Origin of the sequence: Leptolyngbya sp. FACHB-261 (assembly GCF_014696065.1) — a bacterium.
Lineage (GTDB): Bacteria > Cyanobacteriota > Cyanobacteriia > FACHB-261 > FACHB-261 > FACHB-261.
This window is the reverse complement of the sequence record NZ_JACJPL010000027.1, coordinates 629,220-744,562: the sequence shown is the minus strand read 5'-3', so window position 1 is coordinate 744,562 and position 115,343 is coordinate 629,220. Positions and strand designations below refer to the sequence as shown.

The window sequence follows — 115,343 nt, the reverse complement described above, 5'->3', positions numbered from 1 at the left end:
CCGGTCATCTTCATCACGGCTCTGAATGATCGACGCTCTCGCATTCTGGGGATCGAATCTGGGGGCGATGACTTTCTGGCTAAGCCCTTCGACCAGGTTGAACTGAGTGCTCGGGTGAAGTCGCTCGTGCAGCAGAAGCGCCTGAACGAAGATTTGGACCACGCGGAAAAGGTTTTATTTTCAATCGCTGAAACAGTCGAGAGCCGAGATCCTAATACCGGCAACCACTGCGAACGCCTGGTGAAACAGGGCAAAGCGTTTGGTGAGTTCCTGGGGCTCTCCCGCACCGAAGTCAAAGACTTAATGTGGGGCGGCTACCTCCATGACATTGGCAAGGTTGGCGTTCCCGACTCCGTATTGCTCAAACCAGGAGCCCTGACCCCTGAGGAATGGGTGATCATGAAGCAGCATGTGCTGATCGGCGAGCGTATTTGCCGCCCTCTACGGACCATGCGCGGCGTCCTGCCAATTATTCGCTATCACCATGAGCGTTGGGACGGCTCTGGCTATCCTGATCAGCTCGCTAGCCAAGACATTCCCTGGCTGGCTAGAGTTTTTCAAATTATCGACATCTATGATGCTCTAACTAGCGAGCGTCCCTACAAGCGCACTTTCACTCATGAAGAAGCGCTTAACATCCTACAAGAAGAAACTAATCGAGGCTGGCGCGATCCTCAGTTAGTAGAGCGCTTTGGGGAGTTCATCAGAATGCCCAGAGTAGAAGAAGCCTAGCAAAGCTAGCAAATCCTAAAGGGGGACACTGCTAGGCAGTGTCCCCCTTTCCCGATTTCTACGTAGCTAGCTCTCACCAGCTAGCTAAGCCACTGGCTAGCGGTGATTAAGCCCAGAGAATGAGCCGAGGTTCATAGGCGTTGCTCAAGTCAACATGACGAGGCAAGGCCCTGACTGTCAGCCCGTGTAGACCACTGCTGGTGTAGGACAGCGTGCCGGTGTAGATACTACTGCCCTGAGAATCTGTGCCTTGGCAAACCATAGGGGTTGCTTTGCCCTGCACGATCTCGCCAGTTTCATTGACAGAACCCTGGTAAAGCTCGACCTGAATATCATCCGGGCTGAGTGGTCCCAAATTCAGACGAGTTTTCACAGCAACGCTTTGATCCACTCGCAGGTCGGACGGTACAGCTGCTGGGTTGCGCTCATCGACCGAAATATCAATATCTTCGATGCGAATGTTGTACCAGTGGTCGAACAGTTTGGCTTTCCAGCTAGCAAGCTCTCGAGCTGCGGTGTGCTTCTGAGCAGTCATGGTGTGGTAGCGATCGCTGGCTGGAAAGTAGCCCTGGAGTGCGTAGTCCCGAACCATGCGGGCGGTGTTGAAAACGGGGGAGTTGAGGCGGATGGCATCTTTCATCTTGGCGACCCAACCCCGAGGCAGGCCGTCTTCGCCCCGGTTGTAAAACAGGGGACAGACTTCCTTCTCTAACAGCTCGTAGAGCGCATTGGATTCGACTTCATCCTGATAGTCAGGATCGTCGTAGTCTTCCCCTTTGCCAATGGACCAGCCGGTGCGGACATAGTCAGCTTCATCCCACCAACCATCAAGAACACTGAGGTTGAGCAAGCCGTTCATCGAACCTTTCATGCCGCTGGTTCCAGAAGCTTCGCGAGGGCGCCGAGGGGTGTTCAGCCAAACATCACAACCGGAAACCATCAAGCGGGCAACGTGCATGTCGTAGTCTTCCATGAAGACGATGCGGGCGCGTACGCCCTCGTCGCGTAGGAAGTGAACGATCTGGCGAATCAGCTCCTTGCCGGGGATGTCCTTGGGATGAGCTTTACCCGCCATGATGAATTGGACAGGCTGGTCCTTTTTGAGGAGCAGACGCTTGATGCGATCTACATCACGTAGGAACAGGGCGGCACGCTTGTAGGTGGCGAAGCGCCGAGCAAAGCCAATAGTGAGCGCGTAGGGATCTAGAACCTCACCGGCTTGGGCGATCTCAGAGGGAGAAGCACCTCGGTCGCGTAGTTGTTTTTGCAACCGCTCGCGGGCAAAGACCACGAGACGAGCCCGACAACGCTCGTGATTGCGCCAGAGTTCTTCATCGGGGATGCTGTTCACGCGGGACCATAGTTCGTCCTCAGGCGGAGCGTCAGACCAGCGAGGACCCAAGTAACGCCCGTAGAGGTCCTGAGTATCTTCATGAACCCAGGTGCGGGCATGAACGCCGTTTGTAACGGCGGTGATCGGCACTTCTGTGACTGGTAGCTGAGGCCATAATCCCTTGAACATGGACCGTGAGACCACGCCGTGCAATTTGGCGACGCCATTGATGAAGGTCGCCATGTTGATTGCTAGAACAGCCATGCTGAAGGGTGCCTTCAGGTCACTGGGGTTTTCCCGTCCTAGAGCGTGAAACTCCTCTTTTTGCAGGCCGAAGACTTGGGCGTAGTGACCGACGTAGTAGTCAATCTTCTCGACTGGAAACAGGTCAATACCTGCTGGGACTGGTGTATGAGTGGTAAATAATTGGCTGGATTGAGCGACCTGATGGGCTTGGTCATAAGTAAGGCCGTCTTCCTGGATCATCGTGCGGATCCGCTCAAGGCCGAGGAAGGCAGCGTGGCCCTCGTTCATGTGGAAGGCGGTCACATTCAGCCCCAACGCCTTGAGCATTTTGACGCCACCAATGCCCAGCATCATTTCCTGATGGATGCGCAGGTCGATGTCGCCGCCATAGAGATAGTCGGTAATGTCTTGGTCGTACTGACTATTGAGTTCAATGTTGGTGTCGAGCAGGTAGAGTGGCACGGTTCCCACCTGCACTCGCCAAACCCGAGACAAGATTTGACGCCCAGGAAAATCAACGGAGATCCGCAACTCGGAGCCGTCCGGGTTGCGTTCTAGATGTAGGGGCAGATTATAGAAATCATTGATCGGGTAGCGCTCCTGCTGCCAGCCATCGGCGTTGAGGTACTGAGAGAAGTAGCCTTTCTGGTACAGAAGCCCCACGCCCACCAGTGGCAGCCCTAGGTCGGAGGCTGACTTCAGGTGATCCCCGGCTAAGACTCCTAAGCCGCCAGAGTAGATAGGCAGACAGTCGGTCAGGCCAAACTCAGCTGAGAAATAGGCGTAGCACTCGTTTTCGGCAGCATTGACACCACGCTGCTTGCGATACCAGGTGCCCCGTTGCAGGTAGTCATCAAACTGGCGAGCGGCTCGTTCCATCTGGGCTAGAAAGCCTTCGTCTTCCGCTGCCTCCTGCAACCGTTCTTGGCTAATGGTTCCCAGCATCAGAACTGGGTTATGGCGGCTGGAGGTCCATAGGTCTGGGTCGAGACGACGGAAGAGGCTAGTCGTCTCGACATTCCATACCCAATGCAGGTTATAGGCTAACTTGCGCAAGGGCTCCAAACGCTCCGGCAGAGCCGGCGTAACGTTGAAGGTACGAATCGGCTGCATAGGAACCCTCCGGAGATGGCGACACCGTCGCGTGGCATTTACCTCAGCAATTGTGTCGGGAGTTATCTGAGATCGCAACCTTTTTTACAAAAGCTTCCACTCGATCTTCGGGATCACTCTGGGTTTCTTGTGTCCTTGAGGGTCTTTGAGAGTTTGAACCTTTTGAACTTTCCTGTTCCACAAATTGCTGGGGAGCAGCAATTATGCTCACCTGCATGATTGTGAGCCAGCAAACGTGCAGCAAACGTATAGGCTAGCTAGTCAAAAATCTGTCAAATTTGCTGCCAAATTGAGATAGCAAACCATTAAGGCAAGCAAACGGGCAAGCGGGCAAAAGGTTAAGCCCAAATAGCCTGGCTACCACCAGCGGATCTCAAATTGGCCCAAGTGGCTCTTGGCTTGCTCCTGCTCGGTTTCCCATTCCACTAGCTGGTAGGTGCCAAAGACGTGATCCCACCAGTCAACACCCAATCCGAAATTGTGGTGCCACTGATTGTATTTGTGATGGACGTAATGCACCGGCAAACGACGCATCCAAAAGCAGCCAATGGGATTCTCATGTTGGAGTTGATGCGCGTAGGCTGAAAACAGCGCATAGCTTAAGGCGCCCAATAGCCAGCCAGTTCCGGCAGACAGGGACACCAGGTAGAGCCAGGGCATCAGAAATACGGTGCCCACGAAGTAGTCTCTGAATTCAGGCAAAGCCCCTTGAGCCTCGTTACGACGGTGATGATCGCGGTGACGCTTGCCGATGCGAGCATTAGCGTGCATCAGGCGATGGACCCAATACTCGATAAAACTGCCCAGCACGAACGCTGCGGCAAAGGCTAGACCAAAAGACAAAAAGACCATACTCACTCCTGACAAATCGCTTCTGATAATATCTGGGCACAAAAAGGCAGAGAAGTCAGCGTGGAATTAGAGACAATTTTTGAGAGCCAAGTTGCTCGCAATCCGGCCCGCAAAGCCAGCGTCAATCCCAATTACTGGTATCCTGTCGCCCGTTCGCAGGACCTCAAACTGGGCAAAATCCTGTCTGCTAGGTTCTGGAAGCAGCCGCTTGCGGTATTTCGAGACCAGAACGGACAAATCCATGCGGTAGATGACATTTGCCCCCACAAGGGGGTGTCACTACACAAGGGCACGGTGAAAGGCTGCCATTTGGTCTGCCCCTACCACGGCTGGGAGTATGACGGAGCCAGTGGGCATTGTACGGCAATTCCCTACCTGCCGGAAGGACAAAAGCTGCCTCGGGCCTCGGTCCGGAGCTATCCAGTCCAGGAGCGCTACGGCTTGGCCTGGATCTTTCCAGGGGACCCCGCCCTGGCTGAGCAGAAGGCTTTGATCGACATTCCTCAATATGGCGATGAAGACTGGCTAGATGTCGTCTTGAATTTCCGTTTCTGGGCGCATTTTTCCATCTGCAATGAGAACACGATGGATATGTTTCACGGACATTTGCATTCCAATTACCAAGCTTGGTACGGCACTAAGTTGCTGAAACTGGAGGAGACGTCAGACACTGTTCAAGCGCACTATCAGGTCTTCTACAACAACTGGTTGGCTCCCCTGTTGGGCTTGAGTAAATGGGGCGACAAGGTCAGTAGCCAGCAGGTCACCATTCAATACCTCTACCCGCACATTTGTAGCGTCGTGGGCGATGTTTCGCGGGTTTATATGCTGCGAATCCCCGTGAGTGATGTCGAAAGTCACTCCTTTAGCTTGTTTTTTACCAAAGTCAGAGTTCCCGGTATTCTCAAACCCCTCAAACCGCTCATTCGCTACCTGATTCGTCGCTTTGTGCTGACGAAGTTTCTCTTGCAGGATCTAGATATGAACGAAAATGAGCAATCGACTTACCAAACCAACCCTGAGCGCCGTTATGTCGAGATCAATCCAGCAGTTTTAGCGATGCAGCGTGTGATTGTCCGTCAGGCTGAGCAGGCAAGCGAGCAGAGCTGAAATCATCACTCCCTCAGCAAGTTTGGTGAGTAGTTGAGGGCAGCTTGCTCTGTTAAACGGCCTTGGTAGTATGCTGGGCAGAAATGCGCTGGGCAAGCAGCCAGGGAACTCAAGCGTGGAACTAGAGACAGCCCTCAGAGATCAGACCGTCCGCAACATTGTCCGTGAAGTGGGGATCAACCCCAATCATTGGTATGCCATTGCTCGTAGCGCTCAACTTCAACCTGAGAAGGTGCTACCGGTCGTGTTCTGGCGACAGTCGCTAGCGGTCTTCCGAGACAATCAGGGGCAGGTTCATGTGCTGGATGACATCTGCCCTCATAAGGGGGTATCCCTGCACAAGGGCACAGTGCAAGGCTGCCATCTGGTTTGTCCCTACCACGGCTGGGAGTACGACGGCGCCAGTGGCGAATGTGCGGCGATTCCCTACCTACCTGAGGGACAAAAGTTGCCTCGGGCATCAGTCCGCAGCTATCCGGTGCAGGAGCGCTACGGACTGATCTGGATTTTTCCTGGCGCCCCGGAACTGGCGGACCAAAAAATGGTGCTCGACGTTCCTCAAGCTGAAGAGGATGGCTGGCTAGATGTGTTGCTAGAGGCACATTTCAAGGCACACTTCTCTATCTGCAACGAGAACACCATGGATGTATTTCATGGACATCTTCATGCCAAACATCAGGCTTGGTACGACACGAAGTTGGTGAAGCTTCAAGAAACGCCTGACCTAGTTCAAGCTCAGTACGATGTCACTTATCAGAACTGGTTGGCACCCCTACTGGGCCTCAGCGAGCGTGGTAACCAAGTCACAACTCAGCGCATCACTATCGAGTACATTTACCCTCACCTACGCAGCTCTTTAGGCAATCTCTCCCGGCTGTATCTGCTGCGAATGCCAGTCAATGAGTACGAGAGCCATTCTTTCGGTCTGTTCTTTTTTAAAGTCAAAATTCCTCGTTTTCTCAATCCGCTCAAACCTCTGATTCGCTCTATTGTCGTGAATTGGGTTCTGATGAAGTTCCTTGTGCAGGATATTGAGATGATGGAGGATGAGCAGCAAACTTACCAGAACGAACCCAATCGTCGTTATGTGGAAATCAATCCAGCGATCTTAGCGATGCAGCGTCTGATTGTGCGTCAGTTTGAGCAGGTCATAAAAGCCTGAGTAAACTTTTCTTATCAATAAATTTTGGCGTCAACGGGTCTATGTAAGCGACCTCAGTATCCAAATCTTAATTCGCTCGATCTTCTCCATTTCTGATCAAAATTCGACTGAGCTTGCGGCTAGTTTCTCGCCTTTAATCGACCCGTATTGAAGGTCAGAATTTTGCAATCAAAGTTGACTTATTCAGCTACTTGTTTTGCTTAGTGGATCCTGTGAAACACTTCCAGGTTTCAAGTTCTTAACAGGCAGGATAAAGATGTTTTTCACAGAGCACTAGCTCCACAGTGCTCTGTGAGTGACAACAGGATCCGACGTAGGGTTTTGAGCAGTCTTCGTGACAGTCTTTATCGCAATTGAGTGCAAGGCAGCGTTAAGTTGCACTCAACCGTTAGGATGAGAAGACTGCAAAGGGTTTCTGCTCAAAGTCCATGCCTCCGATTGAACCTACGGCGTCTGAGCCAAAACGCACTCACACAGTCAAGATTCACCACCGAGCTGCTGACACTCATTACACTGTTCAGGTGCCAGAGGATCGCTACATTCTGCACAGTGCTGAAAACCAGGGTGCAAATCTGCCTTTTGCCTGCCGTAATGGAGCCTGTACAACCTGTGCTGTGCGCATTTTAGCGGGAGAAATTTACCAACCTGAGGCGATGGGACTATCGCCAGGGCTACGGCAGCAGGGCTACGCGTTGTTATGCGTTGCCTATCCCTGTTCAGATTTGGAAGTCGAAACCCAAGACGAGGATGAGGTCTACGAACTTCAATTTGGGCGTTACTTCGGTAAAGGGCGGGTTCGCTTTGGACTACCGCTTGAGGAAGACTAGCCGCCTGAAACCTGGGCGAGCGGTTGCGCTTTGGGTCATTGCAGCAATTGGGCTGAGTTTATGGCTGACCGCTTGTCAGAAAGCTTTAGTGCGTCCTGACCCTGACCATGCCACCCAAGTGGTGCAGGTGCAACGCGTGATTAATGCTCAGGCTTTGGATGTTGTCAGTGCTCAGGCCACACCAGGCTTGACCGAGCGAGTGCAGTTGATTGGTCTTGATGCACCGGATTTGGAACAACGGCCCTGGGGCTTGCAAGCACAGCGATTTTTGGACGATTTGATTGGTCCTAAATCGGTCCGCTCTCAAAGCCAGCCTGTGTTGCTGGAATTCGACGTGCAACCGCAAGATCGATTTGGCCGTAAATTGGCCTACATCTGGGTTGGTGAGCTGTTGGTGAACGAAAAATTAGTTGCTGAAGGTTATGCTCTGGCAGTACTTCGTCCCCCCAATCTCAAGTATGAGGAACGCTTGCGACGTGCCCAGGAGCGAGCGCGTTTGCTAGGGCTTGGCATCTGGAATCCAGATCAGCCAATGCGAATTAGCCCCAGTGAATTTCGTCGGCAGTATCAATAAATCGGTTACGCTTGAATTAATTAGTGAGATAGATCACCGTAACCTAGGGCTGCGGGCAGTATCGATGGGGATAGGCAGCACATTAGTTTAGGGGTGTATAAGAACGCTGTCTATAGATATTTCCGTAATTTTACGGAAACTTGACCTAACAAAACCAAGAGAGACTGAAGACAGTCTTATTGCCTCCATTATTAAAGACTCTGTGGAGACTGGGCCAAAGTCTGTGCACAGTGCTTGATGAGTTTTTAATATAGGAGAAATGCGATCCTCTCTGAAGGTTGGCGCTGCATGGCACTGACCTTTGAACGTTTGCATTACAGCCTTTGATCTTGCCCCATAGCCCCCCTCGGAAAGCAGATGGACCTGCCGATTACTGCCGTATTTGATCCACGCCGTTTGAGCCGTGAGACAGACGTTATCAAGACGGCTCGTGAGCTCTTGTACGAGAAAGCATTGGTTAGCGTTCAGGGACAGCCGGTCGGCACCCTAGCTGCCATCCCCCGATCCATTCGCCGGGGAGGGCAGTCGGTAGCCGCTGAGCCTGACCTGAACTATACCGAAATCTTTATTCGGGATAATATCCCGGCGATGATTTATTTCCTGCTAGATGGTCGTGGCGACATTGTGCGCAACTTCCTCGATCAAGTTCTCAAGCTCCAGAGCACCAGGGACGAAACTGCGGGCATCTTTCCCACCAGTTTCTTCGAGGAAAATGGGCGCATTGTGGCTGACTATGGTCAACGAGCGATTGGGCGTGTCTGCTCTGTGGATGCCACGCTCTGGTGGCCGATCCTCGCCCATATCTACGTTCAATACACCGGTGACAAAGCCTGGGCGACCAGTGAGCCGGTGCAGCAGGGCATCAGTCGTTTTCTGAACCTGATTTTGCACCCTCAGTTTCGGGATGCTCCAACGCTCCACGTGCCCGATGGTGCGTTCATGATTGACCGGCCCTTGGACGTGTGGGGAGCCCCGCTCGAAATTCAAGTGTTGCTCTATGGTGCCCTACTCAGTTCTGCTGGCCTGATCCGGTTGGCGCTTTCTGAGCACGGCCTAGTGTCGATGCCTGGCAACCGTTTGGCCTATCTACGTCGTCCTACGGGTGAGGATGCCCGGATGATCGACCGTTTCAAGCGCACCTTGGACTGGTTGCGTCGTCTGCGCCGCCACATGTTGACATATTACTGGGTCAATGCTAGTACGGTGCAGGTTTTGCGCCGCCACCCAACCGAGCAGTATGGCGACCTGATCTCCAACCAGTTCAATATCAACGCCGATACCGTGCCAGTTTGGTTGCAAACCTGGCTAGGCCGTGATGGCGGCTACTTGCTGGGAAATATCCGCACAGGCCGTCCTGATTTCCGCTTCTTCACCCTCGGCAACTGCTTGGGGGCGATTTTCGGACTTCTCAACACCACCCAACGCCATGCCTTGTTCCGGCTGATTTATCAGAACCGGGACGAACTCATGGCCCAGATGCCAATGCGCATTTGCCATCCGCCTCTGGATGGCGTGGATTGGGAAAACCAAACCGGATTTGACCGCAAGAATGTGGCTTGGTCTTATCACAACGGCGGCCACTGGCCCTGTCTGCTGTGGTTCTTATCCCTGGCGGTGGTCCGCAACCAGCAAGGGTGCCAGGACAGCCTCGAAGGCAGCAAACAGCGGGAGCTGCACGAGGTGATGATGATGACGCTGGAGGACTCCTACAAGGTGCTGCTCAAGCGTCTGCCCAAGCAAAACTGGCCGGAGTATTTTGATGGTCCTACGGGTTTATGGGTTGGGCTACAAGCTCGCTTCTACCAGACCTGGACCATTACCGGGCTGTTGTTGACGCAGCATTTGTTGCGAGGTAACCCCAGCGACGCGGCGGTGATGGATATGCCCAGTCTCAAGGATCTCTGTGAAACCGAGTTGCCAGAGATCTAAGGCTAACTGAGTATCAAGGTAGGCCTACAAGGTGCACAGAGGAGTGGGGTTGACTTAGGATGTCAGCCCCTAATTCTCACGATCTTAAGTTTGATTAGCCCTAGGTCGGGCGTCAAGAGCTAACGCCTGTATAGAGACTAAAAACTTATAAACACATGCAAATTAAATGCGGCTATACGCTAAATCCCACGTATCCCGTACGTGCATGATTGCGTATATAGGAGTTAGCTATAAATTAATTAATAAATTAATTTCAGATTATGCAGTTGTTTAACGATAACTGTCATAGACTAAGTTCGTTCAGCAAAGATTTGCGAGGGCGTGTGCTCGGCACGGAGTACTTGCTCCACGCTGCAGGCAAGCAGTGCATAACTGCTTGCTTGTAGAAACGCTGGTATCTACTTTTGCCCTATAGCCCCCCTAGTGAGCTGCAAATGGACCTGCCTATTGCCGTATGGGATAACCGCCGACTAAGCCGTGAATCTGACGTTATCCAAACTGCTTGTGAACTTTTGTATAAGCAAGCTTTAGTCGAGATTCAGGGACAACCAGTCGGTACTTTGGCTGCTATTCCCCGTTCTATTCGTCGGGGTCTAGATGCAGACATTAGCGAGCCTGACCTGAACTATACGGAGATCTTTATCCGGGATAACATCCCGACGATGATTTATTTCCTGCTGGATGGTCGTGGCGACATTGTGCGTAACTTCCTCAATCAAATGCTCAAGCTCCAGAGCACTAAAGACGAGACTGCGGGCATCTTTCCCACCAGTTTCTTTGAGGAAAATGGACGCATTGTGGCTGACTACGGTCAACGAGCAATTGGACGCGTCAGCTCCGTGGATGCCACGCTCTGGTGGCCGATCCTCGCTCACATTTATGTCCAACACACTGACGATCAAGAATGGGCGGTTAGTGAGCCTGTGCAACGGGGGATTAGCCGCTTTCTGAACCTGATTTTGCACCCTCAGTTTCATGATGTTCCCACCTTGCGCGTACCTGACGGCGCCTTCATGATCGACCGACCCTTAGATGTGTGGGGGGCGCCACTCGAGATTCAGGTGCTGCTGTATGGTGCTCTGCTGAGTTCTGCCGGTCTGATTCGTAAAGCCCTATCAGCACGAGGGCTTGTCTCGATGCCTGGTAATCGTCTCGCTTATCTGCGCCAGCCTCAAGGTGAGGACGCCCGGATGATCGACCGTTTCAGACGCACATTGGCCTGGTTGCGCCGCCTACGCCGCTACCTGTTGACTTATTACTGGGTCAACGCCACAACGGTACAAGTTCTGCGCCGCCACCCCACTGAGCAGTACGGGGACTTAATTGCCAATGAATACAACATCAACGCCAATACTGTGCCAGTTTGGCTGCAAACCTGGCTGGGCCGTGATGGCGGTTATCTGTTAGGCAATCTACGTACAGGCCGTCCTGATTTTCGATTTTTCACTCTAGGCAATTGCTTGGGCGCTATCTTCGGCTTATTGGGGCGCACGCAACGCCATGCCTTGTTCCGGCTGATTTATCAGAACCGGGACGAACTCATGGCCCAGCTGCCGATGCGCATTTGCCATCCGCCCCTAGATGGTGTGGATTGGGAAAACCAGACTGGGTTTGACCAGAAGAATGTGGCTTGGTCTTATCACAACGGCGGCCACTGGCCCTGTCTGCTGTGGTTCTTAGTCCTGGCGGTGGTCCGCAACCAGCAGGAGTGCCAGGACAGCCTCGAAGGCAGTAAAAACCGAGAGTTCCACGAGGTGATGATGATGACGCTGGAGGACTCCTACAAGGTGCTGCTCAAGCGTCTGCCCAAGCAAAACTGGCCGGAGTATTTTGATGGTCCTACGGGTTTATGGATTGGGCTACAAGCTCGCTCCTATCAGACTTGGACCATTACCGGGCTGTTGTTGACGCAGCGCTTGTTGCGGGGTGACCCCAGCGACGCGGCGGTCATGGACATGCCTAACCTCAAGGATCTCCACCAGACAGAACTACCAGATCTTTAAGGCTTAGGCGAAGACTGCAGGCTAGGGCGCGACGCTGGCGTGGGGAATAGGGCTTTGAGTGTGTCATCCTGCTGAGCAAGCGTTTCGTAGAAGAAGAACGAAACGCCAGCTAAACCCGAACTACGGGCTAACTCCACCTGGGCTTGGATCTGCTCAGATGGCGAAAGACGGTTCTTGAGCCCAGCGAGAATTCCCACGCCCACTGGAATGTGGCTTGCGGCTTGCTGTAGTTCTGGTCGACCCAGTTCCAGCCTGAAGCGCTCCAGATCACTGCGGTAGACCTGGACAATCAGTTCTTCCACCAAGCCCCGTCGCTCCCAATCGCGCCAATCTTGCAGGTAGTTTTGGTACGAAAACTCCCAAGGATTTGGAGAGAGGGCCATGAGCGCTCTTGGACGCCGACGCTTAAGAGTGTAGAAAATGCGTCTCATCAGCGCGGTGAGCTTTTCAGCACGCCAACGCATCCAGGCCGGGTCACGGTAGTCACTGGGCGGGAGTTGTCCGCGCTCGCGCCGGTACAACTGGACCGTGTAAGGGTCGTAGCCCAATTCGACTGGCAAACCGAAGTGGTCATCGAGTTGTAGACCATCGATGTTGTAGTTGGCGGCTAGCTCGTCGACCAGCGACACCATAAACTGTTGTACGCCGGGATGAAAAGGATTAAGCCAGACCCGTCGGTCCTTGCCTTCCATAACCACTTGCGAGCCGTCCTGTCGTTGGGTCAACCAGTCAGGATGGCGAGCCGCCAGGGTAGAGACTTCAGGTGCCATGAGGCCAAACTCCAGCCAGGGCAATACACTCAAGCCCAACTGGTGTCCTCGCCTGACTACCTCCAGGAGCATGTCTCGTCGTTGTAGGCCCGGATGAGGATCGACGCGATGACCCAACGTGCGTTCAGCAACTCGGCTGGGGTAGAGGGTGTAGCCGCCTTGATAGACCGTGGGATACACCGTATTGAAGTTGAGCTGCTTCAACCGCTCTAAGGCTGAGCGAGTTTGAGGCGCTGAGAACAGCACTTCGCTGTCGATGTTGGTGAGCCAAGTCCCCCGTAGTTCTGGTGCGGCTGGGACCAGTCCTAGTGTTGGCTGGGCGCGGCTGACCAGGGCTAAGCCCAGCACGAGGGAAGCACATAAGAAAATAGGCCAGACTACATTCAGCCAATCTCGCCAGATCGACTGTCTTCGGATCCGAGGTCGTCGCATTGACCGTTTACTCTCAAGCTCTATCGGAGATTTTGACGCCTATTGGCTCCGATTGTTCGCTGGGTTGCCTTCAGTCTGATCGTCGCGCTGGCCCTTTGCCTGACTTTTGCTTTGTCTCTTGCCTTGCCTCTTGCCCTGGTTTTTATCTTGGTTTTTAGCCTGATTTGCCTGTGCTTGGTTAACTTGCGCTTGCTGAGTCTGGTCTTGTTGCGTTTGGTCAGTGGAGCGCTTTTTCTTAGACTTGTTCTGCTCAAAGCCAAAGTATTTTTCGCTGCGGTAGCGCAGCCACACTCGCAGAACCTGAGGAATCTGGTCCTTTTGCTCTGGTGTGAGGGTGTTGTAAAGAGCTAAAGCGCGGCTACGTTCGCGCCGACAAGCCGCGTTGTTGTGGGCGTCCCATTGAACGCGTGCTAGCCGAATGAGCCGACAAACTTCTTTGACCAGCTCCGGCCCTGTAAGAGGAACGGTTTTGTCTCGTTTTGCCATTTGCCTCTGAGCTTAGCAAAACAGGATTGATCAAAACGTCAAAGGCTTTGCATGCAACCTCGCCTTTACTTTGGTTTCCAACTGGTGTTGTCGGAACTCCTGAGCTGGCTGAAAAGGGACCTTTTCTTTTTCTCTAGGCTCTTTCTTGGCAGCGGCCTGAGGAGCTTCAGTGGCTTGCTTGGCGTTCTCTACCTTATGCACAAGGGTTTGGGGAGAGGCGTCAAATTCCTGTGGATTTGTATCAGCCGGAAAGACGAAAAGCTGCTCTCCTGTCTGTGCTGCTTTACGACAGAGAATAAGAGCTTCGCCAAGCCGACAGAACATTATTGGAATCCAGCTGCCACTGTAGAAGTAGACGACGACCCGGCTCGTAGTGTACTCCCCGAGTGGGAGCGGATTTCGCCACTGCGAAATCACGTTGGCAGGCTCCTAATTCGTAAGGTTAAACTTTCTTTGTTAAGTTGTATTATTGATTGCCACCCGAGCTTAGCTGCTCGACAGCAGAGGAACCATCTGCCTTAGGAGGCATCCTACCTAGCTAATAGCGTTTCGAGAATCATTTTCGATCTGATGCCTTGAGCTGTCAATCGTCTGTGTCAAGCCAATACTAGGAACATAATAAAACATGAAATAAAGTCTCTAGAATTCTTATAGACACTTATCTGTATTCAAAGTCTGAGCCCAAGATTTGTGGGGTAGCTCTATTGTGCAAATCTATTAAAAGTCAGCCTGTGTAGCGGCTAAATATTTTGAAGATTGAGTCAAGACATTAAGAAAAAGAGCTTGAAATGCTGTTCTTGCAGCAGCTTTCTCAATCTGCTGCAAAGCGCTTTCGAACTGGTTGCTACTTTAAGAAGGACAATACTTCCTGAAGAAAACGAGCCCGTCCCCGCTCCGGTCGGTCTAGGAATAGGAAGTGTGTACCATCGGGAATCGAGACGGTTCTGGCAGTAGGAGCATTCACCAACTCAGCTTGTAGCGCAGTTAAGTCTTCAGGTCTTGACCAGTGATCACGCTCGCCGCGAATCACCAGCGTCGGCACCCAAATATCTGACGCCTGCCAATATTTTTGACCTCGGGAGAGGTTATAAGCATCCTGCCGAAATGCACCTGGAATGCGCAAACTGGGCGGTTGACGATTGCTGGTTGGCTCACTGGCGAGAGCAGTTCGTTGATAGGCATCAGCAATTGCGGGGTCACGCCATTGGCTTTTGTCTGTTGTGGGGATGGCTCGATTCCAACTGCTTAGCAAGTCCTCAGCGGTTGCCAGTCGATCACCAGCATTGGGGTTGAACTGGCCTGGCCGAGAGGGATCTTCAAAGGACTCACGCAATGGCCAAGGCGCATCAACCCCGTAGAGGCTATTGAGCATGACTAAATGGCTGACCTGCTGGTTGTTGCCACTCGTATACATACCTGCCCAGTGTCCACCACTGGCCCAACCGATCAGCGCAACGCGTTGCCCTCGATTGCGAACGCGCAACCAACTCACCACCGTACTGATATCTTCCACTGCCTCGGCAGAGGTCACTGCGGGCGGACTGGCTGTGAGCGGCTGGCTCATGGAAGCAGGACGGGTTGATCTGCCAAAGCCTCGAACATCCATTAGATAGACAGAGTGGCCCGCTCTCGCTAAGTCTTCAGCCAGTGAGTAACCCCGTACGTCTAAATCAAAGGACGCGACACCGCCAGTACCGCCTCCATGAATCAGCAACACCGGGATGCCATCTGAAGCCCGGCTTGATCGAAGTTCGCGAATAAACAGACGGCTTGCTGGTCCGTTGGCAATATAGAAATCCTGGCGCCTTACCTGAGTCTGAGCCGAAGAGGATTGATCGCGCCCTTGGGCAACTAGGGATTCTTCTGCTGACCCTGAATTGTAGGGAGTTGGATGGGCGCTGGGCAGTTGCGCGGGTAGCGCTTGCACTGATGCCCCTGCTCCTACTAAAAGCAAAGCGAACGGTATGGCGACAACTGGGGCGACAACTGAGGCGACAACTGGGCAGCTACCAGCCTGCTGCACTTGGGCTTGCAGAATTTTGCCTAGGGTCATGAGCGTAGTTCCTCCTGAGAATGGTTGACCTATCTCTAACGCTAGAAGCCGTGTTTTAATCTGTCCAACACACTTTTGATCGCTGATTAACACCTGCAAGGTTCAAATGGAACTGCGACATCTCCGCTACTTTATTGCTGTCGCTGAGGACCTCCATTTTGGGCGCGCAGCTGAGCGGCTCCACATCGCTCAACAACCTCTGAGCCGCCAGATTCGAGACTTGGAAACAGAGCTAGGCGTTGAGCTTTTTTACCGCACTAAACGTACAGTGCGTCTAACAGAAATTGGACAAGCGTTCTTAATTGAGGCAAGAAAAACACTCAAACAAGCCGAACAAGCTGTGCTCTTAGCTCAACGCATGGGGCAAGGCGAAATCGGGCGGTTGGCAATTGGCTTTACAGGCCCTGCCTTAAATAAGGTGCTTCCCAAAATCGTGCGTCAGTTCAAACAAAGACATCCCAAAGTAGAGCTTGCTTTAGAGCGGCTACAAACCAATGAACAGGTGAAAGCGCTGCGCGCTGGTGAAATTCACGCTGGTTTACTGCATCCGCCCATCGACGATGACACTTTGCTCTTAGAAACCATTGATCGCGAAAAACTGGTTGTTGTTTTGCCAGACACGCATGAGTTAGCTCAAGAACTCAAGCCTATCTCGCTAAAAGTCCTAGCTAATGAGTCTTTTGTTCTGTTTCCCCGGCAGGTTGGTCCAGTTTTATATGACCAAATTATTGGCCTATGTCAAAAATCTGGGTTTAGTCCCAAAATTGTGCAGGAGGTCATTTCTCAACAAACCATTCTTGGTTTAGTTGCGGTGGGGATTGGAATTACCCTAATCCATGCCTCCGTTCAGACTGTAGGACAAGCTGGAGTTGTTGTTAGAGACCTACTAGAGCCGACGCCAGAACTAGAGTTAGCAATTGCTTGGAGCCCCACTGTAACTAATCCACTGCTGCCATCTCTGCTCGAAATTGTCAGAGAAATCGTGGCTTAGTGGATACGCTGATGGATCAGCTGCTAACCCATGTGTTTGCTGGCAAGCTTGCTCGTCCAAGCTTGTACAATATCAGCCTCAGGCATTCAGGGTTCAATGGCTTTTTCAGCGGCAGTCAGTCTGGAGCAGGGCATCCCCCAGCTCGAAGCGGTTCTCAAACAGTATTTCGGCCACGATGGCTTCCGGCCTGGGCAGCGTGAAATCGTTGAGCAGGTGCTCCAGGGCCAGGATCAGCTGATCCTGATGCCCACAGGCGGAGGCAAGTCGCTCACCTATCAGCTGCCAGCTCTGTTATTGCCGGGTTTAACCATTGTCGTGTCGCCGTTGATCGCGCTGATGCAGGACCAGGTCGAGCGCTTGCAGGACAACGGCATCGCGGCGACTTATGTCAACAGTTCCCTGACGCCAGGGCAACGCACCCAGCGTGAGCAAGCCGCTTTGCAGGGCCGGATCAAATTGCTATATGTCGCGCCGGAGCGATTGCTCAGCGAAAGTTTTCTGCCCCTCCTCGATCAGATCCAAGCCAGAGTCGGGCTGTCGCTCTTGGCCATTGATGAAGCGCACTGTGTTTCTGAGTGGGGGCACGACTTCCGTCCGGAGTACCGGCAATTGGCTCGGGTACGCGAACGCTACCCTGGACTGCCCGCCTTAGCTTTGACCGCAACGGCAACGGAGCGAGTTCGCCAGGATATTCTCAGTCAGCTGAGGCTAGAAGACCCTCACGTCCACATTGCTAGCTTCAATCGGCCCAATCTCTATTACGAAGTCCGGGCCAAGCACAAGGATTCCTACGCAGAATTGGTGCATCTGCTGCGGCAGCAACCAGATGCAGCCGTGATTATTTACTGTCAGAGCCGCAAGAGTGTTGAATTCTTGAGCGAACGCTTGAATCGGGATGGTATCAGCGCTCTGCCTTACCATGCTGGTTTGTCTGGAGAGCAACGCGCTGAACACCAGTCTCGCTTTATTCGTGATGATGTCCCCGTTCTGGTTGCTACGGTTGCCTTTGGCATGGGCATCGGCAAGCCGGATGTCCGAGCGGTGATCCATTACGAGTTGCCGCGTAACCTGGAGGGCTACTATCAGGAATCCGGGCGGGCAGGTCGCGATAGCCAAACTGCCCAGTGCATCCTATTCTTCAGTCCGGGTGACCGGGCCAAGGTCGAATACCTAATTACCCAGAAGCCTGATGAACAGGAGCAGCGCATCGCGCGGCAACAGCTCAACCAGGTGATGGCCTACGCAGAGAGCACGACTTGCCGCCGCCGTATCCAACTCAGTTACTTTGGCGAAACTCTTCAGATCGGCAACTGCAAGAACTGCGACAACTGCCTGCGCCCGTTACCTCTAGAAGACCGGACCATTCACGCGCAGAAATTTCTGTCTTGCGTAGCGAGGTGTAGAGAGCGCTTCGGTATGCGACACATCATCGACGTGCTCCGGGGTGCCAACACCCAGCAGATTCGCAGGCATGGCCACGAGAAACTCTCAACCTATGGCATCGGTCAGGACCAAACGGTCGAGGAATGGCAACGATTGGGCAGAGCCCTACTGCACCAAAATCTGTTGGAAGAGGCAACTGATGGCTACTCCATCCTCAAACTCAACGAAGGCTCCTGGCAAGTTCTACGCCAACAGCTCCAAGTACAGGTTGCAATCCCCATCAGTGCCGCTACTCCTCGCTTAGAGGAATCTGGCCCAGTTCAGGCACTGGATGTGGATTCTGAGGGCTTGTTTCAACATCTGCGAGCGCTGCGCAAGCGCTTAGCTGATGATCTCGGTGTACCTCCCTACGGAGTGTTTCCGGACACCAGCTTGCGGGCAATGGCTCAACAGCGCCCGGACTCGCAAACTCAATTTGCACAGATTCCCGGGGTTGGCACTCGCAAATTAGAGGCGTACAGTGCTGTTTTCACACAAGCGATTCGAGCTTATTGTGAGGCCTACGACTTGCCTCTGGGTTTGATGCCGGAGCTAGGACGAGCGCTCGGCTCTGGGCCCATTATTGGCTCTACTAATACAGTTGCCAGCTCTCCGTCTCTAACCCAAAAACTGACCCTAGAGCTGTATCAGCAGGGGCTCAGCCTGGAAGAGATAGCTCAGCAGCGTCAGCTCAAAGCCCGCACAATTGCCGATCATCTAGCTAGTTTAATTGAGGCGGGCGAAATTTCTGATCTGGAGCGACTGGTTTCACCTGATCGCCATGAGGTGATCTTGGCTACATTCAAAAAGCTGGGAAGCGAGGCTTTAACCCCAGTTCGGGAGTGTTTGGGAGAGCAGTACACCTACGATGAAATTCGCTTTGTCCGCGCCTTGCACCACCGCTCTAGCTAGGGAGCGAGTTCGAGTTTTCGGAATCATTAATTCTCAGCTTAATTTAATTAAATATTCCTAGAAAAACCTCTCTGCCGATGGGAGGATTTGCCGTCAAACGCTTCGTACCATCATCCAGAAATAATGACTATACAAGTTTCTATGGAAGGTCTAGAGTGTGACTTGGCTTGGTGTTGATATTAGTGATCTTTAGCCCTATGACTGGCTCAGATGGGAGCGGCTTTAGATCAAGAAGATGTTGAAGGATTTTGTGCTTGAATGTGCATTGCTTCTTCGATTGGCGTTTTGCCATTTTGCTTTGTCATGTATGGCAACTTTCTTAGCTTGATTTGAGATCTTTAGTGTTGAGATTCTATTGGCTCCATGCCTCCTGGTCAGCGCATCTAACTTCTTCGCTTTTTGTTTACCTGTTGTTTTTCAACCTGGATTTCAAAAATGACTGACTCTGACAACACTTCTGCTCAAGCGATCTCCGGGCTACTCCATGACATTTTTCTGTCCAAGTTCTCAGAGCCCCCAACTTTTTTGCTGATAGCAGGGCTCCTGACCAGTTTGGCTTGCGCGGCTCCTTTCATCGCGATTCTACGCCAGCAGGTCAAAACTTGGTCTAACGATAGTGCTTCTAATCGCTTGCCTAAATGGGGTAGCTTGCAGCTTTCCCTACCCTTTATAGGAATTTGGGCCGGGGTGAGCATGCTCTTGGTAGCTATCTTTGGCCTGCTTGGGCTGTCGCCCTGGGTTTCCTTCGGGCTTGCCTTAGCCCTAGCCTATTTTCTTGGCACGACCGTCTGGTTCCAGATTGGTCAGGCTATCGGTCAGCGCATTGTTCGTTCGATGGTTTCTGAATCTAATAGAAACAATCGTCGCTCCCGTGAGCAACCTCGCTCAATCTAGTTCTTCTGAATTCGAATTCTTTGTTAAAAACAAAAGCCCGGCGAGTTTGCTCACCGGGCTTTTGTATGCCGTTATGCTAATCACAATACCTAGGTAATCGCAAGTGATGTTTTTAAGCTGATTTTTGAAAGTACAAACAGTCCGGCCTCGCAGATACCTATTGGTACTGACTTAGTATTAGTACCGAAAACGCTCAGATGCTTGATTATTGAAAGGATAGTAATCAGAACAGCCAATAGCTTCCTCAGTTAAGGCAACCGAAGGGCGAACTGCGCACTTAAGATGGTAATCGCCAGTGAAAAATTGACAGTTAGCGCAGGGAATCTGGTGCAACTGCCTCAAGGTCGAAACCCCACTTTGAGTCATACTCCAGGCTTGCCACAGAATTGATAGGACCAGCGTCCAAGCGACAACTGCGCAAAGGGGAACAAGCACAGGTTGGAGTGCCTGAGCCAAGGGACTGAGTAATTGAAACATAGGTCAAGTCATCAACAGGGTGGGAATTTTGTGAGTCCAGGTCGGCTATGGATTCAATAGCCGACCGTGGAGAATGAATCGTGCCTGAGTGGACTGAGCCTAGAACTTACTAGTCGATGGCGACAGAACAGGCTCAGGAGTAGGCTTCAGCAACAGCCAGCAGGAGAAGAAGAAGGCGGCTGTAAACAGTTGCATGATGTCAATGGCAGACAGCGAACCATCAGAGAAGGTTGCAATGCTTCTGTCGCAGATGCCAAACACCCAGGCAGTGATGCCAAACCACCAAATGCTTTTCTTGAGGAGAGAAAGAAGCTCTAAGTATTCGGGCGACTGATCGTTTGATTGATTGCTATTCACGATTTTTGACTCCGTCTCTTAAAAGACCTTGCTATGGGTAAACCAACCATGTTCTAGGTGCAACGCTGACACAGACCAAACACCAAAGGCCAAGCACTGAAAGTTAGCTCAACTGGAAGCGAAAGAAAGACTCGTAGCTCGTCGCACCTGCAAGGGCTCTTGGATTTGTAACGTATTGTTTACACTTCCTGTTGTAGCGAAGGCGGAAGTTCCCCGGACTCTGCCATGAGTTCTACTTTAGGCAAAAGATCCATACATCTGAAGGAATATCTCGCAACCGGGATGGCGATGTGTCAGAAGAAACACTGAGAAGGCCGGGGATCACTTGGAATCCCCGGCCTGGTAAAAAGTTCTGACTAACTTAGACTCTGCTAATCCTTAAGCAGAGCGTGCTCGGGGCTGCGCTGCACGGCAGCTTGAGAGCGGGTCTCCTTGATCTGAGAGGTATCCTTGCGGAAGAACAGGGCAATCGTCCAGTCCAGCGAAACTCGCAGGCGGTTGTCCCAATCCGGAAGCAAGAAAAGGTATAGAGAGCGCCATACCACCCAAGCTGGAAATCCCGAGAAGCGCACCCCCAGGATATTAGCTACCCCATCCTGGTAGCCGAGGGGAACAATGTGCAGCAGCGTTGTGAAGTCGAAGGGCTGAAGGGGCTCGCCCTTTAGACGGGCAACAACGTTCCGCGCCAGATTTTGGGCCTGACGCACAGCAACCTGAGCTGTTTGAGGATGGGGCTTCTCGGTTTTGGTGTCAAGCTGAGCGGCACAGTCGCCAAGCGCAAAGACATTGGGGTAGCCGTCTAGCTCTGAGCAAGTGTCGACCAGCAAGCGCCCGGTGCGGTCCTTGGGGCAGTCCAGCTTAGTAATGGCTGGGTGTACTTTTACACCAGCGGTCCAGACGCAGGTTTGAGTGGGGATGCGAGGACCATCTTTGATTTGGACCCAACGGGGGTTCACCTCAGAAATCATGGTTTTATCCATGATCTCAATGCCCTTGCGCCGCATTTGCTCTGTAGCATACTGCGCCAGATTGGGCTCAACGTGGGGCAACAACTCAAAGGCTACCAGCTTGAGTGAAATCTCATCCGGCTTGATCATCGGGTAGTCCTTGAGCAGAGCCCCGTGGATCAAATCCCGCAGCTCCATGACCGTCTCAACCCCAGCATCGCCCCCGCCAGCCACTAGGAAAGTCAGCAGTTCGCGCCGCCGCTGTTCGTCAGACTCTAGAACTGATTGCTCAAACTGGTCAATGACTTGGTTCCGCAGAGCGATAGCGTCGGAGACATCCTTGAGGGGGAATGTGTACTCACTGACGCCCGGTAGGTTATAGCTATTGGGAACTGAACCCAAGCCCAAAATCAGAATGTCGTAAGGCAAAACAGCTAGAGTATCTTTGCCTTCGTTGAGGGTTGTGACTTGTTTGGCATCGAGATTAATCTCTAGTACCCGTTCGCGGCGAAAGATGACGGGCAGACGCTGGAGCGCTTGACGAATGGGATAGGTAATGTGGCGGAATTCCAGGGTGCCTCCAGCTGCCTCTGGCAGCATGGGCGTAAACACAAAGAAGTTGTCCTGGTTTACTAGCGTGACCTCAATGGGATGCTCTTGAGAGAGCTTCTTATTCTTGAATAAATGGCCCAGGGTCTGCGCAGCGGTCAGGCCACCGAAGCCAGCGCCCAAGATCAAGATGCGGCAAGGAGAGGCTGGGGTCGACATGGAGATATTAGAGTGTGGTGTGAATGTTGTGCTTATCGTGCCCAAAGCTGAGTCATCTCATCTGGCGGCCACAAGCTGGCCTACTCGGCTATCTTCAACCCTACTTCAAACAACGGTTAACGCCTATAGCCCTCCGGAGAAGTGAGCTTATCCTGACAATTTTGGGCTCTTTTTAACTCAAGGTTCATACTTTTCTGCATTGAGTTTGTATTTTGAAGGGGATTTTTGCATAGCGCTCTGGGCGGATTTTGAACCTTGATTTTGACGTATTGAACGGTTCAACCTTATGGGCTTTTACGGCTTAAAGCGCTGAGTTGAAAGACAAACTTATAGCTGCCATAAGTAGATCGGATAGGTATTGATCACATCAGAAACCTGAGTGACTTGGCTGGGCGGCCAGTCACCCATATCAAAAGAATGCGTGACAATGCGTGAGCCCGGCGCCAGTTCTGAACGCAGTTTATCCCGCAAGCGTAGGTTGGATCCTGGCAGTAAATAGAGCGCTACGACGGTAGCAGGCGACAACTTCAGATTAAGCAAGTTTTGCTGTTTAAAGCGCACGAGATGCTCGATCCCTGCCTGTTTAGCCCGTTGCTTGGCCTCGCGGATACGCTCGGGATCAAGATCAACCCCTAGCCCCCGCGCTCCCCATTGTTCAGCGGCGGTAATTACGATACGCCCGTCGCCACAGCCGAGGTCGTACACTAAATCCTCAGCAGTAACCTGGGCTAGAGCCAGCATCGCGTCTACCACAATCGGCAGGGTACGGACATAGGGCGCAAGGCTAGTGGCTGGCTGGTGCGGCGTTTGGCCAAATCCCTTCGCTGACTTCAATGCAGTAGCCCCAACTGAAATACCGAGTCTATGGTGACATGACTCTAAAACCTGACCTGAGCCAATCTGAACCGAGGAAAGCCAGATGAACGTTTTGAGCCAAGCCTATACCTACGCAGCTGACAATTCAGACCAACTCATTACGGCGCTAGGCCAGCACCTCATGTTGGTGGCAATTCCTTTGGCAATTGGCTTGGTGGTGGGATTACCTCTGGGCCTGTTGAGTGCCCGCTCACGGGCGGCCTCTACTGTCCTAATGAACACATTTAATTCCCTGCGGGTGATCCCTAGTCTGGCAATTCTGTTTCTGGCGATTCCCTACTTTGGTTTGAGTTTTGAATCAGCTGCAATCGCTCTGACCCTGCTGGTGATGCCGCCAATTCTAATCAGCACTGATGTTGGCTTTCGAGGCATTGATCCCGCCATTCGGGAAGCCGCCTTCGGTATGGGGATGACCTCTGGGCAAGTCCTGCGTCAAATCGAGATTCCCTTAGCCCTGCCCGTGATTGTTGCTGGCATCAAAACCGCGACAATTGAGGTAATTGCCAGCGCAACTCTCGCTGCCTTCATCGGTGGCGGTGGTTTGGGCAGCTTCATTACCCTGGGTTTTGCCCTGTATGACAATGCAGTGTTATTAGTTGGCGCGATCCCAGTGGCGATTCTAGCGCTGATCGCCGAGCTGAGTCTGAGCAGCCTGCAACGGGCAGTGCAGCCACCGACCAGCAGAGCCTAAAACTGTCCAGGCCAAAGCTGTGCAGGCTGAAGCTATGCAAAATTGGTGGCAGACGACGTTCCCTCAGGGGCTGCAAAAAGTAAGCATCCAAACCGCTGATGGTAAGACTCTCAAACTAGCCTTCGGTGAAAAGGGTCAGGGACGGCCACTAGTGCTCGTGCATGGAGTTGGCAGTTGGAGTTACAGTTGGCGGCACCTGATTGATCCCCTCGCGCAACAATTTCGGGTGATTTGCCTGGATGCTCGGGGTTACGGCTTTTCCGACAAGCCCCCCGACCCCGACCCACCGGGTCATCAAATTGGCGATTTGGCCCAAGCGATTCGCGCTTTGTGTCCAGAACCAGCAGCGATTATGGCTGAGTCTTTGGGGGCATTAGTCAGTCTGGCTGTGGCTCAAACTCAACCAGACTTAGTGGCTCGCTTGGTGCTGATCAACGTGCCGATTTTCCCAGTGGAACTGCCCAGCCTGGGAATGCGTTTACTAGCTGATTTGCCCTTAACTTGGGTACGGGCAGTGGATCAGGCTCGGCTGGCCTACTGGCTGGCACCCCTGGTGCGCAGTATTGTGTGGCTAGGGCGGCAGGAAGTCGTCGCAGACCCCAGTGAGGTCAGTGAGGATGAGGTGTACTGGCTGGCCTACCCTTACGTGGAATTTCCCAACGCCATCACTAAATTTGCTGAAAATCTCCAGCAGCTCGCCCGCGAAATTCGCGCCCTTCATCAGGGTCAGCCCAGTCTGCTGCAACCGATTCAAGCGCAACTGGCTAGCGTCCACTGCCCAACGCTGATTCTGTGGAGCGAACAGGATCGTTGGTTTCCTGTCGCCCACGGTGAGCAGCTCCGTGCGCAACTGCCCAACGCTCGGCTGGAAATTTTGGCCAACTGTGGTCACAGCGCAGCGGCAGGCTGTCCAGCAGCAGTTAGTGCCGCAGCTGTACCATTTCTGCAAGATTTCGCCTGTTAAATCACCAACCCAGTTGGCTTAGTTTGCGTAGGAGATCTGGAGGAAATTTAAAGAAATTTAGGGATGCTCTCTAGATTCCTAGGGCTCCAAATTGAGCGAGGGCTCAGACAAATTCGGCTGCCGAGGGGTTGAACGGCGGATCCGGGTAGCCGGGCTTGAGATTCGCTCTAGGGTCAGCAGCACCCCGTTAATCACCAGAGCCAAGGCTGCGACCGTGAGTGAGCCTGCCCAAATTTTGTCGTAACGCCCGACCTGGGCAATGCCGTCAAATAGCAAGACCCCTAAACCACCTGCCCCAAACTTGGCGCCAATGGTGGCAATGGCAATGGCAACAATCGCTGCTAGGCGTAAACCAGCTAGAAAAATTGGCAGCGCTAACGGGATTTGCACTTGGCACCAACGCTGCCACCAATCCATACCCATGCCCCGGGCTGCTTCTAAAACTGCTGGCGGAATCGACTGCAATCCCACTACAAAGTTGCGTACCAAGATCACCTGCGTGTACAAAACCATGGCCACGATCACTGAACTGGCGTTTAGGCCAAAAAAAGGCACCAGTAGAATAATTAGCGCCAAACTGGGCACCGTGTAGAGGGTACCTAGCACCCCCATCACCGGTACACCCAACCAGCGATAACGCGTGATCAACAGGGACAAGGGCAGGGCAATCAACACTGCAACCAGAAGCGCCAAGCTAACCATTTGTAAATGCTGAAGCAGCAAGCCGGCGACAATGCCAGGATTTTTGAAGATGTAGCTCACACGTTCGCTCCTAGGCTGGCAGAGTCGCGAATATGCTCCAGAGTGAGCAAACCCACTGCCCCTCGGTTATCTAATACGGTCAGCGCTGGTGCGCCCGTTTGCAACAGTAGGGACAGAGCTTGGCGCAAATTCTCATGCTGCGCAATCGTGGGTTCTCCATTGGGTGTGTAACCTTGTGGAATACTTTTCATAGCAGTTTCAACCCGCAGCAGACTCAGCTGGCGCACCATGTCGTCAGCTCCTACCAGTTCCCGTACAAAGGCATTGGCTGGCCGCGTCAAAATATTAAAGGGCGTATCATACTGCACAATCTGGCCGCGTTGCAGGATCAGGAGCCGATCCGCCAGCCGCAAAGCCTCTTCAACGTCGTGGGAGACAAACAAAATCGTTTTCTGAAGCTGGCGCTGTAGCCGCAAAATCTCGTCTTGCAGGGTGGTTCGGGTAATGGCATCGATGGCACCAAACGGTTCGTCCATCAAAAGCACACTTGGGTCTCCAGCTAAAGCCCGAGCTAAGCCAACCCGTTGCTGCTGGCCGCCCGAGAGCTGAGCTGGATAACGATTCCGATATTCCTGCGGCGGTAAGTCCACCAATTCGAGCAATTCATCAATGCGCGGTTGCACGCGTGAGCGCTCCCAGCCCAATAGCTTAGGGACAACCGCAACGTTCTGCGCCACGGTCATGTGCGGAAACAGACCAGATTGCTGAATCACGTAACCGATCTGCCGCCGGAGAGCCGTCACCTTGAGTTGCCGGATGTCAGTGCCGTCGATGGTGATTTTGCCGGAGGTGGGCTCGTATAGACGATTCACCATCTTGAGCAAAGTGGTTTTGCCGCAGCCTGACGGCCCCAAAATCACCACGAACCTGCCAGCCTCGACTTCGAGACTGCACTGATCGACTGCTGGGCGAGGCGCACCTGGGAATCGCAGGGATACCTGATCAAAACGGATGTCGCTCACGGCTAATTCCTTGGTCTTGGATGGCAGGCTTAGATAGATAGTGTAAAGCTTAGACCTGACGCAATTTGAGCAGCAGGCTACCAGGTGAATTTACTGGCTGATGGCGACTAGCTCCGTACTCGCCTGGATCTGAGTAAAAGCCCCTTCTGGGAAGGCTAACGCTCCTCCCAATGCTGTTGCCCTTAGGGTTGCGGCAGCTGCCTCTTCAATTGCGATCAGTAGGTTTGCTGCACTGAGCGGATCTGGGCCAAAAACCAAAACACCATGATTGGCGAGCAATACTGCCTGGGTATTGGGGTGCTGTCGGATGGCTACCCGGATTGCTTCGACCGAAGCCGCTGAACCGCGTGGACCCCAGGCTGCAACTGGAATATCTTGAACCTGACCGTAATGCAGTAGGGATTCGTAGTAGCAGGGCAAGGGTTTCTGCGCCAAGGCAAAGACAGTGACATAGGGGGAATGCGTATGCAGCACGGCTCCCACCTCAGGACGTAGCTCATATACAACCGTGTGCATCGGCACGATCTGTTGGGTTTCGGCTGAGAGATAGCCCTGCTCAACCTGGCCAGTCAGCGTTAATGCTGCCAGATCAGCACTGGCCAAATCTTTGAGTAGCAGACTGGATGGGTTATCGCCCAGCCGGGTGCTCAGGTTGCCATGTCCGCTAGGAGACAAGACTTCAGCGTCAATAAGACGTTGAAGCGCTGTGCTAACTGCTTGCCACTCCGCCGCAGCAAAGTTGGAACTCTCAAGCTGACTTGGTCTGCCGACTGGGCTTGGCCGGCCTGGCCGCTGATTTTTGTTACTCCAACTGCTACGCCAACGGTTGGTCATAAACAGGCCTCTTGCTGCTAAGGGTGTGAGGGTTCGCGATACTCGAATCTACGGTTAGCCGGTAGGAATACCGAGATTATCCATGCGTGTCACTCTACATGCCCACAGAGAGGAATGCAAGCCACTCGCTCTGTCACACCTGAATGGTCATTATTGTGTGTCTGAGCTCGACTGCTCTGAGGCGTTTCAGGTCGAGTTGCCGTCTCTATTAGGAGATATTGTTTAACGAATAGTCTCGTAACCAGCCTCGATTGCAGCTTGGTGCATCAAACCGATAGGGGTATAGTCTTCCGGTTGTACGGCGACATAGGTTTGGATGCCACCTTGCTGAAGCACCTGCTGCAACTGAAGATCCTGGTTTGCAACCAGTAGTGCTGAGCGGATTTGTTCGAGTAGGGGGGCACCTAGATGCTGAGCAGCGACTACAGGCGGCATCGGGCAGGGACCTAAGGATTCAAGCACGCGGAGCTGGCTGACTAGCTCAGGGGCGTCGCGCCCAGCTTGTTCGAGCACCGTGCTATCGATAGCTGCACAATCAGCTTGGCCCTGAGCGATCCACTGAATCGAGCATTGATGGGAGCCTGAAGCCAGAACTTGTGAGAAGAAGCTTTGAGTGTGCGCTGCTTGCAACAGGCGATAGCGCAGCAAGTTGTAACCGCTGTTAGAACCCAAATCGTTGTAGCACAGCCGTTGACCTGCCAGCTCAGCCAGAACGGTTGCAGGGTTATCGCGGTGAACAATCAGGTCCGCATAGTAAGCGGGCTGACCTGCGTAGCGGGGTGCTTGCATGACCGGTGCTACTAAGGGAACCAGTTGGCTGGGTTGGACCCAATTGCGTCGCACCAGCGGCAAGCCACACAGAAAGGCAAGTTCCAGCCGATCTTCTAAAACGGCTGGGTCTTCAAGGGGGTCATAGGCGCTCTGGCGGGTATGGATTTCAACCCCCAAAGCTCGTGATAAATAGGCTCCCACAGCTTCGTAGATCCAAAGCATATTGGGAGCCAGAAAGGAGGTTAGCGTGAGTTGCTTCGGCACTAGATCACGAGGTTTTGAGCAGGCCCTCTTGGGTCAGAAATTCTTTGGCCACCTCGGCTGGCTCGCGCTGCTTGCCACTCACCTCGTAGTTGAGACGGCGCATCGTGTCATCGGTAAGTTTAGGCGCCAAAGCGTTGAGAGCGTCACGAATGCCGGGATTTGCCTCCAGAGCCGCCTGACGCACGACCGGTGCAACTTGATAGGGCGGAAAGAGCTTTTTGTCGTCTTCGAGCGTCACTAGATTGAAGGCGCTGATCTCTCCGTCGGTCCCGAAGGCCACAGCGACATCTGCCTGACCATCCACCAGACCCTGGTAACGCAGGCCTGGATCGATGCCTTTATAGGCCTTGAGCTTAAAGTCACCGTAAGCTTTTTGCAAACCAGGTAGGCCATCTTCGCGAGCCTCGAACTCTGGCGGTCCAATCATGGTTAGCTCGCTCGCTTTGGCTGCCATGTCGGAGATGGTCCTAATGCCGTACTTCTGAGAGCCCTCCTGAGTCATGGCCAGCGCTTGAGTGTTGTTCATGGGCGCTGGGTCGAGCCAGACCAGGTTGAATTTTTCTTGGTAGTTCTTGGCAACCGTATCAAAAACCTGCTTAGGGTCACTCTCAACCGGCAGTTTAAGGATAGTCAGCAAGCCCGTGCCGGTGTACTCCGGATAGAGATCGATCTGCTCACTTTCTAGGGCTTTTTGAGCGACAGGGGTGCCCCCTAAATTGAGCTTGCGCTCTACTTGTAGGCCGCTGTTCTCTAGAACCAGGGCATACATTTCGCCCAGAATGAATTGCTCGGTGAAGTCTTTTGAGGCGACGCGAACAGGGCCGGAAGCCGCAGCTCCCGAGCTAGAGCCTGCTTCAGGACTGGCCCCACCGGTACTGCCACCACTGCTACAGGCGATGACGGTGACCGCAGTGACCAGAGCCAGCAGCGGGACTAGGAAGCCACGAGCCAGTTTCATCGAGTCAACTCCCAAATCGTGTTCATGTTCTCTTATGCTCTCTCGAAAAATCAGAGTCTTAGCGATCACTCTCAGAATCAACAACCGGGACACAAACTAAAGACCTGGCTCCCCAGCCTCCCTACAGAAATCTCGATTCCCGCAAGAGGTTGACCAGCCAGGTCTTCACGTTGAATTTAAGGCGATTCGAAGTTGAGTTAAAGGACGTTTTAGGCAGGCGGTAGAGAGACGAACTACTCCGCTGCGGGAGTTAGTTCGGTGCTGCCAGCACCACGACGCCGGGTGAGCGAGTTGAAGAGCATCACGCCGATTGCTTTGATCAGGTTGCCTTCCAATTCGTTGAACAAGCGCATATTCAGCTTGAAGGCGGCATTGGCTTCGGCCACGATGGCGTCAGCTTTCTCGGAGCTAACAGGCAGTTGGTCTAAAGCTTCCCGGTAGGCTGTCTTGAATGCCTTGGCATCGGGGATCTCAGCAAACTCATAGAAGGCTGTGCCTTGGCTACCCTCTAAGCCCATCGCCCGGATCGCGATGTTCTTGAGAATTTGCCCGCCCGATAAGTCACCCAAATAGCGGGTGTAGGAGTGAGCCACGAGCAAGTCAGGATCGGTGTTAGAGAGGTGGCGAATGCACTCCACATACTCCTTACCCACAGGCGAGGGTGCAATCGTGTTGCGCCAGTTCGGGCCAAAGTAGTAGGCCATATCCTGCTCCAGGCTTTCCTTCCGCCACAGTTCGGGCAGGTACAACGCCTTGAGCACAGGATGGCGACGGTGACGCTCAAATTCTTCTTCAAGCGCCGAATAAATAAAGTAAAAGTTGCCCAGCAGCTTGCGGTAGGACTCTTTCTCTACGACCCCTTTGAGGAAGCACTTCACGAAGCCGACATTCTCTGCCATTGTGTGGGCTTTCTTGGTGCCCTCACGTAACTTGGTCGCGAGGCCAACTTCCTCGTAAACCCCATCCTGAGGTTTCGTTAATAAATCGTTACTCATCTCAATCTCCCTACGCCGAACCGTGCAGGGCCAGTTTAACCAGCCATCTATCCAACGGTCTAAACCGTCTAACTTGCTACAGTAAGGTATCTCGATGAGAAAATTTATTAAAAATCCTGAAGGTAGTTCAGGTGCAAAAGTCACTCAAAGCTAGATGTGGGGGAGAGTTAACCTCTCCCCCACATCCCACAGTAGTTGTTCAACAATTGGTGGAGCTGACGGGAGTCGAACCCGTGTCCGAACCAGCTCATAACCTTCCGATCATTCACAGGCTTAGCTTCCAGACCCTAGAAGCGGGGACCGTCACTTATCCCGGACGGTGGGATGCTCAGGTATTGGTCTTTGCTAACGCACTGACCTGAGGCAGTTTGCTAGCGCACCCGTTGAGGGTTATCTGCAACATTTAACGGGGTCGTGTTACAGATGCTCGAACCTTAGATTAGGTTTTTTTTAGGCAAGCACGGTGGCTTGACGACGAGCGAAAGGTACGATGTTGTTCGCATGTACGATTTTTGAGCCTTTGATTTGCGAGAGGAGACTCACTCTCGGCCTGCATCACGAGTCAGTTCCCACTAGCCCGTCGAAACCGTTACAGCCCCCTGTCCAATTCAACTACTGCAACTCCTTAGATTATAACGTATTCTTTTTACGCGCAAGTCCTAAGTCAGGTTTTGAAGCTCTCGTGCAGGGCTGATTCTAGGCGCGAGAATAGGGTGTGCCTCCAGTAGGATCTGGGAGCCTGTGCCCATCTCCTCATCTATGGACATCCCCCGTCTGCACCCATCCACGATTGACGAAGTCCGCACACGGACTGACATCGTGGATGTGGTGTCAGACCATGTGGTGCTGCGCAAGCAGGGCAAAAGCTATCTCGGCTCCTGCCCTTTCCACGATGACAGCTCCCCCAGCTTCAACGTCAGTCCAGGACGGCAGTTCTTTAAGTGCTTCGGTTGCGGTCAGGCCGGCGATGTATTCACCTTTTTAATGGAGCTGAATAAGCGTTCCTTTACTGAGGTGGTGCTAGACCTGGCTCAGCGCTACAGCGTGCCTGTCCGGACTCTAGAACCAGAGAAACGGCAGGAACTCCAGCGGCAAATCTCGCTGCGGGAGCAACTGTACGAGATCTTGGCCAGCACCGCTAATTTCTATGAACATGCCCTGGGGCTACCCCAGGGGGAAGCTGCTCTGACCTATTTAAAAGAGGGCCGACAGCTAAGTGAGACCACAATTCGCCAGTTCAAGCTGGGCTACGCACCAGGAGGCTGGGCTACGCTCTACGGCTTTTTGGTTGAGCAACGGCGTTATCCGCCGGAGTTAGTTGAGCAAGCGGGGCTAATTCTGCCGCGCAAAGAAGGTCGGGGCTACTACGACCGCTTCCGTGACCGTTTGATGATTCCGATCTGCGATGTACGCGGGCGAGTCGTGGGTTTCGGGGGTCGGTCTCTGGGCGATGAGCAGCCCAAGTATCTCAATTCGCCGGAGACTGAACTGTTCAATAAAGGAGCCTTACTCTTCGGTTTGGATCAGGCGCATGAGGCGATTCGTCGAGCTGACCAGGCACTGGTTGTGGAAGGCTACTTCGATGTGATCGCCTTGCACCAGGTTGGAATTACCCATGCAGTTGCCAGCATGGGTACCGCCCTCAGTGCTGCTCAGGTTCGCTCTTTGCTGCGCTACACCGACTCGAAACAGGTGGTGTTCAACTTCGATGCTGACCAGGCAGGAGCAACTGCGGCAGAGCGAGCCATTGCAGAAGTGCGGGAACTGGCAGCGCGGGGCGAGGTTCAACTGCGGATTCTGGCGATGCCAGAGGGCAAAGACCCCGATGAATATCTGCGAGCCCATAGCCCTGAACAGTATCGAGAGCTATTGAGCGCTGCGCCCCTGTGGTTGGACTGGCAAATCGACCAGATTTTAGAGGACAAGGACTTACGACAGGCGGACCAACTCCAGACTGCTAGCCAAGACCTAGTCAAGTTACTCAGTGGCTTGCCCAATGCCATTGTTCGGACCCACTACACCCATGAGTGCGCCCAGCGCTTGAGTTTGGGCAATTCGCGCATGGCAATTCAGCTGGAAGAAGAACTGCGCGAAGCAGTACGCGGCAACCGCTGGCATGGTCGTTCCCGTCGCTGGCAGGCGCCAATTGCCACCTCGCGGCTCGAAGTGGCTGAGTCGCAGCTTCTGCAGCTTTATCTGCACTTTCCTCAGTACCGCTCTGTGGTTGAGGAACTACTAGCGGAGCGAGACCTAGACTTCATGTCGCACTACCGTTTTCTCTGGCAGCAAATTCAGAAGGTTGATACTGAGACTGACCTGATTGAAGTCATCCAGATCCAGCTGGCTGAGGAGCCGGACCGGCTCAACCAAGTCATGCGCTTATTCTGGCTAGATGAAAATGCTCGCATTGCCTTAATGCGAGCTCCGCTGGTATTGAAGGCGTCAATTGCTTATATGGAGCAAGTAATTTGTGACAAGCGCCACTACTACTTTATGGATCTCTGGGAGAAGACTGACGTTCAGCGTTATCCAGAGTTGGGCTATTTTTACCAAGACAAGATTTATGCTGAGAAGCGCCGGATTCAAGAGCTAGAAGAGCAGCGCCGTATTACCTATGCTGACCTACTTCAGAACCCACTCTGGGAAGATTTTGGTCGGGAAGATAACCCTTTAAATTAAATCTATTGAATTGAATATGAAATTGAAGTAGTTCTGCAGCGAGGGAATGGGCTACTTCTGTAGGGAAACAGGATTGCTTGCTGCTTGAATAGGAGCCCCTTGCATGCGGGCATACTGCTCGTTAACCTGAGCACACATACCTAAAATGCGGCGGTCGTTGGCACTGACCTGTTGAAGGCGTTGATATTGGTTGAGGTTCACATTGAAGGGATGGGGTTGGGTATCACCAACGCCAATTACCGCTAGGTTCATGCTCTGACCTTGCAGTGAACCGGAGAAGCAGGCAAATTCTGAGCTAGGTAGATAGAGTGCGCCGCTGACTTGTGTTCCCCCCCGACGCTCAAAAACTACATACTCGCTACCAACTTGGTCTGGTTGGTTGCTAGTGCTGTAGAGGTAGGTTCCATCTGCTTGCCCAATTGCAGGCTGAATAGCGGTGCCAGCAGCCATGATCGTTTGGGGCTGAGCCAAAGCAGCTACAGGCGCAACCAAAAGGCCAGCAAGAGCCAACGAAGCAGCAAGGAGGTGTTGCATAACGATGCGGAACCAAGGAGGTATATCTCTATCCTGCGAGTTTCTTCTCGCTACGACACCCTACTTTTGGGTGAATCCTTATGGTGATTTCTCTCACTGAAGAATTACAACAACTGAGTATTTAATTCAGATCGCCCGGCGTTATTAACTTATGTAACTAGATGCTTTAGTTGCAGGCTATTGGGATATCCCAAAGCGACAAAAGTCTAGGAACGAGATCACAACCTATTGGTTCGCTCGATCACAGATGGTTGATTGAATCAATGTCTTAGAGGCCAGGATTGAGAAGAGAGCAGCATAGATATGCTCAAGATGTACCCGGGTGAAGAATGTAAACCGCGCTAAGTCTAACCCAAGAAGTTTGCGAAGCCTCATTATGCCCAGCACGGGAGAGTAACTCATGTGGTTCGAGGTTGGTTACCGGCTGTGTAAGGCTGGGGCTGCGAAATCTACTCTCCCCAAGGAGGTTAACTTCTCTGAGCTGAATTTCCGAGAGCTGAATCTTTGGGGCATGGCAGGATATTACTGGTGCAGCATAATTAGGAATTGTGCCACCCCAAAACAAGGGATACCTAGCTAAGTTATTTCGGGCTAGAGGGCTAAAGTTAGTTATCCGGTTAAGCGTTCGGTTAAGCGTGTTGTTGGCGAAAGCAAAGAAAAGGCCGCCTTGGCCAAGATTAAATGAGCAGTGGTTGTAGGATGAATAATATCCCAGAAGAAAAATGTATCCGTGTAACCCTGAAATTGGGCTAGCTGATCGAGTTCAGTATTGATTACGTCTGTAAAGCCGAATCTCGAGGGCTCGGCAACAACTTGTTTAAACAGAGAATTGACATCGAAAGAAATAATATTCACGTCAGGCTCAACAGACTGGCTCAAGGCCTGAAGGGCTGTTGCTAAACCAGAATTGTGGGCCTGCGTCAATGTATTGAGGTTAGCAGTTCGTTGGCTGTCTCTAGATAAACCCGGAAAATCGCCTAAATCAGGCAAGTTGGCCACCATAATCTGCTTGGCACCAACATCAGCCAGAGCTTTGACACCGTTGGCTAGATTCTCGACCGGGGTCATGGAATTGGCTTGCAGATTGATCTGAGGATTGGCTGGGGGGTTGGCTGGAGAATTGTCTAGGTTGGAATTCAAGTAATCATTAGCCCCTGCCCAAATAGTATAAAGTGCCTTGGCGTTAGCCTGCTGCTCAGTTGCCTTAAAGGATGCGGTAAAGCTATCGAGCTGTTGTTGCAGTCCTAGTAAATTGGCTGGATTATTAGGGATAAAGATGTTGGTTCTGCCCGTTGTTGCTCCTGACACCGCAAAGTTAATGTGATCTTCTGAGGAGAGTTTGAGCAGCCGAGCCAGATACTCTACCCAAACTGGACCATTGGAAAAGCGCCCTCGGAAATAGGGAGGTGCTGGCGGAAGTCCCTGTCCTAAAGCCTCCTGAGTGAGGTCGAAGGTGTTGCCAATATCTGAGAGGCTGTCACCGAATACGTAGATACTATCGAATGTACAGTGTTTCTGCTGTAATTCAGGAGGCTGAAAGTGCGCGAGAAGTGCATCGGTTACTGAATCTTCTGTATCTAAGACACGATTAGCCGCTCGATAGGCAGCAATAATCTTGAAGACGTTGAGCATAACCCATCCTTGCGCTGTTGGAAGGTGCAGGTTCCGCACCACTCGCCTTCACCTGAGTCCATCAGTTAATCAGTGTCAGCCTTTTGAACTGATGCAGTTGAAGATGTAGGGCAATTAAGCATGTGGCTGGGACATGCGTAGCTCAACTCGCAAAATTGCTATTCTCTGTCTTCATTTTATTGAGTTCTCACTTAATAAGTATCTGTAAATGTCTGAGCGTAATTTGAGAGCAGTAATTTGGAGCCAAACTTCTCTTGGCAAGTCTATGCCTAGCACCCACTTTTGCCTTGAGACTTAAACTTCAATCCGGAGCTAATACCTGCCTGCTCAATACTGACCTGCTTTCGTGACCTGCTTTAAGATATTGGTACTGCGTCGTCCCTGACGTGGTTTGAGCAAGTCACGAACGGCTGGCAATGTTGCTGAATGAGGCAGGGTACTTAACTGGAGCACCCGAACTGGTCGTGGAAGTCTTACCACCCGGTGTGGATAACGAGCAGCGTGATCGAGACTTGAAACTCAGGCTCTACTCAGCCCGAGGCGTACAAAAATACTAGCTTGCAGAACTGGCTTGCAGATTGGGGCTTAAAGCAAATTGAAGTCTATCCGCGGGAGAAAGCTGCCTTAGGATTAGTCGAGACTTTACTAGTGAATGACGAACTGGTGAGTCCTTTGCTGCCTAATTTTGCTTATCCTTTGGCGCGCTTATTTGCTTGATTCAAAGCTTTTGCCTTTTTTCACCTTTTAATCAGGGCGAATTTAATGAATCGCGAGCCTTTAGAAGCGGGTTTCAAACTCTACACTGGCACCAGCCTCCCCGCCTAAATCGGTAAAGGTGCGCAGCAGAATTTGGTCGCTGACACGATAGCGCAGTGTAAAGCGAGTGGGCTGCGTTGAGTTGGTGAGCACTTGCAGCACCGAAACTGAGAAGCGGCGGCTAATATCGACTGCGGCTTCCATCGCTAACCCCAGTGAACGGTCGCTGCTGCCTTGCTCGGTTGGCAAAATGGTCGGGAAAATACGAAATTCAGACAGACCTAGAGCACTGGCAACCGCACCCTGAACTGTATTCAGCAAGGCGGAGCCCGCAAAATTTGCCAGAACCAGAGCGGTATCTGCTGGGCCTTGCCCTAATGTTTCTGTAAAGCCGCCTCCGATTAGGGCCACGATCTCGGCCTCGGAGCGAGGCGGTGACGAGGTCAATGCCAAGTTGAACTGGCTGGCTCGCCCAGTCACAGTGGCTCTGACCTGAACGGTGCGCAAACCGCCCAAGCCAATCCCTGTAGGATCAACGCCTCCCAAATCATTGGCAATGGCTGGTGTTGTCTCAGTTACAGCACTGGCAACCCGAACATTGAGATTCGGGTCTAGCCCTTGGGTGGGCACAAACTGGGCATAGTTCTCCTGGGAGCGATCCAGGGTAAAGCGGGTCGCGAACAGATTCACCTGGCCGCGCTGCAAGCTGACCCGTCCTTCAGGCCGGATGCCTTGCAGGTCACCGTTAAGCACAATGTCGCCTGTTGCCAGGAAGTTGAGAAGGGGTGGACGCGTGATCTGAAGTTGTTCTCCTAATCTCAGGCGCAGATTGTTGAACCCAGGTGTGATAGCCGCGTTGTTGCCGCCGCCACCGCCACTAGGGGCGAGGCCTGGGCCACTACCAGTATCGGGAATTAGAACCTGGCCCTGGCTGAGCGTGATCTGTCCGTTCAAAATCGGTTCAAAGACGCTACCTGTGACGGGAACGACGCCGTTTACTCGACCACTGTAGAGGCCCTTGAGGCTCAGATTGATATCGGTCAGGCTGACGGTTAGGGGATTATCGACATCAGGGTCACGGCGGCGCAAGGCTCTATTCAACGGCAACACGCCCAAGGCTCCGACCTGACCACTGCCAAAGCGGCCCTTCAGCGGCTCGGTAATCCGCACCCGGTCCTGATCGAACTGAATGTTGCCGGTGACATCTGTTAGGTCACTACCTTGAAGCAAAGAAGACCGGAAAGAAGCGCCTCGGAAGGAAGCAGAACCTGTGGCTAGAGGCTGAGCTAGGGTGCCGCGCACCGCTAAGTTGACATCGCCCTCGCCGCCGACCCAACTGACCTGTCGGGAGAATAGATTGAGCAGGGCCAGTCCTTCATTGCGCACATTCAAATCTAGCCGTAACTGATTGCTAGCAGGTTCAACCCGTGCGAAGGGTAAACGATAGGGAATGCTGCCGTTGATCACAGTTGGGCCTGAGTTGGCCAGTGCCAAGGTGCTGTCGAAGCTAAGCCGCCCATCGCGATAGTTGAAAGTGCTGTTGGCTTGCTCTAGGGGCGTACCGTTCAGCTGGCCCTGGTTGAGGACGAGCTGACCATCCAATAACTGCGGGTTGTCCAGGTTACCGGCCAGGGTTGCAGTGCCACTCAAAGTTCCTGTAGCGTCAAATGGCAACCGCAATAGGTTTTCCAAGTTCTCGACTGGGATGTTGGCCAAACGGACCTGCCCAGCTTGCCGAGTACCGCCGACGCGCCCAGTAAACTCACCCACCTGTTCGCCGCTGGCAAAGCGTAAAGGAGCCAGGGTGAGCGCACCGTTGGCAAACTCGCCTTGAGCTGTAACGTCCTGCACCTGAAGCAAGTCGCCCCAGCGCCAGTCTTGACCACCCAGATTGAAACTGGCTGTGATGCCCTGTTGCAGGGAGCCAGTGAACGCTAGAGTGCCAGAGAAGCTACCCTGAAGCTCATTCAAGCCTGGCAGTAATGATTCCCTGGCTTGCAACCGCTGCTCCGTGATCAGGGCTTGAATCTCTGCAAAGCGTTGCAACTGAGCGTAAAGGGTTTCACGTGGGGGAGAGAGCTCGGCCAAACCTCGGGCGAACACATTGTCCAGCACATTGGCGCGACCATAACGGCCAGTCTCAAAGATCCGGCCAAAGTCGGAGAAGTCAAAGATCTGAAGCGCTTGTAGGATGTCCTGAATTTCGCCCTGAACTACCTGGACTTGAGCGCTTAGTTGGGGCGTCTGGCCGGGGCTGAAGCGACCGGCGAGCTGATAGCGGCTGCGTCGGGGCAAGCGCAGGTCGCCGTTCTCCAGGCTCAGGTTGCCGTTGGCATAGCGGATGCGCCCAGTGAACTGCTCGGCTCGAATCTGGCCCAAGCTGGGACGCACAACAGCTACATCTCCCAGCAAACTAATGGTTCTGGGGTTTAGTGGGCCTCGGGCTGGCAAATCAATTGCGAAGTCACCTGAGAGATCGCCGCCCACGGCTCCAAAGCGCTGGGCGGCAGGTCGCAAGCCCAGGGCGCCAAGCGGAAACTGTTGTAAGGCCACCAGCAGTTGATTGCCTTGAGTTTCGCCAACCGCTAGTGTCTCGCCGTGGCGCACCTCAAAGGTGCGAGGTCGGAAGTTGGCATCAGTGAGTAGGGCGATGCGGTCGCCGCCGCCATTCAGGTCCAAATTAACGCCTGCGTCAGTGTAGGCAACGTGGCCACTCAGCCGGTCAGCAAAATCAAAGTTGTTGACCTGGAGATTATTGAGGGCAAGGGCTCCAGCTACGCGGGGTGCGCTGGGTGTGCCTGTGAGCTTGCCACTGAAGTCGGCACTGCCCACTAGGGCAATGGTTTCTGGCAAGGATACCGCCAGATTGCGCAGCGGAAAGTCGTTGGTTTGCACGTTGAGGTTCAGGGCACCGACGGCAGGGGAGCCTGGTCCCTGCAAGCGAACGCCGATCGTGCCTTGTGCTTGAACCCGCTCACTGCGAGCATCGCGCACAATAATTTGCTGACCGTCCCAAGCCACCTGAGTTGTCAAGGGCTGCCGGATTACGGCGATACCTTCAGAGAACGTCAGATTACCTGCGGCGCGAATATCTTGAGGCCGGAATGAGGCCAAACTGCCACTAGCGCCAACCGTGCCATTGAGCAAGCCCCGTTGTTCGGGAGTCAAGCGTTGCAGGCGGATCCCTCGCAGACTAGCGGTGCCCTGCCAGCGTCCGGGGCGACCCTGACTGCCTAAAGTGACTGTGCCATCGGCTTGAACTGTACCCCCGGCAACGTTGAGAACGGTATTGCGCAAGGTGGCTACACCGCGTGCCACCGCCACTTCACCGCGAGCAGGGTATGTCGCGCTGGGTGCCTGCCAGCGTGACACGATCTGGATATTGGTAGCGGGTCCAAAGACCTGAGTGTTGGCACTTAGCGGCCCAACCGCTATCGGCAAATTGCCCCCGTAGGTCCGGGCCAACTGCTCACCGGAAACACCAGCAGCCTGGAAATTGAGGGCCAGTCCACCACCCTGGGCCAAATTGACCTGACCCCCACCGCGAACTACACCGCCAATGGCGGGATAAGCCTCAAAGTCAGCCAGCGTGACTACTGGGTTCACTAGCTGGAAGCGACCTCCAAAACGTTGGAGCGGAATGCGGTCGAATCGCCCCTGATTGTTAGTGGAGTTGAATTGACCTGCCAGTACAGGCTGCTGGCCTGTGCCAGTCAGGGAAATTGTGCTCCTGACCTGACCGGCCACGGGGAATGGCAACCGGACATTGAGGGTACGCAGCAGCACGTCCAGATTGGTTGGTGCCGTAGCTCCCTTGACGTCAAACCCTTTCGGGCCGATGCCACCTGTGGCCTGGAAGGGGACTTGGCCGTAGCGAGCTTGCAAACGGTCGAAGTTGGCGGTCAAACCGTCTAGACGCAGAGTGCCAACCACGCCATTGAGCAACTGTGGCACTCTCGCAACTTTAGCGGTAACTCCTTGGACCTGGACTGTGCCATCAAGAGAGGGGGATTCTGGGGTGTACCAGCGCACGCCCACGTTGCCATTCAGCGTACCGTTTAGTAGATCGACGGGAATTTGCGGTAGGAAGCCGTTGACGATCGGGGCTGCTAGCCGCTCACCCTGTGCCCGTAAGGTCAGCAACTTATCGACCAGATCCCACTCGCCTCGCAGATCGAGCCGCCCGCCCTCGACCGCATTTGCAGTTGCTTGAAACTGCACTCGGCGATTGGCCGCTTCGGGGGTGGGGTTAAACCATTGCGTTTGAACTTGGACGTTCTGGAGCACCCGAGGCTCACGGGCGCGCGGTTTAACTTGGGTCCCGGGCGCTGGAGGTAGTGGCGCAGGCACCAGGGTCAGCTGACCATCCTCAATGTTTACCGTTTGCACTTGGATAGTGACGGTTCTCTGGCCTTCCTCTGGAGCCACGATTGGCCTCAGCCATTGCCGGTCAGCTGCCTGCTCGATGTAGATATCGGCCTTAACTAGGGTAATGTCGAGATCCAGGGTGCGAGTGAATAGCAGGCGCGGCAGATTGAAGCCAACTTCAACAGCTTGCGTTGTGGCTTTGTCCTCATCCTTTGGCGTTGCGGGAATTGCGGAGGGACCAAAGCGCATGCCCACGAACGACACCCGCTCAAGTGCGCCAACTGTGACAGGCCGATTGAGGGTTTTGGCTAGACTCTCGGCAACCAGAGGGGACAGGCGCTCAGTCAGGAAAATGCGGGCACCCCAGCTCAGACCTAGCAGCCCTGCCGTGAGCCCCAGACCTAAGCCCACCCCGACTTTGGCCAGACGGTAAGATCGCTCTGGCTGTTGGGATTGCTCTGGTTCGTGTTCTGTCTCGGGCTGGGTCACACTCTCTCCTGGGTTAACCCTCGATTGGGTCATCTGGGATTCTAGCTGGCGAAATCCCCGAATCGCTTTAGGTAGACGCCCCTATCTCAGCCAGGCTGTCGCAGAATGAGCGAGGAGGAGCCGGTCAGATGAATAGCGGTTGGGTTTATCGAGATCAGATCAGGTCCAGCGCCGAGGGGCTAACGGTTCTGGATTACTACACTCGCCATTACCGTCACTCCAACCAGGTTGAGTGGCAGAGCCGAATCCTAGCAGGTCAGATTCTGCTCGATGGTGCCTCAACCCAACCCGAAACCTGTTTAAGGGCTGGTCAGCAGCTTACCTACCACCGTCCTCCCTGGCAAGAGCCGGATGTGCCTTTGACCTTTGAGACGGTGTATGAGGACTCAGAGTTGCTGGTCATAGCAAAACCCTCTGGGTTACCCGTGCTGCCGGGAGGTGGCTTTTTGGAGCACACGCTGCTTAGGCAACTGCAACAGCGCTACCCTAACCAGCCACCCATGCCGATTCACCGCTTAGGACGGGGAACCTCTGGTTTGCTGCTGCTGGCACGTTCGTCTCAAGCAAGAGCTGCTTTGAGCCAGCAAATGCGTACTCACCAGATTGTTAAAACTTACCGAACTTTAGCGGTTGGTAACTCAATGCCCGAGTGCTTTCGGGTGACTCAGCCGATTGGCAAACTAGCCCATCCGGTCCTGGGATATTTGTATGCTGCTACGCCTGATGGCCTCTCTGCTCAGAGCGATTGCCGCGTGCTGCAACGTGGGACCGAAACCAGTTTGCTGGAAGTGGTAATTGCCACCGGTCGACCGCATCAAATTCGTATTCATCTAGCGGTGGCGGGCTATCCTCTGCTGGGCGATCCACTGTATGGCAGCGGCGGTTTACCTTTGAGCGTGCGGCCGGATGAGATGGGAGAAGTGCCAGTTCCCGGCGATTGTGGCTACCATCTGCACGCCCTGAAGCTGGAGTTTCACCATCCGCTGACGGGTGAACGCTTGCGCTTGAGCTGTCCCCCACCGCTAGATTTAGCCTGAGCTTGAGGTTCACGAGCGTTTGACTTGTGCCAGAGCTAAGCGAAAGAGGCGTGCGAGATGTTTGCCAAGCGCTCACACGAAGTCAAGCCATCAGGATAAAAACAGGATAAAAAAATTGCGGTTTTCCTGGTGCTCCTGCTCCAGTTGGGCTTCCTGTTGCTCTAAGTTTCTGAAAGTAAAAACGGTGTAAATAGGGCTTGCTCTTCTGCACCTAAACGACGCGGACGCATGGTTGCGTGGGTAACAAATAGACCGCGTTGACGACCTTCGGCAGCCAGAATATTTTGCGAATTGTAGAAGCGAAACTCCATTTGAGCCGACGCTTTTCTCAGTTCAGAAAGCCATAGCTCAACACGGACAGTCTCACCCAGATACAGAGGATTTTTGTAAGTAATCTCGGTGTGGACCAGCACCGGAACAAAACCTTGGGCATGGGCCTGATGGACGGGTAAGTCAATTGCCTCCATTAGCTTCATGCGGGCAATTTCCATCCACTGAATGTAGACAATATTATTGACATGCCCAATGAAATCGATTTGGTAGGTGTAGATCGGCAGCTCGAAGCTGATGATTGCCATGCACGAATCTCCTTGAAAGACCCAGCAAAAGACTTACAAAATAAACGGGAAGGGTTACAGTGCTGCTTCCCTTCCCGTCTCGAATTTATTGAACGTTGGTTCGCGTTAGTTCTTCACTAACTGTTCGCGCCAATCTGCTTTCGGCAGCGTGATTTTTTGCACTAGGCCTAGTTTGCGCAGGGCCTGGATTGACCACCAAGTCACATCCACTTCCCACCAGTGCAGACCCGCCTTCGCCATGTTGGGATAGGTGTGGTGGTTATTGTGCCAGCCTTCGCCATAAGTAAGTAGGGCAGCCCACCAGAGATTGCGCGAATTATCAGTGCTTTGGAAGTTGCGATAGCCCCACTTATGCGACGCAGAATTAATCAGCCAAGTGCTGTGCCACAGTAAGATAGCTCGCATGACGCCGCCCCAAATCACACAAGGCCAACCCCCAAATGCGTAGAGCGCTAAGCCCAGTGGAATCTGAAAGGCCAGGAACCATTTGTCCATAAAGCGGTAAATCGGATCCCGTGCCAGATCGGGCGCAAAGCGGAAATAATTTTGAGGATCAAAGTGCTCAGGCCGTGAGTAGAGAATCCAACCCATGTGGCTCCACCAAAATCCCCGAGTCGAGGAGTAAGGGTCATGATCTTCATGCTCAGTAAAGCCATGGTGCTGACGGTGACCCCCAACCCAGAAAATCGGTCCACCCTGCGCGGCTAAAGCCCCAATTAGAGCCAAGAAATACTCCACAGGACGGGGAACCTGCAAGCTGCGATGGCTGAGCAGCCGGTGATAGCCCAAGCAGATACCCACGCTGCCGAATAGCCAGTGCAAAACCAGCATGACTCCCACTGCCTTCCAGGAGAAAAACCAGGGAGCACTGAGCGCAACCAGATGCACCGCACCGAAGAATGCAACGTTAACCCAGTTCAGGCGCAGTTCTGTAGGAGGACGCTGAACACTAGCAGTCGTCTCACCTGCCTTCTCTTGCGAGGAGTTAGGCGCAGACAAAATATCGGCATTAAAAGCCATGCAAACTTCCTCGTGGAGATGAAAAATTAGTGAATTCTGAGCAAATGTGAAGGAAACGCAGCGAAAACCCCAAAAGAATAGAAGTCATCTAAAGCTGTAGGAGAGCTTCACTGACTTTGCCAGAGCCGCTTGCAAGTGGTGCAAGTCTTGCTTGCTTTCACATTTGCCTCGCTTCAGCCTAGCTAGCTTTGGATCGAATTGCAAGTGGCACTTGCAGGTTTTTTAGTCCACCGTTGGTCAGAGTTTTGTCGGGGGTATCGAGGAGACACCTCTTCCTATCCATTCCGACTAGACTGGTGCTGCTATCTGTTCAGGCGCTCCATGACTGTTAACCCCGCTGCGCTACCCGAGCAACCCCCGGTCACCGGTGTTCGTGACCGGCGCCGCGTCTCAATTCGGACGCGCCAGAAAATTATTGACGCAGCCTTGGAGTTGTTTGCCCGTCAGGGGGTTACCGAGACCACAACCCGGCAAATTGCTGAGCGGGCAGGTGTGAATGAAGTCACCCTCTTCCGGCACTTCGGCAACAAGCACGGCTTATTACTTGCAACTATCCAGGAGTGTGAGGTGTTCACAAGCATTGGGCAGTCTTTGATGCGCCAGACCAACTGGCATGGCGATCCCCGCCAAGAGCTATTGCAGTATGTCGATACGTGTCTGCAAGCTTTGGAGGAAATGCCAGATCTAGTGCGTTCTGTGGTCGGTGAGTCGGGTCAGTATCCTGAGGAAAACCGACAAGCTCTGGGCCAGGGCTTTGTGCAGGCCAACCGTGCCCTAGCCGCTTGCCTCGCCTCAGCGGTACGGGCCGGTCAACTGCAACTGCGCCTAGCACCGGAAAATCTAGCCAGCCTAATCAACAGCACGATTCTCGGTTATGCCGTGGTAGAAGTCACCTGTCGCCCACCCGATATGCTGGGCAACCTGTGGGCGGGACGAGGCGAGTTTCTAGAGAGCCTGGTTGACTTGTTTTTGCAGGGCGCTGAATTGATCGGCTCTCCGCCCCTGAAGACTGCTCATCTAGAACTGGCTGTACCCTCTAATGGAGCTGAGGACTTGGGTGCTTCAGTTTCCCACAGCATCCTGGCACAGGCTAAGAAAGCAGGCGCACAAGACTATGCTCTGGCTTGGGTGTTATTTGGTGCAGGGTTGACTGTAGCTGAGGTGCTGCGCCTGCGACAGGGCGATTACAGCGCTGAGCCAGACTGGGAGATGCTACGGGTCTGCTCGTCCCAAGGCACCGTGCGTCAAGTGCCCATTAATCAAAAAATACTAGGCCGCCAAGTTGCAACTGCTAATAACAGTCCGCTGAGCCGCTATTTACGGCGTCGTGGTGCAGGACCACAACCTAGCCAGCCTCTATTTACGCTGACAGAAGCCGAAGTTTTAACTTGCTGGCAGCAGTGGACTAATGGTTTTACTAATCCGGATGCCACACCACTACGCCCTGACCAAGCGCGGCAAAGCTGGTGCGTTGATATGCTCTGCCGCGGGGTAGAACCTGCTAATTTAGAGATTCTGAGTGGTCTAGATACAGCAGCCTTAGCGCCGTTTATTCAACGGGCTAGAGAAAAAGCAGCGCTTAGCCAAGCGGTAGCGCTAGATCAATAGAACCCAATGCGATTCAAAAGTTTAACTTTAGTTAACAGACTACTCCGCTTGAAGGCTTAGCTAGGAATAGACGCGCCTAGAGAAACCCACCTGAGGGGAGACGCTAATGCGCGCCTTTCCTCTTTAACATGCATGAGGTTAGCTAAGCAAAAGGGACGTAACTCCATGCAGAAATTCTCGAAGTTCGCTCGGTCTCTACATCGAGTGGTTCTTTTAGGGCTGTTAACAGGTTTGCTCTGGCTAAGCAGTTCGCTCACAACTTCGGTACAGGCTTTGCCATCCGGAGACTATCCCGGTAAGGGACAAAATCTTAGCGAAGAAAGCCGCCGTTCCTACGCCGAGCGGCGTACGATGAGCGCAGATGAGGCGGCTGAGGCCCAGTTACGGCGGACAGAAGCAGCAGCCAAGCGGATTCCAAGAAACCTGGGCAATGCCGAAAAGAATACAGAACGTCGAGTTGAGCGGGCTGTTGATGAGCTGGGCAATGATCAACTAGAACGTGCTTTCGGCGGCATTGATAACGCAGAGCGTCGTAGCTCGGCAGAACGCCAGGTTGAAAGTGTTAATGATAAATTTGATCGCACTGGCAATAAGCTAGACCGCAGTATTGATCGAGCTTCCGACAAAGCGGAGCGTCAACTCAACCGAACCTCTCGTAGTGCTGAGCGTGCTGGTGACGACCTAGGCGACAACATCAAGCGCACCGGTGATGACTTGGGTGATGCAATCAAGCGCACCGTTGAAGATATTGGCGACACATTACAAGGCAAGTAACGCAGGTTTGCGTTAGCTGTGCTCTAGTCGTAATTCAAGTTCAGGCTAATAGCCGTTTTCAGTTTCATAACCAGCTTATCAATTAGGAGAAGACTCGCTTTATGTTCGCAATTTCTAGCAACTTGATCCAAACCTTCAAGCGCCTAAGCCGCTCCTTAGCCATAGCCTTGCTTGTGGGTCTGATTGGCTTATTAAGCCTGCCTGCTGCTCCCGTTGGGGCCGTTCCTTCGCCAGAAAGAGCTGAAGACCTGGTGAACCCTGCCTCTAAAGATACCTTCCACGAGCGCTACGCAGATCAAGAAGATGGCGTGCGTGCTCCGGTTAAAGGAGTAGATTTAGGTGGTGCAGCCAAGCGCACCCTGCAAGGCGCACGCGAAGGCAGTGAGCGAATTCAAGAGCGGGCCAGCCGTTCGTTGAATGACCGTACGGAAATGCGGGAAAAAATGAACCAGGTCACCAAAGGTGAGACCCAAGAATGGGGACCCCGTGGCGTTACCACCAAGATTTTGGACAATATTGGTGACACTGTTAAGGGTGTGACTGAAGGCGCTGGCAAGGCGATCAACGACTAACTTAAGCCGGTGAGCCTAGCTATCCCTGCTCGTTATTCATTTACTTGCTGTTTTGAAATCCTGTCTTGATAAGGCAGGGTTTTTTTACGGCAATTATATTGCGAATGAACTTTATTGCACGAATACTCTAAGAATTCAACTGCCCGTTAGCTGGCCCGTTAGATAATGGGTTCGCTAGTCAGGAAGTTTGGCTGGAATCTGGATGCTTTGCTGGTGCTTTTTCCGGCTTTCCTCTAGAGTTCAACTGCATGACCTAGCGAAGGATAGCTGCCTCGGTGGACTGGACAGCCCAAGCATTCGTGAGATGTCTGATTCTGGCTTTGACCTATGCGGCTATCGCCTTTGAGGAACGAGTAATTCGTTTTGTAGACCGACCCACTGCTGCATTAGCTGGGGCTGTGGCGATGGTGTTACTGGGTGGGTTTCCTTTGGATAAGCCGTTATCCTCGCTAGATGCTCAGACCCTTCTATTTTTACTGGGGATGATAATCTTTGTGGCGGTGTTAGGACAGGCTGGGCTCTTCACTCGCATGATTAGCTGGTTCCTATCACTCCCTGGATTGAAGCCTTGGGGCAGTCTAACAATCTGTGGTTCACGTTAGCTCTGCCCAGGACGTTTGGTGGTAATTTGACTCTGCTCGGCTCGGCTAGCAATTTGATTGTTGCTCAAGGCGCAGGTAGTTCAGGTGTGCTCACATTTTGGGAATTCCTGCGGGCGGGTGTGCCCGTGACCCTGCTGAGCCTGGTCCTGGGTGTGAGCTGGCTGAGCCTTTTTTAACAAAACCTTTAAGCGCAGAGAATACGATGTAGATAGGCATTGACGGGAGCGCACTGTGGGAACCTTACAACTGGGATTACTAGCCAGTTTGCTGGCAGGCATGGCAACGGGTGTCGGCGCGCTGCCCATTTTTTTTATTCGGGATGTCACGCAAAAGGCTCAAGATATCATGCTGGGCTTTGGTGCGGGTGTGATGCTCGCCGCGACTGCTTTTTCGCTGATTATTCCAGGGATTGAAGCGGCGTCTGGGATCACAGGCAGTAAAGTTTCTGCGGCTTTTATTGTTGCTGCGGGTCTGTTGTTAGGTGGTATATTTCTTTGGCTTAGTAACAAATATTCGCCTCACGAGCATTTCATTAAAGGCCCTGAAGGTTCAAGTAGCGCCAATCTCAGAAGAATTTGGCTATTTATTATTGCGATCACCTTGCACAATCTGCCAGAAGGCCTGGCCGTTGGTGTCGGTTTTGGTGGAGGTGATTCTGCCAATGGCTTGGCTTTAGCCGTTGGCATTGGTTTGCAAAATATGCCAGAAGGTTTGGTGGTTGCCCTAGGATTACTTGCAGCGAAATACTCCAAACAAACCGCCTTCTTAATTGCGCTAGCCACAGGTATGGTTGAACCCATCGGTGGATTACTAGGCGCGGGTGCCGTTTCAGTTGCAGAACCGATTTTGCCTTGGGCTCTGGCTTTTGCGGCTGGAGCAATGCTCTTTGTGATTAGCGATGAGATTATTCCTGAAACTCACCGCAAAGGTTTTGAAACGGAGTCTACCGCAGGTCTAATGGTTGGCTTTGTGGTGATGATGATTTTGGATGTGACTCTGGGCTGAGCGAGGCAACACTGTGGTTTCTGTAACTGATCAATCGGCTTTTCGCTGAGCGAGCACACGAACTTCCGTGAAACCTTCAGGCTGGATGCCAATAATGCAGCTTTAGCAAGGTATAAACCTGCTGTAGGTAATGGAGATTGTAGCCACCAATTGGGTTAAGCATCTCATTCAGTTGAGTCTGGATAAAATAGAGAACTTCCATCCTGGGAGCATGGAGCCAAGTTGGTTCATTAGTCTCTTCGGTAGCATCGGAATTGGCATTGGAAGCAACATTGGCGTTGCGATACCAGCGTTGGGTTTCTAATACATATTTGAATTCAAATTCTGCTTGCTTGTAAATTTGCTCGGCCACCACACTGGGCTGAGGAATTTCTGCATAGCTGGTCATATTACTACTGATCATCGTCTTTCTAGGTGTAGGGCGGTTGACGCTCAGACCACTAAGGCGAGACATTCGTGACAAAAGCTGACCGCCATTTAGCTTACAATTTAGTCCCTGCGGGTTGGGTCCTGGGAGTATTACTGGTTGTTATCGGTTTAGACTTCTGGACCGGTCTGCTAGCTATTGGGCTGGGCGATATCCTGGGTTGTTTGCAACTGGCTCTAACGGCGAGCACGAGCGTTGATCTGACATTGGATGCCGTCATTCGCAACATTCAAACCTTGACGGGTTCTCTAGATCCCTTGGCGCTGTTAGCCGTTGGTTTGTTCTCAATTGTTAATAATGCTCTAAATGATAATACGGCGGCCTATACCCTGATTTCTGCAGGTATTCGGGTCTCGCGGCCTGTCTCTGCGCTCATCTCTGCTGTGCTCAGCTTCAGCATGGCCGTCTACGGCTCAGGCAAGTTTGCGATTTTGTACGAAAACTATCTGCTAGTCATGCTCTATTGGGTTGCTCCCTGGTTAGGAATTGTGTTGATCCACTGGTTCCTCAATGGTCAACGCACACCAGCAAGCTATCCTGCGGGCTGGACTCGTTCGGCCACAATTTTTGTATTAGTGGCTGTGCTCACCATCTCTCTGTTCTCTTCAACTCCTGCCTACACTGGCCCAGTTGCTCGCTTACTAGACGACACTGACATTGGCTAGTTTGTTGGTTTTTTGTCAGCAGCAGGTCTATATATTCTGAGTGAGTGTTGGAGCGCAAAACCTCAAGCAAATTAGAGTTTGATCGTGCGTTTCAAGTTGACAATACTTGACCTTCATGGGGAGCTGACCAAAGCTTCAGACCTTCGGTAAACTTGTAGATTACCCGTTGAGGGTCAGTGCTGACGTTTGCTACGCTTGCCAAGTGCTGGTTCTCACTGATAAACGAGATGTTTCGGTCGGATACAAGCCTTGATGCAAGTCTTAAAACCGTTGGTTTCAGCCTGGGGAAGGGCAAACTCAATCTATCGCAGACCGAGTGCAGTGGCTGAGCGAGGCTAGATTGAGCAATTGGCTGGTCAAAATGGGTTTAAGAGCAAAAGCAACAGCTTTAGCCATTGCAATCGGCACGTTGCCAGTGTTGGCTGTTGGGGCGGCTGCCCAGCATTTTGCCGATCAGTCAATCACGACTGAGATCACTCGACGCCAAGAGGTGATTATTGAGGCCCTGGCTGGGAAAGTGAACAGCTTTATGCTGGAGCGATATGGAGACATCCAAGTCTTAGCTAGCCTGCCCATGCTACGGGACGCTGAGCTTCGCACAAGGATTTCTCGATCAAAAAAGCAGGATGCTCTCAACCGCTTCATCAAAATTTACCCAGTCTATGACAGCGTTGCTGTTTTTGATCCGCAAGGTAATGTGATCTTCCAGTCCTCTGGTCCAGCTCTTGCCAACCATCGAGATCGCTCCTACTTTCAACAGGTGCTCAAGACAGGTTCGCCGGTCATTAGTGAACCAACAATCTCAAAATCCTCTGGTGAGTTTGTTATTCACTTTGCAGCCCCAGTCCGTGACGACACTACCGGCAAAATTATTGCTGTCGTTCGCTCTCGCATGCCTGTTAGCTCCATTAATCAAGTAATCAAAAACTTCAGCTCAAATGGCGATCAATATCATTTGATTGACCCTTCTGGTCGGTATTTTTTAGCCTCGGAACGGGAGCATGTTGGTGAAGACGTTCAGAAAGATCTGCCTAGCTTTGCTCAGCTTCACGCAGCTCGAAAACTAGACGCAAAGTTGGTTTACGATGCGCATACCCGGTCTGAACAACTGGTTATTTATACTCCTTTTCAACGGCTGAAAGGTCTGCCAGACCTTCAATGGGAAGCCCTTATTGCTACAGACAAGTCTATTGTCTTCAAGTCAGAGGCTGAGTTTCTGCTAATTCTGGCTCTAGGAACAGGTGCATCAGCGCTCTTGGTCGGCTTGCTGGCCGCTTACATTGTCAATCGAGTCACTGACCCGCTCCTAGCTGCTACTGCAGCAGTTGAGAAGCTAGGTCAGGGACGCCTTGATACCCGCTTGACGGTAGCTGGCGAAGATGAACTGGCTCGGCTTGGCTTGAACATTAACCAAATGGCCGAGCAGATTCAGAGCCTGCTAGCAGAGCAAGAAGCTGTAACTCAACAATTGCAGGTTGCTAAAGAGGCGGCTGAGGCAGCTAACCAGGCCAAAAGTGAGTTCTTGGCTAATATGAGCCACGAAATTCGAACGCCTATGAATGGTGTTATTGGTATGACTGGGGTGCTGCTCGACACGACCCTAGACGCTCAGCAACAGGATTTTGTCGAAACGATTCGCAGCAGTGGCGATGCTTTGCTCACGATCATTAATGACATTCTAGATTTTTCTAAGATCGAATCTGGCAAGTTGGACTTGGAGCAACACCCGTTCAATTTGCGAGCCTGTATTGAGGAAGCCCTTGACTTAATTGCACCCAAAGCAACGGAAAAAGGATTGGAGTTAGGCTATCTAATCTCCCCGGAAACACCAGGCGCGATTGTAGGAGATGTAACTCGATTGCGCCAAATTTTAGTGAATCTTCTTGGCAATGCAGTCAAGTTTACACCAGCTGGAGAAGTGATTATTACGGTCAGTTCACAGCAGCAAGAAAACCAGACTACAGAGGCTGAATCACCCGCCGTTTTCGAAATCCAATTTGCAGTTAAGGACACGGGAATTGGCATTCCTGCCGAGCGTTTAGACCGCTTGTTTCAGTCCTTTAGCCAAGTTGATGCTTCCATTAATCGTCATTACGGAGGGACAGGGCTGGGACTAGCGATCAGCAAGCGCTTAAGCCAGAGTATGGGCGGTCGAATGTGGGTTGAGAGCCAGGTTGGGCAGGGTTCTACCTTTTATTTCACACTGATCGCTGAGTCTGCTACCGAATTTGTGCCAACGACCTTGCTGCCTCAACCTCAACTCATCGGCAAGCGGCTACTGATTGTGGACGACAATGCCACGAACCGCAAAATCCTGACCCTACAAGGACAAAATTGGGGGCTGGTGACCCGAGCTGTGGCCTCGGGTGCTGAAGCTTTGCAGTGGTTGAGCCAGGGCGAGCGCTTCGATATCGCCATTTTGGACCTACAGATGCCAGAAATGGATGGGCTCACTCTAGCCGCTGAAATTCGTAAACTGCCTCACGGCCAACTTCTACCTCTGGTGATGCTCACTTCTGTGGGTCGTCCAGAGGTTGAGATTCAGGCGCAGTCTTCGGCGTTTGCTGCCTTCCTCAACAAGCCAGTCAAGCAGTCTCGGCTGTATGACGTTCTAATCCACACTGTGGATGGTCAACTCAAAGTCAAGCAAACTCCACCTGCCCTTGCCTTAAGCCAACCCACTCTGGCAGAGCAATTACCCTTGCGAATTCTGCTAGCGGAAGACAATACCGTTAACCAGAAAGTAGCCCTGCTGATTTTGAAACGGTTGGGATATCGTGCTGATCTCGCAGGCAATGGCTTAGAAGTGCTCGAGGCCCTGCAACGACAGCCCTACGATGTGGTTTTGCTAGACATTCAGATGCCAGAAATGGATGGTTTGACGGCTGCGCAGCAGATTTGCCAGCGCTGGCCGTTAAACTTGCGCCCACGGCTAATTGCGATGACCGCTAATGCCATGGAGGGAGATCGAGAGATGTGCTTGGAGGCTGGCATGGATGACTACCTCACCAAACCAGTACGGATTGAGGCGCTGAGCCGAGCCCTAGAGCAAGTGCAACCGTTATCTTGCCTGCGGTCTTCAGTTGTATGAACCTTACACATGAGTAAAGTTGCAAGGGTCAACGGTGAAGCCTACTGCTCCTGATGCGAGTCTTCTTCCCAAGCAGTTGTTGGTCCTTGTTCGGGAATATTTAAATACTGACTGAGGGCGTAGGCCATATCGCCGCGAGTCATTGGATTGGCAGGCACAATATTGCCTCGTTCGTCAGTGTTCACTAGCCCCACATAAAGCGCAGTTGCCATTGACTTCTGAGCCCAACCGGGAATTTGGCTTGCATCAGGATAGCGAGCCAAAATTGTCCGCACTGTTTGATCCGGAAACTGAAAAACACCGTAGGCTTGGGCAATAATCGAAAAGGCTTCTGCTCGGTTAATATTTTGGTTAGGGAAAAATAGGTTGCCTCGATAACCCCTCATAATGCCCGTCTTGAGCACGGTCTGAATATCGTTGTAAGCCCAGTGGTTTGTTGGTACGTCAGGAACTTGAACCAGCGATTCACGGCTAGCCGCAACGCGTTTATCAAGCTGAAAGGTTTTGACCAAAATGGAGGCTAACTCGGCACGGCTGATAAAACGTTCCGGATGAAAATTACCATCCTGATAGGGCGTCATCAAACGGGCTGCAACCACCTGTTCAATCGGATCAGTCGGTCCTTGAGTTGAAGGAATAGCCTGAGCATAGGCTGCTGCGGGTAAGGATTGCAGCAGGGTGATCAGGGAGAGAGTTGCAAAGACTCGACGCATGTTTTGAACTACTTTTCCTTACTACTGCTTTTTCTGACTACTGCCACTCTACAAAAGCGGCCCAGAATCTCTATCATCCGGTTGGATCAACTCGCAGGATGAGCCGAAATCTGGACATAGCCTGGCCTTTGATGTTGGCCTTGGGCTTAGCCTGGATATAAGCATGCCATTTGGATCGGCTAGTAACCAGGACCCTAGTTTGCAGTGCCTATAGTACCCATGACGGTTAATTCTCAGTGCGGGTTCCACTCCAGACAGAAGACTAAGCTAGGGTTGCTACCTCCCCCTCTCGCTCCAGTTTTGAGGACTGCTTCACCCCTGCCCTCATATCACCCCTGCCCTACTGGAAGACTAGCCAAGAACTATCTGGTGCCTCCTAGGTCTCACAAAGTAATCAATCCCTTGATTGCAATCAAGTAGTAAATTCGCTGCATTATCTGACTGAATTAGCGATACTGTTCCCAGTGGAGGTTGAATTTTAAGAGTGGTAAAAAAAACGACTATTGCAGTTACTTTTATCGGGCTTGGAGCCGTCGCCGGTTGCTTTTTGGCTGCCTTTCAATATTGGCGTCAAGCCACTCAACTGCCAACCTGGTACACTCACTCATCCACAGCAATATCTGTGGCAACGAACCCTGCTGATCCTGCTGTTGCTGCGGCTGGAATCAAGCTAGCAGAACAGTTAGTTGCGACTGGCAGCCAGGCCGATCAGACCAGCACCAAACCTCAGGTAGAGGCCCGCCTCAACGCCGATGAGCTGAATCAACTAGTGGTCGCTGCGATTGCTGAGAATCCCAAGCACAGCCCACTGCTGGGCAGCGCCAGAGCCCTAAATACCACCATTGAAGACGGCAGGATTGCCAGTGGCATTGTTGTTGATCTGTCCACAATTCCTACCCAGAAGCTAGAAGCGCGGCAAAAAGCCGCTCTGGAGCGAGCGACAGCCCTATTTCCCAATCTAGCCAACCGAGAAATTTATCTCGGAATTGAAGGCCAGCCTCGCGTTGAAAATGGGCAATTGCAGTTGGACGACAGCACCGTGATTAAGGTGGGGGCGCTCAGCCTAACCACCCAACAACTCATCGACCAATTAGGCATTTCCAAAGCGCAACTTGAGCGGGGTCTCAACCAGCAATTGCAACTCAAGAACCTCAGCCTTGAGGAATTGGAATTGGTGGGAGATAGTGCTCGTGTCAAAGGCTTAATTCAGTAAAACAAGCCAGGTTATGCCCTAATCGCCAACACCAACTCATAACACCACCCGAGGAGTGCCGCAAATGCCGAATATTGCCAGACAGCCCTGTGATGAAGGGGTGATGCGGTCGGCGCTCAACCCTGCGCCCTGTAAACCCGATGCTCGTCCCTGGGTGCTGGTGGCAACCATTGTTGGCTCTAGCATGGCTTTTATTGACGGCACGGTGGTCAACGTCGCGCTACCAGCCCTGCAAGCCGACTTAAGGGCCAGCATCACTGATGTGCAGTGGATTGTCGAAGCTTACTCGCTGTTTCTGGCAGCTCTGATTCTGGTGGGTGGCTCATTGGGCGATCACTTCGGGCGGCGGCGTGTCTTCGCCACTGGCATTACTCTATTTGCCATCGCCTCAATGGCCTGTGGTTTTTCTGGGGACATCACTCAGCTGATTCTGGCTCGGGCTCTGCAAGGGGTTGGTGGCGCGATGCTGGTCCCAGGCAGTTTGGCCATGATCAGCGTCTCGTTTAGTGGCGACCAACGGGGGCGAGCGATTGGCACCTGGTCAGGATTTACCGCCATCGCTTCTGGTCTGGGACCAGTTCTCGGCGGCTGGTTGATCGAAAACGTCTCTTGGCGCTGGATCTTTTTCATTAATCTCCCCCTGGCCGTGATCGTGCTGATTGTGCTGTTCTGGCGAGTGCCGGAAAGCCGAGACGAATCAGTAGTAGGGGGCCTAGATGGTTGGGGAGCCCTACTAGTAACCGTTGGCCTGGGAACAACGATCTATGCCCTGATCAAAGCCAACAGCTTGGGGCTGGGCCACCCCCAAGTGCTCACCACGCTTGCTGCTGGTGGCCTGGTGCTACTGGGTTTCGTTGTGGTAGAAGTCCGCGGCGCCAACCCAATGATGCCGATCGGACTGTTCCGCTCCCGAACCTTCAGCGGTGCCAATCTTCTGACGCTGCTGTTGTATGCAGCTATCAGTGGGGCGATGTTCTTTGTGCCCTTCAACCTGATTCAGGTGCAAGGCTATTCCGCGACGGCAGCGGGCGCGACCTTTTTGCCCCTGATCGTAATCATGTTCTTGCTGTCTCGCTGGTCGGGTGGCCTGGTTCACCGCTATGGCGCTAAGCTACCGCTGATGTTGGGACCCGGCATTGCAGCCCTGGGCTTTGCTCTGTTTGCTGTCCCTGGCATTGGCGGCAGCTACTGGCTGACTTTCTTCCCAGCGGTTGTGGTGCTCGGTGTGGGCATGGCGATTAGCGTTGCGCCACTGACAACAGTGGTCTTGGCCGCGGTGGAGAGCCGCTATGCGGGCGTTGCTTCAGGCATCAATAATGCGGCCTCACAGGTTGCGGGGCTACTTGCCATTGCGCTGCTGGGCATTGTCGCTCTAGACCTCTTCAACCAGAATCTCGACAACGCACTAGCCACGCTGAGGGTACCGCTTGAGGTACAGCAACTCCTGGACCCAGAGCGGATTAAACTGGCCGGAGCCCAGGTGCCGGCTCAGGTGACTGGGCCACTCAGGGCCGCGTTGGAGAACGCAATTGCAGAGGCTTTTGTCGCCAGCTTCCGCTCAATCATGCTCATAGCGGCCTGTCTGGCCCTTACTAGTGCCTTAACCGCCTGGCTGCTAGTGAAAGACACCAGACGCAGCAATGTGGTTGCAGAGGGCGCTGGTTAATTTGACTTGCTAAATTACCAGCCTAAATTAACCAGATTGGCGTTCAGATTGGTGTTTGGGCTCAACTGTTCAGGGCCAGCCCTAAGCGAACGCCAAATGCTGCATGGACAAACAACAGCGACAGCACCAGAACGCCAAACACTGCATGAAAGGTGCGTAGCTTATCCTGGTTGCCCAAGAAGCCGCTGAGTGAAATGGCCCCGTTCAAGGCTAAAAGCACCACTGCCACCGTTCCAGTCCAAAAATGGGGGCTGTGCATGATCCGTTTGTGCTGCAACACCAGTGACCAGACGCCACCCACATAGCCCAAGGCAATGAAAGTCAGCAGCAACGGAGCCCAGAGGCGATGAAACTGGCGGGCCTGCTCATCTTTGTACTGTCGGGCTCGCCAACCCTGAGCGGCAACAACATTACCCACCACGAAAAGAACGATAGCCATCATTAGCGGGTGCCCCCACTGCACGATGGGGTCTGGCAGGGTCCGCAGGTAGGTATTTAGAGATTCAAAGGCTTCCAAGATCAACTTCCTCGCAGATTACGGATTGCGGTTTCTGCCTCGGCAGCCGCTTGTCGATTGCCCTGAGTGCGGTAGAGTTCTAGGGCTCGCTGATAAGACTGCAAGGCCTCGGTTGCCTTGCCCTGAGTCGCCAGCAGAATCCCAAGATTGAAGTGGGAGCTGGCATAGTCGGGCTTGAGGCTGATCGCCTGACGATAGGCGCTTGCCGCCTCGTCGTATTGTTGTTGCGAGAACAGCGCCACGCCTAAGTTGTTGTAGTCGCGGTAGACCTCGCTCTGTGGCCCTAGTGCGATGCTGCGTTGATAGGCCTGTGCCGCTCCGGCTGAATCGCCATTGGCTTGCAGAGCGTTGCCGAGATTGTAGAAAGCAGCACTGGAACGGCTATCTGCTTCGGTGGCTCGACGAAAAGCGGCGATCGCACCGGGCAAATCCTTCTGAGTTTGCAGGGCTAAACCTAAGGCGTTATGCACCACCGCGTCCCGTGGTGCAATCTCTGCGGCCCGACGGTAGGCGGCAATCGCACCCGGCAGATCACCCTGGGCCTGAAGCGCGTTGCCCAGGTTGCGGTTGGCTACAGCATTGTTGGGCTCTTGTTGCAGGATGCGACGGTAAGCGGCAACGGCTGAGGGCCAATTTTGCTGCTGAGCATAGGCATTAGCCAGGGCAAGTTGGACCGTAGTCGAGTTGGCGCTTAGACGACCAGCCTGCTCGAAAGCGGCAGTGGCACCGCGTACATCGTTTTGGGCCAGGAGCGTATTACCCAGGCTGAGGTGAGCATCGGCCAAGTTGGGATTGAGCTGAATGGCGCGGCGGAATTCGGCTGCAGCAGCTGCGCGGTCCCCCTGATCGGCTAGAACCACGCCCAGGTTGTAGTGGCTACCTGCCACATTGGGTTCTAACTCAATGGCCCGACGATAGGCGGCAATGGCCTCTGGTTTTTGGCCCTGCTCGTAGAGGGCGATGCCTAGAGCATAGTGAGCCGCGGCGTTGCGTGGGTTGAGTTCGATGGCACGACGGTAGGCCGTGACTGCCCCCGCATTGTCATTTTGGGCTCGCAGCGCCAGCCCTAAGCTGTAGTAGGCCGGAGCGTAGCGGGCATCCACCTGGATGGCCTGACGGTAGGCGTTGATTTCCTCGTTGGTATTGCGTAAGCCCCGATAGGCTAGGCCCAGGTTGTAGTGCGACTGGGCAGTTGGCTCAATCGCAATAGCCCGTCGGTACTGAGCGACAGCTTCGTCTAGCTTGCCTTGGTCATACAGGGCAAGGCCCAGACCGTAATGAGCCGGGGCGTAGTTGGGGTTAATGGTGATGGCCTGCCGATGAGCGGCTATGGCACCGGGCAGATCGCGCTGTTGTCGCAGGGCTACCCCCAGACCGTAGTAGGCTGGCGCAAACTGACTGTTCAGCTCAATGGCGCGACGATAGGCGGCGGCGGCTCCCGCGGCATTACCCGTCTGGAGCAAGGTATTCGCCTGCTCTAGTAACTGAGGTGCCGTGGTCTGCTGAGCCAGCAGCGCGGGTTGGGGAGCAAGACTGACAATCAGGGCACTGCTCAACAGGGAGATAAGCTGCGTTCTCATTACGGCACTCAGGGACACTTAATCTCTTATAAAGCTTCAGCACAATAGACATTAGCCCGTTTGCTGCTTCCAGAAAACCGCAATGATTCTTTCTAGAACGCCTGCGAACTTCCTGGCTTGAGGGACATTAGGATTCGAAGACTGGCGACCACAGCTCTGGTACAGAAATTCCCCAACCAGGCAACAGGTCGGGCAGGTCAGCCTATCGCTGTTACCTAAAACCAGGGGAGATTGACCAAATCAGTAGACCCTGACTGTTGCTTTGCCTGCCTGATGACCTTACCAGTGCGTTTGCAGGATATGAAAAACCCGGCCAATGGCCGGGCTTAAATCTCTCTACGTGACTCTGGGAGGACTGTGACTGGGAAAAACTGTTTGAGAACTAGGCTTAGGAACTAGCCGACGGTGCTGACTGATAGAGCGGTCAGGATCAGTAGACCGACAAGGGCAGAAGCAGCCACACCTTGGAAGACGTAAAACCGTTGCTGCTCCGAAGAGGGGGAGTCAGCCAGGTACATGACGGGCTCAGTGGCGTAGTTGTTGAGGATGCCGCGCTCGTCTTGGGTGTAACCGCTCATGTGCTGTTTCCTGTACTTCTCTATGTAAACTAATGTAACAGAAAGTAAAGAGATTGCAACAATTCTAGAATTGTTCGTTATCAGCATTGGTTCTCCTGACCATAAGTAAAACTGAACAAAACTCTGGCTCCTAGCCCCGTAACACAAACTCACAGGGGGCTTGACTCTGAAGAGGATTTGTGAAAATTCAGCCACTGGACCCCTCCCCTACCCTTTAACGCTGGCAGTCGATAGGGGTCTTTCTGTTACAGTTCTTGACATGAGGTAGATTTACTTAACATTGGGGACACATGGAGCTGAAACAACAGATTGAGGCTTTGAGCAGCGAGGTAGAGGCGCTTGAAGCTGTCATTGACCGCCTGCCCCTGCGGGTGGCAGAGATTCTGCGAGCGCGGGAGGCAAGTCAGTCTCAGCGCGAAACTGAGCAGAAACCTGCTCAGCAGAGCCAGGTTTCCAACCGCCGTCCTCAGAGCCGGGTTGCTCCGTCTCAGCCGTCTGCTGAGCATAAGGATGTCTTGGTGGATGAGATTGCCAGTAGTCGCTACAGCACGATTAGAGAACAAGATCTAGCGCCCGAGCTCCAACTCCAGCGTCTGACGGCCCAGCTCACCTCGGCTTATCAACGGATTGCTGCTCTAGAAGCGCAACTTCTGGCTCAGCAGACTCAGGTCAAGTCCTAGTCGGATGAGCCTTGAGTCTGAAAAGCCTTAAGGCTGAACAGTAGAGACAAGCGCTAAGGGCCAAGGCTGAAAGAGCTATCTGCCTTCGTGTTGTCATACTAAGTATCGGCAGCATTTGCTTCCACAGGAAGGGAAAGACCTGTAGAAGGATTTTGCTGAGACAGGCGTACAACGCCGGTACTTTAGTGTTGGTGATTCTCACTGCTGGTAAGTCAGGGAGAAGATCTGAAATAGGAGCAGTTGGTGTTTTCCAGGTTGGCTACTATGACTCAGTGCTTCAGAGCCAGCAATGCGCCCAACCAGGTTGTCGTTCCTGATTGGCTCACGGTTGAGTTCGCCTTTGATGCCAAGGAGCCGCGTTGCTACAGCATTTGGGTGGTGCCCTGGATTGCTGGACCTGCGATGGCGGTTGGCGCTCTGGAAGTTGATGGGAGTTCTGAGAGTTGGATTGCTTATTTAGAAAACTTGGGCTTTGCGGATGTGGTGCAGGTCTCTTGTCACGAGTTTTTCGGCCCCAGAGCTGACCGTGATCGCTAGAGCTTGAAGCTTCTTGACCCAGAAACAGTGTTTGACAAGGCTCTTTGCAGGTTTACGCAAAGGGCCTGTCTAATTTCTGAGCTTAGCTTGGCATAAATAGCACTAGGTTCTGAGCTTCTGCCCCAATAAAGTATTAACCAAGCAAGGCTTACAGCAAGCAAACCCAATCTGAAAGGCAGGCAAGCAATGACTCTCGTTGGCAATGATTATGGGTATCAAGGTCCTGGAAATGACTACATGTTTGGTGGAGCAGGTAATGATTATATGGACGGGTTTGGGGGCAATGATTACGCGTATGGTTATGAGGGCGACGATACCCTACATGGCGGTGAAGGTAATGACTATCTCTATGGTGATGATGGCAACGATGTCCTGACAGGTACGAAAGCTTCTGAGTGGAATGCTGGTCAAGGTGAGATTGACCAACTGACGGGTGGCTTTGGAGCCGATACCTTTGTTTTGGGTGACTTTGCAGAAGCTTATTACAGCGATGCTAACTCGTGGGGATTGGGCACGCAAGATTACGCTTTGATTACTGACTTTAATCCTTGGCAAGATCAAATCAGACTGCATGGTTCGAGTTCTGATTATGTGATTGGCGGTTCTGAGATTTCGGGGGCTTCAGATTTAGGGATTTATCAGATACAAGGTAGTTCCTTTGAACTGATTGCTGTTCTGCAAGATACTTCGTTCTGGTCTGTTAGTTTGGACAACTCCAGCCAGTTTGTTTATGTCTAGTTTTGTTGCCTGGTTTGGTCTGATAAACGTCGCAGTTATGAGTAGTTAAGGACTGCGAATGTTTGTCAGAAACTCCAGATCGAGCCTGTACGTCTGAGGAAGATGTGCTACGAACTTCTTCAGTGATTAACTCCTTATGTTCCCAACTTCTCAGGGCATTCCCGGCTTGCCCGATCTCACCCATCCACAGACTTTGATGCGTTTGGGTTCGCAGGTGCTCAGTTCCTTTCTGACTCTGACGATGTTAGCCCTGGCCCTAGGTTTAGTGGTGGCTCTGTTGAGCCTTGCCCTACATCGTACTGAACCAGAACAGGCTATTTTTACAGGCGAGTGGGCCGTTCGCTATTCGGCTCTGTTGCGGGCATTTCAGCATGGTTTTCTGGTACTGATCTTGCTGATTTCGGGTTTCTTTCTCTGTTCTACATTGGGCAACCGCTACCACAATTGGGAGCAGGCGCGGGTGGCCCAAGTAGCAGCCACAGTAGCTGGGGACCGGATGGAGCAAACGGCGCCCCAGGTGCGCTACCTGATTCAAGAGCCTTACACCTACACGGTTCAGATTGACAATCGATTGGTGCAAAGGGAAGAAAAGCGCGAGGTTCCCCGCTTTCTGGCTCTGGAGGGGTCTGAAATTCAGGTCACGATCGATCAAGCTCAGAACCTTCAAGACCGACGCAACAATTACCGCATTGATTTTGCAGCTGACTACCGAGTGCGTAATTCTTTGGCAAAAGCCCAAGACTTGTTCTTTGAAGTTGCACCGCCCAGTGGCTATTCGCTGCTGCAAAATTTGCGAGTAGAACGTGAGGGAACTCGGCTTCAACTGGCTAATCCGGGCAACTATAGCTTTCCGATGCGGTTAGAGCCTGGTGCGGAGACCAGTTTCCGCGTGACCTATCAGGCGCAGGGGGCACCCCGTTGGGTTTATAACGCTGGGGGGCAATTGCTGTCGAATTTTCGTCTGACGGCGAATGCCAATTTCCCTAATGCTGACTTTGCCAGTGGCATTGCGCCTAATGGCATTAACTCACGCGGGCAGGGCAAGGCCTTCACCTGGGTTTTTCAGGACAATGTTTCTGTGAGCAATCCCTTTGGTGTGTTTACGGCGACGGGACCAATTTTGAATACGGGTGTGTTGCCGCGTTTGCTGTTGCTGGCTCCGGCGGTGTTTTTGTGGTGGTTGCTGCTGTTGTATTTGTCGCTGCCGTTGCCGTTGCGCAATGTGGCGATTGCAGCGGGGGTGTTTTTTGCTTGTTTACTGGCGTTGACTTATCTGAGCCGAGTTGTGGATGCCAAGCTGGCTTGGGCGGGGCTGTCGTTGGTGTTGCTGAGCTTGGCTTGGGGGTTGGGAGCGCGTAACCGCAGTGCGTCTCTGGCGGCGGTGGTTTGTACGCTGGCGGGGGCTGTGTTACCGGTGCTGGGATTGTTAGTGCCTTATACGGGGCTGACTTTGAGTCTGGCAGGTTTGCTTTCGGCGGTGTGGTTAGCGGTGCGGAATTGGTACGGTCTGGAGTTGGGAGAGCGGATCAAGTTGGTCTGAGTTTCTCAAGGGCGATCTTCAATCGCGTCCCAGACGACTTCAAAGTCGAGGCTGGGGACTGTGCGCCGAAGGGCTTGTAAATGTCCTTCGGCGTCTGTGCGTCTGCGAAAGCGAGCGATGACGGTGCTGCAAACGCTGTTGGGTGAGCGGCGGGTGATTGCCCAAGGGTTAAGGATCTGTTGGTATTTCTCGCTGAGTTGTTCTGTCATGCGCCCATTGCTCGAATAATCTTCTCGATCAAAATAATATTGCTCGAATAATATGCAAACCTGGGTTTTGTTATCTTTTATTCGAGCAATGTCATGACATTGAACGATGGGCAGAAAGGCCAAGCACGGCGTTCACGGCGAAAACAAGAAGGTAATCGGCCTATCCATGACTCAGACGGCAATCGAGCGTCTGGAGGAGCAAGCGAAAGCAGCCAATCTCAGCAAGAGCGAATTGGTCGAGCAATTTGTACGGGGGCAGTACCGTCCGGAGCTGAACTCGAAGCTAAACACCAACGACTCGACCCTCCGACTCCTGGGAAAACGCTGCGAGGGCTGATTGAAGACTGCAAGGATCAGATCCTCGAAGCCGAAACAAACTTGCAGAATGCCATTCAAGAGGCCAATCGACGGATTGAGCGCCTCAGATTGCGCTGCGAATACTACGAGGGATTGCTTCAAGACTGGGAGGCAGCAGTCGGAAGTCTTCAACTTGAGGATGAAGCCCGACTTCAATCTGAAGATGAAGGCGAACAAGAGCAGCGCTGAGGGATTGCTCAAGTTTTACGGGTTTACACTGAGGAGCCTCAGCCTAGCTTTCTAGTTTCGTTAGGCCAACGTTTAGTTTTATCAGGCTGAGATCTGGTTTCAGCACGCTCAAACTAGGTTTCATCAGGCTGAAATCTAGTTCTGTCAGCCTCAAACTAGATTTCATCCGCCTGACATTTAGTTTCATCGCGCTACAACTAATTGTCGTCGCGCTGACATCTAGTTTTGCCTTGCCGCAACTAAGTTTCGTTAGAGATGCTTATAGAAACTCGCAAAGAGTGACATCAGAAAATTCGCGGGGATTTGCCTGATGAAGCTAGAGGCTTATGTAGCATAACTTCATAGTTCTCAGCCAGAACCCCATGCATATCTGGCTCAACCTCTACCTCTGTACAGACAAGAGAGCAATCGAAGGAGCGCTTTCACCTCAACACATCGCGCCGAGAGCCTACACCAAAACCTAGAGAACTTCTGGAAGCAACCGCTCAACGAGCACATGCTTTTCACTCACTCACTATTAAGGTGATGGCTCTGTGGCCGATTAACAACAACGCTTTCTTGGAGTTGCATTATGAGCCCTTTAACTTTTCAAAACACTCAACTTAGAACTGATTCTCCAGATTTATCTATACAGCAACCCAAGAAACGCAGCTTAACAGCTAAATGGCTTTTAGTTGATGGCAAATTGATTTGTAAGTGGATTATTACCGAAAGCTAAGCCGCTTGGTAAGTACACTCTCTCTTTCTGTTTCTTCTCGATATCGTCTCACAACTATTTACTGACAGGAGCCTTTCTAGCCATGCCTTCTCCCTCTTCAGCTTTGTTTGGCCGAACAACCGTAGCCTCTCATCCTTCAAAGTTACTATCAGCTGTCTTGAAAACAGCCTTGCAAAGATTGGTTAAAGCAATGATCGTTGAAAAGAAAGAATTGCAGGTCTGGCAGGAAAGCAATGGTACCTGGCATATCTGCGACCCAATGACTCAAGCTCACCACCGGTTTAGCTCCGAAGATGAAGCAAGAATTTGGATTGACCAACGTTATCACTTCAAACTCTAGTTCGCTTCAGAGCTGCTGATATAGTTCTTTGCAAGTACGTGAAATGACAAAATAGCTAGCAGACGCTGGCTGTTTTGTCATTTCCTTTGCACTCATTTGCTTTTACTCATTTGTAATATCTCTACTTCCATAGGAGTGAGACTGTTTGTTTAGAAAAGCTCACTCAATAAACCCTCCTAGAGAAGGACGATCTTCAGGCTTGGGTTTTCTAGTCCTGATTTAAATTGGCTCTGTTTAAAACTCAACCCTTTGGAGGGTTAGAAAATTTAGGGCTCTACCTCTGCAAGGGTTAGAAGATCCAAAAATAATTGCAGATTATTAATGGAAATCACGCATCTAGACAAATCAGGAGACCATTATGAAACTGAATCAGATGTTGCTTTTTGTAACCTTATCCTTCGTAGGTGTGGGAGCGATTATGTTGCTGCTCCAACCTATGATTGACTTTCACGCCTGACGCTCGACTTATCGCTACACACTTGACCCCTCCCAACCTCCCCCTGCCCAGGGGAGGAGCCGTAGGCGGTGAGGTCCTGGTTGGAGTTCTCATGTAGAGAATTGGTATGACCTCACAGCTACCAGTTTGTCTATCAAATGAGTGTTGTGTCTGAGCTGAGCAGATTACTTATTCTCGATACACTACCGGCTTAAATATTGAGAAATGCTTCGTAAATTAATTTAATTGTGAATAGAGGTCTTATTGGTTCAACTCTTCCTTAAGGCTAAGGTTCTCGTATCAGCCCTCACCTAAGCTACCAGAGAGAGTCACTTAAACAGCAAGTTTTCGCTGGCCCTTTTGATAACACAACAGAGATCTACGAGTATGTTTTTTCACAAAAAAGAACCAATTCATGCCGTCAATGTTGCTGAGGCTCATCCCCGTTTCGCCCAGCTGCTGCTTGAGCAGTTTGGTGGCGCTACTGGGGAATTAACCGCTGCATTGCAGTATTGGGTCCAGTCATTTCACTGCGAGAATGCGGGCATCCGTGACATGCTCCAAGACATTGCCATTGAAGAGTTTAGCCACCTAGAGTTGGTTGGCAAACTGATCGAAGGGCACACCAAGAACGTAGACCAAACTGAAGCTTTCAAAAGCACCTTATTTGCAGTTCGGGGTGTTGGTCCTCACCTTCTAGATAGCCAAGGTTCGGCTTGGACTGCCGCCTACGTAAACGAGGGTGGTGATGTGGTGCGTGACTTGCGGGCCAACCTCGGCGCAGAAGCCGGAGCCCGTCAGACTTACGAACAGCTGATTAAGCTGGCACCTGATGAAGGTACCAAGAAAACATTGGTCCATTTGCTGACCCGTGAGATTTCGCATACGCAAATGTTCATGTCAGCCTTGGATTCTTTGGGCAAGCTGACTGATCCCATGTTCGGCAATATCAAACCTGATGACACAGTAGATATTTACTACAACCTGTCTCAGAATGGGCAAGACCAACGGGGTCCTTGGAATTCTGAACCCAAATTTAGGTACGTTGCTGATCCAGCTCCACAGAAGTAATCATGAACTGCAAGTTCAATGACTTCCACTAGGGGACTAGGTATTGCTTAGAAAAGCTGTAGGAGTGACCTGAAGTGCTCCATAGCTTTAGCTAGATACAGCTCAATACAGCCACCCTACACAGCCACTCCAGCTTTGGGGTGGCTGTTAGCTTGAACAGACAAATAAATAGAGACATGGATAGACAATGCAGCCTTATTCATCACAGGCGACTGGGTAACCCACCCAGAGAAGGGTGTTTCGAGATCATCAAAAGCAGATTGTAAGGAGTAGTCGCAATCTGGGGGTGTTTATGGCCAGCAAGCGGGATGAATCAAGTAAGCAGAATTCAGCTTGGGAGCTGAATCGGCGCCAACTTCTGAGAAGCATCGGCTTCATTGGTGCAGGTGCAGGCGCCGTACTAGCAGAACACATCCTGCAATCCAACGACCAAGCTGAAGCCGCAGAAGCCTCTGGCCCTGCTACTGAAACTCCTGCTGAAACTCCCCTGGCTCAAGCTCCAACTCGCCCTGCCTCAGGAGAGATTCCCCGTCGCCCCTTAGGCAAAACTGGCGTGCAGGTGTCTGCCCTCGGCTTGGGCGGCGCAACTCTGGGACAGGCCAAGAGCAAAGAGGAGGCGATCCGGATCACGCACGAAGCGATCGATAACGGCATCACCTTCATGGACAACGCCTGGGAATACAACAACCACCGCAGCGAAGAGTGGATGGGCGACGCCTTGCAGGGACGGCGCGACCAAGCGTTCCTGATGACCAAAGTCTGCACCCACGGGCGTGACCGTCGAGTGGCCATGCAGCAGCTTGAGGAATCCCTGCGCCGTCTTAAAACTGACTATGTAGATCTGTGGCAAATCCACGAAGTCGTCTACTACAACGACCCAGAAATGATCTTTCGCCCCAATGGTGCCATTGAAGCCTTGGAGCAGGCGAAAAAAGAAGGGAAAGTGCGCTTCGTCGGCTTCACCGGCCACAAGGATCCGGCGCTCCACCTCAAGATGCTCGCCTACGACTATCCGTTTGACACCGTACAACTGCCCCTCAACTGCTTTGATGCCAGCTTTATGAGCTTCGAGAAGCAGGTTCTGCCGGAACTCAGCAAGCGACAAATCGCCGCAATTGGCATGAAAAGCTTAAGCGGCAATGGAGCTGCCGTAAAACAAGGCGTGGTGACGGCCCAAGAAGCTCTGCGCTACGCGCTGAGTCTGCCGGTTGCAACAGTGGTTAGTGGCATTGATTCCCTAGAGGTGTTGCGGCAGAACCTGGCCATTGCTCGTGGCCTGCAACCCATGACTCAAACCGAAAAGCAGGCTTTGCGCGATCGCTGTGCTAGATACGCCTCAGACGGACGCTTTGAGCTATTCAAAACGTCTAAGCAATTTGATGCCGATGAAGGCAGACTCCAGCATGGCTTTCCGCCTCAAAGCCAAACACAAACCTAACCCTGCCTGGTGGCAGGGCAGGGCGGTTATTGGTCCTGTTTTGCTGTTGTAGCAGGTTGCTATTGTCTCAGCTGTCTCAGCGCTGTCTCCTGATGAAGCTCTCCAGCACTAGACTCACCCATCAGCCAAGCAGCCTTTACCTTTAGGAAGTAAATGCGAGCAATGGCTATCGAACAATCGCCGCACCGCGAGCGTGCCCGTTTTGAGCGAAGCGCTTTGCCATGAGCTGACGATAGACAGCTTCGTAACCATCGACCATCCGTTGCACGCTGAAGTGTTGCTTGACGTGTTCCCGGCAGGCAGAGCGGCTCAGCGTAGGGACTTTGGCAAGTGCATCGACGCACCCCTCCACGCTGTGGCACAAAAAGCCTGTCTTGCCATGAGCAATAACCTCAGAAGCGGAGCCCAACTCCATCGCGATCACAGGAGTTCCGGCTGCCATCGACTCGATCATCACCAGTCCGAAGGGCTCTCGCCAGGTGATTGGAAAGAGTGTGGCGACAGCACCACCCATTAGGGCGTTCTTCTGAACGTGGTTAGCTTCGCCTAGGTATTCGATCTGTTCCCCATCAATCAAGGGTTTGATCTCTTGCTCAAAGTAGTCAACATCCACCCGGTCAACCTTACCGGCTAGCTTCAAGTGCCAACCCGAGCGCTTAGCAATCTCAATGGCCAAGTGAGTTCCTTTCTCAGGCGAGATCCGGCCTAAGAAGGCAAGGTAAGGCGGCTCTTCGGGCTGCGGATAGAACTTATGAGCGTCCAGGTCAATGCCGTTATAGACGGTTGCAACGTAGTTCAAACCTAATCTTGGCTCTCGCTGATCGTTGGAGATGCTCACATAAGGTTGCTTACGAGCATGTACAAACAGTTTTTCGTTATCGGGCGTAAACACACCGTGGAGCGTGTGCACAGTTGGGGTTTTGACTAAATTGGAACAGGCTAGAGCTGCACAGCCGATGTGAGAGTGAATAATATCAAACTCCTGGGCTTGCTCATACACGCGCCCCAGTTGCAGCATCTCGTAAATTGGGTGTTCTTTAATTGATGCATCAAGTCGTAAGGCTTGAGGGTGAACAGATTCTATCTTCGCTAGGCTAGTGGAATCACCAGATGCAAATAAAGTTACCTCATGTCCCCGCCGGACTAACTCATCGGTCAGTAGACTGACTACTAATTCACTTCCCCCATAGGCGGGCGGCGGCACAGTTTCCCATAATGGAGCAATCTGAGCGATCCGCATAAAAGGTTCCTCGTGATTAAAAAGGAGCTAACGAAGGTCTTATTAAAGAATAGGGTATAGCTCTAAACGGCCTCTCCTACTCTAGAGATAACTTTCTAACCCTCGAATCTCTGCCTGACACAGCTTGCTCTTATAGTTTTCTTGTATGATTCTGCTTATTCCAAGGTTCTAAATTCTTGTTTTAGAGCATCAAAATTTAGCTGCAAGAGGCGGCGATTTAAAGCTAGTGTAAACCCTGCAAAGCCTGCCAGCAAAGGCATTGCCAATGAATTTTCTTCTAAATTTAAAGCTAGCTACAGAGCGCTAGAAGCGCTAGTGAGAAGCTGGCGAGAAGCTAGCGAGAAGCTGGCAAGAAATTGTATTTCGAAAATACCTCTAAAGGCATATGACAATCCTGAATCCACCATTTGGAGCCAATCGGTCCCAAGCCCACCTGCTTGATCTCACTCGTTTTAGCTGCCTTTCTAAAGCAATTTCCTGGAGTAATAAAGAGCGATCTAGTAATAGAGCAAGGCTAATAGAAGGACTGGCCATCGCTAACTACTCGCTTTAGCCGCTGCAAAGTCTTTACAACGCTGGTCCGATTGCTTAGGAGAGCCTCATCGTCTGGTACAAGTTCAAGCCCTTGGTCATAGTTGGCGAGTGCTTCTTCATAACGCTTCAAACTCAATAATGCCAAACCTCGATTATTCCAGACTTGAGCATTGTCTGGCTGGAGTTCTAGGGCTTGGTCGTAGCTGGCTATGGCTTCTTCATAGCGTTCCAGATCGCACAACACATTGCCGTGGTCATCCCATAACTCCGGTGCGCTGTTGCGTAATACTAAGGCTTGGTCGCAGCTAGCTAGTGCTTCTGGGTGACGGCCTAGTACCGATAGCACCTGGCTTCGGTTTCGCCACACCGCCGGATCGCTGGCATCTAGCTCAAGCGCTCGTTCAAAACAAGTCAGGGCTTCTTCGGCGCGTAGCAAAGGAAACTTCAGGATCATTCCCCGCATATTCCAAGCCTGCCAATAATCGGGCTTTAGGATAACGGCTTGGTTTAGCTTAGCGAGGCAAGCTTCAAAGCGTTTCAGGTGCCATAAAGCCAGGCTTTGTTCGTACCAGGCTTCTGGATAGTCAGGTTTTAGAGCGATGGCCTGTTCAAAGCTAGCCAGAGCGGCCTCATATTCCTGCGTTTGCCCCTGAGCGATCCCCTGTTGGTAAAAGAATTCAGCTTGTGATTCAGAATCGTGGCTCATTGATTGCCTATAGAGCGCAGGCCACTCTAATCCTTCAGCGAGTTTGGCCTTTGCCAGGAATACGCCCTTACCTGTCAACTTGCAGCTGAATGACCAAGTGGCAACGCTACGGTGAAGCAAGTTTCCTCAGGAAGGCTTTCAGCCCGAATGCTGCCACCCATTGAGCTAACCAGTTTTTGTACTAGTGCTAAACCGAGACCAGTTCCTCCTTGTCGCCAGGAATCTGCACCTGGAATGCGGTAAAAGCGATCAAAAATAAAGGGTAGCTCGCGTTCAGGAATCTCTACGCCTGTATTACAGACCTGAAACTGCATGAAATCTGAGCCCGCATAGACGGAGACTGTAATGTGTTCTCCCGGCGGTGTGTACTTGCAGGCATTATTCAACAGCTCGCAGAGGATACGCTCCAAGCAAGAGGCATCACAATTGAAAGCTGGTAACTCTGGCGGCAAAGCTAAGTGTAGGGTTTGCTGCCGATTGTGCGCTCGTTCCTGAAAGGAGTGTAACTGTTCTGGCAACCAGCTCTGCAATTGCACCCGCTCCAAATTAAAAGCTTGCATGCCAGCATCCAACCGTTGCAAATCCAGAAGGTCATTGATCAGGCTGATCTCTCGCTCACACTCAGTACTAAGCAGCTGAAGATATTGAGCAATACGATTGGCGGGCTGCGCTGGGACCTCAGATTCGCTCGGTAGTAAACCAGCTTGTTTGAGGACAATTTCAAACATCCGGATGGCCATCCGAATATTGGACATGGGGGTACGCAGCTCGTGGGAGACCGTGCTCAAAAAATCATCCTTGAGCTGATGTAAGCGTTGCAGCTCTAACATCTCGGCTTCGAGTTGTTTGGCCCGCTCTTGAGCTAAGCGATTGGCCTCAGCCTGCTTGCTTGCTGTGATGTCACGGGTGATGCCGAGAATTTGATGAATTTCACCCTGCCCATTCAACAGCGGCACATAGGTGACAATCAGTGTGTGGGTTCCAATAGTCGGCAAGACAATAGTGCATTCAGCGGTTTGAGCGGTTCGGGTTTCGATGGCTCGCTGAAGAGTGGGTAGGTAGTTGTCTGTCACCTCTGGGGGGAAAAGTTCATCGTCGGTATGGCCCAACAGGGATTCCTCAGTATGGCCACTGCGACGAACCCCTTCTGCGTTGACAAATTGCAACCGTCGCTCAGCATCGTAGATGACGAACACATCTGGGAAATTGTCGACTGCCAAGCGAAAGCGCTCTTCATTAATCCGGAGGGCTGCTTCGGCCTGTTTCTGCTCAGTAATGTCAGTGCAAGTGCCAATCCATTCCCGCACCGACCCATCCTTCAAAAGCATGGGCACGGCTCGGACTTTGAGATCGCGATAGCTGCCAACCTGATCTCGGATCCGGTACTCGACTTCGCAAACGTTTTTCTGCTCTAAAGCCCGTGCCCAAATAGTCTGAACTGGCTCCCGGTCATCGGGATGCACAGCGTTCAACCAACCATAGCCTTGAAGCTCTTGCTGACTCTGCCCGGTTAGCTCTTGCCAAGTGGTAGAGGCTGAGAATATCTCTCCCGCAGGGTTAGCTCGCCAAATCACTTGGGCGCTGGCAGCGACTAGGGTGCGATAGCGCTCCTCACTAAGTTGCAAGGCTTCTTCAGCCTGTTTACGCTCGGTGATATCAGTAGTGCTGCCGTAGTAGTAGAGTTTCCCTGCCTCAATAGCTGGTCGCGCAGTGGTTTCAAACCAGCGAGGTCCCCTGTGCAGGGTGTGGAAAAGATAAACCACTCGGTAGGGTTCCCCCTGCTGAATCGCTTGCCAAGCTGTCTGGATTGCCTCTTGTGACTCGCGGTCAGCATCAATATAAGTGTTCCAGATCTGAGGATTTTGCAGGAACTCCTGTTTGGCGATACCGCTGAGTTCGGTCACGATGTCGCTGGCATAGACAAACTCGTAACTATTCGGGGTATTCAGGCAGAACTTCCAGACAAAGTTGGGGAGCATGTTGAAAACTTGATTGATCTCAGCAGCGCTGCGTCTAATGGACTCTTCTGACCGTTTGCGCTCAGTAACATCCAAGGCTACAGATAGAGTTGAGATGAGCTGACCAGACTCGTCTAATAAGGCCGAGTTGTGCCACTCGCAATCAATAACCGAGCCATCCTTGGTATAGTTTCTGTTTAAGGAAATATTGTGTTGCTGTTCGTAGTTCCTTAGGGCTTCCATCGTTCGCTTGACCCTATCGACATCACTGACAAACACAAAGGGCCAATCCCCCACTAATTTGCCAATAACTTCCTCAGCCTGCCAACCAAATAGCACCTCAGCTTGCCGGGACCAACAGGTGATTTGGCAGTTACGGTCTCGCTCAATTACGGCTAGTGGCGAGTTTTCGATATACAAGCTGAGTTTCCGGAGGGCATCGCGCAGGTCTAGCTCCATTTGCTGACGCTTACTGAAGTCGCGCACAATAACCAGGGCTTCATCTTCATCACAACCAACGACACGAACCTCTCGCCAGCAGGGTTTTCCCTCAACGCTGATTTGGTACTCGTATATCTGGGGCGTGCCAGTAGTGAGGGCTTGCGCGATGTGGTGCAGCCGTTCTCTAGCCATCTCTACGGGTAGAACCTCCGCTAACTGGCGGCCAATGCAGTCTCCTTCAATAATCAGTAAGCCGAAGTCCTTGGGAGGGGTGAAGTCTAGAATGGTGCCGTCGCGATGAACGCGGTAGATAAGCTCAGGTATCACGCTCAAGAGTGCTTGTTGCCTAGCTTCGCTTTGGCGCAGAGCTTCTTCAACCTGCTCTAGATGAGCCACCTGCTGACGCAGCCTGGTCAATTCCTCAACCTGTTTGCTGTCTGTCTCTGGCTGGTCTTTCATGCTTGCTCTCCAGCACTCACTGGCTCAATCACTTGCAGGCTAATGCCTAGTTCTAGCTCCAACATTAGGTTAGCTAAAGACTCAGCATCACATCGCATTGTTGGCCCCTAAAGTTGCTCAACGCTAGTTCTAGGAGCTTAGGCTAGTCCCTGAACTAGGAACTGCTGAAAAAAGTACAAATGCTAGAAGGGTTTACAGATTTTTGTAGGAGAGTCCTGAAAGATTGGCAGATTGAGTGAATATAGAGTCTTACATCCACGAAACCCTAATAGAATTCTCAACGAAAGATAGAAATCTAAAATATAGTTAGAAAAGAGAGAACGCGAGAAACTCGGCTTAGATCGTGCAAGTATTAACAAGTTATAAGTCATGAATAATAAAGCAAGCACATTGTCTTGTTGCTTAAGGGATAAAACCTTGAAATGACAAAGTTGAAGGTTTCTTAATTGGCCTTCGCTTGCACAAAAAACTTCTAAGGGATTCCACTCGATTTTGAGGAGATGGCTGCAATATTTAGAAGTGTCAGGCACTTAAATAAGAGCAGCTAAATAAGAGCACCTAATTCACCTCTATCTCAAGAGGTACTTCTATTGATAGAGGACAGGCTTTTGGAGTGTATCTACGGTTAGAGACATTAACACTCCTTCACAAAAACGAACGCATCATGCGAACAAGCTGTTCCCTAAAGTTAGGTCGGAAGTTATCTATCCTCTCTAGTGCCCTTGGCCTGAGCCTCTTCGCTAGCTTGCCCGTACTGGCTCAAACAACCTCCCCTAGCCAAGCTCCTCCTGGCATTAACCAGCCCTCTTCTCCCAGCGAACTGCCCCCTGACGTCGTGCAACCTGTTACTCCGACGCAACCCGGCACTGGCACAACTCCCGGCACGCTGACTCAACCGGGTACTGGCACAACTCAACCCGGCACTGGCACCCAACCGGGCACACTGACCCAGCCGGGGGCTGGCACGACCCAGCCGGGGACGCAAACTCGACCCGGCACTGGCACAACTCAGCCGGGCACAATAATCCAGCCAGGGACTGGCACAACTCAACCCGGCACAGGCACAACTCAACCCGGCACTGGTACGACCCCAGGTATGCAGACCCGACCGGGCACTGGCACAACCCGACCGGGCGCTGGCACTCAACCGGGTACTGGTACTCAACCAGGTACTGGCACGACTCAACCCACAACCCCTCAAGCAACTAACGACCAAACCCTCACCCAACTGCTACTACAAGCGTCTAGTACTGGTTCTTTCCGAACCCTAGCGCGCATTGTGCAGGAAGCTGGCTTGGCCAACGCTCTTCAGTCTCGCGGAGGGAGCTATACGATTTTTGCTCCTACCGACGCAGCATTCGCCGCCTTACCCCAAGGCACCCTCGAACGCCTGCTACAGCCCCGGAACCGACCACTGCTACTACGGATTCTGGCCTACCACGTAGTCCCCGGTCAGGTCACCTCTAGCGAACTGAGAACTGGAGCTGTAACAAGTTTGGCCGGTGGACTGGCGGTTCGAGTCACGCCACAACGGGTTCTGATCAACGATGGCAGTGTCGTTCAGCCAGATATTCAGGCTTCCAATGGCGTCATCCACGCAGTTAGTCGCGTCCTGATCCCTGCCGATATCCGCTCGCGTCTAGCCTCTCTCCGTTAATTCAAACCGCTAATTCAGGTAACTCCTCTTCGCTTCTTTCCGGTAAGTCCTTAAAGCGCAGCCCTTGCAGCGGCCCTGATGGGGTTTTCTACAAGGGCTTGTCAATTCAATTTTCTGGCTAGAACTGCGCTAGCCAGGATTGCTTGTAATTAATTGTCAGTATCCGAGAATATTAAGTTTGCTAAAGCAGAGGGATTCCCCATCAGGCGGGATTCTAGGAGTCTGATAAGTTAAGAGACTGGCTCTTAAGGGGGCTTTCCTCCGGTGAGTGTGAGCTTGCAAGCAGTTTTTATACTATGGCGCTAATTGTTCAGAAGTATGGCGGTAGCTCAGTTGGTTCAGTAGAGCGGATTCAGGCGGTCGCCCGCCGGATCATGACAACCGTCCAGGCAGGACAGGGTAAAAATTCGGTTGTGGTCGTGGTGTCAGCCATGGGTAAGACCACTGACGGCTTGATTAAACTAGCAACCGAAATTACGCCTCAGCCGAACCGTCGTGAGATGGACATGTTGCTCTCGACCGGCGAACAGGTCAGCATCGCTCTTCTGAGCATGGCGCTTCAACATTACGGCCAGGCTGCGATTTCTCTCAACGGAGCGCAAGTTGGCATTGTCACTGAATCGGCTCACACCCGTGCCCGGATTCTGCATATTGAGACTGAGCGGCTAGAACGCCATCTGGGTCAGGGCAAAGTCGTCGTCGTAGCAGGCTTCCAGGGCATCTCCAACAGCGAAGATCTAGAGGTGACCACACTAGGGCGCGGCGGTTCTGACACTTCAGCGGTGGCTTTAGCGGCGGCGTTGAAGGCTGACCTGTGTGAGATCTACACTGATGTGCCTGGCATTCTTACCACCGACCCACGCATCGTCGAAAACGCACGTCTGCTAGATGAGATTACCTGTGATGAAATGCTGGAGCTTGCCAGCTTGGGGGCTAAAGTCCTCCATCCGCGTGCGGTTGAGATTGCCCGAAACTACGGCGTGAAACTAGCGGTGCGCTCTAGCTGGACTGAAGATGCAGGCACGCTGGTGCTGTCGCCACCTCGTCCGCCCCGTCCCTTAGAAGGGCTGGAAATTGCCCGTCCGGTTGATGGCATCAGCATCGATACTGACCAGGCCAAAATCGCTTTGCTGCATGTGCCTGACCGTCCCGGCATCGCTGCCCATTTCTTTGGTGAGCTAGCCAGGACAGGGCTAGATGTCGACCTGATTATCCAGTCAATTCAGGAAGATGAATCGGGCGAACCGCCTGGTCATAACGACATTGCCTTCACGGTGCGGACTGGCCTACTGGCCGAGGCAGAAGCCGTAGCACGGCGCGTGGGCCAAGAACTGGGCTGCTCTGAGGTCACGGTTGACACCCACGTGGCCAAGGTGAGCATCGCAGGCGCTGGCATGATCGGGCGTCCGGGTGTGGCCGCGCAGATGTTTACAACCCTGGCCGCAGCAGGCATCAACCTGCAACTGATTTCAACCTCCGAAGTCAAGGTCAGTTGTATTGTCTCGGTGGACGATGGGCAAAAGGCAATCACTAGCCTTTGCCTGGGCTTTGATGTGGACAATTCTGCAGCCCGCCTGGATGCCAGCACGCCAATTGCGCTAGTAAGTCCTGCACCTGTGCGTGGCGTAGCTTTGGATGTGAATCAGGCACGCTTAGCGATTCGGCAAGTTCCTGACCGCCCTGGTATGGCTGCCCATCTGTTCCAAACCCTGGCGAAGCAGGGGGTCAGCGTGGACATGATCATCCAGTCGCAGCGGGGCAAGGTTGTGAATGGTGTGATGACCAATGACATCGCCTTCACAGTGTCTCAGGTAGATGCCGAAGCAGCCCGAACGGCTCTAGAAGAGGTCGCTCGGGAACTCGGTTGCGGCTCTGTGGTCCTGGATAAAGGCATTGCCAAGGTCAGCATCGTCGGCACCGGCATGGTGGGGCAACCGGGTGTGGCAGCTCGAATGTTCGCTGCTTTGGCCCAAGAGCAAATCAACATCGAGATGATTGCTACCTCAGAAATCAAAGTTAGCTGTGTTGTGGCGGAGGATGAGGGGCCACGGGCGCTACGAGCGATTCACACAGCGTTTGAACTGGCAGGCAGCGTGCCGGTCAGTGTGGCTAAACCCTAATTTCTAGCTACCTGATTTTGACACTTTAGTGTTTGGTAGTTGGATCGGCATAACCCGGCAGAGTTAGATGAGCTAGCTCTGCCGGGTTTGAGCTTACTGCGTATGTTAAGAATAAACGCCTAAGTATGAAAGCTTGACTATTAAAAACCTTGGCTGAATTGCAGTTTCACCCTGGTCTCAGAACTGTAGCCTTGAGTATTGGTTGCTGCTGCTTGCAGATTGCTCAGGAATAGCTGCGGTGGATCTTCAATACGGCAGTAAAGCAAAGTTTCACTGTAATTAACTGCTTTGTCTCTGCGTTCACATGCCTTGCTTAAGAATGCAGCACTTATCATGCAGAACTGAGCTTTGTTGCGTCTGAACTGAAAGACCCTGAGTTATACCATTACTAAGTCAGTGAGTTATCTCGCGATAGGGCGTCAGAGCATGGTCGTGACTCCGGGTCATTCAGTCGGACAGCCGCTTGCACAACAGGCCGCACTCACCATCACCTGGGAGAAACTGCCAGAAGATTTTCCCTTAGAAGAAGAACCTGTGGAGAATACCGGTCAACCTTTGATCGCAGGGGCATTGCGAGAAGCTTTGGAACTGGCAGGATACATCAAGCCAGAAATGCTAATCGCCTCTAATTTTGGCCTGTGCTCTACAGTCAATGGCAACTTAGTAATCAAGGCACCCGATTGGGTTTATGTTGCCTCTGTGCTGCCCCTCACGGCCCACAAAGACCGACGCAGCTACACTCCCAACCTGGAGGGAGAGAGCCCTAAAGTGGTCATGGAATTTCTGTCAGAAACGGAGGGGGGAGAGTACTCTGTCAAGCGAACTTTTCCACTGGGCAAGTGGTTCTTCTACGAGCAAATTCTGCAAGTCCCAACCTATGCCATCTTTGACCCGGCCACTGGTTTGCTGGAGGTTTATCGGCTGCAAGCCGGACGCTACGAACCACAAACCGCTGATGCTGAAGGCCGTTATTGGCTTGCAGAAATGGAGCTGTTTTTGGGAGTTTGGCAAGGCCAGAAGGAGGAGCGAACCGGCTACTGGTTGCGCTGGTGGGACGAGGCTGGCAACTTGCTGCTCTGGGCTGTAGAGCAAGTAGGTCAGGAGCGCCAGCGAGTCGAGCAAGAGCGCCAACGCGCCGAGCGTTTGGCAGAATATCTGCGGGCTCAAGGTATTAATCCTGATGAACTTGACTAGCTGGTATTTAGCTAAGACTTAGCTGAGCCTTATAGGCTTGATCTTTGTGCTCTATGTCTGAGCTGCTTGCCGCTCCAGCAGCACGGCACGAGCTTCTTCGCGATCATCGAAATGAATTTTGGTAGTGCCCAAAATTTGATAGTCCTCGTGGCCTTTACCAGCAATGAGCACCCCATCTCCTGGCCGAGCCGATTGAATGGCCTGCGCAATCGCTTGACGCCGATCGACCTCCACCACGGGGTCTACAGACGCTGGAATGCCTGCCAGGATGTCTTGCAAAATGCCTTGAGGGTCTTCGGTGCGAGGATTGTCAGATGTGACATAAACGCGGTCGCTCAGCCGAGCTGCAATCTCGCCCATGCGGGGGCGCTTGGTTCGGTCCCGGTCACCGCCACAGCCAAAGACACAGATCAACTCACCAGCAATGAACGGCCGAGTCGAGCGCAGCACATTCTCTAAGCTGTCAGGCGTGTGGGCGTAATCGACAATCACGCTGATGTCCTGACCCTCAACCTGTACCCGTTCTACCCGTCCTGGCACACCCCCGAAGTTTGGCAGGGTTTGGGCAATCGTTTCTAAGCTAACGCCCAAGTGCAGAGCGGCTCCCACTGCGGCCAAGACATTGGCGACATTGAACTCACCGACCAAGGGGGAGTGCAGGGTAGTAGAGCCCATTGGGGTGTGTAGGGTGCCGGTGACTCCAGCTGAGCTATAGGTCAGTTGCTCAGTCCAGAGGTCAGCTTGGCGGTTGTGAGTACTGTAAGTCCAGCAGCGCTCGGCTGGAATTTGGGCTAGCAGTTTAGCCCCATAGGGATCGTCCAGGTTTACGATGGCGCGACCTTTGAGGTAATCAGGCCCGAATAGCAATGCTTTGGCTTGGAAATAGTCTTCCAGATCGCGGTGGTAGTCCAGGTGGTCTTGCGTGAGATTGGTGAACACAGCCACCTCGAAAGGGCACTCGCGCACTCGCCCCTGAGCCAAGGCGTGAGAACTAACTTCCAGAACGGCATAGCGACTACCTGCAGCTAGGGCTTCTGCCAGTTGTGCCTGTAGCTCAATGGCAAAGGGCGTGGTGTGAGCGGCTGCATGCGCTTCAACTCCGGGCCAACGGGCATACAGAGTTCCTAGCAGAGCCGTCGGTTGGCCAGTGGCTTGCAGCAGCGCCTCGATCAGATGGGTGGTCGTAGTCTTGCCGTTGGTGCCGGTGACCCCTGCCAGCTTGAGCTGTTGGGCGGGATAGCCATAGAAAGCTGCTGCCAAACGAGCGCAAACGCTCACCAAGTCATCGACCTGCAAGACCGGAGCCTTGGCGTCTGGGCTAACCTGGGGCGACACCAATGCCGCAACAGCACCGTTCGCCAAGGCTTTGGGCCAGAAGCTTCCACCATCAACTTGGGTGCCAGGCAGACCGATGAACAGGTCTCCAGGCTTACAAGCGCGGGAATCGCTGCTGAGGCCGGTAATGTCAGCTGTCAGGGGCAGATTCACTGCAGCCTTCACTCCAGCAGCGTCCAGCAGTTGGCGTAGATTCATCTGGGCAGCTCCACACACCTTGTTGACTTGTCTTTTGAGTTGTCCCAATTGTGCCGGATGCTTGCTCAGACTGTTGTCCCAATCAGACTGGATTTTAGGACCTCGCGTTGGGCTTAGCGGTCGGCGCGATCGGTAGAGGGGCTATCGGGTTTGCGACCGGTATTGCGCACATTGACCACGCGGCCCAGTAACTCAAACCAGAAAGGCGCCCCCTGAGAGGCAGCGAAGCCAGTAATCAGCCAACCCAGAAATTTGTAAAGCCAACCCCGCGGTGCTGTGGGCACCCGTGGGTCTGGGCTGACAGAGCCTTCATTGGGCCAACCTAGCGGCAGGTCCAGGGCTTGCAACTCTTGAAGCTGAGCTTCTGCGGTTTCAGGCGTAGTGGTAGGCAAATTAACCTCTTGCTGGGCTCGGGCGATCACTTCGGCTCGCAGAGTGGGTTGCCGCCAGAGTTGGAAGGTGATCGCTAAGCTATCAAGGTTGAACAGCACACTGAGAACCAGGCCAATCAGAAACGTCAACCAGCGCATATTGCGTTTATAACGGCCGGACAAGCGCTGCATGAAGGCGTCGTACCACTGTTCAATTTCAGCCTGGAAGTTGGCCAAAACTATCGGCGCACTTGTGCCTCGGCCTGCCATCAGCTTGTCAAATTCAGCTTGTAAATAGGGATTGTCTTTGAGCAGGGTGAGCAGAGGATTGACTTGCTCTGCATCAGAATTGGTAGGGTTAGTGCTGGGGGTTTGGGCTAATACTGTGGCCGAAGGACTGGCAGCGGCGGCACTTTTTTGATCCACCGTGCTCAGCATATCTTCAAGCGCTCTTCTCAGCGGATTATTAGGATCTAATTTGTTAATTCGGACGAACTCATTGAGGGCCACAGCAATATTTTGGGCCTCGGTTGAAAGCGTTTCTCGCTGTTGATTTAGCAGTTTGAGCTGATCGAGCAGGGCAACAGCGAAATCTTTGGCTGGAATATAAGAGGGTGGGCGTAGGTCGCCAGTACTAGCTGGTTGACGCAGCACATTAAACCGCGCCAATGCCCTGGTCAAAACGCCTTTAGGGGTAAACAGGCTTCGAATCAGGGGGTGTTGGTAGAGTTGAGCCGTGAGTCTAGACGTGCCTGCATTGCGGTCGAGAAGCTGTTGAATGCCTCGCCGTAAGTCTTGAGCACGATAATCGAACAGGCTTGAGATGCCCTCGGCAATTTGTGAGGTAAACAGGCTAACGACTAAATAGAAAAAGAACAGGCCAATTGCAACCTCAAGCACTGTCGAACTGAACACGGTTTTTCCTGCACTACCAAAGAATCGCCTCTATCCTAGAGCGTAGGTTCCAATTTCATTCCAGTTTTGAAGGTTGAGAGACGCTAATTTTTAATTTTTAAGATTTAGTTTTGGGCGCAGCCCCACGAATGGTCGCTGCAGAAACTAAGGCCAAGTCCCCATCGGCCAAGGTCGGTTGCTGCTGAGCCAGCTTTTTCAAGAGTGGCTGGGGATGTTGTGCTTGTAGGCGATAAGCCTGGCTGCGGAAGGGCTCGGCAAGAATGCCGGGACGCTTGGCCTGGTAGCTGTGCTGATAAACAACAAAAAAGTCAATGCCGTACTTGTCTATAAAATTGCGCAATAGGGTCGGCGAGTCCGTATAGAAGGCATCAAGGGTGTCATTCAAGCGCATTTGCATTTTCTGGCCGTAGGCCGGGTGCCAAGCCAGGGCATGAATGCTGGAGGCCAATACGCTTAAGCCCGTAAACATGGGCAGGCTGTCTGCATCTCGCGGAAAAGCCGCTAGGAGCGTATCAGATGGCTGACGCTGCAAAAAGCCATAGATCTCAGGATGGTTCCCTCGTTCTAACTGCACGGGGGTGAGCGGTACCTGGAGTAGAAGTAGAGGCACCACCAGTCCTACCACGACCGCGCCGCGAACTAGCTTGAGCCTTGCGCCCAGCCAATCACAGAAAGCTACCAGGGCAGCACCTCCCAGTAAACAAAGCAGCAACGGCAACGAAAACCGCACAAATCGGTTGGGCAGGTACAGCTTAAAGAGCAGCGCGTAGGCTAGCAAAAACCAGCCGAACGAAGCCAGAGCAACGCAGGTTAACAGCCGTACACCGACTGCGTTAAGCCGAGGGCGCTGCCTAAATAGCCATAGACAGGCAGGCAATACCAATACCAGCGGATAGAGCGCCATCAGCCCAAAGCCACTACGCTTGCTAATCAGATATTGATAAATCGGGTTCGCCACGAAAAACTCGTTGCGTCCCCCTGGCCCAAAGGCGGGACTCTGCATAGCAGCGGCTTTGGTAATCGCCGGACCAAAGGGGCTGCTGCCCAAGACCTCCGGCAACAAGATGCCCCCAACTGCTACCAAGCACAAGCCTAAAACGCGCCAGCTCTTGTTGTTAGCGGTGCTGGATCCAGACATGCTGAGACTGAGGCCGGGAAGCCTCTCCAGACCCAAAACGCCCAAAGACAGCAGAGCCGCTGTGGGATAGAACAGGGCTTGCAGCAGCACGCTTAGGAATACTTGTCGGCTTTTGGCTTTGAGCAAGGCCCACAGAAACCACAAAAACAGCGGATAGAAAAACGAACGGGCTACCCCAGCAAAGACATCGTCGGTATAGCTCATCTGCAGTGTGAACAGGGCCGAGGCCGCAAAGGCCACTGGACGGCTTTTGAAGAGTTGCTCTGCCAGCGTGAACATCCCTACTACCGCTGCCAGGGCCAGCAGCGTCGGCAGAATCTTGTTCCAGGTCAGTGGATTGATGAGCGGGCTGAGCCAACGGTAGATAGCTAAAAAACCAGGCGTGGCTTGGCTGGCGTAGTAATCGGCAATCAGGTCGTGAGGAAAGCGCTCTGGTTCCAGAAAGCGGCGCATCCAAAAAATATGCTCCCGCGCATCATCAATGGCCGTGTAGGGCTGGCTCAGCAAAACCCAAACCATGCGCACCCCAAAGGCCAATTGCAAGGCCAAAGCTGCCCAGAAATAACCACTGCGCGTCAATGGCACTGGTTCACTCCTCTGCCAACGCCCTGAAATTAGTGTCTGTGCCATGCCCTCTCCTCTACCCAGTTCCAGAGTGTACAGCCCTTGCCAGCCATCGCTTCAACATTCGAAATGCCAGGGACCGTCCCAGGGGCCACCGCCGGTCTCCAACCCACCCTGATCGCTTCGGGCCTGCACCACCGTCTGCCAACCCAGCCCTGAACGCGCTTCCAGCAGGATCTCGACCTGACCGTACATCGTGTCTCGGCAACAAAAGACTAAGCCTCGCTCGGTGGGAGCCCGTAGCGCTGTCCCTGGCCTCTGGCTCGAGCCGATTAAGCGTACTCGGTGAAACCGGTTCTCGGCAGTCACCTGCCAGTGACCCCAGGGTTGGATGTCGCAGACCACTCGGTCTCCTGGCATGAAGCTGTAGAACTTGCCTTCGTAGTGAATGCCCACCATCGCTACTGATTCAAGGACCTGTACAGGTGGGATGCCAAAGCCGCGCAAGCCGCCACCCGAAGTCAGAGCCAAGTTGGGCTCAGCCGTGAAGCCGTTGCAATTGAGCCAGAACCATTTTTGCGGGAAAGCTCCACCCCAGTTTTTCTCGCCGTAGGCCGGAGCCTGACGGAACTCGTAGCGCTGACCCCGCCATTCGATCCAGCCTTCGGCCCAGCCGTGGGCCATCAATACTTGCCAGCCCGGTTCGAACACAGGCAAGTACGAGAGCCAGCCCATGGTCGCCTGACTAGGTTGATCGGCATTGCCCCAGCCATATACCGGCTGAATGCGGTAGCACCAGCGGGTTACCTCGCCAGTGCCTGGATCGCGGAGGATACCTTGATGCAGAGTGTCGGTTGCCTGATAACCCTCGCTCACCTGTTGCTCGAACACTTCGGGGTCTAGCAAGCGAGGCGTGCCCACTACCTTGCTTCCCCAATGCCCTAATCCCAGACTATGTTCCGTAGCCCAGAAACGCGTCAAACCGGGAAAGGTGCGCCAGAGATAGACATCTTCAGGCCCCAAAATCTGGGCAGCGCCGCCGCTGTGTGGGCTGTTGCCAATAGGATCCTCAATTGAGTACATGAAGGCAAAAGTTGGCCCTACCTCAGTGGCTGTTGAAGGGAGAGTCACGCGGTAGTACCAACCCTCAAAAAACCGGCCTGGCTGGTGGTTCCAGTGGTAGCCATTGTGGGGAGTTGGCACGGGGTTCGCTGGGGATTCAGACTTTGGAGGCATAGAAGTTAGAAGCTTTTTAACAAAGCTTAAGAGAAAGCGCCGAGAATGCTCGGTTTGAATCCCTGCTTTCTCAGGAGACTTGAGCCAGGGAAATAAATCGTGATAACTTAAATAATAATTCGGGGAGTTAGCTCAGTTGGTAGAGCGCTGCGATCGCACCGCAGAGGTCAGGGGTTCGAATCCCCTATTCTCCATTGCATTTGTTGTTTTTACTTCACCTGTTTTGTGATTTCTTCTAAGTCAGAGAGGCGCTTCTCGATCAAGGTTAATCGGTCGGGACAAGGATGAATTTCTAGATACTTTTCCAACGCAGCAATCACAATTTCGGAGCGTGACTGCCCAGTTGCTTGCATGCGTTCAATAATAGCTTGATGAAGTTCTGGAGGAATTCGCACTCCAATAAACGGGTTTGCCATGCCATCGTCATCAGCTTGATAACAAGTCGGTAAGGATAATAACGTTCATTGAGCAAGATCCATAAAATGCGAGAGCAAAATTAATAGAGCTCGAAGTGATGGCTCATGGAACTTGAGAGATGAGTTAGCAGCTCGATGGAGGGTGAGGGCTGTAGGTTGGCACAAAGCCAGGCTCGTGGAGCAGTACCAGCCCGCCTCAGGAGCTTGCCAGGCTATCTCCTTGGCCCGTCTTCAACTTCTCAATTCCGTGTCACTTCAGGGACTAAAATGACCTGAGGAGTGATTCTTGACAAGGATGCTGAGTTGTTGTAGGTGGTGTTTTTCAAGTCTCTTCAGCTTTGACTTGTTTCTTTGAAAACGTATGTTATCATTTTGATAACAATTATTAATTGTTGATCAACTTCTCTAATTTTAAGTCTGTAGGTAAGCTCATCAAGAGCTTACCCTGGAGCACTTTCTAAGATTCAGCAAGGAGTGCGGGGAAACTTGGAGAATCTCAAGAGAAAGATATTAGTCGTCGATGACGAAGACAACATTCGTCACATCTTAAAAGTACGTCTTTCGATGGCAGGTTACACTGTCGCCACTGCCGCTGATGGCCAAGAAGCTTTAACCAGCTTCCGTCGTGAATCTCCTGATCTGGTTGTTCTCGATGTCATGATGCCTGGGCTGGACGGTTATGGCGTTTGTCGCGAATTGCGCAAGGAATCCGACATTCCCATCATTATGCTCACGGCTTTGGGCAGCATAGCCGACCGCATTATGGGGTTGGAGTTGGGGGCTGACGACTATATTGCCAAGCCCTTTTCGCCTAAAGAGCTCGAGGCCCGCATCGGCTGTATCCTGCGCCGTGTTAAACGGGACAATTCCACCAGTCTGCTGGGTTCAGGCGTAATTCAGGTCGGCAAACTGCGCATTGATAACGACAAGCGGCAGGTTCACAGAGGAGATGAGCGTATCCGCTTGACGGACATGGAGTTCGGATTGTTAGAGCTGTTGCTCAGTCGTGCGGGCAAACCTGTTTCGCGCGCTGACATCCTGCACGAAGTCTGGGGTTACACGCCCAGGTGTCAGGCAGATACCAGGGTTGTCGATGTGCATGTCTCCCGCCTGCGCGCCAAGATCGAGGAGAATCCCAAGAACCCAGAGTTCATCATCACTGCCCGAGGTCTGGGCTACCTGTCCCAGCGCTTAGCCGATTACGATCAGGCAGTCAGCGCTTAACTGTCCCTCTTCGGCCCCTCCTTAGAGTTAACTGCCCCTCAACTCGCCTTCCCTTTCTCCTCTCTTTCGTATAGAGGTTTAGGGAAGGCGTTTTTTGTTAAAGGCTGTTTCAGAGGAGTGATTGTGTGCCGCGCTTTTTGATGCTGTCTGCGCCAATGGTCAGTCTTGGAACTGTCCTTACTTGATGCTAACCTCCGAAATTAAGTCGCTACATTCAAGAAGTAGCAGATCAAAGATTTCTGCTCGCTATCTCTACTCCCTAAGCCTTAGCTCTGTGTTCTAAGGCTACGGTTTTCTTTCTGCCGAAAGTAACAGAAAGGTATACCTGATTCGCCTGTCAAACAAGTTCTCTGAATTTCTGAAAAAATATTCAATAACGGGAACTTACGGGGGAAGCTAACGACTTAGAGATATAGAGATAGAAAATTCCCGAGACTTGCAAGAGCCAAATTCTTGGGTAAGAAACGAAATTAAATGTGGAGATGAACATCATGCGCTCATTCAAACTTGCTGCTTGCTTGTCAGTTCTCGCCTTGGGTCTAACCACGCTAACGACTCAGGCTGCCTCTGCCCAGCCAGCACCCACCGCCAGCACTCCTGGCAGTTACATTGGCGGTGGCTTTACAGGCGGTGTAACCAGTGGTGGTGGCAATGGCGAAGCCGCTAACATCGGTGGCAACATCACAGGCCGCTATCGCTTTAGTCAAGCCCCTGTCTCACTACGTACCTCCGTGCTCCTCAGCAACGGCAGCCCGGTAGTCGTGCCCACCGTTTCCTATGACTTAGCGCTAGGACAACGCACAAACGTCTACCTGGGCGCAGGTGCTTCTGTGGTGACGGGCGATTCTGACCGCTCCTCGCCTCTAGGCAACCAAACCGCTTTCGCACTCCAACCCGGTGTGGAAGTCAGCCTCAACCGCAACCTGGTCTGGTTTGGCAATGGCGTAGTTGCCTTTAATGCCTACGAGAGTGGTGGTACCGCAGCGAGTCTGCAAACCGGTGTTGGCCTACAGTTCTAGTGCCCTCCTAGAACCCTCTAAGCCTTAGGCTCAAACCAACGGTAGGGGCTGGACCGATCCCCCAGCTCTTCCGACCAAAGGCTTAACCATGAAGCAGAGCTAGCCCTTCAAGAAGCGCTTTGAGGGGTTAGCTCTAGGCTTCGCCACACATACCAGGAAGCGATGCTGCGATAGGGTTGCCAGCGCTGCCCAAGCCGTTCTACGGTTTTGCGGTCTGGCAATTCTGGCAAGCCGTATAGCTTGCGAATTCCAGACCGCACCCCAAGATCATCAACCGGCAATACATCAGGCCGGTGTAGCCGAAAGATCAACATCATTTGTACCGTCCAACGGCCAATTCCCTTAACCTGCGTCAGGGTTTGAATGATTGCCTCGTCATCCAAAGTTTCTAATTCGGCGAGCGTGGGCAGGCCTGCCAAAATCTTCTCGGCCAGATCTTTCAAATAGCGAATTTTAGGCCGAGAAACGCCAGCAGTGCGTAGATCCTCGTCTGGAGTATTCAACAGATCAGTTGCCGAAGGAAAAGGCTGGTTAGGATACAGCAGCAAAAAGCGACGATGGATCGCTGCTGCCGCTTTGCCAGAGAGTTGCTGATAGAGAATCGAGCGGGCCAATGAGGCTAGCAAATCATGCTCCTGATCAGATTCATGAACCAACTGGCAAGGTCCAACTTGTTCAATCACCTGTCCCAAAATTGGGTCAGCTTGTTTGAGGAAATCAACGGCAACTGCGTACTGCACAAATTCACTCAACTTAAGTTTTGTCCAACCGCATTACTTAGTAACTGGCCTAGTTTAGGGAATCAAAACTATCTTGCCGTATGCGCCAGCTTCTAGGACCGCTTGATGGGCGCGAGGCGCTTCTGCCAAAGGAATTTCTTGTCTAACAATCGGGCGCAGCGTACCGTTTTCTAAGCCAACTGCTAGAGCGGCATAGAGACTGGCAAACTCCCGCTCAGATGCATTGAACAAGCTCATGCCCAAGATGCTGGCATCGCGACTCATGGCTGCTCTTGGGTCGATTTCGATGCGACCTCGGTTGCCAATCACCACAACCCTGCCGCCGGGAGCCAGCAATCCCAAGTCCTTGTCCAGGTTGACATTGGCCAGCATTTCCAGAATGACATCTACGCCCCGCTGCTCCGTCAAGGCCAACACCTGCTCCAGGTAGGTTGGGTCGTGGTGATCCAAGACCTGTTGGGCTCCCTGCTCGGTCACTAATCGCCGTCCCTGCTCACTGCCACCTGTGCCAATAACGGTGAGACCCGCAGCGCGGGCAAGCTGTACCGCTGCAATGCCAACGCCACCACTAGCTCCATGCACCAACACCACCTCGCCTGGAACAGCTTTGGCGCGTTGAAACAGAGCCCGATAAGCAGTGGCGTAAGGGACATTGATGGCTGCCCCCTGGGCGAAGGAAAGCTGACTGGGTAATCGGTGGACCTGAGCTTGGTCGCAGAGAGTGAGTTCTGCATAAGCGCCGCTGAGAGTTTTGGCTGTGTAAACTCGGTCGCCCGTACTCAGGCGGCTCACTGCACCTACCGCTTCGATCACACCTGCTGCATCTGTACCAGGCGTGTAAGGAAGCTTGGTGCTGTAGTTAATACCAGAACGAATGTAGGTATCAACCGGGTTGACCCCAATGGCATGAACTCGCACAACAACTTGACCTGGACCCGGTTGCAGATCGGGAACGTCTTCTAATTGCAGAACCTCTGGTCCGCCAAACTCTCGCACCCGGATTGCTTTCATGTCGATTGGCAGTAGGTAACGCTGGAATCAAGCGTAGTGTAGCAACCAGCTCACAATTTTAGATGTCTTTCAGTATGTATTTGCAATTGCTTTGGAAGCGCGTACTTTAGAATTGCAAACTTCATGATCAATCCTGAAGACCCTGAATTCTAGTTGGCTCTGTCTAGACTTTAGAGCTTGACTTTAGAGCTTGGTTTCACAATCTCAAAGAGTGCTAGATACTGGCAAATTCGTAGGCTAGTTCATTTACTGCTTTGAGTAGGCTTTTGAGTTGATTGCCCTGCCTGAGCTTATCAATTAACTCACTTAAACGCAGTCGAAACACTTCAGCTTGTTCTGCCTTCAACACTTGCACTATTGCCCCACCAGGACAAAGCAAGGCAATGCTCTGGTCTGGGTATGATTCGAAAAACATACAGTCATTGGCAAAATCTTCAAAGTCTTCTAGATCTTTAAATTCTTTTTTGATCGTCCTGGCTCCAGTTCAACCTGGGCTAATTCTGCTTCGCTCAATTGAGTTTGCAATTCTCGCTTGAGCTGAGCGAGCGCTTCTTCAAGGGGGTCTGCTGCTTTGACCACAGTGATTGGCTCCTAAACTGGTGGGTTGAGGGGATGTGGATTGAGGTGGGAGTTGGGTCGTGCATTGATTTCTGTCCCTAGCGTACTCAGTTCCCAGTGGCAGCGGGAAAGACCTAAAAGTTGCGTCTCCTGACAGACCACGCGCAAAAGCAGAGCAGGCACAGTGGGTTGTAGGAGCAACAAACCCCTTTAAAAGGAGCCTTTGTAATGTCTGATCTGGGCCTGACCCATGTGGCGATACCGGTCACCAATCTCGATGCCACCATTGATTTCTATGCAAGATATGCGCGGATGCAGGTCGTTCACCGACGCAAAGAGGAAACCGGTGATGAAGTGGCCTGGATTACCGACCAGACCCGTCCCTTCGTGATTGTGCTGCTGCAAAAACCTGAAGTTGAACATCAAATCCTACCGCCTGCCCATCTAGGTGTGGCCTGCGAAAGCCGGGAAGCAGTGGATCGGCTCTGTGAACAAGCTCGTCAGGAGGGTTGCCTGCGCGATGGACCTGCCGATGCCGGCGCACCGATTGGCTACTGGGCCTTCGTCGCCGACCCAGATGGCCATACCCTGGAACTGACCTTTGGACAGGAAGTTACCTTTACCGTTGAGCACGCTGAAGCGGCGCAAGCTTCGGCGTAGTTGGGTGCATCGAACTTGAATCGGGCCATTTAGATTGGGCGACAGTGAGAGCAGGAATTAAACTGAGCAGCTAACTATTGACTGGTTTGACTGTTGGCTGGCTCAATCCTCGATCCTGTTAGCCCAATTTTCAGCCTATTGAATTCAAAGAAATTCAAAGAATAGAAATTCAAAGAACCGCAGCAAACTTAATGGAGTTTGCCTTTGATTACTTTGGCATGGGATTTTTTTGAGTAGAGTGTTTTTTGAGGGTGGCTACTTCCTTAGAGACTGCCTCAACTCAACTGTCTCAACTCAAAATTACCGCAATTACAATGGCGGCTAAACCTGTGATCAGGGCAGCCATGATGATGCCAGCGGCAAGATTACCTTTGCGGATCTCTTCACGGTAATCGATGGGGTCAATGAGGTCAAACAGGCGCACCCCACCATACAGCAACAGAATGCCAATCACGGTCCAGCCGATCGTCTCAGAAACTTTTTGTAACGTTGGCAAAATCATGGTGTTGGCTTCCAATTCTTCTGTAGTCAAGCCATGATTAGGCGTTAACCAGGCACTTTGTCAAGTCTGAAAACAAGAGGCTAAACAGCTAATATAGGCTGGCTAGATTGATAGGAATCTGAGTCGCTAGCTGCGAGAAGGGCCATGAGCATCGACGTCCAAACTCAGCGCACCGGGCGCTTTATTGACCTGTGGCCCCATATTGCGCTGGTGGTGACTGTGCTGGTGCTTCTAGCCTTGCTAATTTCTGGTTCCTTTGCCAAAACCCTGGTGTCAACGCAGGTGCAGGTGAGCGAGGGCGAACCCGCTAGGCTGCAACCTCTGGTCCTTCAAAGGGCAACTCTGGGAGCGTTGCGCATTGAGGTAAAGGCCGTTTTGCCGAGCAACCAGTGGGTAACTTACGAAATTCAGTTACAAGATTCTCAGGGCAAGGTTCTGGCTAGTGGCCTCAAGCAAGCTTGGAGTGAGTCAGGCACCTGGCAGGAGGAGGGCGAGTCGGGTAGCTGGCAAGAAGACGACCTATGGGGCGGGCTGGATGTACGCAGCGCTCAATCAGAAACTGTCAGCATTGTGGTTGATGTCCTTGAATATGGCGATACGGCAGGACAGGAACTCGACCAGCCCGTGCCGTTTGAGATCACAGTGCGCAACGGCGTTGTTGATGGCCGTTACTTATGGGCTGGATTGTTGGGCTCTGGCAGTCTAGCGGCATTAGCTTACCTGAGTGTCCTCGGTTCAGGTAAGGGCGTTATTGCCAAGACGATGCCTTTCAGCGACATTGGTGAACGGGCAGTGGTAGGTGGCCCTAACAATTTGGTGAAGGTTGTAGTTGCAATTGCTGCTGATGACACGGCTCCTCAACGATTGCAAGTGGCGCTGGTCGTAAGCAATCGTAATGGCGATCCGGTGCATCAGCAAACTGACTGGGTGCGGTTGCGCTTTCACCGCAATGACAAAGGCACCGTCGAGAAGGCAACGGCTCAGTTTGAAACCTTGCTGATGCTAGAACCACGCAGTTCCTATCGGTTTGCGGTCGAGGTCACACCCGATGCCTCTGTGGACTCCACCTGCTTGCGGGTGAGTGAGGGGGCTCGCACGCTGAGAAATGTTGAGGTTAGTCAGGTTCGCTGGACCTAAGCGGGAAGACTCTACAACTAACCCGGCTGTTCACGCGGCTACCTGCTTCGAGAAAGATCCTACTGCGAGAAAGATCGAGCGATGCTCACTCAATTTCTGGCAATTGCTGCCCTAATCCTTGCGCTGCTCACTATCCTGGCTGGCTACTTTCAACCCTCAGCCCTTAATCTGCGCCAGGAACAACAACCGCTCTATTGGTCACGCCACGGCACTGAGTTATCCGGGTACTATCGCAACCAAACCTGGCAACCCTTGCCCTCCCGTACGGCTTACAGCAGTTTTCGTGGCGGTGGACCGGGGGCTGGCAAATAATGACCCTAGACCTACTGACTGAGGTCAGTTCATTCCAACCCTTGAGCCGCAGTCAACGCCTGCTATTGCTGACGGCCACCGCGATCTGTTCCGGTTGCGCTTTGGCTGCTGAGTTACTGCTAGGGACGCTAGCCAGCTATCTTGTCGGCAATCAGGCCCTCGCTTATGGGGTAGCGGTGGGAGGCTTTTTAGCGGCGATGGGGATTGGCGCTTACTTCAGCCGCTTTATTGGTGACCAAGGCGAACCAGCCCAACAACAGCAGCAGTTGTTATTGGCCTTTGTGCAAATTGAGCTGCTGATCGCCCCACTCATTGTCTTCTTGCCCTTGGGCCTGTTCGCCTTGTTTGTGGTCAGTGGTCCCCTGTGGCTGGGTTTGGTGTTGGTGACTGGACTGCTGGGTACCCTGGCTGGCTTGGAGGTGCCTCTCCTGACCCGGCTACTGGAGCAGGATGAGGGCGTGCGCGATGCTCTATCCGGGGTACTAGCGCTCGATTACCTGGGGGCACTGTTGGGGTCTTTGGCCTTTCCGGTGTTGCTATTACCGGTTCTGGGCTTGTTTCCTTCAGCCGCAGTAATTGGGGCCTTGCCTGCCTTCATGGTCTTTGCCTTAGGACGAGCTTTTGCTCAGTCTGAGCCCAAAGTTCGCGCTTGGAGCTACTGGGGTCTGGTGCTGGGCTTGGGCTTGTGTGCCTTTGCACCGGTGGCAACTTCGTTGGGCGACCGTCTGGAAAATACCCAATACAACGCGCCGATTATTGCCCGCATTCAGTCACCCTATCAGCGCATTGTTCTAACTCGGCAGGGTGCGGATGTACGGTTGTTTCTGGATGGCGACTTACAGTTTTCAACTCTGGATGAGTACCGCTATCACGAGGCATTAGTGCATCCAGCCATGAGTGCCAGTTCAACCCGACGGCGGGTCTTGCTACTGGGGGCGGGGGACGGCTTGGCGCTACGCGAGGTGCTGAAGTGGCCGGAGGTCGAACGGGTGCTGCTGATTGACCTCGACCAGGCGGTCGTGAACTTGGCCCGTCGCCATCCCTTTCTAACCCGGGTCAATGCTGGTGCCCTAGTAGACCCTCGGGTGGAGGTTCAACAGGCGGATGCCTTTGTAGCGGCTCCCGCTCTAGATGAACGCTTCGACGTGATCATTGCCGATTTCCCGGATCCAGACCGGGAGACAATTGCCAAACTTTATGCCGAGGGCTTTTATCAACGTCTGCTGCCTCGCTTGGCGGCTGGTGGTGTGTTAGTAACTCAGGCTTCGAGTCCGTTCTTTGCGCCCCGTGCCTTTGCTTGCATTGCGGCTACGCTCCAGGCTGTAGGTCTGGCCGTGCAGCCTTATGTAATTGATGTGCCCAGTTTTGGACCTTGGGGCTTTGTGCTGGCCTCCCGTACCCCAATCACGCCAACCACGCTGCAACTGCCGGTGGCAACGCGTTTCTTGCGTCAGCCGATGCTAGCTCAGTTATTCCAACTGCCTGGCGATATCGAAATCGGTCCAGTTGAGGTTAATCGACTTGCTTATCCAATAATTGTGCGTTATCAAGATGACCCGCGTTGGGCAGCTTATCAGTAACGAGAGGGTTCTACTGTGCTGGTATTAATCTGGCTGGGTATTGGTCTACTGGTTTGCCTGGGCATTGTATTACTGGTTCAGCAGCGGCAAAGTCAGGCTCTGAAACCGAGCAGCGCTCCTCTAGTTGCATCAGTAGAACGCTCCATTTTCGATCTGCAACTAGGCGACTTTGTGCAATATTTGGGCGGTGATTGGGTCGTCGAAGGACGGCTCACCTATGACAGCAATGGCTATCAATGGCTGGAATATCTACTGCAAGAGGGTGAGCAAGTTTGTTGGCTCTCAGTCGAAGAAGATGACCAGCTTGAAGTCTGCTGGTTAGAACCGATCTCGGATTTGGAAATTAGCAGTACACCCCCACAGAAACTAACTTTTGGCGGTGAAGCTTATACCTGTAGAGAAGCAGGCTCTGCTAAGATGACCCCCTCCAGCAAAACCCTTAATCGCAAGGCCCAGCGCTGCCAGTATTTCGACTACAACGGGCCTGGCAATAAAGTGCTCTCGGTCGAAGTCTGGGATGGCAAGGTTGAGGTGACTGCGGGCGAACGGATTTCCCCTACTCTGCTCACTATTTTGCCGGGAGATGGACGCAGAGTTTATGGTGTCTAACCCGAGCCTTAATTCTAGTTCTGGTCTGAAGTCCCATCACCTCTCGGCAGTCCTTACTGCTGCACCAGAAATCTTTGAATGGACAGAAACTGAGTTTTTGAGTTTCTTGAAAGACTCGGTTCAAAACGTTGGGCTAAAAGCAGTGGGCGAACTAGCGTTCACCTTCGAACCTCAAGGAATTTCAGCCGTCGTTCTATTAGAGGAGTCGCATATTGCTCTTCACTTCTGGCCAGAGAAGGGCAAAATCTCAGTTGATATTCATGTTTGCGATTACCAACAAAATAATCGAAATAAAGCGGAGAAACTGGCTCAATTACTGACGCTAAACATCAGTGGAAATGGCAACAGTGACTCCTGGCATTACTTGGCGATCAGTGGTTAGAGCCCTAGAGGGAGCACAAGGCTATTCTCATAATGTGTTGGCTACAAGCATGCTAACTGCATCAAGTTGTCTTAGGCTCAGAGTCCCTTTGCTTGCTGCTGGCATTTTGGCCTTGGCAGGGAGTCTACAGGGGTGCAGGCAACAGCCGACTGAAGTTCAATTAGCGACTTGGCAGCAAGAAGCTCTGATGCGCAATGCCACTTTGGCGGCAGCCCATCTCCATAACCCACAGACCCAAACTCAGTCCTGGCGCTTGTTGGTTACAGGACAGACGTTGAGGCAAACGCCAGTCACGCTCACGTGGCAACAACTACAATCGCTGGCGACCAGTCGCGTACTGACTCAATCGCCCTTGAATCCCACAGAGCTAAACGCTGTGCTGGACTTTCAGGGCATTGGTGTGGCAGATCTGCTCAAGCAAGTGGGGGTGAAACCTGGCGTACAAGAGGTGACCTTTGTGACCTTCGATGCCTTTCGCTCCACCGTCAATCTGGATGATTTGCAGCGCTATCCGATTACGCTTGCTCTTAAGCGCAACGGCCAGTTTATCCAACGCAACCAGGGTGGCCCCGTCTTTCTGGTGTTTCCCTACCGTCAATATCCGCAGTTGGAGCAGGTCTACAGCGATAAATTCTGGTCCTACTATGTCACGCACGTTATTGTCGGGACCGAGCCTATCCAACTGCGGCTTAAAGCGAACCAGCAGGAGTACCGCTTTGAGGCCAGTGCCTTAGCCAAACTGCCCCAAACCAGCCTTGAAGAAGCGGTTGAGTATCGCCTGGGCTGGCCGGTTGGCAAGGTCAAACTCCAAGGTGTGCGCTTGCGCGATCTGCTAGCTGCGGCAGGCGTGAGCTTGCAAGCCAGTCAACACGTGGTGGTTCGGGGAAAAGCAGCGGTTGATCGCGACCTCACCCAGCCCGTCACACTCAGCGCTGATGCGGTGAACCGTTGTGACCTGCTGCTTGCGACTCACTGGGGCGATGACCGGCAGCCAATCCCGGCTCGCTTGGGGGGGCCCGTAACCCTCGCTCTACCCCACCACTGTGTTAGCCAGAACGGGGTTAAGGGCTGGATGACTTTTGTTGAAGAACTAGAGGTGCCTGGGCGATGAAACAGACAGCAAAGCCCCAGCCCCTAAGACGCTGGCTTCTAAAACCTTGGCCCCTAAAACCTTGGCAATTTAGCTCCATCCGCACTCAGATTATGACCAGCACCACCCTGGTCATCGTCACGATTGTCTCTGCTGTGGTGTGGCTCTGGGCGACCAATGAGCGCGACTTCTATCAGGAGCAAAAGCGGGCCCAGGCTCAGTCCTTTGCCCTGCTGCTGTCGCAGACATCGAGTGGCGATCTCAATGAGCAAAACTGGAGTGCGATTCGCGTCAATCTCGACTTGCTACTACGCGACAATCCGGACTTCGTTTACATACTGGTGTCCGATGCGAAGTTAGACAACCAAATTGTTGCTGCCTCGCCCAGTGAGTTTCAGGAGCAGTACGTTCCTAACCTGGTGCCAATTGGGGTAACGGAGGCTGCGCTTGCGGCTTTGGAAAAACCTCACACTGCCGAAACGTTTATCCTGCGCGATATTATCTTTCCACCCAATCACCAACGGGCTCAACGCGGCGAACGGGTCATCGAAGTTGCCTCCGCTATTCACCTTGCTACTGGTGGAAAGCTCGGGACGTTGCGTGTGGGCATCTCACTGCGACAGGTAGATCGAGCTGTGGCGCTGGCAGTACAAAAGGCACTGCTCGTCGGGGCATTTGGTTTGATGTTTGGTTTGCTCAGTGCCTATCTGCTAGCTCGACATCTCAGTGAGCCGGTTCGCCATTTGCAAAGCAGCGCGGCCAAAATTGCCAGCGGCGATCTGCACCATCGCGCCAATTTGCAACGGGCTGATGAAATTGGCGCTCTAGCTACATCCTTCAACGAAATGTCAGCAGCGCTTCAGGCTTCCTTCAGCAAGTTGCAAAAAACTCTGGAATCTTTTGAGCGGTTCGTGCCCGAGAAATTTCTTTCCGTGATTGCGCCAGAGGGAATTGAGCAAATTCAGGTTGGTGTCGCAGTTACACGTCAAATTTCGATTTTATTCACAGATATTCGAGGCTACACCAGCCTCTCTGAGAAATTGACCCCCAGTGAAATCTTTCAATTTCTCAATGCCTATCTCGCTTGCATGGGCCAAGTGATCAACGAAGCCAATGGATTCATTGACAAATACATTGGCGATGCCATCATGGCTCTATTTGATGATGAAGCCACTGATGGAGTTTTGCAGGCAGCTCTGGCCCTGCGTCGTACCCTGACTCAATTCAACGCTGAGCGGCTTCACCAGGGTTTGCCACAAATTGATATTGGTATTGGCATTCACCGTGGTGAAGTTGTGATGGGCACAGTCGGCTTTACTTCGCGGATTGAATCCACCGTGATTGGTGACCCAGTGAATCTGGCTTCACGAGTCGAGCGCCTGACTAAGGACTATCACTGTCAAATTCTTGTGACTGAACCTGTGGTTGCGGCACTGCGTCATCCGGATGCCTTTCAACTGCGGCTAGTTAGCCAATGCGTGAAGATTAGGGGTAAGGATGAACCGGTTGCGATCTACGAATTGCAGGTGCCCTAGCCGGTTTTTCTTGTAATTGCCGAAGCTGTAGAACGATTTGTCTACGGTAGCTGTGTAGCCTTTGTGCAGCTAAAAAGCCTAGTGCACTCTCGATCAGATTATAAGGGAGGGAGCGATTATCTTCAGCCCGAAATTCAGGGTCTAGGTCAACCACTTTCTTGAGCAAACGCAGACGATGTTCATGTGTGATGTGATCGTGACAATAGCGCACCATCGAGAAATAGGACTCCGCCATTGCCCGTCGATAGCGAACTGAAAGTTTATCCTGTTGGCTCAATTGTGCTTCTGCTTTCGCTAGCACCCGCCAATGATTTTCCAGCCAAAGCACTTTGTTGGCAGTAGAGACCGTGACATTGCCGTACCTGCGATAAATGGCATAACAGCCGGGCTGATAAGCGTAGCTCACCCCTTTCAGTGCTAAAGAGATGAAGAAGTCCCGGTCCTGGCCGACTTTCAAGGCTTCATCCCAACCGCCACTTTGTTCAATGACGCTTCTGCGGAAGAGATAGGCATTCAAAGATGCCCACCAATCGCGGAGAAGTGACTCTAAAATATCGTCCTGAGCACCAGAAACTTCAACTGGTCCCAGCTCTGGTTTGCTGTTGCCGCGGTGATGCAGGTGTCGCCAATCACCATACACAGCATCGGCATCAGTCGTTTCTAGAAAGCGCACTTGGTGCTCGATTTTCTGCGGCAGCAGAAAATCGTCGGCGTCCAGGTACTGAATATAGTCGCCCTTGGCCAGGGAGAAGCCTCGATTGCGAGCATAGTTACCACCTCTACGCGGTCCGGTCTCCCAGATAATGCGCTTGCCATAGCCCTTGAGGATCTCTGGGCAGCGATCGGTCGAACCATCATCGATGACAATGACCTCGACCCTAGCGTAGGACTGCGCGAGACAACTATCAATTGCCTCTGCCAGCCATTTCTGCGCATTAAAGCAAGGAATAATGACTGATACTAGCGTTTCCATCTGCGCCCTTCTGTAACTGAGTGTTCTGATCGCAGCGTCAACCTCAAGCGTGTGAAGTCTGATCAATAATCAACCATTGAACCGGTTTCACAATCAGCGCTTGGACATAACTGCAGCTCATCGCAGCGAGTCATCGAGCCAGGGGCAGGGCTCTAGCCTTAGTAATTGGAATAATTCAGTTGTTTTTGTCTTGAAGCTAGGACGGTGTTACCTCAATTTCACCTAGGATTGCCTGATCACGCTGGGTCTGGTCCGAGCCGTTCTGAATGGTTAAATCACGACCAGCTACCGTCCAACCGACTTGAAGGCGATAACGTCCGATGGGTGTGTCTGAAGGTACGCTTAGCCGTTGGCTATCCCGTAAGACTGTGCCTGGAGCGATTTGTTCCAGAGGTAGAAGACCCGCTAGGGGAGGCGCAGTCGAACGGTCTCTAGGAACTCCCTTAGTATCTTGCAAACTCAGTACGATTGCAGTGTCCGCTGGCACAGGCTCTAGGAATTGCCAATAAAGCGTGACAACTAAATCACTACCGTTGCGTACTTGAGGGCTCTCTACTTTATGGCCGAGCAGGCGAACCTGCTCGCCGAAAGTGACTGCTTGAGTATTCGCTAGGCTTGCCTCTTCTTCCGGCAAAACAGCTGGACCCGAATAAATTTGAGCGTAGTCAACTCCGTGTAACTGCACGGTGTGCAGGGGTTGCTGCGCTGCGAAGTAAGCCAAAATTTTGGGATCAGGCAGTTGTCGCTGGTGTTGGTTGATGTATAAGACAATCCGCTGCACCTTCTCCCACCAGCGGGGCTGATTGACGAAGTTGTTTTTTCCAGCGGTTACAAGCTTGTTAATCTCAACCGACTTGCCTTGGAAATAAGGGGCAAATGAGGGCAAGTACCAACTGGCAGCGGTAATGGTTTTGGCATTTGGCTGCTGATTCAGCCAGCTTGCGGCCAAATCTAAGCCCTCCCCGTTCCCCAGCATCAACAACCGCTGAGCCACGGGCGCACCGCCCAACAAAGGATTGTAGTAGGTCAGGTAGTAGGGATAATGCGGCAATACGACCGCCAGTTGCGCCAATAGCAGCACCAGGACTAGCGAGCTAGTTTGGCTATGAAAACCTTTTGCCAGCAGAGAGCCGCGACCTTCCCAGAGCGGCTTCGTCCAAGGGGTAAGCCACTGGCTCGCTTGCTGCCAGCCTACCGCTGAGAGCAATGCCAGGAAGGGCAGCATGGGCATCACGTAACGGTCGATTTTGCTATCAATGGCTGAGAACACGAGCAGAATAAAGCAAGGCACCAGCGCTAGCGCCAGGTACTCTGGAACCTGGGATAGCGACCGTCGTAAGCGGGGTGTCAACAAGGCGATCAGGCAGAAGACAAGCCCAAGCTCTAGTACGGGTGAGAGCCGATAGGCCAGCAGTACCGGATAGAACAGGGGACCTGGCGATTCTGTGACTTGTCCCCAGAAAAAGAGATAGCCCCGCTCGGTTTCAGACTGCAAATCGCTGAGCAATTGGGTCACCGTTTGTATCGGTGCCACCCACAAGGCTGGCCAAATTACAAAAACGGTTGCCACAATGACGACCCCCCATAGGGCCAAGTCCAATGCTTGCCGCAGCCAGCCGCGTTGAGGAAAGCTGCGGCGCCAAGCACCGACTTCAATCAGGACTAGCCACGCGGTGATGGCTGGTAGGACTGCCAGGGATGGTGTTTTGGTGGCCGCTGCCAGTCCCATAAAAACGCCGGATCCCACCAGCGGTCGGCGATCGCCATTGCCTCGCAAATAGAGTAGCAGCAGCAACAGCGCCAGGATCGTGAAATCGGTTTGGAAGGCATCGGTGGTCAGCAGCCGCTGGTAGGACAGGAAAAATGGTTCCAGATTTAGCAGTACCAAGGCCAGCAATGCCACTGTCTGTCCTAGGAGCTGCCGCGCTAGTACGTATAGGAAGACCATGCAGGCCGAGGTAATGACCGCTTGGGCAACTCGAACCAGCACATAGGATTCCACCGGCAAAGCTGGAGCGGCTTTTAGCAACTGAGCGCAGGCTTGCAGCGAGCCCGTTTGGTCGAGTTGAAGCGCGGTCGGGAACCACTCGCGCAATAGGCAATGCGCCATCAGGCTAATGCCGTTGAGCCACATAGTGGTGACGCCAGGATGATGCTGAAAGTAGGTGCCTGCTAAGTTGCGGTCGACCAGTTCCCCCAGAAAGCCCAAACCCCGGTGCATCCACTTCACTTCATCTACATTGATGGGCACCTGGCTGGCAAGGACGCGCAGAAGCAGCGAGCCAAGAAAAATCCCTACTAGCAGCCATATTTCGGGTCTGGTCTGCTGCCTCGGGGAGGTCATCGATCGCTTCATCAACTGTCTATTCCTTGCGCTTGACTCATTCGCTTCAATCCCTTGGCTCTTTTTCAAGGCCACTTAGAGCCGATCCATGCAGACATCAACTCCGGATGACCTCTACCGTGCCAACCAATGCCCGCGTTTCTGAGTGGGGATGGATCGCACCTTCCACTTTTAGAGGTTGTTTAGGCGAAACCCACTCCACGGCAATTTGGTAAGGGCCGATGGCTGTTTCCGGTGGCACGATTAGCCAATGAACATCGCGCACGACCGTGCCCTTGGACAACTGCTGTGTGGGTAAGTAACCACCCACTAAACCAGTCTTGTCTTCCTGAATGACCTGGTCTGAGCCTGTCCGTAAACCCAATGAAAGGTTAGCCTCCGAAGGCAGCGTATCCAGAACTTGCCAGTAAAGGCTGATCCCCCACTTTTGGCCTGCTTGAACCTGAGGGTTGCTCACCTCATAGCCTAAGAGGCTAACTGCATTGCCAAACTTGGCAGTTGAGGGAATCGACAGTTTGGCAAGTTCATCAGACAGAGGCACAGGCCCTGGATAAATTTGAGCGTAGTCCACACCATGCAGCCGGACTGTGTGTAGGGGTGATTGGGCTGCAAAATAACCGAGCATTTTGGGACTAGGCAATTGCCGCTGAAACTGGTTGACATAGAGCACCACCCGCTGGGCCTGAGTCCAAGCCGGGGCGTCAGTGCTATCTTGCTTGTCGACCGAGACACTGGTGCCGTGGAAAAAAGGCGCGAACGAGGGTAGGTACCAGCTGGCAACCGTCATTTCTTTTGCCTGAGGCTGCTGGTTGAGCCAATTTGCTGCTACATCTAAGCCCTCACCCTGACCCACCATCAGCAAGTTTTGCGCAGTTCGAATACCGCCCAGTAGTGGATTGAAGTAAGTCAAATAGTAAGGGTAATGGGGCACCAGCACGGCCAACTGCACCAGTAGCAGGGCCAACACAGCCAGAGGACCCTGGAAGACTGAGCCACGACTGGTGCCCTCGCGATTGCGACGCTGCCAGAGAGACGTTAAACCCAATGCGATCTGCTGCCATCCCACTGCCGCCAGGCAAGCCAGGGGGGGGAAGGCAGGCAGCACGTAGCGGTCGATTTTGCTGGCCGTCGCTGAGATTACAAGCAGAATGAACAGAGCTAGTAACCCTAAGGCGGCCAGTTCAGGAACATGGCTCAAACGACGTCGCCAGCGAGGTACGAGCACTGTAACCAAGCAGGCCAACAGCCCAATTTGGGTCACGGGTGAAAGCCGGTAAGCCAGCACCAGCGGGTAAAATAGCGGCCCTGGGGATTGGGTCAGCTGTCCTAAAAAGAACAGAGAGCCTCGGCCTGACTCTGCTCGTAGGCCACCATACATGCGTTGCAGGGTCCAGAGAGGATCAGCCCAGGCTGCTGGCCAAGCTACCAAGATGGCTACTAGCAGCGCGGCTCCCCAGAGAGCTAAATCAATAGCCTGATGCAGCCAGCCTCGCTGGGCAAAGCTTTGGCGCCAAGCTCCTAGTTCGATCAGCACGACCCAGGCCACGACGGCGGGTAGGGCGAATAGGGCCGGTACTTTGCTGATTGCGGCTAAGCCCATCAGTACGCCTGATCCGAGCAACAGACGACGATCAGTTCCACCACTGCGATTGCCCCGCAAGTAGAGCAGTAGCAGGAATAGTGCCACCGTGCTGAGGTCGATCTGCAAAGCGTCAGTGACAGTCAATCTCTGATAGCTAAGAAACAGGGGCTCTAGCACCAGCAACCCTGTACCTATTAAGGCCACAGGCCGTCCTAATAGCCCTCGCGCTAACAGGTATAGGGCAACCAAACAACCCGAGGTTACAATTGCTTGCGCTATGCGGACTGCCGTGTAGAAGCTTAAGGGGAAAGCGTGAGTGCCATTGTCGATCTGACCACAAGCTAAAAGTGATGGCGACTGATCTACAGGTACAGCTGCAAACCACTGCTGTAACCAGCAATACACACCGATGCTGCTGCCATGGAGCCACATGTTGGTGACACCAGGGTGTTGCAGTAGAAAGGTTTTGGCAAAATCCCCTTCAAATAGCCGTTTGATGAAGAGAATGCCGTTGCCAACCCAAGTGCCCTCATCGGGGTTAATGGGCACCTGAATGGCAATCACGTTTAGCGCAAATGAGAGTAAGAAAATTCCGACAATCAGCTTGCGGTCGACACTGCGTTCAGAATCGCTGCTTTGTGCCCAGGAACCCACAGATAGCTTCATTGAATGCCTTCCCCCAACACTGTAGCTCCAAAAAAATTAGCCAACCGGGCAGAATCTAGTCCCGATACTTCTCAGACATTGAGAAACAACCGCAGCGTCTATTGCTTCACCAGCTCCCAAAGTTGTGTGGGCTTGGATGAGTAACGGCGCTCGACTTTATAGCTTTGGTAAGTAGGCTCTTGCTCAAATTCCCGACGAAGCTCGGGAGAAATATTGTAGAGAAAAACATTGCTAAAGCCGCTCGGAATCGTTGTCGGCAAATTTGGTTCCCTAACTAGAATGAGCCGTACCTTTGGATCTAGAAGATAGCTGAGTGACAGAACATTGACGTTGGTGTTGTCGCTGCTAATGACTAGGGGACGCTCGGCTTTGTTGATCATGTGAGCAACTGCTGGATCATAATAGCTGGCAGACTTGGTCCACCAGGTTTCCGCCTGGGAGCTAATCGCACAGGAAATGACACCGCCAGAGATCACCAGAGCCAACACCAACTGCCAAAGTTTTTGTTGCTGTGGCTTGAGTGAGGGCGAGCTAACTTGCCGTCCTAGTAAGTAGGCTACTGCCAGTTGAATGCCCAAATAGGATGGGATTAGATAGCGCCCGGTGATCGAACGCAAGCCTCCAGACAGCAAGTCGGGTAGTGCCAGAGGCAGGGCAGGCACGACAGCCAGAAGCAAAACAAAGAGCCAAATGTGAGTTGGAGCTTTGCGGCAGAGAAAATAGAATGCATAGCCCACCAATAACAGAATCGGTGGGATCATATAGACGAATGGGTCGTCATAGCCAAACTGAATATCAAAAAAGGCGTAGCTAATATTGCGTGCCCAAAGCTTCAGCAGGGAAAGCAGAGGTAAATCGCTTTTGAGCCAGGCTGTGTTGCTCCGGATGCGAGACGAATTGTCCAGAATCACCAACACCCAGGGAATGAAGCTTAACCCACTGACAATGGTTGCCAGTGCGTAAGCCAGCACCGTTTTGCTAAGACGAAAGCGCTCCTGGATCAGCACATATAAGCCATGCGCTGCTGTTACTAGAGCCGCAAATAGATAGGTGTAGAGCCCCAAAGCTACACTGACTGCGTACAGTGCCCAACTGGTCTTAGTTTTAAGACGTAATGCCCGCAGTAAAAGCGTACTCGACAGCAGCGTCACCGCAGCCCACAAGCTGTACTGACGAGCTTCTTGGGCATACAACACCTGAAATGGCGAAACCGCCATTAAAGCCATTGCAACCCAACCGATGGTCGAAGACTCAAACAGCTCTACACATAACCAGTAGAGGCAAGGAAATACCAACAGGCTAAACAGGGCTGACAAACCCCTAGGGATAGCAATGGAATCACCGAACCACTGCATACCAAAGCGAGCGAGCGAGAAGTAGAGCGGCGAGTGCTGGGGCGCATCAGTCGCTAGGGATTTGATTGTGGCGTCCAGCCCTAGCTCAGGGTTAGGGCGTTGGTACTTCCGGAGTTCCTCCAGACCGAGTTCGCGCCCGTCAAACATCTGCTGGATAAACTGAGCTTTGGTGTAGCCAGAAATGCGTAGTGAAGTGTAAGCTTCGTCTTTCCAGTAAACCTTATGGTCAATATTGACAAACCGGAAAAATACGCCCAGCACCAGCACAACGATAATGAAATACTGTAGCCAGGTCGAATGAAATCCCCAAGCCTTTGACTTGCCTTGTATAGATGGGAGCCTGAGCATCTCTAGAACCTACATTTGTACTGATTTTGTTTGACTGGCGTAGCAATTTAACAAGCTTAATGAGGCTGCGAATCAACGTAAGGCGTCGTTCTTAAATGGTTGCCATTGTCTGTATTGCCCGGAGCTGGAGTGAAACCTCCCACTTCGGCCAAAGTATACAGAGGTCGGCCTTTAACTTCTTCATAAATTCGCCCAATATATTCGCCTAAAATGCCAATACTGACCAATTGCACGGCTCCCAAAAAGAGAATTGCAATGGCAATGGTGGCAAAGCCATTGATGGGAGAGCCAGGTTGAAATAACCGCCAGTAGAGCACCAGCAGGGCCATTAAAATAGCGGCAGTAGCAGACAAGAGACCTACATAGGTTGAGAGACGCAGGGGGACCTTGGAGAAAGACACCAAACCATTAACGGCCAAGGCGAACGATTTGCGAAAGGTATATTTGACCTCGCCTGCAAATCGCGGGTCACGCTCAAAACGAATCGCAGTTTGACGGAAACCAATCCATGAGCGAAGTCCGCGAATATAGCGATTTCGCTCTGGCATCACGTTAAGCGCATCCACCACCTGCCGATCCATTAAGCAGAAATCCCCGGTGTCTGTGGGGATATCCACATCTGCTAGACGCTTGAGAATTCGATAGAAGGCGTAGGCTGTGAACCGCTTGAACCAGCTCTCTTGACGGCGTTGGATGCGCTGAGCATAGATGACCTGATAGCCCTGGCGCCACTTTTCCACCATGTCTGGAATCAACTCCGGTGGGTCCTGTAAATCAGCGTCCAGGATTGCAATGACTTGGCCCCGAGAGAAATTCAGTCCTGCTGTCACTGCAATTTGATGACCGAAGTTACGGGCAAAACTGAGATAGCAGACTCGCTCGTCTTTCTCCCGTAGCTCGCGCAGCATAGACAGTGAGGCATCCCGGCTGCCGTCGTTGATCAGAAGTAACTCGGTTGGGCCGTCCATCCGATCCATCACTGCACTGATGCGGCGATACAGCTCTGGAATGTTCTCCTGCTCGTTATAAATCGGCACAATAAAGGAGTATTGCGGCTTCATGGTTCACGACCTGGGTCGGGCGTTGGTAAGTCTGACAATCTGGCGCGGTCCAGTTGCTCTTGAGCCTGGGTTGGGAACATCCGTCGTCGTCGATACCAGGTAGAGCCCGCTACTAATATGCCAGTCATAGCCAGGGCTGCCACCAGCGGAAACACATCTCCGGTTTTGAATACTTCCAGGCTGGAACTGCCCAACAGTACAAAGGGCAGAACGCTGGGCACCGTGCCAATCGTCGTGCCTAACAGGTAGTCTTTGAAACTGACTGAGGTGAGCCCAGCCGCAAAGTTCACCAAGCCGTAGGGCATGATCGGCACTAGCCGAATCGCGAACATGTAGAACAGCCCTCCCTGCCGCACCTCTGCATCCATTGCCTGCCAGCGTCCAGATAAGCGCTTAGACACTGCCTGTCGTCCCACTGTGCGTGTAAAAGCGAAGGCAACCACGGCGGCAATAATTGCACCTAAGCTCGTCCAAACCGTGCCCAGCCAGGGACCAAACAGAGCCCCACCGGTGAGATTGAGTGCCGTGGAGGGCAACACCAAGACTGTGGCTATCACGTAGAGCACAATATACAAAATTGGCGCCCAAATTCCTGCTTGCCTAAGCCAGGTTTGCAATTGATCGGGATTAATACCGCCAAGCAGGTACAACGCTAAACCAGTAGCAGCCAGGCAACCTAAAGTTAGCAAGAAGAGGCTAGTTTTAAGGTTCAGCACAAGTTACGTCCATCTTGACACTTTCCATCTCGATTCTTGGTGGACCTTACGACTGTTTGTCTAAGCGCCAGAGCCTAGTGGTTTTAGCTGCAAAAACAAGTTCTCCATGACGCCGATTTTCACGTTCTATTTGCTCTCGAAATTGCTGATTCGGTTTGAAGAGAAAGACATCGCTGAAACCGTCTGGGATCTTGGGAATTTCCGGCGCGACAACCAATTGCAACCGAACTTTTGGATCCAGCCGATAACCAAGGGCCATGATATTGCCCTGATTGCTTAACCCATCAGCAACTACTAGCGGCTGCTCCGCCTTGTTAATTTCCCGAGCCACCTGAGGAATGTAATAGCTTTGATAGCGATTCCACCAGGTTTCAGCCTCAGACATAACAGCACAGGAAATGACACCTATTAAACTTAGCGTAGCCAGTGCTAAACGCCACCGTTGTTGAGCATTAGGCTGTTTTGAGGAGTTTGTGAGTTGAGTTGCTAGAAGATAAGCAACAGCTAATTTAATGCCTAGATAACTGGGAATAAAGTATCGAGCTGCTGTTGACATAACCCCACCTGTCATTAGATCAGACCATACAGGAGGTAGAGCAGTTGAAGCAGTTAGGGTTGTGATAAATAGAGCCTGCTTGGGAGCACGCCGCCAGACAAAATAGAAGGAATAGATAACCAGGATGACGAGCGGCGGAATCAGATAGGGAACTGGATCGTTATAGCCGAGTTGCACATCGAAGAAGTCATAACTGATATTGCGTGCCCACATACTCAGTAGGGGCAACAGCGTCATTTCGCGAGACTTCCAACTGGTTGTCTGATTAATTGTGGACAAGCTTGAGATCACCACCCAGAGCCAAGGCGCAAACAGAACTCCACTGGTCAGGGAGGCGAGCAGATAGGCAATTGTGGTTTTGCTCAGACGCAAGCCTTCGCAAATAAGCACATAAATGCCATGCCCTATTGCAACTAAAGCGGAGAGTAAGAACGTGTAAAACCCTAGTGCCATTGTGATGGCATATAAGCCCCAACTCAAGGTAGTTTTGAGCCTCAATGCTCGTAACAGGGCTGCACTCGACAACAAGGTTGTGACCATTAGCAGGCTATAGGGTCTTGCCTCTTGACCGTATAGCACCTGGAAGGGTGAAACAGCGGCAAGTGCCAGTGTGATCCAGGCAACTTTAGGGGACGCAAAGAGCTCTCGACACAGCCAATAAAACGCGGGGAATACGAGTAGGCTAAAAACGACCGAAAGGCTACGGGTAACAGTTACTGAATTGCCAAATAATTGCACCCAAAAGCGAACCAGGACAAAATATAGAGGTGGCAGTTGGGAGTCTTTTAGGCTTAAAGACCTGAGCGTGTCGCCTAAATCTTTCTCTGGGGTGACTTGCTGATACTTTTGAAGCTCATCAACTGTGATAACTTGGCCATTAAAAGCTTGTTGAATAATTTCTGTCTCGGTATAGCCAGCGATGCGAAACGAGGTAAAGGTCTCATCACCCCAATAAACTTTGTGGTCGAGATTGAAGCAACGCCAGAAGACTCCTAGCACTAAGAGTGAGAGGACAAAGACTTGTAGCCTGTTAAAGCGCAGCTTCTGAACTCTCATGGTTTCGCTTGGATTGACAAGGGTGGAGTGAGAGCCTTTTTGAGGATTTTGAACATCACCGACAGCACCATCCGTCTTTGTTGCAGTAAGGCTGGGTTGTTCTGAATAGAGTGCCAGAGACACCGTGCTGCTGCATAACCGCGCTGCAATCCCGGCGGGCCATCTAACGCCTTGAAGGTCAAGTATTTGTAGAGATTGGCATAGCTATACTTGCGCAACTGTTGAATGGCTTCGGGGGCCTGATCAAAAGCTCGATTCAATATCTTTAGGCACTCGCGCTCCTGCCTGACCACATTAGACGACATCGAATTGGTCCGTCTGTACAAAATCTGGACTTTGCGCACCCCCACAAATTCATAGTGTTTCGCTAAGCGCAACCACATGTCCCAATCTTCAGCTGCCGTAAGTGACTCATCGAAGTCGCCCACTTCCAGCAATGCCTGCTTCCGAATTAATGGATTGGAACCGTTCTCGACAAAATTAGTGACCAAAAGCTGACCCAACACACTGCCATTGCGCGTCATGTGGGTGCCTGCCTGAATAAATTGGCTGGCATCGTTGATGTAATCAGTCCAGCTGTAGGCCACTGCTGCCTGAGGATTGGCTTGCAGTGCTTGAAGTTGTGCCTCTAGTTTGTCGGTGGTCCAAAGATCATCTGCGTCTAGGAAGGCAATAAACTCGCCAGTTGCTTGAGCTGTACCTCGATTGCGGCTGGCCGCTAAGCCAGCATTGGGGTAGGACAGAATCTTGAGGCGTGGATCCTGAATGTTGCTGAGAATTTCTAGAGTCGAGTCCTGCGAACCATCGTTAATGATTAGCAGCTCAAAATCCGTGAATGTTTGCTTCAGAACCGAGTCAACCGTTTCTTGAATCGTTTTTTCGCCGTTATAGACGGGAATGACAACAGAGATCAGTGGCATGTTATTCCACAGTGATTAAGGTGTTTTGCGTAAAAACACGAAAATTGGCGTTGGTTCAAAGCGCCCCATTTCGATTTGCACGGGTCCACTCCAGCTGGAGTCATTGCGCAATCGCTCCACCAGCTCGACATTATGTTGATTGTCCATCAGACCGAAGCGTTGATAAGTAGTTAAGTTGTTCTGGTCAGCAGACGGTTGAGTAAAAGCTGGAACAGTAATGACAACATTTTTCGAGTCGATTTCCTTCATGATCTTGTCCCAATTGAGCTCCCCCTGCTCATACCGCCAAAGCTCGGTTACACTTACGCTCTGATTTTGTACTGCCCAAGCGTAGATAATTTGCGTGGGGCTAAGATTGTCGCCACTACCTAAATAGGCGATTCTCGCCTTTTGCAGTTGATGCGTGTCACACAGTGTTTTGAGCTTGGACCAATCCCATTGCTCAGACCGCTGCACCGTGGTGGTGGGGTTACCCCACAGTAGACTTTGCGCAGCTGCATCGCCCTCCTGATAACGTGGGCTGCCACCGGAGGGGGAAATCATCACTGCTAACTGACAACCGATAATTGCCGTGGCCAGTGCTGCTCGCCACTTCATGGAAGTCCAGCCAGTTGCAGTGGCAATAACCCCAATTGTCACCGCAAAAGGGACCAGGCAGGGAGAAACCAAACGTGGGTTTTGGTTGGTACCTACTGCCGCTAGCAGCAGCATGGGTAAAGCTCCGGCCAAACAAACGGCAATCGCTGTTGCCTGAGTGCGATTGAGCGGGTCTTGCTTGAGGAGCAATTGCACCAGCAAAGTTCCCAGAATCGCTAGGGTGAGGAGCGCTAGGGCTGGCCCCAGCATCGATTGGGCAACAACGTTGAGCCACTCTATGAGAGTAACCAGCGATCCTTTAGGTCCTAAGGAATGCCTTGAAAAGCCACCCGAACGAAATGACTTAGAGAGAGCTGCCCGGAAGTTAAAAGCCCACCAAGGCAGCATGATCAGGATACCTAAACCTGCTGCTTTGACTAAGGCTAGCGGTTTGGGGCCAAGCACCACCTTAAACCAGCTCAAGGCAAAGGCGAGTAGAAGACTTGGTACCGCGATAAACACAAAAGGAGGTTTGGCCAGTGCCCCCAAACCAAGAGCTAATCCCAAGCCGATCCAGTTACGAGAGCGGGGTTGCTCCTGATTCCAGTCCGAGAATAGAAAGTACAGCATGGCGGCAATCGCTAAGTGGAGCGGAAAGTCCACATAGAACCGCATGCTAGCTGCAAGCATAATTGGGCAAAGTGCTAAAAAGGTTGCTGCAAATGCACCGGCTGTTGCACCTGCCAGTCGCCTGGCTGCTCCGTAGACAAACAGCAGACTGAGCCAGAGACAAGCTAGAGACACCAAGCGCACCAGTGTAGGACTTGGCCCCAGCACCAGTGTTAGCGGCAGAACGAGCAGTCGGAAGGCTGACGGACGACTGACATCCTCTTGAACCAATGCCTGAAGCAGACCGACAATGCCATCACGCTTAAAGATGCTGACATCTCGATAAGCCCGGTTGATGTAATTTGCCTCGTCCCAGTTGGTTCCGTAGGGATGGTCGCCAATCCAGAACACTGCCGCAATGCTAAGAGCAACGACAACCAGAGAGGTCAATCCTATCCAGAACCACTGCCCGAATGCTTGAGACGGTTGCTCAATCTGCCATCTCTGTCTACTCTTGAGCCTTATACTCTCAGCCCAACGCATGCCAGTAACCCTGAGTGATGGAATTCGCGTTCGGAGCCAGCTCCTTAAGCTGTGGTCAGCTGGCTCCGGACCAGAACTAGCACAAGCTCAAGACCTAAAGTCAAGCGACTGGGCTAGGAACTGAGCGTTGCAGCAGAGGCTTGCCCTCAAAATGGGACGGAATCGGTGCGCCCATGAGCTCTAGGATCGTGGGTGCAAGATCCAGCGAATGCCCAGGGGGCAGCGTCGCACCAGACTCGATGCCCGGTCCTTGAGCCATGAAGAAGCCCTCAGAGCGGTGGCTACCGGTGCGAGAGAAGGGGACAGGGCCAATACGACCGAAATCAGGACTATCAACGACGTCGGTGGCATTTTCCTCTTGCCACAGCACAACCAAGTCCGCACTCGGCAGCTTGGGATCGCGTTCAGCACCTGTGGCTCGGGTCCGCACAATCTCCCGTACCATTGGCTTGCCAGTTCTGGCATCTTTGAGCTGGTACAGGTGCTGACTAATCTCGTCACATACAGCGTTGTATTCAGCCAGCGGAACTTGGCCCTCAGGCTCTCGTCCCTCTAGATTGATACGAACATAACCTTCTGAGTAGCTGGGCAATCCAAAGGCCTTCATCTTCGGCCAAAGGGACCGATACCAATTGGCAGGTTGCCAGTATAGAGAATCTGAGTTGGCAGACTGCTCGTAGGGGGAGACCAGGTCGTCTGCTTGCGGTGCGCCTAAGAATTTCTCAAGGCGGTCATAAATTTTGGTTGGCGCTTCTCGGCGTAGGAAACCACGGAGCGGATTGGAGTCGTGCTTTAAACTCCAGACTTCGCCGACCCAGCCACGTTTTTTGAAGCTGGTGATCGGTGGTTTGGGACGGGAGTTCAACCGGCCCGGCGCCAAGCCGGGCTTACCGAAGTTCCAGCGGTAGAGCAGCTCGGGCAAGAAGACCATACTGGGCAGGTCCATGACATTGGAGCCCATGCCATGAGCAGCAAACACAGCCACGGTCGCATCTGCCGGAGCTTTGGTTAGAATATCGCCGATTGCCCGGTCAATTGCTTCAAAGGTAGCAAGCAAGGCGTCAGGCGCAGTCTCGTCGCCCAGCTTGTAGAGCGGGTGGGGCTGGCTCAAGTGCCACATGTAGTGGCCTGCCGAGTGGGTTTCGCCAAACACGGTTAAGAACAGATCCCAATCATCTCTCTCCAAGAGATCCTGGCAAATAGTCGCGCGACGAGCGATGCCAGTTTCTAGAGACTTTTGCAGCCGGAGTAGCGCTTTGAGGTTGCGACAGTCCGCGTGATCCCGATTCAGAACCGGGTGCTTGCCATGCTGGCGGATGAGTTCAGATAGCAATGGCTCGGGCCGGGAATGGCTGGGCGTCAAAGGAGAGTGCGCGCCCCAAGCCAGAGCCTGCATGCCATTCACCTGATCCGAGAGCGTGGACTGGGGCGTATCAAACACCGCAACTCGGTAGTCTTCGCCCAGTGCATAGAAGGGTGGATGCTCCTTGAAGTCGTAAGCGCCGGTCTCACGGACATCGTAAGTTCCCTCTCGCAATTTCACAGGACCCCAAAAGCCTGTCTCCTCAGGAGGACGACCAGTCAGAAAGGTTGTCCAGGGCGTCTCGGCCCGATAGTAGTGAAAATTGCTGAGACGAGTATAGGCTCCTTGAGCCCGCAGCCGGCTCAAATTCTTCAGGTGCCCCTGTGACATCCAAGCTTCTAGCAGGGCTGGATCGGCTGCATCCATGCCAATGGCAATGACAGGCTTTTTCATAACTTGCTCTCGTGAACTTGAGGAATGAGGTGAGTCAAACTACTGAAATGAGGGATAGAAACTTAACCAAACTCTGTCGTCTACAGACTGTGGTTTTGAGACTGTGGTTTTGGCATTGAAAAACTCTAAGGATCGCGCAGGGCAGTGGTCTTACTCTTCAAGGTTTTATTTAGAAAATAGAAAGGGCTAAGTAAACTACCCAGAAAAAATTCCATCTCACAAGCAGCGATGAGATCAGTTTTAATTTTGCCCCGATATTTCAGAACATGGAGCAGGGTGCGACGGGTACTTCCCAGCAGAATCTTAGTGAATACAATTGGCTTTTGCCAGCTTTTTGCATTGATCATACGTAAATCACAAATGCATAAGCTAGAGCCACGTACTAGCGACATCAAGTAGTCTCGCTCTAGCCTCCAGTGAGGAATTTGATGATGCGTGTGCATTGCTGGGTTGTACCAAATTTCCCAACCTGCTCGGTACATATAGAGCAGCGGTTCGTAGTCGTCACCCTGCACCATGGAGCCACGCACCTTACCGCTCAATTTGGGGCGGCTAGGTACATGGTTGTACCAGACGGATTTACGCACTACCACTGCAGCCGCAGGTGGCAAACTTAAGTTCTCAGGGTCATACAAGTGAGGTTTAGAGCCCCGCTCGCGGATCGCCAGAAAAGATTGAATTCTTCTGAAATTTTCTGGCGGTGCCACTTCATAATCGCCGTGAATCTGACCACCGTAGGCCCCCGCTTTGGGATGCTCCTGACCAAAGCTATAGGCAGCACTCACCCAATCTGGAGCCGGTAGATTGTCGTCATCAATAAAGCCGATAAGCTCGGCCTGGGCCTCTTGTACTGCTCGCACCCGAGCAAAGGCCGCTCCCTGCTCAGCTTCAAAGTAATACTTTAAGGGAAAAGCTTCAGGCCAGTTGGCTTGGTATTCTTGGACAACTTTAGCCGTATCGTCTTTGCTGTTGTTGTCAACAATGATGATTTCCCAAGCAATTTGGTCTACCTGTACCTGTGTCTTTAATCGATCAAGGATAGCAGGCAAGCGGCTTGCCCCATTATAGGTAGGGATGGCTACAGTAAAGTCCAAGCTCATGTTTTCTGGCTTATTGGCTAGATTGAGTTGTAGCAACGCTTGATTCTACAGGCGCTGGCAGACGTTCAAAGCTAAATCGAGATTTAAGCAGCTTGCTCCACAAATAAAATGGACTAATCAAACTGCTCAACAGTAGCTCAAATTCTGACGCAGCAATAGCATCACTCTTGAGAGTTTTTCGGTGCTTAATAAAATAGAAAATCAGCTTACGCAAATCATTGGCGAAGTAGGCAGGAAGTGCTAGAGGGCGCTGCCAAGGTTGAATGCTCAACATGCGAATGCGGTGTCGGCTCAATCCAACACAACGCAGCAACACGATTAAGTATTCTCGTTCCAAACGCCAAGGGGGAATTTTGTGGTAGACCTCCATCGTCGGGTTGTACCAAATCTCCCAGCCTGCGTTTTGGACATGGAGCAATGCCTCTAAATCTTCACTAGCGAGGCCAGCTTCTTTGCCCTTGTTATTGAGGACTAGGCTCTTAGGTACAGACTTCAGCCAAGCCTGCTTGCGAACCACTAAACCCGCTCCAGGCGGTAGCATCTTCTTCTCAGGTTCATAGCGACGCGGGTTAGGTCCCCGTTCAATGATTGCTAAGAATGGGGCAATGCGCTTGAAATCGGCAGGTGGCTCAACCTCAAAAGCGCCATGAATCTGGCTCCCGTAGGCCCCCACACTGGGACGGTCTTGGCCAAAGGCGTGAGCCGCCGCAACCCAGTTAGGAGCTGGCAGATTGTCATCATCTAAGAAGCCAATAAATATTCCCTGAGCTTCTTCAGCTGCCCGTTGCCGTGCAAAAGCAGCGCCCTGCTGAGTCTCTAGATAGTATCGAAGAGGACAAGCTTGAGGCCAGTTTGCCTGGTAATCTTGGACAATTGTTGCCGTGCGGTCAGTGCTGTTGTTATCGACAACAATCACCTCCCAATCGAGATGCTCGACGCCGACCTGAGTGCGCAAACGGTCCAAAACCTCAGGTAGTCGGGACTCCCCGTTGTATGTAGGAATAGCTACTGTGAAATCAACCACGCTGATTACCTAATGTTGTGGTAAACCTGCAAAGCAACCCCTAGCTTAGAAACCGGGCTACTGATGGCATTGGGACTAGAGATTTCGCGTTTTGCCATCTAGTGACCTCAGAATCGCAAGTACATGGTTATTCTGGCCTTAGCTTCCTTAAGTGATCTTAGAGGGGAAGTTGGATGAGGTCCGTAAAGATTCAGTGAATGGGCGATTGCTGTCCGTGAAGTCCTCCACCCTCCGCTAGATTCTCTTGAACTTTTCAGGGGTCTGGATCAGCAACGTAGGATTAGGTCAGGGTCAAACCTCCTTAAGACTACCCATTAACTCCCGTTCGCTATGGATCGCTGGAGCCTGCAATTTCGCCTGTTTTGCTCCCACCTGATTGTGATGAGTGTGGGAATGTTGACGCTGCTGGCCGTAGGGCGCTACTCCTCACCCCACTTTTTCATCCTCTACCTAGAGGAGATGATCGCGAGTGAAGGTGGCAACGTGAGCGTTGTTAGAGCCAAGTTGGTGCAGGGCTTTGAAATCGCTTGGACTCGCGGCGCTGCTTGGTCGCTTGTGGTTGGTGGAACGGCGGCGGGGGCTGAGTTATCTGGTTGCCAGTCGCATCGTCCGCCCGTTGACTGATCTAGAGCAGGTCACTCAGCAGTTTGCCGAGGGCTCCTTCCAAGCTCGTGCCCCTCGCAATGGCGTTCCAGAGTTAGATCATCTCAGCCAGAGCTTCAATCACATGGCTGCCAGCCTTGAGGGGGTTGAACAGCGACGCCGTGAACTGATCAGTGACCTAACCCACGAGCTACGCACACCGCTAACGGTTTTAGAGGGCTCTTTGGAGGGACTAGCAGATGGGGTGATTGAGCCTTCCCCTGTCGTCTACGAGCGTCTGGCTCGCGAGTCAGCCCGCCTACGCCGTCTAGTTAATGACCTACAGGAGCTTTCCCAAGCGGAGGCTGGCTATCTCAAGATCAATTTACAACCGCTCGAGTTGCGCCCTTTGCTCGACAATTTGATCGCCCGCTTCCGGAATCAAATTCCGGAGGGAGGGCCAGAACTCTACTTAAAGGTGCCAGTCAATCTGCCTTCAGCCCTCGTCGATCCCGACCGCCTTGAGCAATGCTGGTCAATCTTTTAAGCAATGCTTTGCGCTACACCAACACTGGAGAGATCGCAATTGGGGTTGACCTCGGTGATGCATGCCTACAGATTTGGATCATCGATACCGGAACCGGCATCGCTCCGGAAGATCTGCCCCATGTATTTGAACGCTTCTGGCGCGCCGACCGCTCCCGCTCCCGTGATTCGGGCGGTACAGGGCTGGGTTTAGCGATCAGCCGGCGGTTGGTGGACTTGCAAGGCGGGGAGATCGAAGTCCAGAGCGAACTGGGCTGCGGCAGCACGTTTAGGGTCTGGCTCCCGATCGCCAACAGCAGCTGAGCCCTTCACTCCACTGCTAGATCAGTCAGAGGTGGAATCTTCGTGGGTCCCTGGCTTTTTGAGTTCATCCTTGAAGCCGCGCAGGGTTCGTCCCAGCGCACTTCCCAGTTCAGGAATTTTCTTGGGACCGAATACTAGAATCGCTACGACTGAGACAATCGCAACCTCAGGCCAACCTAAGCCAAACATCAAGGTGTCCTCAGAAGTAGGTCAATCAAGGAGCTGTAAATATAGAAGATGCGTGAACTCCTCCTACTGGTTCAGTGTGCCACAGAAGGCTGACTCGCACCGTGACGATTAGCCTTCGTCCTGTCCCAATTGGGTGCGTAATAGATCAATCGAGTAGCTGTAGCGGTCGGCCCTCGATAGAGTTTCGCCACAGATTAACGGATAGTCATCAACGGTGTAGGCCGTGTAGCGAGCGACCAAGAGAGAAGCACCCACTTCAACTTCTAAATGTCGCGCTGTCTGCGGATCGGCAGGGGTGCATTCTAAAACCAGGTGGACTCGCTCTACCGAGATGCGATGGTTTTCTAAGGTGGGATAGACAAATTGGGTTTGCAACTCTTCGGCCAGTTGTCCCCCCACCAGTTCTGGCAGATAGGTGACATCAATGGCGATGGGCAGACCGTCCGCCAGAATAATTTTGGTCTGGCAGTAGACCGTCGCACCTGGTGATAGTTGCAGGCTGCTAGCGACCCAAGGGCTGCTGGCTATCCGTTCATAGGAGATTGATTTGATCCCTGGCGCAATGCCGCGGCTGCGCATCTCGTCTTCAAAAAAGCGTAAGTGAGCTGCTAGAGAGCGCCGAACCTTACGTGTTTCTTGCACAAAGACACCTCGCCCCTGCTCGGCACGCAGCAACCCTTCACGGACCAGGTTGCCAATGGCACGGCGCACCGTAATCCGGCTCACGCCAAAATCACGGATGAGCTGGAATTCACTGGGTAGACGGTCGCCGGGGGCAAAACGTCGTTCCTGAATCCAGCTTCTCAAGATATCGGTAACTTGGCGGTGTAGCGGATAGTGGGTATTTTGGCGATCAAGCACGGAAGCCTAAGA

101 protein-coding genes, 1 tRNA gene and 1 other RNA gene (1 of these 103 only partly in view) are annotated in these 115,343 nt (G+C 52.6%); 50 read left to right on the top strand and 53 right to left on the bottom strand.

Translation table 11 applies throughout. The features are described from left to right. On the top strand, positions 1-732 hold the 3' portion of the coding sequence (locus H6F94_RS23025; RefSeq protein WP_190804558.1) for a response regulator. Its footprint begins 303 nt before the window's first position; 732 of the gene's 1,035 nt are visible here — the last part of the coding sequence; the start codon falls outside the window, past its left edge; it ends in the stop codon at positions 730-732. 106 nt (positions 733-838) lie between these two features. Here the strand turns inward: H6F94_RS23025 and glgP are convergent, their stop codons facing one another. Next, a complete protein-coding gene (glgP, locus tag H6F94_RS23020) occupies positions 839-3,424 on the bottom strand; it encodes an alpha-glucan family phosphorylase (RefSeq protein ID WP_190804557.1) in 2,586 nt (861 codons plus the stop codon). 357 nt (positions 3,425-3,781) lie between these two features. Further along, complete coding sequence (locus H6F94_RS23015) at positions 3,782-4,276, bottom strand: sterol desaturase family protein (protein ID WP_190804556.1); 495 nt, start codon at positions 4,274-4,276, stop codon at positions 3,782-3,784. A 60-nt stretch (positions 4,277-4,336) separates the two neighbouring features. Here H6F94_RS23015 and H6F94_RS33335 point away from each other — a divergent pair, with 60 nt between their 5' ends. The 6 genes from H6F94_RS33335 (at position 4,337) to H6F94_RS22985 (ending at position 11,881) form a co-directional block, all read left to right on the top strand. Continuing rightward, positions 4,337-5,386 carry an aromatic ring-hydroxylating dioxygenase subunit alpha gene (locus H6F94_RS33335; RefSeq protein WP_190804555.1) on the top strand — a complete coding sequence of 350 codons (1,050 nt, stop codon included), beginning with the start codon at positions 4,337-4,339 and terminating at the stop codon, positions 5,384-5,386. A gap of 115 nt (positions 5,387-5,501) precedes the next feature. Beyond that, entirely contained in the window at positions 5,502-6,548 is a 1,047-nt protein-coding gene (locus H6F94_RS23005; RefSeq protein ID WP_190804554.1) for an aromatic ring-hydroxylating dioxygenase subunit alpha, read from the top strand. Positions 6,549-6,976: 428 nt separating this feature from the next. Continuing rightward, entirely contained in the window at positions 6,977-7,375 is a 399-nt protein-coding gene (locus H6F94_RS23000) for a 2Fe-2S iron-sulfur cluster-binding protein (protein WP_190804553.1), read from the top strand. Then, positions 7,362-7,949, top strand: coding sequence for a thermonuclease family protein (locus tag H6F94_RS22995; protein ID WP_199320585.1), 588 nt, complete (start codon positions 7,362-7,364; stop codon positions 7,947-7,949). The genes H6F94_RS23000 and H6F94_RS22995 overlap by 14 nt, the downstream gene beginning before the upstream one ends. A 357-nt stretch (positions 7,950-8,306) precedes the next feature. Next, positions 8,307-9,878: a glycoside hydrolase 100 family protein gene (locus H6F94_RS22990; RefSeq protein ID WP_190804551.1), complete on the top strand. Its 1,572-nt coding sequence runs from the start codon at positions 8,307-8,309 to the stop codon at positions 9,876-9,878. 434 nt (positions 9,879-10,312) lie between these two features. After that, positions 10,313-11,881 (top strand): glycoside hydrolase 100 family protein, encoded by a 1,569-nt coding sequence (locus tag H6F94_RS22985; RefSeq protein WP_190804550.1) that lies wholly within the window; start codon positions 10,313-10,315, stop codon positions 11,879-11,881. Here H6F94_RS22985 and H6F94_RS22980 read toward each other — a convergent pair. The 3 genes from H6F94_RS22980 to H6F94_RS22970 form a co-directional block, all read right to left on the bottom strand. After that, positions 11,878-13,083, bottom strand: coding sequence for a glycoside hydrolase family 10-like protein (locus tag H6F94_RS22980; RefSeq protein WP_190804549.1), 1,206 nt, complete (start codon positions 13,081-13,083; stop codon positions 11,878-11,880). The genes H6F94_RS22985 and H6F94_RS22980 overlap by 4 nt on opposite strands. 39 nt (positions 13,084-13,122) lie before the next feature. Beyond that, entirely contained in the window at positions 13,123-13,569 is a 447-nt protein-coding gene (locus H6F94_RS32570; RefSeq protein ID WP_242041342.1) for a hypothetical protein, read from the bottom strand. Positions 13,570-14,413: 844 nt separating this feature from the next. Next, the gene (locus H6F94_RS22970) at positions 14,414-15,622 is read right to left on the bottom strand and encodes an alpha/beta fold hydrolase (RefSeq protein WP_190804548.1); all 1,209 of its coding nucleotides are present in this window, start codon (positions 15,620-15,622) and stop codon (positions 14,414-14,416) included. Between the two features lie 106 nt (positions 15,623-15,728). Between H6F94_RS22970 and H6F94_RS22965 the strand changes: the two genes are divergently transcribed. The 3 genes from H6F94_RS22965 to H6F94_RS22955 all read left to right on the top strand — a co-directional run bounded on the left by H6F94_RS22965 (position 15,729) and on the right by H6F94_RS22955 (position 19,841). Next, positions 15,729-16,613 carry a LysR family transcriptional regulator gene (locus H6F94_RS22965; protein WP_190804547.1) on the top strand — a complete coding sequence of 295 codons (885 nt, stop codon included), beginning with the start codon at positions 15,729-15,731 and terminating at the stop codon, positions 16,611-16,613. A 96-nt stretch (positions 16,614-16,709) separates the two neighbouring features. Further along, entirely contained in the window at positions 16,710-18,947 is a 2,238-nt protein-coding gene (recQ, locus tag H6F94_RS22960) for a DNA helicase RecQ (protein WP_190804546.1), read from the top strand. 435 nt (positions 18,948-19,382) lie between these two features. Further along, positions 19,383-19,841 carry a hypothetical protein gene (locus tag H6F94_RS22955; protein WP_190804545.1) on the top strand — a complete coding sequence of 153 codons (459 nt, stop codon included), beginning with the start codon at positions 19,383-19,385 and terminating at the stop codon, positions 19,839-19,841. A 576-nt stretch (positions 19,842-20,417) separates the two neighbouring features. Here H6F94_RS22955 and H6F94_RS22950 read toward each other — a convergent pair. The 3 genes from H6F94_RS22950 to H6F94_RS22940 form a co-directional block, all read right to left on the bottom strand. Then, complete coding sequence (locus H6F94_RS22950) at positions 20,418-20,675, bottom strand: hypothetical protein (RefSeq protein WP_199320584.1); 258 nt, start codon at positions 20,673-20,675, stop codon at positions 20,418-20,420. Positions 20,676-21,046: 371 nt separating this feature from the next. Beyond that, on the bottom strand, positions 21,047-22,390 hold the full coding sequence (locus tag H6F94_RS22945) for an NAD(P)/FAD-dependent oxidoreductase (protein WP_190804544.1): 1,344 nt from the start codon (positions 22,388-22,390) through the stop codon (positions 21,047-21,049). Between the two features lie 327 nt (positions 22,391-22,717). After that, on the bottom strand, positions 22,718-23,224 hold the full coding sequence (locus tag H6F94_RS22940; protein ID WP_242041341.1) for an SAM-dependent methyltransferase: 507 nt from the start codon (positions 23,222-23,224) through the stop codon (positions 22,718-22,720). A gap of 85 nt (positions 23,225-23,309) precedes the next feature. Here H6F94_RS22940 and H6F94_RS22935 point away from each other — a divergent pair, with 85 nt between their 5' ends. Both H6F94_RS22935 and H6F94_RS22930 read left to right on the top strand, forming a co-directional pair. Beyond that, positions 23,310-23,957: an ABC transporter permease gene (locus H6F94_RS22935; protein ID WP_190804543.1), complete on the top strand. Its 648-nt coding sequence runs from the start codon at positions 23,310-23,312 to the stop codon at positions 23,955-23,957. A 34-nt stretch (positions 23,958-23,991) separates the two neighbouring features. Then, positions 23,992-24,921, top strand: coding sequence for an alpha/beta fold hydrolase (locus H6F94_RS22930; RefSeq protein WP_190804542.1), 930 nt, complete (start codon positions 23,992-23,994; stop codon positions 24,919-24,921). A 78-nt stretch (positions 24,922-24,999) separates the two neighbouring features. Here the strand turns inward: H6F94_RS22930 and H6F94_RS22925 are convergent, their stop codons facing one another. From H6F94_RS22925 to ssrA, 7 genes are all read right to left on the bottom strand, one after another. Then, positions 25,000-25,683, bottom strand: a complete 684-nt coding sequence (locus tag H6F94_RS22925; RefSeq protein WP_190804541.1) for an ABC transporter permease — start codon at positions 25,681-25,683, stop codon at positions 25,000-25,002. Next, positions 25,680-26,645 carry an ABC transporter ATP-binding protein gene (locus tag H6F94_RS22920; protein WP_190804540.1) on the bottom strand — a complete coding sequence of 322 codons (966 nt, stop codon included), beginning with the start codon at positions 26,643-26,645 and terminating at the stop codon, positions 25,680-25,682. Before H6F94_RS22920 ends, H6F94_RS22925 begins: the two co-directional genes overlap by 4 nt. A gap of 90 nt (positions 26,646-26,735) precedes the next feature. Beyond that, complete coding sequence (locus H6F94_RS22915) at positions 26,736-27,479, bottom strand: class II aldolase/adducin family protein (protein ID WP_190804539.1); 744 nt, start codon at positions 27,477-27,479, stop codon at positions 26,736-26,738. A 222-nt stretch (positions 27,480-27,701) separates the two neighbouring features. Then, positions 27,702-28,514: a phosphate/phosphite/phosphonate ABC transporter substrate-binding protein gene (locus H6F94_RS22910; RefSeq protein WP_313949355.1), complete on the bottom strand. Its 813-nt coding sequence runs from the start codon at positions 28,512-28,514 to the stop codon at positions 27,702-27,704. Positions 28,515-28,518: 4 nt separating this feature from the next. Then, positions 28,519-29,472, bottom strand: a complete 954-nt coding sequence (locus H6F94_RS22905; protein ID WP_190804538.1) for a glycine betaine ABC transporter substrate-binding protein — start codon at positions 29,470-29,472, stop codon at positions 28,519-28,521. Positions 29,473-29,705: 233 nt separating this feature from the next. Continuing rightward, complete coding sequence (locus H6F94_RS22900) at positions 29,706-30,467, bottom strand: biliverdin-producing heme oxygenase (protein WP_190804537.1); 762 nt, start codon at positions 30,465-30,467, stop codon at positions 29,706-29,708. Between the two features lie 207 nt (positions 30,468-30,674). Beyond that, positions 30,675-31,066, bottom strand: a transfer-messenger RNA (tmRNA) gene (ssrA, locus tag H6F94_RS22895). A gap of 160 nt (positions 31,067-31,226) precedes the next feature. On the opposite strand from ssrA, the gene dnaG reads away from it, so the two are divergent. Beyond that, on the top strand, positions 31,227-33,146 hold the full coding sequence (gene dnaG, locus H6F94_RS22890) for a DNA primase (RefSeq protein ID WP_190804536.1): 1,920 nt from the start codon (positions 31,227-31,229) through the stop codon (positions 33,144-33,146). Positions 33,147-33,197: 51 nt separating this feature from the next. Here the strand turns inward: dnaG and H6F94_RS22885 are convergent, their stop codons facing one another. After that, positions 33,198-33,680, bottom strand: coding sequence for a hypothetical protein (locus H6F94_RS22885; protein WP_190804535.1), 483 nt, complete (start codon positions 33,678-33,680; stop codon positions 33,198-33,200). Positions 33,681-34,289: 609 nt separating this feature from the next. Continuing rightward, entirely contained in the window at positions 34,290-35,312 is a 1,023-nt protein-coding gene (locus H6F94_RS22880; RefSeq protein WP_190804534.1) for an SGNH/GDSL hydrolase family protein, read from the bottom strand. A 416-nt stretch (positions 35,313-35,728) separates the two neighbouring features. Between H6F94_RS22880 and H6F94_RS32565 the strand changes: the two genes are divergently transcribed. Next, positions 35,729-35,869 (top strand): Uma2 family endonuclease, encoded by a 141-nt coding sequence (locus H6F94_RS32565; protein WP_242041340.1) that lies wholly within the window; start codon positions 35,729-35,731, stop codon positions 35,867-35,869. Positions 35,870-36,089: 220 nt separating this feature from the next. Here H6F94_RS32565 and H6F94_RS22870 read toward each other — a convergent pair whose 3' ends face one another. After that, entirely contained in the window at positions 36,090-40,925 is a 4,836-nt protein-coding gene (locus H6F94_RS22870; protein ID WP_190804533.1) for a translocation/assembly module TamB domain-containing protein, read from the bottom strand. Positions 40,926-41,053: 128 nt separating this feature from the next. Here H6F94_RS22870 and H6F94_RS22865 point away from each other — a divergent pair, with 128 nt between their 5' ends. Beyond that, on the top strand, positions 41,054-41,962 hold the full coding sequence (locus tag H6F94_RS22865; protein WP_190804532.1) for an RluA family pseudouridine synthase: 909 nt from the start codon (positions 41,054-41,056) through the stop codon (positions 41,960-41,962). A gap of 161 nt (positions 41,963-42,123) precedes the next feature. Here the strand turns inward: H6F94_RS22865 and H6F94_RS22860 are convergent, their stop codons facing one another. Both H6F94_RS22860 and H6F94_RS22855 read right to left on the bottom strand, forming a co-directional pair. Next, positions 42,124-42,540, bottom strand: a complete 417-nt coding sequence (locus H6F94_RS22860) for an acyl-CoA thioesterase (protein ID WP_190804531.1) — start codon at positions 42,538-42,540, stop codon at positions 42,124-42,126. A 105-nt stretch (positions 42,541-42,645) separates the two neighbouring features. After that, positions 42,646-43,560 (bottom strand): acyl-CoA desaturase, encoded by a 915-nt coding sequence (locus tag H6F94_RS22855; protein ID WP_190804530.1) that lies wholly within the window; start codon positions 43,558-43,560, stop codon positions 42,646-42,648. A 321-nt stretch (positions 43,561-43,881) separates the two neighbouring features. Between H6F94_RS22855 and H6F94_RS22850 the strand changes: the two genes are divergently transcribed. The 6 genes from H6F94_RS22850 (at position 43,882) to H6F94_RS22825 (ending at position 48,121) form a co-directional block, all read left to right on the top strand. After that, a complete protein-coding gene (locus H6F94_RS22850; RefSeq protein ID WP_190804529.1) occupies positions 43,882-45,168 on the top strand; it encodes a TetR family transcriptional regulator in 1,287 nt (428 codons plus the stop codon). 165 nt (positions 45,169-45,333) lie between these two features. Beyond that, complete coding sequence (locus H6F94_RS22845) at positions 45,334-45,942, top strand: hypothetical protein (RefSeq protein WP_190804528.1); 609 nt, start codon at positions 45,334-45,336, stop codon at positions 45,940-45,942. 101 nt (positions 45,943-46,043) lie between these two features. After that, positions 46,044-46,514: a hypothetical protein gene (locus tag H6F94_RS22840; RefSeq protein ID WP_190804527.1), complete on the top strand. Its 471-nt coding sequence runs from the start codon at positions 46,044-46,046 to the stop codon at positions 46,512-46,514. A 275-nt stretch (positions 46,515-46,789) separates the two neighbouring features. Then, positions 46,790-47,116: an SLC13 family permease gene (locus H6F94_RS22835; RefSeq protein WP_190804526.1), complete on the top strand. Its 327-nt coding sequence runs from the start codon at positions 46,790-46,792 to the stop codon at positions 47,114-47,116. A 26-nt stretch (positions 47,117-47,142) separates the two neighbouring features. Continuing rightward, a complete protein-coding gene (locus tag H6F94_RS22830; RefSeq protein WP_190804525.1) occupies positions 47,143-47,292 on the top strand; it encodes a hypothetical protein in 150 nt (49 codons plus the stop codon). Positions 47,293-47,347: 55 nt separating this feature from the next. Continuing rightward, on the top strand, positions 47,348-48,121 hold the full coding sequence (locus H6F94_RS22825; RefSeq protein WP_190804524.1) for a ZIP family metal transporter: 774 nt from the start codon (positions 47,348-47,350) through the stop codon (positions 48,119-48,121). Between the two features lie 76 nt (positions 48,122-48,197). Here H6F94_RS22825 and H6F94_RS22820 read toward each other — a convergent pair whose 3' ends face one another. After that, positions 48,198-48,524, bottom strand: coding sequence for a hypothetical protein (locus H6F94_RS22820; RefSeq protein WP_190804523.1), 327 nt, complete (start codon positions 48,522-48,524; stop codon positions 48,198-48,200). Positions 48,525-48,577: 53 nt separating this feature from the next. Here H6F94_RS22820 and H6F94_RS22815 point away from each other — a divergent pair, with 53 nt between their 5' ends. Both H6F94_RS22815 and H6F94_RS22810 read left to right on the top strand, forming a co-directional pair. After that, the gene (locus H6F94_RS22815; RefSeq protein WP_190804522.1) at positions 48,578-49,213 is read left to right on the top strand and encodes a purine-cytosine permease family protein; all 636 of its coding nucleotides are present in this window, start codon (positions 48,578-48,580) and stop codon (positions 49,211-49,213) included. 361 nt (positions 49,214-49,574) lie between these two features. Next, positions 49,575-52,304: a hybrid sensor histidine kinase/response regulator gene (locus H6F94_RS22810; RefSeq protein ID WP_190804521.1), complete on the top strand. Its 2,730-nt coding sequence runs from the start codon at positions 49,575-49,577 to the stop codon at positions 52,302-52,304. A 41-nt stretch (positions 52,305-52,345) separates the two neighbouring features. On the opposite strand, the gene H6F94_RS22805 is transcribed toward H6F94_RS22810, so the two are convergent. After that, the gene (locus H6F94_RS22805; protein WP_190804520.1) at positions 52,346-53,017 is read right to left on the bottom strand and encodes an S-layer homology domain-containing protein; all 672 of its coding nucleotides are present in this window, start codon (positions 53,015-53,017) and stop codon (positions 52,346-52,348) included. Between the two features lie 484 nt (positions 53,018-53,501). On the opposite strand from H6F94_RS22805, the gene H6F94_RS22800 reads away from it, so the two are divergent. Then, on the top strand, positions 53,502-54,230 hold the full coding sequence (locus H6F94_RS22800; RefSeq protein ID WP_190804519.1) for a hypothetical protein: 729 nt from the start codon (positions 53,502-53,504) through the stop codon (positions 54,228-54,230). Positions 54,231-54,294: 64 nt separating this feature from the next. Next, entirely contained in the window at positions 54,295-55,896 is a 1,602-nt protein-coding gene (locus H6F94_RS22795) for an MFS transporter (RefSeq protein WP_190804518.1), read from the top strand. A 61-nt stretch (positions 55,897-55,957) separates the two neighbouring features. Here the strand turns inward: H6F94_RS22795 and H6F94_RS22790 are convergent, their stop codons facing one another. From H6F94_RS22790 to psb34, 3 genes are all read right to left on the bottom strand, one after another. Further along, the gene (locus tag H6F94_RS22790) at positions 55,958-56,413 is read right to left on the bottom strand and encodes a DUF4079 domain-containing protein (protein ID WP_242041339.1); all 456 of its coding nucleotides are present in this window, start codon (positions 56,411-56,413) and stop codon (positions 55,958-55,960) included. Positions 56,414-56,415: 2 nt separating this feature from the next. After that, a complete protein-coding gene (locus tag H6F94_RS22785; RefSeq protein ID WP_190804517.1) occupies positions 56,416-57,993 on the bottom strand; it encodes a tetratricopeptide repeat protein in 1,578 nt (525 codons plus the stop codon). Between the two features lie 395 nt (positions 57,994-58,388). After that, on the bottom strand, positions 58,389-58,571 hold the full coding sequence (psb34, locus tag H6F94_RS22780; RefSeq protein WP_190804516.1) for a photosystem II assembly protein Psb34: 183 nt from the start codon (positions 58,569-58,571) through the stop codon (positions 58,389-58,391). Between the two features lie 290 nt (positions 58,572-58,861). On the opposite strand from psb34, the gene H6F94_RS22775 reads away from it, so the two are divergent. The 4 genes from H6F94_RS22775 (at position 58,862) to H6F94_RS22760 (ending at position 62,066) form a co-directional block, all read left to right on the top strand. Further along, positions 58,862-59,251, top strand: a complete 390-nt coding sequence (locus H6F94_RS22775; RefSeq protein ID WP_190804515.1) for a hypothetical protein — start codon at positions 58,862-58,864, stop codon at positions 59,249-59,251. Between the two features lie 264 nt (positions 59,252-59,515). Further along, the gene (locus H6F94_RS22770) at positions 59,516-59,788 is read left to right on the top strand and encodes a hypothetical protein (RefSeq protein ID WP_190804514.1); all 273 of its coding nucleotides are present in this window, start codon (positions 59,516-59,518) and stop codon (positions 59,786-59,788) included. A 186-nt stretch (positions 59,789-59,974) separates the two neighbouring features. After that, complete coding sequence (locus tag H6F94_RS33075) at positions 59,975-60,526, top strand: calcium-binding protein (protein ID WP_190804513.1); 552 nt, start codon at positions 59,975-59,977, stop codon at positions 60,524-60,526. Positions 60,527-60,662: 136 nt separating this feature from the next. Next, positions 60,663-62,066 (top strand): hypothetical protein, encoded by a 1,404-nt coding sequence (locus H6F94_RS22760; protein ID WP_190804512.1) that lies wholly within the window; start codon positions 60,663-60,665, stop codon positions 62,064-62,066. Between the two features lie 5 nt (positions 62,067-62,071). Here H6F94_RS22760 and H6F94_RS22755 read toward each other — a convergent pair whose 3' ends face one another. Beyond that, positions 62,072-62,275 (bottom strand): hypothetical protein, encoded by a 204-nt coding sequence (locus H6F94_RS22755; protein ID WP_190804511.1) that lies wholly within the window; start codon positions 62,273-62,275, stop codon positions 62,072-62,074. 93 nt (positions 62,276-62,368) lie between these two features. On the opposite strand from H6F94_RS22755, the gene H6F94_RS22750 reads away from it, so the two are divergent. From H6F94_RS22750 to H6F94_RS22735, 4 genes are all read left to right on the top strand, one after another. Then, positions 62,369-62,821, top strand: coding sequence for a hypothetical protein (locus H6F94_RS22750; RefSeq protein WP_190804510.1), 453 nt, complete (start codon positions 62,369-62,371; stop codon positions 62,819-62,821). A gap of 800 nt (positions 62,822-63,621) precedes the next feature. Continuing rightward, complete coding sequence (locus H6F94_RS22745) at positions 63,622-63,879, top strand: hypothetical protein (protein WP_190804509.1); 258 nt, start codon at positions 63,622-63,624, stop codon at positions 63,877-63,879. 823 nt (positions 63,880-64,702) lie between these two features. Beyond that, the gene (locus H6F94_RS22740) at positions 64,703-65,386 is read left to right on the top strand and encodes a manganese catalase family protein (protein ID WP_190804508.1); all 684 of its coding nucleotides are present in this window, start codon (positions 64,703-64,705) and stop codon (positions 65,384-65,386) included. 292 nt (positions 65,387-65,678) lie between these two features. Beyond that, positions 65,679-66,824 (top strand): aldo/keto reductase, encoded by a 1,146-nt coding sequence (locus H6F94_RS22735; RefSeq protein ID WP_190804507.1) that lies wholly within the window; start codon positions 65,679-65,681, stop codon positions 66,822-66,824. A gap of 166 nt (positions 66,825-66,990) precedes the next feature. Here H6F94_RS22735 and H6F94_RS22730 read toward each other — a convergent pair whose 3' ends face one another. The 3 genes from H6F94_RS22730 to H6F94_RS22720 all read right to left on the bottom strand — a co-directional run bounded on the left by H6F94_RS22730 (position 66,991) and on the right by H6F94_RS22720 (position 72,162). Then, on the bottom strand, positions 66,991-68,064 hold the full coding sequence (locus tag H6F94_RS22730) for a glycosyltransferase family 4 protein (protein ID WP_190804506.1): 1,074 nt from the start codon (positions 68,062-68,064) through the stop codon (positions 66,991-66,993). Positions 68,065-68,578: 514 nt separating this feature from the next. Beyond that, complete coding sequence (locus tag H6F94_RS22725) at positions 68,579-69,304, bottom strand: tetratricopeptide repeat protein (RefSeq protein WP_190804505.1); 726 nt, start codon at positions 69,302-69,304, stop codon at positions 68,579-68,581. Between the two features lie 74 nt (positions 69,305-69,378). Continuing rightward, entirely contained in the window at positions 69,379-72,162 is a 2,784-nt protein-coding gene (locus H6F94_RS22720; RefSeq protein ID WP_190804504.1) for a sensor histidine kinase, read from the bottom strand. Positions 72,163-72,826: 664 nt separating this feature from the next. On the opposite strand from H6F94_RS22720, the gene H6F94_RS31785 reads away from it, so the two are divergent. The 3 genes from H6F94_RS31785 (at position 72,827) to H6F94_RS22705 (ending at position 77,133) form a co-directional block, all read left to right on the top strand. Continuing rightward, positions 72,827-73,819 carry a fasciclin domain-containing protein gene (locus H6F94_RS31785; protein WP_199320583.1) on the top strand — a complete coding sequence of 331 codons (993 nt, stop codon included), beginning with the start codon at positions 72,827-72,829 and terminating at the stop codon, positions 73,817-73,819. Between the two features lie 296 nt (positions 73,820-74,115). After that, a complete protein-coding gene (locus H6F94_RS22710; protein WP_190804503.1) occupies positions 74,116-75,939 on the top strand; it encodes an aspartate kinase in 1,824 nt (607 codons plus the stop codon). A 426-nt stretch (positions 75,940-76,365) separates the two neighbouring features. Beyond that, positions 76,366-77,133, top strand: coding sequence for a Uma2 family endonuclease (locus tag H6F94_RS22705; RefSeq protein ID WP_190804502.1), 768 nt, complete (start codon positions 76,366-76,368; stop codon positions 77,131-77,133). Between the two features lie 51 nt (positions 77,134-77,184). Here the strand turns inward: H6F94_RS22705 and H6F94_RS22700 are convergent, their stop codons facing one another. The 4 genes from H6F94_RS22700 to H6F94_RS22685 form a co-directional block, all read right to left on the bottom strand. Beyond that, on the bottom strand, positions 77,185-78,666 hold the full coding sequence (locus tag H6F94_RS22700; RefSeq protein ID WP_190804501.1) for a UDP-N-acetylmuramoyl-L-alanyl-D-glutamate--2,6-diaminopimelate ligase: 1,482 nt from the start codon (positions 78,664-78,666) through the stop codon (positions 77,185-77,187). A 113-nt stretch (positions 78,667-78,779) separates the two neighbouring features. Beyond that, on the bottom strand, positions 78,780-79,952 hold the full coding sequence (locus H6F94_RS22695) for a hypothetical protein (protein WP_190804500.1): 1,173 nt from the start codon (positions 79,950-79,952) through the stop codon (positions 78,780-78,782). A gap of 97 nt (positions 79,953-80,049) precedes the next feature. Next, a complete protein-coding gene (locus H6F94_RS22690) occupies positions 80,050-81,720 on the bottom strand; it encodes a hypothetical protein (protein WP_190804499.1) in 1,671 nt (556 codons plus the stop codon). 51 nt (positions 81,721-81,771) lie between these two features. Further along, positions 81,772-82,890: a tocopherol cyclase family protein gene (locus tag H6F94_RS22685; protein ID WP_190804498.1), complete on the bottom strand. Its 1,119-nt coding sequence runs from the start codon at positions 82,888-82,890 to the stop codon at positions 81,772-81,774. 121 nt (positions 82,891-83,011) lie between these two features. Here H6F94_RS22685 and H6F94_RS22680 point away from each other — a divergent pair. Next, positions 83,012-83,084, top strand: a tRNA-Ala gene (locus tag H6F94_RS22680). Positions 83,085-83,099: 15 nt separating this feature from the next. On the opposite strand, the gene H6F94_RS22675 is transcribed toward H6F94_RS22680, so the two are convergent. Then, positions 83,100-83,306 (bottom strand): YlcI/YnfO family protein, encoded by a 207-nt coding sequence (locus H6F94_RS22675; protein WP_190804497.1) that lies wholly within the window; start codon positions 83,304-83,306, stop codon positions 83,100-83,102. Positions 83,307-83,792: 486 nt separating this feature from the next. On the opposite strand from H6F94_RS22675, the gene rpaB reads away from it, so the two are divergent. Next, positions 83,793-84,530 (top strand): response regulator transcription factor RpaB, encoded by a 738-nt coding sequence (gene rpaB, locus H6F94_RS22670; RefSeq protein WP_199320582.1) that lies wholly within the window; start codon positions 83,793-83,795, stop codon positions 84,528-84,530. Between the two features lie 491 nt (positions 84,531-85,021). Then, positions 85,022-85,549 (top strand): outer membrane beta-barrel protein, encoded by a 528-nt coding sequence (locus tag H6F94_RS22665; protein ID WP_190804495.1) that lies wholly within the window; start codon positions 85,022-85,024, stop codon positions 85,547-85,549. Positions 85,550-85,656: 107 nt separating this feature from the next. Here the strand turns inward: H6F94_RS22665 and H6F94_RS22660 are convergent, their stop codons facing one another. The 4 genes from H6F94_RS22660 to H6F94_RS33070 all read right to left on the bottom strand — a co-directional run bounded on the left by H6F94_RS22660 (position 85,657) and on the right by H6F94_RS33070 (position 87,879). Beyond that, entirely contained in the window at positions 85,657-86,289 is a 633-nt protein-coding gene (locus H6F94_RS22660) for a DNA-3-methyladenine glycosylase family protein (protein ID WP_190804494.1), read from the bottom strand. Between the two features lie 54 nt (positions 86,290-86,343). Continuing rightward, positions 86,344-87,300 (bottom strand): NADPH:quinone reductase, encoded by a 957-nt coding sequence (locus tag H6F94_RS22655; RefSeq protein WP_190804493.1) that lies wholly within the window; start codon positions 87,298-87,300, stop codon positions 86,344-86,346. 214 nt (positions 87,301-87,514) lie between these two features. After that, positions 87,515-87,715: a hypothetical protein gene (locus H6F94_RS22650; protein ID WP_190804492.1), complete on the bottom strand. Its 201-nt coding sequence runs from the start codon at positions 87,713-87,715 to the stop codon at positions 87,515-87,517. A gap of 29 nt (positions 87,716-87,744) precedes the next feature. Beyond that, on the bottom strand, positions 87,745-87,879 hold the full coding sequence (locus H6F94_RS33070) for a hypothetical protein (RefSeq protein ID WP_277878144.1): 135 nt from the start codon (positions 87,877-87,879) through the stop codon (positions 87,745-87,747). A gap of 207 nt (positions 87,880-88,086) precedes the next feature. Here H6F94_RS33070 and H6F94_RS22645 point away from each other — a divergent pair, with 207 nt between their 5' ends. Then, a complete protein-coding gene (locus H6F94_RS22645) occupies positions 88,087-88,518 on the top strand; it encodes a VOC family protein (protein ID WP_190804491.1) in 432 nt (143 codons plus the stop codon). Between the two features lie 289 nt (positions 88,519-88,807). Here H6F94_RS22645 and H6F94_RS22640 read toward each other — a convergent pair whose 3' ends face one another. Further along, positions 88,808-89,050: a DUF350 domain-containing protein gene (locus H6F94_RS22640; protein ID WP_242041338.1), complete on the bottom strand. Its 243-nt coding sequence runs from the start codon at positions 89,048-89,050 to the stop codon at positions 88,808-88,810. A 114-nt stretch (positions 89,051-89,164) separates the two neighbouring features. Between H6F94_RS22640 and H6F94_RS22635 the strand changes: the two genes are divergently transcribed. The 7 genes from H6F94_RS22635 (at position 89,165) to H6F94_RS22605 (ending at position 95,665) form a co-directional block, all read left to right on the top strand. Next, the gene (locus H6F94_RS22635; protein WP_190804490.1) at positions 89,165-90,157 is read left to right on the top strand and encodes a hypothetical protein; all 993 of its coding nucleotides are present in this window, start codon (positions 89,165-89,167) and stop codon (positions 90,155-90,157) included. Positions 90,158-90,238: 81 nt separating this feature from the next. Continuing rightward, positions 90,239-90,469: a hypothetical protein gene (locus H6F94_RS22630; RefSeq protein ID WP_190804489.1), complete on the top strand. Its 231-nt coding sequence runs from the start codon at positions 90,239-90,241 to the stop codon at positions 90,467-90,469. Further along, complete coding sequence (locus H6F94_RS22625) at positions 90,469-92,049, top strand: polyamine aminopropyltransferase (protein ID WP_190804488.1); 1,581 nt, start codon at positions 90,469-90,471, stop codon at positions 92,047-92,049. Before H6F94_RS22630 ends, H6F94_RS22625 begins: the two co-directional genes overlap by 1 nt. A gap of 15 nt (positions 92,050-92,064) precedes the next feature. Further along, positions 92,065-92,658 (top strand): DUF4178 domain-containing protein, encoded by a 594-nt coding sequence (locus H6F94_RS22620; protein WP_313949354.1) that lies wholly within the window; start codon positions 92,065-92,067, stop codon positions 92,656-92,658. Continuing rightward, positions 92,633-93,040: an S-adenosylmethionine decarboxylase family protein gene (locus H6F94_RS22615; protein WP_190804487.1), complete on the top strand. Its 408-nt coding sequence runs from the start codon at positions 92,633-92,635 to the stop codon at positions 93,038-93,040. Before H6F94_RS22620 ends, H6F94_RS22615 begins: the two co-directional genes overlap by 26 nt. A gap of 88 nt (positions 93,041-93,128) precedes the next feature. Continuing rightward, a complete protein-coding gene (locus H6F94_RS22610) occupies positions 93,129-94,151 on the top strand; it encodes a molybdopterin-dependent oxidoreductase (RefSeq protein WP_199320580.1) in 1,023 nt (340 codons plus the stop codon). A gap of 92 nt (positions 94,152-94,243) precedes the next feature. Then, positions 94,244-95,665 carry an adenylate/guanylate cyclase domain-containing protein gene (locus H6F94_RS22605; protein ID WP_190804485.1) on the top strand — a complete coding sequence of 474 codons (1,422 nt, stop codon included), beginning with the start codon at positions 94,244-94,246 and terminating at the stop codon, positions 95,663-95,665. Here H6F94_RS22605 and H6F94_RS22600 read toward each other — a convergent pair. The 12 genes from H6F94_RS22600 to hpsE (H6F94_RS22545) form a co-directional block, all read right to left on the bottom strand. Then, positions 95,616-96,638 (bottom strand): glycosyltransferase, encoded by a 1,023-nt coding sequence (locus tag H6F94_RS22600; RefSeq protein ID WP_190804484.1) that lies wholly within the window; start codon positions 96,636-96,638, stop codon positions 95,616-95,618. The genes H6F94_RS22605 and H6F94_RS22600 overlap by 50 nt on opposite strands. A gap of 196 nt (positions 96,639-96,834) precedes the next feature. After that, positions 96,835-98,982 (bottom strand): ArnT family glycosyltransferase, encoded by a 2,148-nt coding sequence (locus tag H6F94_RS22595; RefSeq protein WP_190804483.1) that lies wholly within the window; start codon positions 98,980-98,982, stop codon positions 96,835-96,837. A gap of 97 nt (positions 98,983-99,079) precedes the next feature. After that, positions 99,080-101,230: an ArnT family glycosyltransferase gene (locus H6F94_RS22590; RefSeq protein ID WP_190804482.1), complete on the bottom strand. Its 2,151-nt coding sequence runs from the start codon at positions 101,228-101,230 to the stop codon at positions 99,080-99,082. Between the two features lie 98 nt (positions 101,231-101,328). Continuing rightward, positions 101,329-102,933: a glycosyltransferase family 39 protein gene (locus H6F94_RS22585; protein ID WP_190804481.1), complete on the bottom strand. Its 1,605-nt coding sequence runs from the start codon at positions 102,931-102,933 to the stop codon at positions 101,329-101,331. Between the two features lie 56 nt (positions 102,934-102,989). Continuing rightward, positions 102,990-103,994, bottom strand: a complete 1,005-nt coding sequence (locus H6F94_RS22580; RefSeq protein ID WP_190804480.1) for a glycosyltransferase family 2 protein — start codon at positions 103,992-103,994, stop codon at positions 102,990-102,992. Continuing rightward, positions 103,991-104,710: a TVP38/TMEM64 family protein gene (locus tag H6F94_RS22575; protein ID WP_190804479.1), complete on the bottom strand. Its 720-nt coding sequence runs from the start codon at positions 104,708-104,710 to the stop codon at positions 103,991-103,993. Before H6F94_RS22575 ends, H6F94_RS22580 begins: the two co-directional genes overlap by 4 nt. A gap of 46 nt (positions 104,711-104,756) precedes the next feature. Then, positions 104,757-106,322 (bottom strand): glycosyltransferase family 39 protein, encoded by a 1,566-nt coding sequence (locus H6F94_RS22570; RefSeq protein WP_190804478.1) that lies wholly within the window; start codon positions 106,320-106,322, stop codon positions 104,757-104,759. Beyond that, positions 106,319-107,242 (bottom strand): glycosyltransferase, encoded by a 924-nt coding sequence (locus H6F94_RS22565; RefSeq protein WP_190804477.1) that lies wholly within the window; start codon positions 107,240-107,242, stop codon positions 106,319-106,321. Before H6F94_RS22565 ends, H6F94_RS22570 begins: the two co-directional genes overlap by 4 nt. 15 nt (positions 107,243-107,257) lie before the next feature. After that, positions 107,258-108,877 carry an ArnT family glycosyltransferase gene (locus H6F94_RS22560; RefSeq protein WP_190804476.1) on the bottom strand — a complete coding sequence of 540 codons (1,620 nt, stop codon included), beginning with the start codon at positions 108,875-108,877 and terminating at the stop codon, positions 107,258-107,260. A 193-nt stretch (positions 108,878-109,070) separates the two neighbouring features. Beyond that, complete coding sequence (locus H6F94_RS22555; RefSeq protein WP_190804475.1) at positions 109,071-110,726, bottom strand: alkaline phosphatase family protein; 1,656 nt, start codon at positions 110,724-110,726, stop codon at positions 109,071-109,073. Between the two features lie 125 nt (positions 110,727-110,851). Further along, positions 110,852-111,826 (bottom strand): hormogonium polysaccharide biosynthesis glycosyltransferase HpsE, encoded by a 975-nt coding sequence (gene hpsE, locus H6F94_RS22550; protein WP_190804474.1) that lies wholly within the window; start codon positions 111,824-111,826, stop codon positions 110,852-110,854. Between the two features lie 10 nt (positions 111,827-111,836). Next, positions 111,837-112,850: a hormogonium polysaccharide biosynthesis glycosyltransferase HpsE gene (hpsE, locus tag H6F94_RS22545; protein WP_313949353.1), complete on the bottom strand. Its 1,014-nt coding sequence runs from the start codon at positions 112,848-112,850 to the stop codon at positions 111,837-111,839. Positions 112,851-113,180: 330 nt separating this feature from the next. On the opposite strand from hpsE (H6F94_RS22545), the gene H6F94_RS32550 reads away from it, so the two are divergent. Genes H6F94_RS32550 through H6F94_RS32540 form a run of 3 tightly spaced genes read left to right on the top strand, consistent with a single transcriptional unit; the run spans position 113,181 to position 114,281 of the window. Beyond that, positions 113,181-113,474: a hypothetical protein gene (locus tag H6F94_RS32550; RefSeq protein ID WP_242041337.1), complete on the top strand. Its 294-nt coding sequence runs from the start codon at positions 113,181-113,183 to the stop codon at positions 113,472-113,474. After that, positions 113,413-113,979, top strand: coding sequence for a histidine kinase dimerization/phospho-acceptor domain-containing protein (locus H6F94_RS32545; protein ID WP_313949352.1), 567 nt, complete (start codon positions 113,413-113,415; stop codon positions 113,977-113,979). Before H6F94_RS32550 ends, H6F94_RS32545 begins: the two co-directional genes overlap by 62 nt. Further along, entirely contained in the window at positions 113,961-114,281 is a 321-nt protein-coding gene (locus tag H6F94_RS32540) for a sensor histidine kinase (RefSeq protein ID WP_242041336.1), read from the top strand. Before H6F94_RS32545 ends, H6F94_RS32540 begins: the two co-directional genes overlap by 19 nt. A gap of 21 nt (positions 114,282-114,302) precedes the next feature. On the opposite strand, the gene H6F94_RS22535 is transcribed toward H6F94_RS32540, so the two are convergent. Both H6F94_RS22535 and H6F94_RS33330 read right to left on the bottom strand, forming a co-directional pair. Next, complete coding sequence (locus tag H6F94_RS22535) at positions 114,303-114,470, bottom strand: twin-arginine translocase TatA/TatE family subunit (RefSeq protein ID WP_190804473.1); 168 nt, start codon at positions 114,468-114,470, stop codon at positions 114,303-114,305. Between the two features lie 108 nt (positions 114,471-114,578). Next, complete coding sequence (locus H6F94_RS33330) at positions 114,579-115,331, bottom strand: GntR family transcriptional regulator (RefSeq protein ID WP_190804472.1); 753 nt, start codon at positions 115,329-115,331, stop codon at positions 114,579-114,581. Positions 115,332-115,343: the final 12 nt, after the last annotated feature.

Bases quoted from the DNA above. Each gene is read 5' to 3' on its own strand.
- glgP (WP_190804557.1), bottom strand. From the start codon at position 3,424: ATGCAGCCGATTCGTACCTTCAACGTTACGCCGGCTCTGCCGGAGCGT.
- H6F94_RS23015 (WP_190804556.1), bottom strand. From the start codon at position 4,276: ATGGTCTTTTTGTCTTTTGGTCTAGCCTTTGCCGCAGCGTTCGTGCTG.
- H6F94_RS23000 (WP_190804553.1), top strand. From the start codon at position 6,977: ATGCCTCCGATTGAACCTACGGCGTCTGAGCCAAAACGCACTCACACA.
- H6F94_RS22990 (WP_190804551.1), top strand. From the start codon at position 8,307: ATGGACCTGCCGATTACTGCCGTATTTGATCCACGCCGTTTGAGCCGT.
- H6F94_RS22985 (WP_190804550.1), top strand. From the start codon at position 10,313: ATGGACCTGCCTATTGCCGTATGGGATAACCGCCGACTAAGCCGTGAA.
- H6F94_RS22980 (WP_190804549.1), bottom strand. From the start codon at position 13,083: ATGCGACGACCTCGGATCCGAAGACAGTCGATCTGGCGAGATTGGCTG.
- H6F94_RS32570 (WP_242041342.1), bottom strand. From the start codon at position 13,569: ATGGCAAAACGAGACAAAACCGTTCCTCTTACAGGGCCGGAGCTGGTC.
- H6F94_RS22970 (WP_190804548.1), bottom strand. From the start codon at position 15,622: ATGACCCTAGGCAAAATTCTGCAAGCCCAAGTGCAGCAGGCTGGTAGC.
- H6F94_RS22965 (WP_190804547.1), top strand. From the start codon at position 15,729: ATGGAACTGCGACATCTCCGCTACTTTATTGCTGTCGCTGAGGACCTC.
- recQ (WP_190804546.1), top strand. From the start codon at position 16,710: ATGGCTTTTTCAGCGGCAGTCAGTCTGGAGCAGGGCATCCCCCAGCTC.
- H6F94_RS22955 (WP_190804545.1), top strand. From the start codon at position 19,383: ATGACTGACTCTGACAACACTTCTGCTCAAGCGATCTCCGGGCTACTC.
- H6F94_RS22945 (WP_190804544.1), bottom strand. From the start codon at position 22,390: ATGTCGACCCCAGCCTCTCCTTGCCGCATCTTGATCTTGGGCGCTGGC.
- H6F94_RS22935 (WP_190804543.1), top strand. From the start codon at position 23,310: ATGAACGTTTTGAGCCAAGCCTATACCTACGCAGCTGACAATTCAGAC.
- H6F94_RS22930 (WP_190804542.1), top strand. From the start codon at position 23,992: ATGCAAAATTGGTGGCAGACGACGTTCCCTCAGGGGCTGCAAAAAGTA.
- H6F94_RS22915 (WP_190804539.1), bottom strand. From the start codon at position 27,479: ATGACCAACCGTTGGCGTAGCAGTTGGAGTAACAAAAATCAGCGGCCA.
- H6F94_RS22905 (WP_190804538.1), bottom strand. From the start codon at position 29,472: ATGAAACTGGCTCGTGGCTTCCTAGTCCCGCTGCTGGCTCTGGTCACT.
- H6F94_RS22900 (WP_190804537.1), bottom strand. From the start codon at position 30,467: ATGAGTAACGATTTATTAACGAAACCTCAGGATGGGGTTTACGAGGAA.
- dnaG (WP_190804536.1), top strand. From the start codon at position 31,227: ATGGACATCCCCCGTCTGCACCCATCCACGATTGACGAAGTCCGCACA.
- H6F94_RS22885 (WP_190804535.1), bottom strand. From the start codon at position 33,680: ATGCAACACCTCCTTGCTGCTTCGTTGGCTCTTGCTGGCCTTTTGGTT.
- H6F94_RS22880 (WP_190804534.1), bottom strand. From the start codon at position 35,312: ATGCTCAACGTCTTCAAGATTATTGCTGCCTATCGAGCGGCTAATCGT.
- H6F94_RS32565 (WP_242041340.1), top strand. From the start codon at position 35,729: ATGTTGCTGAATGAGGCAGGGTACTTAACTGGAGCACCCGAACTGGTC.
- H6F94_RS22865 (WP_190804532.1), top strand. From the start codon at position 41,054: ATGAATAGCGGTTGGGTTTATCGAGATCAGATCAGGTCCAGCGCCGAG.
- H6F94_RS22860 (WP_190804531.1), bottom strand. From the start codon at position 42,540: ATGGCAATCATCAGCTTCGAGCTGCCGATCTACACCTACCAAATCGAT.
- H6F94_RS22855 (WP_190804530.1), bottom strand. From the start codon at position 43,560: ATGGCTTTTAATGCCGATATTTTGTCTGCGCCTAACTCCTCGCAAGAG.
- H6F94_RS22850 (WP_190804529.1), top strand. From the start codon at position 43,882: ATGACTGTTAACCCCGCTGCGCTACCCGAGCAACCCCCGGTCACCGGT.
- H6F94_RS22845 (WP_190804528.1), top strand. From the start codon at position 45,334: ATGCAGAAATTCTCGAAGTTCGCTCGGTCTCTACATCGAGTGGTTCTT.
- H6F94_RS22840 (WP_190804527.1), top strand. From the start codon at position 46,044: ATGTTCGCAATTTCTAGCAACTTGATCCAAACCTTCAAGCGCCTAAGC.
- H6F94_RS22820 (WP_190804523.1), bottom strand. From the start codon at position 48,524: ATGATCAGTAGTAATATGACCAGCTATGCAGAAATTCCTCAGCCCAGT.
- H6F94_RS22810 (WP_190804521.1), top strand. From the start codon at position 49,575: ATGGGTTTAAGAGCAAAAGCAACAGCTTTAGCCATTGCAATCGGCACG.
- H6F94_RS22805 (WP_190804520.1), bottom strand. From the start codon at position 53,017: ATGCGTCGAGTCTTTGCAACTCTCTCCCTGATCACCCTGCTGCAATCC.
- H6F94_RS22795 (WP_190804518.1), top strand. From the start codon at position 54,295: ATGCCGAATATTGCCAGACAGCCCTGTGATGAAGGGGTGATGCGGTCG.
- H6F94_RS22785 (WP_190804517.1), bottom strand. From the start codon at position 57,993: ATGAGAACGCAGCTTATCTCCCTGTTGAGCAGTGCCCTGATTGTCAGT.
- psb34 (WP_190804516.1), bottom strand. From the start codon at position 58,571: ATGAGCGGTTACACCCAAGACGAGCGCGGCATCCTCAACAACTACGCC.
- H6F94_RS22775 (WP_190804515.1), top strand. From the start codon at position 58,862: ATGGAGCTGAAACAACAGATTGAGGCTTTGAGCAGCGAGGTAGAGGCG.
- H6F94_RS22770 (WP_190804514.1), top strand. From the start codon at position 59,516: ATGACTCAGTGCTTCAGAGCCAGCAATGCGCCCAACCAGGTTGTCGTT.
- H6F94_RS33075 (WP_190804513.1), top strand. From the start codon at position 59,975: ATGACTCTCGTTGGCAATGATTATGGGTATCAAGGTCCTGGAAATGAC.
- H6F94_RS22760 (WP_190804512.1), top strand. From the start codon at position 60,663: ATGTTCCCAACTTCTCAGGGCATTCCCGGCTTGCCCGATCTCACCCAT.
- H6F94_RS22755 (WP_190804511.1), bottom strand. From the start codon at position 62,275: ATGACAGAACAACTCAGCGAGAAATACCAACAGATCCTTAACCCTTGG.
- H6F94_RS22750 (WP_190804510.1), top strand. From the start codon at position 62,369: ATGACATTGAACGATGGGCAGAAAGGCCAAGCACGGCGTTCACGGCGA.
- H6F94_RS22745 (WP_190804509.1), top strand. From the start codon at position 63,622: ATGCCTTCTCCCTCTTCAGCTTTGTTTGGCCGAACAACCGTAGCCTCT.
- H6F94_RS22740 (WP_190804508.1), top strand. From the start codon at position 64,703: ATGTTTTTTCACAAAAAAGAACCAATTCATGCCGTCAATGTTGCTGAG.
- H6F94_RS22735 (WP_190804507.1), top strand. From the start codon at position 65,679: ATGGCCAGCAAGCGGGATGAATCAAGTAAGCAGAATTCAGCTTGGGAG.
- H6F94_RS22730 (WP_190804506.1), bottom strand. From the start codon at position 68,064: ATGCGGATCGCTCAGATTGCTCCATTATGGGAAACTGTGCCGCCGCCC.
- H6F94_RS22725 (WP_190804505.1), bottom strand. From the start codon at position 69,304: ATGAGCCACGATTCTGAATCACAAGCTGAATTCTTTTACCAACAGGGG.
- H6F94_RS22720 (WP_190804504.1), bottom strand. From the start codon at position 72,162: ATGAAAGACCAGCCAGAGACAGACAGCAAACAGGTTGAGGAATTGACC.
- H6F94_RS31785 (WP_199320583.1), top strand. From the start codon at position 72,827: ATGCGAACAAGCTGTTCCCTAAAGTTAGGTCGGAAGTTATCTATCCTC.
- H6F94_RS22710 (WP_190804503.1), top strand. From the start codon at position 74,116: ATGGCGCTAATTGTTCAGAAGTATGGCGGTAGCTCAGTTGGTTCAGTA.
- H6F94_RS22705 (WP_190804502.1), top strand. From the start codon at position 76,366: ATGGTCGTGACTCCGGGTCATTCAGTCGGACAGCCGCTTGCACAACAG.
- H6F94_RS22700 (WP_190804501.1), bottom strand. From the start codon at position 78,666: ATGAATCTACGCCAACTGCTGGACGCTGCTGGAGTGAAGGCTGCAGTG.
- H6F94_RS22690 (WP_190804499.1), bottom strand. From the start codon at position 81,720: ATGGCACAGACACTAATTTCAGGGCGTTGGCAGAGGAGTGAACCAGTG.
- H6F94_RS22685 (WP_190804498.1), bottom strand. From the start codon at position 82,890: ATGCCTCCAAAGTCTGAATCCCCAGCGAACCCCGTGCCAACTCCCCAC.
- H6F94_RS22675 (WP_190804497.1), bottom strand. From the start codon at position 83,306: ATGGCAAACCCGTTTATTGGAGTGCGAATTCCTCCAGAACTTCATCAA.
- H6F94_RS22665 (WP_190804495.1), top strand. From the start codon at position 85,022: ATGCGCTCATTCAAACTTGCTGCTTGCTTGTCAGTTCTCGCCTTGGGT.
- H6F94_RS22655 (WP_190804493.1), bottom strand. From the start codon at position 87,300: ATGAAAGCAATCCGGGTGCGAGAGTTTGGCGGACCAGAGGTTCTGCAA.
- H6F94_RS22650 (WP_190804492.1), bottom strand. From the start codon at position 87,715: ATGTTTTTCGAATCATACCCAGACCAGAGCATTGCCTTGCTTTGTCCT.
- H6F94_RS22645 (WP_190804491.1), top strand. From the start codon at position 88,087: ATGTCTGATCTGGGCCTGACCCATGTGGCGATACCGGTCACCAATCTC.
- H6F94_RS22635 (WP_190804490.1), top strand. From the start codon at position 89,165: ATGAGCATCGACGTCCAAACTCAGCGCACCGGGCGCTTTATTGACCTG.
- H6F94_RS22630 (WP_190804489.1), top strand. From the start codon at position 90,239: ATGCTCACTCAATTTCTGGCAATTGCTGCCCTAATCCTTGCGCTGCTC.
- H6F94_RS22625 (WP_190804488.1), top strand. From the start codon at position 90,469: ATGACCCTAGACCTACTGACTGAGGTCAGTTCATTCCAACCCTTGAGC.
- H6F94_RS22615 (WP_190804487.1), top strand. From the start codon at position 92,633: ATGGACGCAGAGTTTATGGTGTCTAACCCGAGCCTTAATTCTAGTTCT.
- H6F94_RS22605 (WP_190804485.1), top strand. From the start codon at position 94,244: ATGACCAGCACCACCCTGGTCATCGTCACGATTGTCTCTGCTGTGGTG.
- H6F94_RS22600 (WP_190804484.1), bottom strand. From the start codon at position 96,638: ATGGAAACGCTAGTATCAGTCATTATTCCTTGCTTTAATGCGCAGAAA.
- H6F94_RS22595 (WP_190804483.1), bottom strand. From the start codon at position 98,982: ATGACCTCCCCGAGGCAGCAGACCAGACCCGAAATATGGCTGCTAGTA.
- H6F94_RS22590 (WP_190804482.1), bottom strand. From the start codon at position 101,230: ATGAAGCTATCTGTGGGTTCCTGGGCACAAAGCAGCGATTCTGAACGC.
- H6F94_RS22585 (WP_190804481.1), bottom strand. From the start codon at position 102,933: ATGCTCAGGCTCCCATCTATACAAGGCAAGTCAAAGGCTTGGGGATTT.
- H6F94_RS22580 (WP_190804480.1), bottom strand. From the start codon at position 103,994: ATGAAGCCGCAATACTCCTTTATTGTGCCGATTTATAACGAGCAGGAG.
- H6F94_RS22570 (WP_190804478.1), bottom strand. From the start codon at position 106,322: ATGAGAGTTCAGAAGCTGCGCTTTAACAGGCTACAAGTCTTTGTCCTC.
- H6F94_RS22565 (WP_190804477.1), bottom strand. From the start codon at position 107,242: ATGCCACTGATCTCTGTTGTCATTCCCGTCTATAACGGCGAAAAAACG.
- H6F94_RS22555 (WP_190804475.1), bottom strand. From the start codon at position 110,726: ATGAAAAAGCCTGTCATTGCCATTGGCATGGATGCAGCCGATCCAGCC.
- hpsE (WP_190804474.1), bottom strand. From the start codon at position 111,826: ATGAGCTTGGACTTTACTGTAGCCATCCCTACCTATAATGGGGCAAGC.
- H6F94_RS32550 (WP_242041337.1), top strand. From the start codon at position 113,181: ATGGATCGCTGGAGCCTGCAATTTCGCCTGTTTTGCTCCCACCTGATT.
- H6F94_RS32540 (WP_242041336.1), top strand. From the start codon at position 113,961: ATGCTGGTCAATCTTTTAAGCAATGCTTTGCGCTACACCAACACTGGA.
- H6F94_RS22535 (WP_190804473.1), bottom strand. From the start codon at position 114,470: ATGTTTGGCTTAGGTTGGCCTGAGGTTGCGATTGTCTCAGTCGTAGCG.